114 protein-coding genes, 1 tRNA gene, 1 pseudogene and 1 riboswitch (2 of these 117 cut by a window edge) are annotated in these 111,909 nt (G+C 63.3%); of the genes and pseudogenes, 58 read left to right on the forward strand and 58 right to left on the reverse strand.

Annotation, left to right across the window (positions count from 1 at the left end; all coding sequences use genetic code 11):
- Positions 1 to 225: the 5' portion of a GspE/PulE family protein gene (locus AAA969_RS12305; RefSeq protein WP_338246350.1), read on the reverse strand. 1,569 nt of this gene lie to the left of the window's left edge; 225 of the gene's 1,794 nt are visible here — the first part of the coding sequence; the start codon lies at positions 223 to 225; its stop codon lies beyond the left edge, outside the window.
- Positions 226 to 448: 223 nt separating this feature from the next.
- Between AAA969_RS12305 and AAA969_RS12310 the strand changes: the two genes are divergently transcribed.
- Complete coding sequence (locus AAA969_RS12310; RefSeq protein WP_338246351.1) at positions 449 to 1,114, forward strand: transposase; 666 nt, start codon at positions 449 to 451, stop codon at positions 1,112 to 1,114.
- A 271-nt stretch (positions 1,115 to 1,385) separates the two neighbouring features.
- Here AAA969_RS12310 and AAA969_RS12315 read toward each other — a convergent pair whose 3' ends face one another.
- The 3 genes from AAA969_RS12315 to gspG form a co-directional block, all read right to left on the reverse strand.
- Positions 1,386 to 2,849 (reverse strand): hypothetical protein, encoded by a 1,464-nt coding sequence (locus tag AAA969_RS12315; protein WP_338246352.1) that lies wholly within the window; start codon positions 2,847 to 2,849, stop codon positions 1,386 to 1,388.
- Between the two features lie 446 nt (positions 2,850 to 3,295).
- On the reverse strand, positions 3,296 to 3,778 hold the full coding sequence (locus AAA969_RS12320; protein ID WP_338246353.1) for a type II secretion system protein: 483 nt from the start codon (positions 3,776 to 3,778) through the stop codon (positions 3,296 to 3,298).
- A 9-nt stretch (positions 3,779 to 3,787) separates the two neighbouring features.
- On the reverse strand, positions 3,788 to 4,267 hold the full coding sequence (gspG, locus tag AAA969_RS12325; RefSeq protein WP_338246354.1) for a type II secretion system major pseudopilin GspG: 480 nt from the start codon (positions 4,265 to 4,267) through the stop codon (positions 3,788 to 3,790).
- 376 nt (positions 4,268 to 4,643) lie between these two features.
- On the opposite strand from gspG, the gene AAA969_RS12330 reads away from it, so the two are divergent.
- The 8 genes from AAA969_RS12330 to AAA969_RS12365 all read left to right on the forward strand — a co-directional run bounded on the left by AAA969_RS12330 (position 4,644) and on the right by AAA969_RS12365 (position 11,678).
- Positions 4,644 to 5,321 carry a type II secretion system protein gene (locus AAA969_RS12330; protein WP_338246355.1) on the forward strand — a complete coding sequence of 226 codons (678 nt, stop codon included), beginning with the start codon at positions 4,644 to 4,646 and terminating at the stop codon, positions 5,319 to 5,321.
- On the forward strand, positions 5,318 to 6,370 hold the full coding sequence (locus AAA969_RS12335; protein ID WP_338246356.1) for a hypothetical protein: 1,053 nt from the start codon (positions 5,318 to 5,320) through the stop codon (positions 6,368 to 6,370). The genes AAA969_RS12330 and AAA969_RS12335 overlap by 4 nt, the downstream gene beginning before the upstream one ends.
- A complete protein-coding gene (locus AAA969_RS12340; protein ID WP_338246357.1) occupies positions 6,324 to 7,433 on the forward strand; it encodes a hypothetical protein in 1,110 nt (369 codons plus the stop codon). Before AAA969_RS12335 ends, AAA969_RS12340 begins: the two co-directional genes overlap by 47 nt.
- On the forward strand, positions 7,430 to 7,996 hold the full coding sequence (locus AAA969_RS12345) for a hypothetical protein (RefSeq protein ID WP_338246358.1): 567 nt from the start codon (positions 7,430 to 7,432) through the stop codon (positions 7,994 to 7,996). Before AAA969_RS12340 ends, AAA969_RS12345 begins: the two co-directional genes overlap by 4 nt.
- Positions 7,993 to 8,502 (forward strand): hypothetical protein, encoded by a 510-nt coding sequence (locus tag AAA969_RS12350; protein ID WP_338246359.1) that lies wholly within the window; start codon positions 7,993 to 7,995, stop codon positions 8,500 to 8,502. Before AAA969_RS12345 ends, AAA969_RS12350 begins: the two co-directional genes overlap by 4 nt.
- 188 nt (positions 8,503 to 8,690) lie before the next feature.
- A complete protein-coding gene (locus AAA969_RS12355) occupies positions 8,691 to 10,628 on the forward strand; it encodes a secretin N-terminal domain-containing protein (RefSeq protein ID WP_338246360.1) in 1,938 nt (645 codons plus the stop codon).
- A 32-nt stretch (positions 10,629 to 10,660) separates the two neighbouring features.
- On the forward strand, positions 10,661 to 11,245 hold the full coding sequence (locus AAA969_RS12360; RefSeq protein ID WP_338246361.1) for a prepilin peptidase: 585 nt from the start codon (positions 10,661 to 10,663) through the stop codon (positions 11,243 to 11,245).
- A gap of 7 nt (positions 11,246 to 11,252) precedes the next feature.
- Positions 11,253 to 11,678, forward strand: coding sequence for a hypothetical protein (locus AAA969_RS12365; RefSeq protein ID WP_338246362.1), 426 nt, complete (start codon positions 11,253 to 11,255; stop codon positions 11,676 to 11,678).
- A gap of 3 nt (positions 11,679 to 11,681) precedes the next feature.
- On the opposite strand, the gene AAA969_RS12370 is transcribed toward AAA969_RS12365, so the two are convergent.
- From AAA969_RS12370 to glmM, 7 genes are all read right to left on the reverse strand, one after another.
- Positions 11,682 to 12,440 (reverse strand): FkbM family methyltransferase, encoded by a 759-nt coding sequence (locus AAA969_RS12370; RefSeq protein ID WP_338246363.1) that lies wholly within the window; start codon positions 12,438 to 12,440, stop codon positions 11,682 to 11,684.
- Positions 12,441 to 12,511: 71 nt separating this feature from the next.
- The gene (locus AAA969_RS12375) at positions 12,512 to 13,303 is read right to left on the reverse strand and encodes an ABC transporter ATP-binding protein (protein ID WP_297732626.1); all 792 of its coding nucleotides are present in this window, start codon (positions 13,301 to 13,303) and stop codon (positions 12,512 to 12,514) included.
- 9 nt (positions 13,304 to 13,312) lie between these two features.
- Positions 13,313 to 14,140: an ABC transporter permease gene (locus AAA969_RS12380; RefSeq protein ID WP_338246364.1), complete on the reverse strand. Its 828-nt coding sequence runs from the start codon at positions 14,138 to 14,140 to the stop codon at positions 13,313 to 13,315.
- 151 nt (positions 14,141 to 14,291) lie between these two features.
- Positions 14,292 to 16,115, reverse strand: coding sequence for a glutamine--fructose-6-phosphate transaminase (isomerizing) (gene glmS / locus AAA969_RS12385; protein WP_338246365.1), 1,824 nt, complete (start codon positions 16,113 to 16,115; stop codon positions 14,292 to 14,294).
- A 149-nt stretch (positions 16,116 to 16,264) separates the two neighbouring features.
- On the reverse strand, positions 16,265 to 17,785 hold the full coding sequence (locus tag AAA969_RS12390; protein WP_338246366.1) for a phosphomannomutase/phosphoglucomutase: 1,521 nt from the start codon (positions 17,783 to 17,785) through the stop codon (positions 16,265 to 16,267).
- 129 nt (positions 17,786 to 17,914) lie between these two features.
- Positions 17,915 to 19,225 (reverse strand): UDP-glucose dehydrogenase family protein, encoded by a 1,311-nt coding sequence (locus AAA969_RS12395; RefSeq protein WP_338246367.1) that lies wholly within the window; start codon positions 19,223 to 19,225, stop codon positions 17,915 to 17,917.
- Between the two features lie 193 nt (positions 19,226 to 19,418).
- Complete coding sequence (gene glmM, locus AAA969_RS12400) at positions 19,419 to 20,768, reverse strand: phosphoglucosamine mutase (RefSeq protein ID WP_338246368.1); 1,350 nt, start codon at positions 20,766 to 20,768, stop codon at positions 19,419 to 19,421.
- A 129-nt stretch (positions 20,769 to 20,897) separates the two neighbouring features.
- Between glmM and galU the strand changes: the two genes are divergently transcribed.
- Positions 20,898 to 21,770, forward strand: coding sequence for a UTP--glucose-1-phosphate uridylyltransferase GalU (gene galU, locus AAA969_RS12405; protein ID WP_338246369.1), 873 nt, complete (start codon positions 20,898 to 20,900; stop codon positions 21,768 to 21,770).
- A 4-nt stretch (positions 21,771 to 21,774) separates the two neighbouring features.
- On the opposite strand, the gene AAA969_RS12410 is transcribed toward galU, so the two are convergent.
- A complete protein-coding gene (locus AAA969_RS12410) occupies positions 21,775 to 22,413 on the reverse strand; it encodes an NAD-dependent epimerase/dehydratase family protein (RefSeq protein WP_338246370.1) in 639 nt (212 codons plus the stop codon).
- A protein-coding gene (locus AAA969_RS12415) for an IS3 family transposase (RefSeq protein WP_425325005.1) occupies positions 22,388 to 23,538 on the reverse strand; the annotation gives its coding sequence in 2 pieces (ribosomal slippage) (positions 22,388 to 23,280 and positions 23,280 to 23,538; 1,152 coding nt in all). Before AAA969_RS12415 ends, AAA969_RS12410 begins: the two co-directional genes overlap by 26 nt.
- 270 nt (positions 23,539 to 23,808) lie before the next feature.
- Here AAA969_RS12415 and rfbA point away from each other — a divergent pair.
- Genes rfbA through rfbD form a run of 4 tightly spaced genes read left to right on the forward strand, consistent with a single transcriptional unit; the run spans position 23,809 to position 27,305 of the window.
- Positions 23,809 to 24,684: a glucose-1-phosphate thymidylyltransferase RfbA gene (gene rfbA / locus AAA969_RS12420; RefSeq protein WP_338246372.1), complete on the forward strand. Its 876-nt coding sequence runs from the start codon at positions 23,809 to 23,811 to the stop codon at positions 24,682 to 24,684.
- 52 nt (positions 24,685 to 24,736) lie between these two features.
- On the forward strand, positions 24,737 to 25,339 hold the full coding sequence (gene rfbC, locus AAA969_RS12425) for a dTDP-4-dehydrorhamnose 3,5-epimerase (protein WP_338246373.1): 603 nt from the start codon (positions 24,737 to 24,739) through the stop codon (positions 25,337 to 25,339).
- On the forward strand, positions 25,336 to 26,397 hold the full coding sequence (gene rfbB, locus AAA969_RS12430) for a dTDP-glucose 4,6-dehydratase (protein WP_338246374.1): 1,062 nt from the start codon (positions 25,336 to 25,338) through the stop codon (positions 26,395 to 26,397). Before rfbC ends, rfbB begins: the two co-directional genes overlap by 4 nt.
- Positions 26,394 to 27,305, forward strand: coding sequence for a dTDP-4-dehydrorhamnose reductase (gene rfbD, locus AAA969_RS12435; RefSeq protein ID WP_338246375.1), 912 nt, complete (start codon positions 26,394 to 26,396; stop codon positions 27,303 to 27,305). Before rfbB ends, rfbD begins: the two co-directional genes overlap by 4 nt.
- Here rfbD and AAA969_RS12440 read toward each other — a convergent pair.
- The 6 genes from AAA969_RS12440 to AAA969_RS12465 form a co-directional block, all read right to left on the reverse strand.
- Positions 27,283 to 28,251, reverse strand: a complete 969-nt coding sequence (locus AAA969_RS12440) for an NAD-dependent epimerase/dehydratase family protein (RefSeq protein WP_338246376.1) — start codon at positions 28,249 to 28,251, stop codon at positions 27,283 to 27,285. The two genes, rfbD and AAA969_RS12440, sit on opposite strands and share 23 nt — an antisense overlap.
- 220 nt (positions 28,252 to 28,471) lie before the next feature.
- On the reverse strand, positions 28,472 to 33,970 hold the full coding sequence (locus tag AAA969_RS12445; protein WP_338246377.1) for a cadherin domain-containing protein: 5,499 nt from the start codon (positions 33,968 to 33,970) through the stop codon (positions 28,472 to 28,474).
- Between the two features lie 260 nt (positions 33,971 to 34,230).
- Complete coding sequence (locus AAA969_RS12450) at positions 34,231 to 35,580, reverse strand: TolC family protein (RefSeq protein WP_338246378.1); 1,350 nt, start codon at positions 35,578 to 35,580, stop codon at positions 34,231 to 34,233.
- 5 nt (positions 35,581 to 35,585) lie between these two features.
- Positions 35,586 to 36,899, reverse strand: coding sequence for an HlyD family type I secretion periplasmic adaptor subunit (locus tag AAA969_RS12455; RefSeq protein WP_338246379.1), 1,314 nt, complete (start codon positions 36,897 to 36,899; stop codon positions 35,586 to 35,588).
- Positions 36,899 to 38,593, reverse strand: coding sequence for a type I secretion system permease/ATPase (locus tag AAA969_RS12460; protein WP_338246380.1), 1,695 nt, complete (start codon positions 38,591 to 38,593; stop codon positions 36,899 to 36,901). Before AAA969_RS12460 ends, AAA969_RS12455 begins: the two co-directional genes overlap by 1 nt.
- A gap of 140 nt (positions 38,594 to 38,733) precedes the next feature.
- The gene (locus tag AAA969_RS12465) at positions 38,734 to 39,702 is read right to left on the reverse strand and encodes a KpsF/GutQ family sugar-phosphate isomerase (protein WP_338246381.1); all 969 of its coding nucleotides are present in this window, start codon (positions 39,700 to 39,702) and stop codon (positions 38,734 to 38,736) included.
- A 371-nt stretch (positions 39,703 to 40,073) separates the two neighbouring features.
- Here AAA969_RS12465 and gpmA point away from each other — a divergent pair, with 371 nt between their 5' ends.
- The 3 genes from gpmA to AAA969_RS12480 all read left to right on the forward strand — a co-directional run bounded on the left by gpmA (position 40,074) and on the right by AAA969_RS12480 (position 42,798).
- Complete coding sequence (gene gpmA / locus AAA969_RS12470; protein WP_338246382.1) at positions 40,074 to 40,805, forward strand: 2,3-diphosphoglycerate-dependent phosphoglycerate mutase; 732 nt, start codon at positions 40,074 to 40,076, stop codon at positions 40,803 to 40,805.
- Complete coding sequence (gene ribD / locus AAA969_RS12475) at positions 40,802 to 41,425, forward strand: bifunctional diaminohydroxyphosphoribosylaminopyrimidine deaminase/5-amino-6-(5-phosphoribosylamino)uracil reductase RibD (RefSeq protein WP_338246383.1); 624 nt, start codon at positions 40,802 to 40,804, stop codon at positions 41,423 to 41,425. The genes gpmA and ribD overlap by 4 nt, the downstream gene beginning before the upstream one ends.
- Before the next feature lie 71 nt (positions 41,426 to 41,496).
- Entirely contained in the window at positions 41,497 to 42,798 is a 1,302-nt protein-coding gene (locus tag AAA969_RS12480) for a pentapeptide repeat-containing protein (RefSeq protein ID WP_338246384.1), read from the forward strand.
- 108 nt (positions 42,799 to 42,906) lie between these two features.
- On the opposite strand, the gene AAA969_RS12485 is transcribed toward AAA969_RS12480, so the two are convergent.
- Entirely contained in the window at positions 42,907 to 43,383 is a 477-nt protein-coding gene (locus tag AAA969_RS12485) for an Hsp20 family protein (RefSeq protein WP_338246385.1), read from the reverse strand.
- A gap of 217 nt (positions 43,384 to 43,600) precedes the next feature.
- Here AAA969_RS12485 and AAA969_RS12490 point away from each other — a divergent pair, with 217 nt between their 5' ends.
- Together AAA969_RS12490 and AAA969_RS12495 are read left to right on the forward strand one after the other, a co-directional pair.
- On the forward strand, positions 43,601 to 44,530 hold the full coding sequence (locus AAA969_RS12490; protein ID WP_338246386.1) for a class I SAM-dependent methyltransferase: 930 nt from the start codon (positions 43,601 to 43,603) through the stop codon (positions 44,528 to 44,530).
- A complete protein-coding gene (locus AAA969_RS12495; RefSeq protein WP_338246387.1) occupies positions 44,530 to 45,195 on the forward strand; it encodes a hypothetical protein in 666 nt (221 codons plus the stop codon). Before AAA969_RS12490 ends, AAA969_RS12495 begins: the two co-directional genes overlap by 1 nt.
- Here the strand turns inward: AAA969_RS12495 and hisN are convergent.
- From hisN to AAA969_RS12510, 3 genes are all read right to left on the reverse strand, one after another.
- A complete protein-coding gene (hisN, locus tag AAA969_RS12500) occupies positions 45,192 to 45,989 on the reverse strand; it encodes a histidinol-phosphatase (RefSeq protein ID WP_338246388.1) in 798 nt (265 codons plus the stop codon). The genes AAA969_RS12495 and hisN overlap by 4 nt on opposite strands.
- A gap of 60 nt (positions 45,990 to 46,049) precedes the next feature.
- Entirely contained in the window at positions 46,050 to 46,436 is a 387-nt protein-coding gene (locus AAA969_RS12505; RefSeq protein WP_338246389.1) for a helix-turn-helix domain-containing protein, read from the reverse strand.
- Positions 46,437 to 46,563: 127 nt separating this feature from the next.
- Positions 46,564 to 47,472 carry an N-formylglutamate amidohydrolase gene (locus tag AAA969_RS12510; RefSeq protein ID WP_338246390.1) on the reverse strand — a complete coding sequence of 303 codons (909 nt, stop codon included), beginning with the start codon at positions 47,470 to 47,472 and terminating at the stop codon, positions 46,564 to 46,566.
- A 116-nt stretch (positions 47,473 to 47,588) separates the two neighbouring features.
- Here AAA969_RS12510 and cpdR point away from each other — a divergent pair, with 116 nt between their 5' ends.
- Positions 47,589 to 47,954, forward strand: a complete 366-nt coding sequence (cpdR, locus tag AAA969_RS12515) for a cell cycle two-component system response regulator CpdR (RefSeq protein ID WP_338246391.1) — start codon at positions 47,589 to 47,591, stop codon at positions 47,952 to 47,954.
- A gap of 152 nt (positions 47,955 to 48,106) precedes the next feature.
- Here the strand turns inward: cpdR and AAA969_RS12520 are convergent, their stop codons facing one another.
- Positions 48,107 to 51,148: a TonB-dependent receptor plug domain-containing protein gene (locus AAA969_RS12520; RefSeq protein ID WP_338246392.1), complete on the reverse strand. Its 3,042-nt coding sequence runs from the start codon at positions 51,146 to 51,148 to the stop codon at positions 48,107 to 48,109.
- A gap of 322 nt (positions 51,149 to 51,470) precedes the next feature.
- Between AAA969_RS12520 and AAA969_RS12525 the strand changes: the two genes are divergently transcribed.
- The 3 genes from AAA969_RS12525 to AAA969_RS12535 all read left to right on the forward strand — a co-directional run bounded on the left by AAA969_RS12525 (position 51,471) and on the right by AAA969_RS12535 (position 53,640).
- A tRNA-Val gene (locus AAA969_RS12525) sits at positions 51,471 to 51,545 on the forward strand.
- Positions 51,546 to 51,562: 17 nt separating this feature from the next.
- A complete protein-coding gene (locus AAA969_RS12530; protein ID WP_338246393.1) occupies positions 51,563 to 52,474 on the forward strand; it encodes a Stf0 family sulfotransferase in 912 nt (303 codons plus the stop codon).
- Positions 52,475 to 52,557: 83 nt separating this feature from the next.
- Positions 52,558 to 53,640 carry an Mrp/NBP35 family ATP-binding protein gene (locus tag AAA969_RS12535; protein WP_338246394.1) on the forward strand — a complete coding sequence of 361 codons (1,083 nt, stop codon included), beginning with the start codon at positions 52,558 to 52,560 and terminating at the stop codon, positions 53,638 to 53,640.
- On the opposite strand, the gene AAA969_RS12540 is transcribed toward AAA969_RS12535, so the two are convergent.
- The 5 genes from AAA969_RS12540 to AAA969_RS12560 form a co-directional block, all read right to left on the reverse strand.
- Complete coding sequence (locus AAA969_RS12540) at positions 53,633 to 54,394, reverse strand: ABC transporter ATP-binding protein (protein ID WP_338246395.1); 762 nt, start codon at positions 54,392 to 54,394, stop codon at positions 53,633 to 53,635. The two genes, AAA969_RS12535 and AAA969_RS12540, sit on opposite strands and share 8 nt — an antisense overlap.
- Complete coding sequence (locus AAA969_RS12545; protein ID WP_338246396.1) at positions 54,391 to 55,371, reverse strand: iron ABC transporter permease; 981 nt, start codon at positions 55,369 to 55,371, stop codon at positions 54,391 to 54,393. The genes AAA969_RS12540 and AAA969_RS12545 overlap by 4 nt, the downstream gene beginning before the upstream one ends.
- Positions 55,368 to 56,234, reverse strand: coding sequence for an ABC transporter substrate-binding protein (locus AAA969_RS12550; RefSeq protein WP_338246397.1), 867 nt, complete (start codon positions 56,232 to 56,234; stop codon positions 55,368 to 55,370). The genes AAA969_RS12545 and AAA969_RS12550 overlap by 4 nt, the downstream gene beginning before the upstream one ends.
- Complete coding sequence (locus tag AAA969_RS12555; protein WP_338246398.1) at positions 56,170 to 58,068, reverse strand: TonB-dependent receptor plug domain-containing protein; 1,899 nt, start codon at positions 58,066 to 58,068, stop codon at positions 56,170 to 56,172. The genes AAA969_RS12550 and AAA969_RS12555 overlap by 65 nt, the downstream gene beginning before the upstream one ends.
- Positions 58,069 to 58,180: 112 nt before the next feature.
- A riboswitch (cobalamin riboswitch) is annotated at positions 58,181 to 58,373 on the reverse strand.
- Between the two features lie 33 nt (positions 58,374 to 58,406).
- Positions 58,407 to 59,291, reverse strand: coding sequence for a WecB/TagA/CpsF family glycosyltransferase (locus AAA969_RS12560; protein WP_338246399.1), 885 nt, complete (start codon positions 59,289 to 59,291; stop codon positions 58,407 to 58,409).
- A gap of 153 nt (positions 59,292 to 59,444) precedes the next feature.
- Between AAA969_RS12560 and AAA969_RS12565 the strand changes: the two genes are divergently transcribed.
- Complete coding sequence (locus AAA969_RS12565; RefSeq protein ID WP_338246400.1) at positions 59,445 to 59,681, forward strand: hypothetical protein; 237 nt, start codon at positions 59,445 to 59,447, stop codon at positions 59,679 to 59,681.
- Here AAA969_RS12565 and mnmD read toward each other — a convergent pair.
- The 3 genes from mnmD to motA form a co-directional block, all read right to left on the reverse strand.
- Positions 59,663 to 61,420, reverse strand: a complete 1,758-nt coding sequence (mnmD, locus tag AAA969_RS12570) for a tRNA (5-methylaminomethyl-2-thiouridine)(34)-methyltransferase MnmD (RefSeq protein WP_338246401.1) — start codon at positions 61,418 to 61,420, stop codon at positions 59,663 to 59,665. The genes AAA969_RS12565 and mnmD overlap by 19 nt on opposite strands.
- A complete protein-coding gene (locus tag AAA969_RS12575) occupies positions 61,417 to 61,983 on the reverse strand; it encodes an RBBP9/YdeN family alpha/beta hydrolase (RefSeq protein WP_338246402.1) in 567 nt (188 codons plus the stop codon). The genes mnmD and AAA969_RS12575 overlap by 4 nt, the downstream gene beginning before the upstream one ends.
- A gap of 121 nt (positions 61,984 to 62,104) precedes the next feature.
- Positions 62,105 to 62,977 (reverse strand): flagellar motor stator protein MotA, encoded by an 873-nt coding sequence (gene motA / locus AAA969_RS12580; RefSeq protein WP_338246403.1) that lies wholly within the window; start codon positions 62,975 to 62,977, stop codon positions 62,105 to 62,107.
- Positions 62,978 to 63,164: 187 nt separating this feature from the next.
- On the opposite strand from motA, the gene AAA969_RS12585 reads away from it, so the two are divergent.
- Entirely contained in the window at positions 63,165 to 64,439 is a 1,275-nt protein-coding gene (locus tag AAA969_RS12585; protein WP_338246404.1) for an MFS transporter, read from the forward strand.
- Here AAA969_RS12585 and AAA969_RS12590 read toward each other — a convergent pair whose 3' ends face one another.
- From AAA969_RS12590 to yghX, 5 genes are all read right to left on the reverse strand, one after another.
- Positions 64,440 to 65,657 carry a lytic murein transglycosylase gene (locus AAA969_RS12590; RefSeq protein ID WP_338246405.1) on the reverse strand — a complete coding sequence of 406 codons (1,218 nt, stop codon included), beginning with the start codon at positions 65,655 to 65,657 and terminating at the stop codon, positions 64,440 to 64,442.
- The gene (locus tag AAA969_RS12595; RefSeq protein ID WP_338246406.1) at positions 65,654 to 66,454 is read right to left on the reverse strand and encodes a DUF1194 domain-containing protein; all 801 of its coding nucleotides are present in this window, start codon (positions 66,452 to 66,454) and stop codon (positions 65,654 to 65,656) included. Before AAA969_RS12595 ends, AAA969_RS12590 begins: the two co-directional genes overlap by 4 nt.
- Positions 66,451 to 67,227, reverse strand: coding sequence for a DUF1194 domain-containing protein (locus tag AAA969_RS12600; RefSeq protein ID WP_338246407.1), 777 nt, complete (start codon positions 67,225 to 67,227; stop codon positions 66,451 to 66,453). The genes AAA969_RS12595 and AAA969_RS12600 overlap by 4 nt, the downstream gene beginning before the upstream one ends.
- Positions 67,228 to 67,327: 100 nt before the next feature.
- The gene (locus tag AAA969_RS12605; RefSeq protein ID WP_338246408.1) at positions 67,328 to 68,500 is read right to left on the reverse strand and encodes an iron-containing alcohol dehydrogenase; all 1,173 of its coding nucleotides are present in this window, start codon (positions 68,498 to 68,500) and stop codon (positions 67,328 to 67,330) included.
- Between the two features lie 21 nt (positions 68,501 to 68,521).
- On the reverse strand, positions 68,522 to 69,406 hold the full coding sequence (gene yghX / locus AAA969_RS12610) for a YghX family hydrolase (RefSeq protein WP_425325056.1): 885 nt from the start codon (positions 69,404 to 69,406) through the stop codon (positions 68,522 to 68,524).
- Positions 69,407 to 69,585: 179 nt separating this feature from the next.
- Here yghX and ykgO point away from each other — a divergent pair, with 179 nt between their 5' ends.
- The 5 genes from ykgO (at position 69,586) to AAA969_RS12635 (ending at position 73,275) form a co-directional block, all read left to right on the forward strand.
- Complete coding sequence (ykgO, locus tag AAA969_RS12615) at positions 69,586 to 69,711, forward strand: type B 50S ribosomal protein L36 (RefSeq protein WP_011644457.1); 126 nt, start codon at positions 69,586 to 69,588, stop codon at positions 69,709 to 69,711.
- Between the two features lie 104 nt (positions 69,712 to 69,815).
- Positions 69,816 to 70,430 (forward strand): HAD family hydrolase, encoded by a 615-nt coding sequence (locus AAA969_RS12620; RefSeq protein WP_338246409.1) that lies wholly within the window; start codon positions 69,816 to 69,818, stop codon positions 70,428 to 70,430.
- Positions 70,431 to 70,639: 209 nt separating this feature from the next.
- Positions 70,640 to 71,821 (forward strand): acyl-CoA dehydrogenase family protein, encoded by a 1,182-nt coding sequence (locus AAA969_RS12625; protein ID WP_338246410.1) that lies wholly within the window; start codon positions 70,640 to 70,642, stop codon positions 71,819 to 71,821.
- Between the two features lie 2 nt (positions 71,822 to 71,823).
- Complete coding sequence (locus AAA969_RS12630) at positions 71,824 to 72,909, forward strand: acyl-CoA dehydrogenase family protein (protein WP_338246411.1); 1,086 nt, start codon at positions 71,824 to 71,826, stop codon at positions 72,907 to 72,909.
- A gap of 135 nt (positions 72,910 to 73,044) precedes the next feature.
- Complete coding sequence (locus AAA969_RS12635) at positions 73,045 to 73,275, forward strand: MASE1 domain-containing protein (protein ID WP_338246412.1); 231 nt, start codon at positions 73,045 to 73,047, stop codon at positions 73,273 to 73,275.
- A gap of 12 nt (positions 73,276 to 73,287) precedes the next feature.
- Here AAA969_RS12635 and AAA969_RS12640 read toward each other — a convergent pair.
- Positions 73,288 to 74,237 (reverse strand): IS630 family transposase gene (locus AAA969_RS12640; protein ID WP_338243350.1). Its coding sequence is split into 2 segments (ribosomal slippage): positions 73,288 to 73,895 and positions 73,895 to 74,237, totalling 951 coding nucleotides; the frame shifts between segments, so codons are not numbered across the junction.
- A 102-nt stretch (positions 74,238 to 74,339) separates the two neighbouring features.
- On the opposite strand from AAA969_RS12640, the gene AAA969_RS12645 reads away from it, so the two are divergent.
- From AAA969_RS12645 to AAA969_RS12675, 7 genes are all read left to right on the forward strand, one after another.
- A complete protein-coding gene (locus AAA969_RS12645) occupies positions 74,340 to 76,760 on the forward strand; it encodes an ATP-binding protein (protein ID WP_338247251.1) in 2,421 nt (806 codons plus the stop codon).
- Complete coding sequence (locus AAA969_RS12650) at positions 76,757 to 77,209, forward strand: response regulator (protein ID WP_338246413.1); 453 nt, start codon at positions 76,757 to 76,759, stop codon at positions 77,207 to 77,209. Before AAA969_RS12645 ends, AAA969_RS12650 begins: the two co-directional genes overlap by 4 nt.
- A 73-nt stretch (positions 77,210 to 77,282) precedes the next feature.
- On the forward strand, positions 77,283 to 77,861 hold the full coding sequence (locus AAA969_RS12655; RefSeq protein ID WP_338246414.1) for a tetratricopeptide repeat protein: 579 nt from the start codon (positions 77,283 to 77,285) through the stop codon (positions 77,859 to 77,861).
- 4 nt (positions 77,862 to 77,865) lie between these two features.
- Positions 77,866 to 78,879 (forward strand): alpha/beta fold hydrolase, encoded by a 1,014-nt coding sequence (locus AAA969_RS12660; protein WP_338246415.1) that lies wholly within the window; start codon positions 77,866 to 77,868, stop codon positions 78,877 to 78,879.
- 55 nt (positions 78,880 to 78,934) lie between these two features.
- Positions 78,935 to 79,219, forward strand: coding sequence for a DUF2312 domain-containing protein (locus AAA969_RS12665; protein WP_338246416.1), 285 nt, complete (start codon positions 78,935 to 78,937; stop codon positions 79,217 to 79,219).
- A 27-nt stretch (positions 79,220 to 79,246) separates the two neighbouring features.
- Positions 79,247 to 79,723, forward strand: a complete 477-nt coding sequence (locus tag AAA969_RS12670; RefSeq protein WP_338246417.1) for a hypothetical protein — start codon at positions 79,247 to 79,249, stop codon at positions 79,721 to 79,723.
- 88 nt (positions 79,724 to 79,811) lie between these two features.
- Complete coding sequence (locus AAA969_RS12675) at positions 79,812 to 80,243, forward strand: hypothetical protein (RefSeq protein ID WP_338246418.1); 432 nt, start codon at positions 79,812 to 79,814, stop codon at positions 80,241 to 80,243.
- A 151-nt stretch (positions 80,244 to 80,394) separates the two neighbouring features.
- Here AAA969_RS12675 and AAA969_RS12680 read toward each other — a convergent pair whose 3' ends face one another.
- Positions 80,395 to 81,858, reverse strand: a complete 1,464-nt coding sequence (locus AAA969_RS12680; RefSeq protein WP_338246419.1) for a sigma-54 dependent transcriptional regulator — start codon at positions 81,856 to 81,858, stop codon at positions 80,395 to 80,397.
- A gap of 194 nt (positions 81,859 to 82,052) precedes the next feature.
- Here AAA969_RS12680 and AAA969_RS12685 point away from each other — a divergent pair, with 194 nt between their 5' ends.
- Positions 82,053 to 82,886: a CPBP family intramembrane glutamic endopeptidase gene (locus AAA969_RS12685; protein WP_338246420.1), complete on the forward strand. Its 834-nt coding sequence runs from the start codon at positions 82,053 to 82,055 to the stop codon at positions 82,884 to 82,886.
- 31 nt (positions 82,887 to 82,917) lie between these two features.
- Positions 82,918 to 83,865, forward strand: coding sequence for an alpha/beta fold hydrolase (locus AAA969_RS12690; protein ID WP_338246421.1), 948 nt, complete (start codon positions 82,918 to 82,920; stop codon positions 83,863 to 83,865).
- A 30-nt stretch (positions 83,866 to 83,895) separates the two neighbouring features.
- On the opposite strand, the gene AAA969_RS12695 is transcribed toward AAA969_RS12690, so the two are convergent.
- Genes AAA969_RS12695 through AAA969_RS12710 form a run of 4 tightly spaced genes read right to left on the reverse strand, consistent with a single transcriptional unit; the run spans position 83,896 to position 86,491 of the window.
- Entirely contained in the window at positions 83,896 to 84,153 is a 258-nt protein-coding gene (locus AAA969_RS12695) for a hypothetical protein (protein WP_338246422.1), read from the reverse strand.
- 49 nt (positions 84,154 to 84,202) lie between these two features.
- Positions 84,203 to 84,805, reverse strand: coding sequence for a response regulator transcription factor (locus AAA969_RS12700; protein ID WP_338246423.1), 603 nt, complete (start codon positions 84,803 to 84,805; stop codon positions 84,203 to 84,205).
- Positions 84,790 to 85,905, reverse strand: a complete 1,116-nt coding sequence (locus tag AAA969_RS12705) for a sensor histidine kinase (protein ID WP_338246424.1) — start codon at positions 85,903 to 85,905, stop codon at positions 84,790 to 84,792. Before AAA969_RS12705 ends, AAA969_RS12700 begins: the two co-directional genes overlap by 16 nt.
- 10 nt (positions 85,906 to 85,915) lie before the next feature.
- Positions 85,916 to 86,491: a DUF7010 family protein gene (locus AAA969_RS12710; protein ID WP_338246425.1), complete on the reverse strand. Its 576-nt coding sequence runs from the start codon at positions 86,489 to 86,491 to the stop codon at positions 85,916 to 85,918.
- 176 nt (positions 86,492 to 86,667) lie between these two features.
- On the opposite strand from AAA969_RS12710, the gene AAA969_RS12715 reads away from it, so the two are divergent.
- From AAA969_RS12715 to AAA969_RS12735, 5 genes are all read left to right on the forward strand, one after another.
- Positions 86,668 to 86,973: an aa3-type cytochrome c oxidase subunit IV gene (locus AAA969_RS12715; protein WP_338246426.1), complete on the forward strand. Its 306-nt coding sequence runs from the start codon at positions 86,668 to 86,670 to the stop codon at positions 86,971 to 86,973.
- Positions 86,974 to 87,101: 128 nt separating this feature from the next.
- Entirely contained in the window at positions 87,102 to 88,232 is a 1,131-nt protein-coding gene (locus AAA969_RS12720) for a Re/Si-specific NAD(P)(+) transhydrogenase subunit alpha (protein ID WP_338246427.1), read from the forward strand.
- A 2-nt stretch (positions 88,233 to 88,234) separates the two neighbouring features.
- Positions 88,235 to 88,573 carry a proton-translocating transhydrogenase family protein gene (locus AAA969_RS12725; RefSeq protein ID WP_338246428.1) on the forward strand — a complete coding sequence of 113 codons (339 nt, stop codon included), beginning with the start codon at positions 88,235 to 88,237 and terminating at the stop codon, positions 88,571 to 88,573.
- A gap of 2 nt (positions 88,574 to 88,575) precedes the next feature.
- The gene (locus AAA969_RS12730; RefSeq protein ID WP_338246429.1) at positions 88,576 to 89,979 is read left to right on the forward strand and encodes an NAD(P)(+) transhydrogenase (Re/Si-specific) subunit beta; all 1,404 of its coding nucleotides are present in this window, start codon (positions 88,576 to 88,578) and stop codon (positions 89,977 to 89,979) included.
- Between the two features lie 45 nt (positions 89,980 to 90,024).
- Entirely contained in the window at positions 90,025 to 90,330 is a 306-nt protein-coding gene (locus tag AAA969_RS12735; protein WP_338246430.1) for a hypothetical protein, read from the forward strand.
- Positions 90,331 to 90,354: 24 nt separating this feature from the next.
- Here AAA969_RS12735 and AAA969_RS12740 read toward each other — a convergent pair whose 3' ends face one another.
- Positions 90,355 to 91,080, reverse strand: coding sequence for a class I SAM-dependent methyltransferase (locus AAA969_RS12740; protein ID WP_338246431.1), 726 nt, complete (start codon positions 91,078 to 91,080; stop codon positions 90,355 to 90,357).
- Between AAA969_RS12740 and AAA969_RS12745 the strand changes: the two genes are divergently transcribed.
- A complete protein-coding gene (locus AAA969_RS12745; RefSeq protein WP_338246432.1) occupies positions 91,079 to 91,633 on the forward strand; it encodes a DUF4269 domain-containing protein in 555 nt (184 codons plus the stop codon). The two genes, AAA969_RS12740 and AAA969_RS12745, sit on opposite strands and share 2 nt — an antisense overlap.
- On the opposite strand, the gene AAA969_RS12750 is transcribed toward AAA969_RS12745, so the two are convergent.
- Positions 91,630 to 92,373 (reverse strand): 2OG-Fe(II) oxygenase, encoded by a 744-nt coding sequence (locus tag AAA969_RS12750; protein ID WP_338246433.1) that lies wholly within the window; start codon positions 92,371 to 92,373, stop codon positions 91,630 to 91,632. The two genes, AAA969_RS12745 and AAA969_RS12750, sit on opposite strands and share 4 nt — an antisense overlap.
- A gap of 73 nt (positions 92,374 to 92,446) precedes the next feature.
- Positions 92,447 to 92,770 carry a TraR/DksA family transcriptional regulator gene (locus AAA969_RS12755; RefSeq protein WP_338246434.1) on the reverse strand — a complete coding sequence of 108 codons (324 nt, stop codon included), beginning with the start codon at positions 92,768 to 92,770 and terminating at the stop codon, positions 92,447 to 92,449.
- A 110-nt stretch (positions 92,771 to 92,880) separates the two neighbouring features.
- On the opposite strand from AAA969_RS12755, the gene AAA969_RS12760 reads away from it, so the two are divergent.
- The 3 genes from AAA969_RS12760 (at position 92,881) to AAA969_RS12770 (ending at position 95,811) form a co-directional block, all read left to right on the forward strand.
- The gene (locus tag AAA969_RS12760; RefSeq protein ID WP_338246435.1) at positions 92,881 to 93,378 is read left to right on the forward strand and encodes a DinB family protein; all 498 of its coding nucleotides are present in this window, start codon (positions 92,881 to 92,883) and stop codon (positions 93,376 to 93,378) included.
- A 94-nt stretch (positions 93,379 to 93,472) separates the two neighbouring features.
- Positions 93,473 to 94,411: an ABC transporter ATP-binding protein gene (locus tag AAA969_RS12765; protein ID WP_338246436.1), complete on the forward strand. Its 939-nt coding sequence runs from the start codon at positions 93,473 to 93,475 to the stop codon at positions 94,409 to 94,411.
- On the forward strand, positions 94,411 to 95,811 hold the full coding sequence (locus AAA969_RS12770; protein WP_338246437.1) for an ABC transporter permease: 1,401 nt from the start codon (positions 94,411 to 94,413) through the stop codon (positions 95,809 to 95,811). The genes AAA969_RS12765 and AAA969_RS12770 overlap by 1 nt, the downstream gene beginning before the upstream one ends.
- Before the next feature lie 125 nt (positions 95,812 to 95,936).
- On the opposite strand, the gene rpsU is transcribed toward AAA969_RS12770, so the two are convergent.
- Positions 95,937 to 96,215, reverse strand: coding sequence for a 30S ribosomal protein S21 (gene rpsU / locus AAA969_RS12775; protein WP_425325006.1), 279 nt, complete (start codon positions 96,213 to 96,215; stop codon positions 95,937 to 95,939).
- Positions 96,216 to 96,261: 46 nt separating this feature from the next.
- On the opposite strand from rpsU, the gene AAA969_RS12780 reads away from it, so the two are divergent.
- On the forward strand, positions 96,262 to 97,005 hold the full coding sequence (locus AAA969_RS12780) for a COQ9 family protein (RefSeq protein ID WP_338246438.1): 744 nt from the start codon (positions 96,262 to 96,264) through the stop codon (positions 97,003 to 97,005).
- 1 nt (position 97,006) lies between these two features.
- Here the strand turns inward: AAA969_RS12780 and AAA969_RS12785 are convergent, their stop codons facing one another.
- From AAA969_RS12785 to purE, 3 genes are read right to left on the reverse strand one after another with little or no spacing between them, the layout of a single operon-like run.
- Entirely contained in the window at positions 97,007 to 97,774 is a 768-nt protein-coding gene (locus AAA969_RS12785; protein WP_338246439.1) for a metallophosphoesterase, read from the reverse strand.
- 40 nt (positions 97,775 to 97,814) lie between these two features.
- On the reverse strand, positions 97,815 to 98,894 hold the full coding sequence (locus AAA969_RS12790) for a 5-(carboxyamino)imidazole ribonucleotide synthase (protein ID WP_338246440.1): 1,080 nt from the start codon (positions 98,892 to 98,894) through the stop codon (positions 97,815 to 97,817).
- Positions 98,895 to 98,899: 5 nt separating this feature from the next.
- Entirely contained in the window at positions 98,900 to 99,358 is a 459-nt protein-coding gene (gene purE, locus AAA969_RS12795) for a 5-(carboxyamino)imidazole ribonucleotide mutase (RefSeq protein WP_338247256.1), read from the reverse strand.
- A 232-nt stretch (positions 99,359 to 99,590) separates the two neighbouring features.
- Between purE and AAA969_RS12800 the strand changes: the two genes are divergently transcribed.
- Positions 99,591 to 100,328 carry a GGDEF domain-containing protein gene (locus AAA969_RS12800; RefSeq protein ID WP_338246441.1) on the forward strand — a complete coding sequence of 246 codons (738 nt, stop codon included), beginning with the start codon at positions 99,591 to 99,593 and terminating at the stop codon, positions 100,326 to 100,328.
- A 19-nt stretch (positions 100,329 to 100,347) separates the two neighbouring features.
- Here the strand turns inward: AAA969_RS12800 and AAA969_RS12805 are convergent, their stop codons facing one another.
- Both AAA969_RS12805 and AAA969_RS12810 read right to left on the reverse strand, forming a co-directional pair.
- Positions 100,348 to 100,560, reverse strand: a complete 213-nt coding sequence (locus AAA969_RS12805) for a YdcH family protein (RefSeq protein ID WP_338246442.1) — start codon at positions 100,558 to 100,560, stop codon at positions 100,348 to 100,350.
- Between the two features lie 164 nt (positions 100,561 to 100,724).
- Complete coding sequence (locus tag AAA969_RS12810; protein ID WP_338246443.1) at positions 100,725 to 101,312, reverse strand: UbiX family flavin prenyltransferase; 588 nt, start codon at positions 101,310 to 101,312, stop codon at positions 100,725 to 100,727.
- Positions 101,313 to 101,400: 88 nt separating this feature from the next.
- On the opposite strand from AAA969_RS12810, the gene AAA969_RS12815 reads away from it, so the two are divergent.
- From AAA969_RS12815 to AAA969_RS12825, 3 genes are all read left to right on the forward strand, one after another.
- Complete coding sequence (locus tag AAA969_RS12815) at positions 101,401 to 101,589, forward strand: YdcH family protein (protein WP_338246444.1); 189 nt, start codon at positions 101,401 to 101,403, stop codon at positions 101,587 to 101,589.
- 92 nt (positions 101,590 to 101,681) lie between these two features.
- Complete coding sequence (locus AAA969_RS12820; RefSeq protein ID WP_338246445.1) at positions 101,682 to 102,548, forward strand: tetratricopeptide repeat protein; 867 nt, start codon at positions 101,682 to 101,684, stop codon at positions 102,546 to 102,548.
- 97 nt (positions 102,549 to 102,645) lie between these two features.
- Positions 102,646 to 103,449: an SDR family NAD(P)-dependent oxidoreductase gene (locus AAA969_RS12825; protein WP_338246446.1), complete on the forward strand. Its 804-nt coding sequence runs from the start codon at positions 102,646 to 102,648 to the stop codon at positions 103,447 to 103,449.
- A gap of 75 nt (positions 103,450 to 103,524) precedes the next feature.
- Here AAA969_RS12825 and AAA969_RS12830 read toward each other — a convergent pair whose 3' ends face one another.
- Positions 103,525 to 104,193, reverse strand: coding sequence for a DUF1013 domain-containing protein (locus tag AAA969_RS12830; protein ID WP_338246447.1), 669 nt, complete (start codon positions 104,191 to 104,193; stop codon positions 103,525 to 103,527).
- Between the two features lie 167 nt (positions 104,194 to 104,360).
- Positions 104,361 to 105,347, reverse strand: coding sequence for an NAD(P)H-quinone oxidoreductase (locus AAA969_RS12835; protein WP_338246448.1), 987 nt, complete (start codon positions 105,345 to 105,347; stop codon positions 104,361 to 104,363).
- 62 nt (positions 105,348 to 105,409) lie between these two features.
- On the opposite strand from AAA969_RS12835, the gene AAA969_RS12840 reads away from it, so the two are divergent.
- The 3 genes and pseudogenes from AAA969_RS12840 to AAA969_RS12850 all read left to right on the forward strand — a co-directional run bounded on the left by AAA969_RS12840 (position 105,410) and on the right by AAA969_RS12850 (position 107,301).
- On the forward strand, positions 105,410 to 105,607 hold the full coding sequence (locus tag AAA969_RS12840) for a DUF1192 domain-containing protein (RefSeq protein ID WP_338246449.1): 198 nt from the start codon (positions 105,410 to 105,412) through the stop codon (positions 105,605 to 105,607).
- Between the two features lie 79 nt (positions 105,608 to 105,686).
- Complete coding sequence (locus tag AAA969_RS12845) at positions 105,687 to 106,214, forward strand: DUF1465 family protein (RefSeq protein WP_338246450.1); 528 nt, start codon at positions 105,687 to 105,689, stop codon at positions 106,212 to 106,214.
- Between the two features lie 161 nt (positions 106,215 to 106,375).
- Positions 106,376 to 107,301, forward strand: a pseudogene (locus tag AAA969_RS12850) (winged helix-turn-helix domain-containing protein).
- Between the two features lie 88 nt (positions 107,302 to 107,389).
- Here AAA969_RS12850 and rpmE read toward each other — a convergent pair.
- Positions 107,390 to 107,608, reverse strand: a complete 219-nt coding sequence (gene rpmE, locus AAA969_RS12855; RefSeq protein ID WP_338246451.1) for a 50S ribosomal protein L31 — start codon at positions 107,606 to 107,608, stop codon at positions 107,390 to 107,392.
- 302 nt (positions 107,609 to 107,910) lie between these two features.
- On the opposite strand from rpmE, the gene AAA969_RS12860 reads away from it, so the two are divergent.
- A complete protein-coding gene (locus tag AAA969_RS12860) occupies positions 107,911 to 108,813 on the forward strand; it encodes an alpha/beta hydrolase (RefSeq protein WP_338246452.1) in 903 nt (300 codons plus the stop codon).
- A 93-nt stretch (positions 108,814 to 108,906) separates the two neighbouring features.
- On the opposite strand, the gene AAA969_RS12865 is transcribed toward AAA969_RS12860, so the two are convergent.
- Genes AAA969_RS12865 through AAA969_RS12875 form a run of 3 tightly spaced genes read right to left on the reverse strand, consistent with a single transcriptional unit; the run spans position 108,907 to position 111,455 of the window.
- Positions 108,907 to 109,035 carry a hypothetical protein gene (locus AAA969_RS12865; RefSeq protein ID WP_338246453.1) on the reverse strand — a complete coding sequence of 43 codons (129 nt, stop codon included), beginning with the start codon at positions 109,033 to 109,035 and terminating at the stop codon, positions 108,907 to 108,909.
- Complete coding sequence (cydB, locus tag AAA969_RS12870; RefSeq protein ID WP_338246454.1) at positions 109,035 to 110,036, reverse strand: cytochrome d ubiquinol oxidase subunit II; 1,002 nt, start codon at positions 110,034 to 110,036, stop codon at positions 109,035 to 109,037. The genes AAA969_RS12865 and cydB overlap by 1 nt, the downstream gene beginning before the upstream one ends.
- Before the next feature lie 12 nt (positions 110,037 to 110,048).
- The gene (locus AAA969_RS12875) at positions 110,049 to 111,455 is read right to left on the reverse strand and encodes a cytochrome ubiquinol oxidase subunit I (protein ID WP_338246455.1); all 1,407 of its coding nucleotides are present in this window, start codon (positions 111,453 to 111,455) and stop codon (positions 110,049 to 110,051) included.
- Between the two features lie 177 nt (positions 111,456 to 111,632).
- Here AAA969_RS12875 and AAA969_RS12880 point away from each other — a divergent pair, with 177 nt between their 5' ends.
- Positions 111,633 to 111,909, forward strand: partial view of an Rrf2 family transcriptional regulator gene (locus AAA969_RS12880; protein WP_338247258.1) — the 5' portion only. Its footprint extends 167 nt past the window's final position; 277 of the gene's 444 nt are visible here — the first part of the coding sequence; the start codon lies at positions 111,633 to 111,635; its stop codon lies off the right edge, out of view.

Raw genomic sequence — 111,909 nt, forward strand, 5'->3', positions numbered from 1 at the left:
GTAGACGGCCTCGTCGCGCGGCAGGGCGGCCGGCGCAAGCAGGGGCAGGCCGAGCTGGACAGACAGGACCGCGAGCAGGCGCTCCTCAGCCACCGCACCGAGACGCAGGAGGGCCTGGCCGAACAGGACCGGCGTCTCGCGCTGATAGGCCAGCGCCTGCTCGATATCGGACGGTGCGATGGCGCCCGCCTCAACAAGCAATTCCCCGATCCGGCGTCGATCCATGATCCCAACCCTGCATGGCGGCCGGAAAACGCCCGGCCGGGCTCCTGCCCGAAGTTAGACCGCGCCGCCGCCCGCGTGGCAAGCCCCGCCACTGACGCGCGGCCCGCAGGTAAACGAGATAATCGGTGACGATAGATGGTGACACGCACCATTTATCTTCCTCCCTTTTTTTCAAATACACGCTGATGTTGCACGGAACGATCTTTACCACTAACTTCAGGGCATGACTCGCCGCGCCCGTATCGTCCTGCCCGGTTTTCCGCATCATGTGACCCAGCGGGGAAACCGGCGTCAGCGGACCTTCTTTGGGGATGCGGACTATGCGCTGTACCGCGATCTGATGGCCTCGGCCTGCGCGGTGCACGGGGTGCGTTGCTGGGCCTGGTGCCTGATGCCCAATTATGTGCATCTCGTGCTGGAGCCGTCGCGGCCGGAGGCGCTCGCCAGGGCCGTCGGCCGCGCGCACTGGCGCTATACCCGGCACATCAATGCGCGCCAGGGCTGGACCGGGTTTTTATGGCAGGGCCGTTTTGCCTCCTGCGCGATGGACGAGGCGCATGCCCTGGCGGCGGTGCGCTATGTGGAGAACAATCCGGTCGCCGCGCGCCTGTGCGCACGGGCGCAGGATTGGGCGTGGTCGAGCGCGCGCTTTCATGTCGATCAGGGACGGCCCGACGGACTGACGCAGGCGGCGCCCTGGCTTGCGCGCATCCCCGACTGGCCGCGCTATCTCGCCGAGGGAACAAGCCCGCGCGAGGAGATCCTGCTGGGCGATTTCACGCAGACCGGCTATCCGCTCGGCGAAAAGTCCTGGATCGCGAATCTGGAGACCAAGTCCGCCACCCGCCTCCGTCCCGGAACGCCGGGACGTCCGCGCCGCGAGGGATAAATCGTGACGGGGAACGGTGATATGACGATAAACAGTGACACGTACCCTAGATAAACAGTGACACGTAGCCGTTTCGCGGAAATTTGTGCGTGTCACCATTTAGAGGGTGCGTGTCACCTGACGGGACGGGAAACGGCGAAACGTACCCGTTTCGCGGAAATGCGTGCGTGTCACCATTTAGAAAGAAATGCGTGCGTGTCACCATTTAGAAGAAGACAAAAAAGAAGGGCGGCCGAAGCCGCCCTTCCCATTTCGTAGAGCAGAGCCCGACTTAGTTGTCGAAGCCGGTGCCCGTCACGATACCGTTCTTAAGCAACAGGCGAGCGATTTCGCCAACACCCGCAGCAGCAGAGTCGTTGGTCACAACGTCGAAGCTGATATCGCCGTTCACGGCTTCCGTCGTGATGCCGAGAGCATTTGCAACGGCCGTCGAGTTAAAGCTGGCCGTCCAAGTGCTAGCTGCAACACCATCCGCAGCGATGGTCACGTCTGCGGCGTCCAGGCAAGCAGTGGCCGCGCCCGGAAGAGCATCGCTCGAGTTGGACACGGTAACGCGGATGCACTCGTCAGAGTCCTGCGCCAGATCTGTACGCAGACCCGTGATGCGGAAGTTCGACTGAGTACCACCCGACGAGCGCAGGTTGGTCCACGGGAACGAGTTCGCAGCGCCGTTCGGGCCAAGCGGAACGCGAACCCCTACGTTGTCGTCCAGTTCCAGTTCACCGACATTCGCAGCAGCAACGTCAGCCACGTCGTAGCTCGCCGCATCGGTGAACGCGACTTCAACTGTCGGCGTCTGAACCGTAATCGTGGTGAGCGGATCGCCATCGTCGGCGATGTCGATCAGGTCTGAACCAGCGACCATCGCGTCGACGTTTGCGGTCGAGAGCGCGCAGGTGAACTCGTTATCAGCCGGAGCGACGCCTTGGGCGCAGGCCACGTCACCGCCGCCAGCTTTGTACGTTACCGAGCCAATGCCATCGGCGCCAGACGGGAACGTCACCGTGATCACACCACCGGTCGACGCGGTTGCAAAACCAGCGACCGGAGTAGCAAGATCCTCACGCACACCCACCGGCAGAGCAGCCAAGCTGATCGAACCGATCTCACCCGTTCCCAGCAGGTCGTCGCCGATCGCGTCGAACAAGCCCGAACTAGCAGCACCAGCCGCGATGGTGAAGTTGTAGGCCTGCGTGAAGCTCAGCAGACTTTCGATTTCCGCCGCACCAGTATAGCCACCCGCATCAGCGATCGGCGTGAAAGTCACGGTGACGGAAACGTCCTGACCAAGCGTCGTCACGGACAGCGGCAGGGTGAGGAAGCCGTCATCGGCGCTACCGAGTACACCCAGAGCGGCATCGCAAAGGTTGATCTGGTTTTGGTTGACAAAACGCACCGAAGTGCCACCCGCACCACCGCCGAGAGAAGGCGCCCCAAAACTGCAATCCGTGTCGGTCGCAGCGTTCCACGCATTTGCCGGAACGATGCCCGAGAACGTTGCGTTGGTCAGCGCCACATCGACCTGGACCTGACCGCCGGCACCCATGGCAGCAAAAACGCCATCGAGAGTCATATCAAGAACCACGTCGCCCGAGAGGGCACCCGTACGTTCGCTCATGACGGTCTGGCCGATAAAATCGCCAGCGACGGCATCAACGGACACAGTCTGAGCGCTTGCAGCCCCGGCAATAAGAGCCACTGCGGCAGCGCCGCTAAGAAGTTGAACCAGTTTCATAGGGAAATCCCCTCTTTCCTACACAATTTAGTCATGGCCATGACAGCAGCCACGACGGTTATCAAACGATCCAGGTCTAGGCTTAGTAGACAGGGCGCTTGCCGTAGCGTCACACCCAGACCTCCCCTATGGACCTTTCGCGCCCGAGAACCCCCGTGACGCTCGGGGAGAAGAAAGCCCATCACCACCGGGGTGTCAACTGTAAATCGGGCGAGAAAAAGGCATTCAATGGCGGGTGCTGCGCATTCAACACAGTCTTGTTATATATTCGACAAACAACTGGTTTTGCACGCGGTTCATAGGCCGTTGGGGGGCCGAACCCGCGGTTAACCGGCCTTAATCAACTGTCCATATGTGGCCCAAAAGCCATGATCGCGCGCAGCGGCGACCCGTGAAGTGTCCAAGCCGAGGTGTGCAGCCTGTGATCGCCATCACACTTGCCCGTTTCAAACCCGGAAATTCGCGCGGCAGGCCGGAGCCTGCAGGATGCGCTCCCAGATGCGGTCACGGGGCGAGGCGATGCGGATGCGGGCTGCAGCGCAGGCACCGGAGGGATGGACGCGCCAGGGTTCGAGCCATTCTGCGGTCCAGCCGTCCGGCATGTCCGCGCCCGCGGCCGTGATCAGACCGGCTGGATAATCGGCGGCTTGGCCGGCGAGGCGCGCGGTCGTGCGCTCTTCGAGGATCCAGGCATTGAGAGCGGCGAAGGCCTGGCGCACCTGGTGTCGCTCATACATGGCGGACATGGAGGGGATGGACATGGCGACGGCGAGGGCCAGGATCGCCATGGCTATGAGGACTTCAAGAAGACTGTAACCGGATTGCCCTGCGCAAGGCCGGCGCCGCTGGCGCGAAGGATTGCAGCCGACCTTGCGCGGGCCTTGATGACGTGGACACGGATAAGCGGGGATCGCGCGATCAGGTCTCACCCGCCTGCCCTAGCCGACATCGCCGCCGGACGGGGTGGCACGGCGCGGGTCGATATCGGCATTGAGCCCCTCACCGCCCGTCGCGGCGTCGGCTCCGAGACTGATGACGCGGCCGCGGCGGGAGAGGTCCTCCGTGGCCTCGTATTGATAGGGCGTGCCCCAGGGGTCCTGCGGCAGGCCGCCATCCATATAGGGACCGTTCCAGCTGGCGCCGACATCGGCGCTGGGCGCAACCAGCAGCAGCAGGCCCTCGTCCTGGCTGGGATAGCGGCCGAGGTCGAGCCGCATGGTATCGAGCGCGGTCTCGACCATGCGGATCTGGGTGAGGGCCGCGGCCTGTTTGGAACTGTCGAGCTGGCCGAACAGGCGCGGCGCCACCAGGGCGGCCAGGGTGGCGATGATGGCCACGGCGATCAGGACTTCCATCAGGGAATAGCCGGCCTGCATATGCAGGCGCTGTTTCGCTGGCCCGTTCGCTGGCCCGTTCACTGGCCCGCTCTCTGGCCCGCTCTCTGGCCCGGAAAAGAGGTTCGATATCCGGTTTGAGACCCGTTTTGCAATCCGCATTGATACCCGCATGGCCAATCCTGTCACACTGTCACACATCAATTTTGTCACACATCAATTTTGTCACACATCAATTTTGTCACACATCAATTTTGTCACACATCAATTTTGATACCCGATCCGGCTTTTCCAAACCTGATCCGGAGCTTGCAAGATCAGGTCATACGTCCCGATCACCGATCAGGTCCAGACCCGATCCCTAACATGGACAAGCGAGCCCGGTAAAACCCGCCATGCTTGCTGGACCGACCAAATCGGCGTGGTTATACCATGCAGCCTGGCTTCATCCTAGGACGTAATGACCCGCGGATTCACCCTTCTGGAAACCCTGATCGCTCTGGTGATCGCCTCGATCACGTCGCTGGTTCTGTTGCAGTCGATCATGGCCGTGGCGCGCGGCACGGCGGGGATTGACATCGCGCTCGCCGGGGCGCTGGAGACCGAGTTCTCGCGGGAAGCGGTCAGCGACGCCCTGGCAGCCTCCGTCGCTGATTATCTGGACTCACCGGGTGCCTATACAGGCAGCACGACGCGCATTTCCGGCACGACACGGCGCCCGGTACTGACGCCGCATGGCTTGCCGACGCGGTTCGTCCTGACCCTGCAGCCGGAGGCGGGTGGCACCGCGCTGGTTTATCAGGAAGTCGGGCAACCGGCCGGTGACGGCAATGAACGCACCGGGCCACGCGAAGACAGCACGCTCACAAACGGGATCGTGGCGATGCGATTCGACGCGCAAGACCTCGAATTTCGCTTCGCCTATCAGTCCCTCTCGCGGCTCTATGATCGCGAACCGGCCGAAGCCCTCGACGCTTGGCCACCGGAGGCCGGTTTTGATCCCTGGTATGATTATTATCGCCCCCCACCGACACTTGTCATGATCGTCGATGCCGAAGATCAGGTCTTGTGGGCGATCACATCGACAGGCTGGAATGCACCGCCGATACGGGGCCGCGACCTGGAGGAGATCTTGTGAGCGAGGTCCGCAGGCGGATATCGCGCCGGGCGCGTCGCGGCTATGTCTTCCCGCTGGCGCTGTGGACGATTGCCGTTATCGCGCTCCTGCTCGGTGCCGCCTATACGGTGATGAGTGCCGCCAATTCGGTCTTCGCCCGGATCAGCGCGCGCGAGGAATCCCTGGCCGATTTCGAGGCCGCGGAGACAGATATCCTGCGCCTTCTGCTGACCGAACCCATGGGGCTGTCCTCCGTGCGCGTTGGCGGGACGCGCGATCCGGATCCGATCAGTGGCGGCTTCGGGATTGGCGGCGAGCCCCTCTCGGCGACCGGCACGCCCTATCTTCATGCCGGTGCCCATGGTCCGGTCGTGGTGCGTCTGGTCGGTACGAACGGGCTGGTCAATCTTGGCGATGATCCCGGCCCGGCGTCGCAGGCGCTATTGCTGGCGCTCGGCCTGGAGCGGGCTGATGCACAAAGACTGGCGGCACGCCTGGTCGACTTTATCGACGAGGATGACCGGCGCTTGCTGGGCGGCGCCGAGGCCGCCGATTATCCGGCTGGCCGGACGCCCCGCAATGCCCCGCTGTCCGCCGCCTCGGACGCGTGCGGCGCGCTGGGCTGGCGTGAAGAGGTGGATTGGTGCGCCGATCCGCGCCTGATGGATCTGTTTGCCTTCGCCGGCGGCCAGTCGGCCATGGGCGCGCGCCTGGTGCCGGAATACCTGTTGCGCCAGCTGGTCGGCGGTGATGTGCGCCAGCTCGACCGCGCCATGGAGGCGCTGGAGGATCGCGACCGGCTGGTGCGGTATGAGGATTTCGGAATTGACGGGCTGGAAGGTCTCGATCCCTTCAATGACAATTCCGCCCTGCCCGGGCCCAGCTTTCTGATCATCACCCATCGTCCCGACGCCGAATACATACAGTTGACGCGGATCGACCTGACGCTCGCAAACCTGTACAAACCCTATGAGATTGCGTTTTCGTATGTTGTGGGCGGATCGATTGTCGAGGGGGCGTTCCATGTCGAAGAGGCCGACGCGCTTGATGAACTTCCTCAAGCCGGTTGACCGCCGCGTGTCCGCCGCCGGCCTGGCGCCGCGCCCGGCTGGTGCGCTGGCGCGCGCGATTCTGGCCGGCGAACGCCATGTCGTCAGCCGCGCCCTGCTTCATTTTGAACGCATTGAAAGACCGGCCGGACGGGTCGATGACCGGGTGCGCCGCGCCGTCGAACTGGCGGCCCGCAATCGGGCGCCCTTCGCCGATCCCGGCCTCTTCATCGTCTGGGGTCGTCGCCATGCCGCGGCCTGGTCCTGGGACCGCGCCCTGCTGACCCGCCTGGGTGTGCCGGAGACCGCCTGGATCGTGCCGGAGCCCGCCATCACCGCGCAAGGTGACGGACAGGTCGATGGCCAGGCTGACAGTCACTGGGGTGACGGGTTCCGCCTGCGCGAATTGCAGGACGGATATGAAGGCCAGCTGAAACGCGAAGGCGAATTATTCGCCAGCCGCTTCTGGTCGCGCCAGCCGAGCCAGGCCGAGATTGATATCTTCGTGCGCAGTTGCGCCGCGCCGGCCTCCGATGCTGACAGTGCGCCGATCTCCGCCGCCGACAGGATGCAGGACCAGGCCCGCAGCTGGGCCACTCGCCTGACACCGTTGCACGCCGCCCTCGCCGCGCTGCTCCTGGTCGGCGCCCCCCTGCTGCACGCCGCCGGCACACAGGCCCGGCTGTCCTATGATCTGCATACGGCCCGGTCCGCCCTGGGCAGCGTCGTCGCCGAGAGCTCGGCCCAGTTCGATGCGCTGCAGGCCTACCAGGCCAGCACGGCCCGGCTGGACGAATACCGGTCCGCGCTCGATCTCGTTCACCCGCTCATCCCGGTGACCGATCTCGCCGAAGCCGCCCAGGCCGTCGACGGCCGACTGGAAAGCTTTGCCATCACGCCGGGCCGGGTCGACGCGGTCGTCGCCGCCGGATCCGATGTCGACCCGGCCGAGATTGTCCGCCGTCTGGAAAGCGCGCCCTCGCTCGCCAATGTCGGGATCCAGCGGGCCCGCACGCAAGGCCAATGGGAGGTTCAGGCCGACCTTGTCGCGCCGTCCGAGACCCAGGCGGAGACCCCGGCATGAGCCTTTTGTCGACAACCTTGCAACGCGCGTCCGACAGCCTGACCGTCCGGGCCAGGCTCGGCCTGATCGTGCTTGTGGCCCTGGCGGGCATTGTGGCCGCGATGGATCTGAGTGCCCGCAACACGCGCCTGGTCCAGCAATTGGCCACGGTCCGCACCGAACTTGCCGGGCGGGAAGCCGCCCTGGAACAGCGCGACTGGAACACCGTCCTGGAAGCAGCGCGAGCCGAGGTGGACGCCGCGGAATCGCGCTTTTGGCGCGGCGCGACGACCGGCCTGGCCAGCGCCCAGATCCTGGGTGCGGTGGAGAATGCCGCGCGGGTCTCCCGGCTTGCCACGCCCCGGGTGTCCGTACTGCGCAGCGAACCCCTGTCCGGCGGGGCGGTCCTGTTCGAGGTTGAGATGACCGCCCGCAGCAATGGCGGCGGCTTCGCCACATTCCTGGAAGCTGTCACCCAGGCCGAAGGCGATCTGCGACCGGCGGAGGTGGTGTGGGGTGGTCGCAACCGGCCGGTCACCATCCGCCTGATCGCACCCGCTATCATCGAAGGAGGGGCGTCATGATGTCCCTCATGCAGCTGAGATTTGGCGCCGCGGGGCTGGCCTGCGCGCTGGCTGCTGCCGCCGGCCTCCTGCTGCCACCGTCCCCGACAGCCGCGCGCCTGACCGGTCAGTCCCGCGCCCTCAACCCGCTTGACGGTCCGGACGGCGCCGATGTCGAGACACTGGTTCAGCGCCTGGGTCAGACCAATTTGTTTCCTGCCGCCCAAACCCTCGCCGCGCTCAATGGGGACGCGATTGACCCCGATGCCCCGGACCCTGCGGCCTCGGACGGTCTGGCCGCGGCCATTGCCGCGCGCCTGCCCGACATCCGCGCCCTCGTGCGGCGCGAATCCGAGTGGCGGATCCATGCGTCAGGTGAGGCGAACCTGGTCGACATCTTCGTGCCCGGCGAGGAACTATTTGACGGCTGGATGATTGCCGAGATAAGCCCGAGAACGCTCTTGCTGGAGCGGCACGGGGAAATCCGGACAATCGATGTATTTGTACCTAACAATGTAGGGCAGTGATGACTCATTTCAGGACAATCACCCTCAGCTCGATGGGTTTTCTCCTCCTTTCAGGGTGTTCGACTGCCGCATTCTCCCCGGACTCCCACCTGAATCCGGTCTTTGGGGATCGCCGCGCCGAACTTGAAAGGCAAGTCGCCGCAAGCGCAGCGGATACAGAAGCCAGCGCCGGGGCCGACACGCCTGACATGTCTGAACTGGTCACCACACGGCGGATCGTGCCGGGTAGTTCCAGCGGCATCGCCGGTGCCGGCGCGCTCAGCGCAACATTGTCTCCCGCCGGTCCCGCGATCAATGCCACCCTGCCTGCGCAACCGCTTCCAGCCTTTATCGACACGGCGCTGGGCGAAATCCTCGGCGTGCCCTACGCGCTCGGTCCCGGTGTTGCCGACCGCGACGACATCGTCGCCTTGCGCAGCGTCCGGGATATGGAGCCAGACACCTTCCTTGGCCTGTTCGGCGCCGCACTCGCCGAGTACGGCCTTGCCATCGAGGTCCAGGACGGGATGGCGCTTGTCGTCGAACGCAGCGACCTGCGCAGCAATATGCCGCAAATCATCCGCGCCCGCGCCCGCGCCGGCGTGTCAGCGCCATTGCGCCCCGTGATCCAGTTTGTGGAGTTCGATTATTCGGACGCCGCGGAAATGGACGCCATCCTGCGTCAGGCCTTTCCCGATCAACAGGAATTGTCGATCCAGGTCCGACGAGACATCAATTCCATGTCCCTCACGGGCTTGTCGGACCGCGTGGATGCCGCCATGCAGCTGATCGGCCAACTCGACCAGGCGCGCTTTGCCGGCGCCGCCGCCGTGACGCTCTCACCGCGCAATTGGGACGCTTCCGAGCTGGCACAAGCGCTCGTCGATATCCTCTCCCTGGAGGGCTATCAGGTCGGGCTCGGCACGCGCCAGGTTCGGCCCCTGTCCATGCTTGCCCTGGACCAGACCAACCAGATCCTGGTCTTCGCCCATAATGACGACACGCTGGCGCATCTGATCGCGACGGCGCGTCGGTTGGAAGACGCGGCCGAGCGTGAAGACGGGGCCCGTTCCTACGTCTACCAGGTGCAAAACACTGACGCCGAAGAGCTCGCCGGCGTTCTGCGCACCGTACTGGGCGAGGCTTCACGCCAGACAAGCGGCCCCGAGACGGAGGCGGGCGGGGACCGGAATGCGTCCGGCGGATCGCTCAACTCCCGCCTGGCAGTCGACACTTTCGGCAACCGGCTCATTTTCACCGGTTCGCGGAATGAGTACGACGATCTCACCCGTCTGCTGCAACAACTGGACACACCTGTCGCGGAAGTCCTTGTCGAGGTAACCATCGCCGAAGTGGTGTTCAGTGACAGCACGCGTTTCGGCCTGGAATTCTTTCTAAATACACTGGGCGGGGATGTGCAGATCGGTACCCAGGACGCGCTTGGCCTGTCGAGCGGCGGGCTCTCCGCTGTTGTCCGGTCCGGGCAAGTCGACATCGAAGCGGCGGCCAATGCGAGCAATTCTGCGGTCAACATCCTGTCCACGCCTCGTGTCGTCGCGCGCTCGGGCGAGTCCGCAGAAGTGCAAGTGGGTACCGATGTACCCATCATCACGTCCCAACGAGCGGCCAACACCCAGGATTCCGGCTCCACCGATATCCTGCAGTCGATCCAGTACCGATCAACCGGCGTGCTCCTGACTGTCGAACCGCGGGTGTTCAGCAGTAACCGGATCGACCTCGCCATCACGCAGGAAGTCAGTTCGGCCGATGAGAACCCCAATCAGGCCATCGGCAGTCCCATCATTTCCAATCGCAGGATGACCTCGTCGATTACCCTGCAGGATGGCCAAACGGCTGTGCTGGGTGGATTGATCAGCGAAACGGTCAATCGCGGCTCCACTGGCGTGCCACTGCTCCAGGACATCCCCCTGCTCGGCAATCTCTTCAAAACCGAAACCTTCAGCAATGACCAACGTGTGCTGCTGGTTCTCGTGACACCCTTTATCCTGAACGACCGAACAGATCGGCAAAGGATCGTCGATGCCTTCCGCGGCGAAATCAATGACGCTTTCGTATCCAGGATCGGTGCGGGCCAAACATTCTTGCAGCATGAACGTCCGATGCAGGTGAGCACGCCCGACGAGTGATGTCGGATGCGGCAAGCCTCGCTTACTGTCTCATGGCCGGATTGAGCGCCGGCCTGGCGACTTTGGCATTTGGACCCGCCGCCTTGATCTGGCGTCGCCGCCGGCGGCGATTCGCGCTTAGAGCGCCGCTGCTGGCTGCGATATTGCTGGCTGGTAGCTATGCTGGCCTCTCAGGCAGCCTTTCAGACAGCCTTCTCTTCGCGCTGGCCTGCGGCGCCGGCGCGGCGGCGGCATCACTCGACCTTACCGTCCGGCGTGTGCATGATGTGAACTCCCTCATCATCGCCGCAACCGGATTGGCGGCAGCCTCGCTCGATGGAAGCTGGTTGAGTGCCATCCCTGCAGCGATTGGTTCAGCCGCGATCCTTGGTTTGGCCGGTGCATTGACATCAGCCGCCAAGGCCGGAGCAACGCTCGGCCTTGGGGATATACTCTTTGCGGCCGCCTGTGGCCTCTGGATCGAACCCGGCCACCTGCCTTCCGCCCTTCTGGCCGCGGTCGCCGCAACGCTCGTGCTGGCACGCCCATGGCGATCATCGTCCCCGACGCGGATCGCGTTTGTACCAGGTCTGGGGCTAGGCTACGGTGCGGCAGCTTTGTTTGCAGGACTGGCTTGAGCTCGCCGTGACGTCGAAAACCAAAAATCTGCGACGCGGGTTCAGCGTGATCGAAGCCTTGGCGGCGGTCGCATTGCTGGCACTCGCCCTCGCACCACTCTACTCAATGCTTCAGCAGATCACATCGGCCACGCTGCGTATTGAGCGGTTTGTGGAGGCTCGGGAGGTCAATGGCACCGTCTCAAGCCTGGTTCAGTCAGGAATGGGCGTGCCCGAAGAAATCCAAGGATGGTACGTAACGGTAACAATGAATGAGCCCGGCAGCGAAGAAGCGGTCGATGGCTATCTTGGTGGTCAGTACTTCACGCTTCTGACGGAAAATTACACCGTCACGCTTAGAAAAAATGAATATACATTCGAGCGGCGGCACTCGCGGATTGCATTGAATCCGATATACGATTCAGAAGAAGAAGCCATATTCAGCAACATGTGACTATTATTTGAATATCTTGTACTTATCTTTATCGAAGTCGTTATCTGTAATTGTGTCGAACAACTCTGAGTGCGATTTATTATTAAGAAATATTACATCAACCTGCCACAATGCTTCGTCAAAATAGCACGGCTCGACAATATCAAATATACTGAAACCCTCCGCGGTTAAACGCGCAACCACCTCAGCCAGATTGGCTTGGGTCACCTCAACAACGATAACCGCGCAACTCGACAGGAAACTACGCGCCCCGTCGAGCACGCTGACCTCGTTGCCGTCGGTATCGATTTTCAGCAGACAATTCCGTACCGGCCCGAATTTGGCAGCCACTGAATCGAGTGCGACGACTTCGATGGCACGCGCCTCGCGCCCACCCTCAGCCAGATCGACATGGGCACTGGAATTCAACGAGCCCGCTTCTCCCAGGATGCGCATCGTCGCGACACTATCCCCGCTCCCAACGGCCTTCTGGAAAAGGGTGAAGTCCAGCCCGGCATAGACGCGCTCGATAGCATCCCTGCACTCGTCGACTGGTTCAAAGAGGTAATGATGCACACGCGGGAAATGATCGATCAGCTCCGAGGTCCCGTGGAGGACTCCAACGTCAACGACAGCATCGACCCGCACGCCCCTGCGCTTCAGCACCCTGAATGCCTCAAGCTTCTTGGGCGATCGGGTCTGTGTGGAAAGCCCCAGCCGCCGACCGAGCTGACGGACGAAATCGACCAGTTTCTCTCGGGCATTGGGAATATTGGCAGTCACTTGCGACAAGCTCCGGCGGGATTCAATTCTGCGATAAAGACAATACCGCCACAGCCCTGATTGTCCTGCACTTATTCCTGTGCAGCCGTCTGGCTCTTGCCGCTCGCTTCATAGGCGGCCAGAACATCATCTATCGGCGCGTCCATTCTGACACGCCCGTCATGCAGCCAAAGGCCGCGCGTGCAATTCGCCTGCAACAGGCTCGCACTATGGGACGCGAGGACCAAAATTCCAGCACGACCGACAAAGGTGGACATACGTTCACTGGCCGCTTTGCGAAACTTGGCATCGCCCGCCGACAGCCACTCGTCCAGAATGAGGACGTCCGGTTCAAATGCGGTCGCAATCGCAAAATTCAACCGCATCCGCATACCGGCCGAGTATGTGTCCACCGGCAGATCGATAAACTCGCCCAGACCTGCAAAGGCAGCAATCTCTGCCCGTCGCGCTTCGACCTCTGACCGTTTTCGCCCTGATGCCAATCCCCGCAAGGTGATGTTCTGATTGCCCGTCGCCTCGCTGCGCATGCCCAGATTAATGTTCACGAGACTCGTTGTTCGCCCCTCGACCGTGACGAAACCTTCTTCCGGCGGATAAATGCCCGCAAGCACTTGCAGGAGTGTCGTCTTGCCGGACCCATTGGCACCGACAAGGCCTATCCGTTCGCCCTGCTCGACTTCAAAGGACACGCCATCCAGAGCGCGGACACCCTTTATGTAGCCGCGCTTGTCCCGCACCAGTCGCTGGGTTCCACCAAAATCCTCCCCGGCATCCAGCGGAGCAGTCTGGGTATCAAGCGAACTGCGCGCGCGATTGAACAGCGGGTAGGTGACCGCGAGGTCTTGGACGAGAATGTGAGACATCAGCGGAACTTACAACCAATAGGGCAAACGGCGGCGGAAAACGGCGGCACACAGTGCTGCCGCCAGCCAGATCGCAAACGTGACGCCAATCACAACAGCCCAGCTGGTCATTCTTGGCATCTCCCCCAAAAGCGGTGCGCGAAAGATCTCAACATAGTGTGTGAGCGGGTTCAGGTCAGCCGCAAACGCCCGGGCACCATCAAGACCTTCGCGCACCCAGAGGATCGGCGTGACAAAGATCAACAGGCGCGTAATGGACGTCACCAGATGGCCTACATCCTCATAACGCGCAGAGATAAGTCCTAACAGGTACTGAACCGCGACAGCATTCACGACATAGAGCACAAGAGTCGGAACAACGAGCAGCGTCAGCAGACCAGGCACCCAGCCGGACCAGATCATGAGCGGAATGACCACCACCATCTGTAGCGCAAAAATCAAGAGTGACCTGAACAGGCTCCGGTAGACGTGTACGGAATATGGCAGGGACAAAGCCTTGATCCACACATGGGACGAGGTGAAGACCTGACAGCCGTCAATGAAGTTTCCAGAGATGAAAATGAAGGCCGCATAACCGAGCGCCACATAAACAATGAAGCTTTCAAGTTCCCGACCCGACAGGGCCGAGAAGAAGAATGATACCCCACCGACGAACATCAGGAATGACAGGATAATCCAGGAAACGCCGAGCATGCTGCGGCGATAGCGCTGCTGAATCTCATCCCAAGCGAAAGTCCGCCATAATTCGACCATTGCCAGGCCGGCCCACAGATCCTTCACGAAGCCGAGGACACCACTGGCAGCGTGAAGGTCATACCGTCTCGACTGAATGTTCATGGGTTTTCGCTGCAGAGGTGTGGCTGTGGGGAGATCATCGCTGGCCTAAATGACACGCTCCGGGATGTCCATCGTGTTCGAAGGGACACCGAGTCAATTACACACCGAACCTCCTCCTGTTCGCAGGCGCGCCGGCACATCGCCTTGCCACTCACTCGACCGTTACCGATTTGGCGAGGTTTCTCGGTTGGTCCACGTCTGTGCCTTTGAGCGCTGCGATGTGATAAGCGAGCAGCTGGAGCGGGATGGCAGTAAGGATCGGCCGAACAAATTCCGGACTGTCCGGCATGACGACAAGTTCTGCTGCGGCACCGTTCGCCTCCTCTGCACCGCGCGCATCAGTGATCAGGATCACCTCACCCCCGCGAGCAGCCACCTCCTGGATATTGGAAAGGATTTTGGGGAATAGCGCATCATGCGGCGCGGTGACAACAACTGTCATGCCTTCCTCCACCAGCGCAATCGGCCCGTGCTTGAGCTCCCCTGCGGCATAGCCCTCCGCGTGTATGTAGCTGATTTCCTTTAGCTTCAACGCGCCTTCGAGAGCCAGGGGGTGATTCACGCCGCGGCCTAAATACAGGACTTCTCGCGCCGAGGTCAGACGGTGGGCGATCTGCTCGATCTTCGGCTCTATCGCCAGTACCGCATTGATCTGACGCGGCACCTCGAGCAAGGTCCGCACGAAAGCCTGCTCTGATGCCTCGTCAATGACGCCACGCGCCCGCCCCGCTCCGATCGACATGCAGGCCAGAGCCGCCAGCTGCGCCGTAAAGGCTTTTGTAGACGCAACACCGATTTCCGGACCCGCATCCGTCAAGGCGACAACATCCGCCTCGCGGACCATCGACGATTCCGCGACATTGACCACTGCCAGAGTCGGTGCGCCAACACTCTTGCAATACCGCAAGGCCGCGAGCGTGTCGGCGGTTTCACCGGATTGCGAAACGAAGAGCGCAGCATCATTCTTCGAAATAACGGGCTCTCGGTATCGAAACTCTGAAGCGACGTCGATCTCGACCGCGAGGCGAGCATGGCGCTCGAACCAGAACTTCGCGATCGCGGACGCATAGAAAGCGGTTCCGCACGCGGTCGCGACCAGCCGACCCGTCCGGGCCCAATCCAGCAAGTCTCCCGTCCGGACCCGACCGGTACCGATGTCCAGATGACGCGATATCGTGCGCGCAACCGCATCCGGCTGCTCATGGATCTCCTTTTCCATGAAGTGACGATACGCACCCTTGTCCGCAAAGCCTGCGACGGTATGGGAAATTTGCACCGGACGAACGATTTCGTTGCCTTGAGCCGTGAAGACTCTGGCGCCTTGAGCGGTCACAATCGCCCGATCACCCTCTTCCAGATAAATCACTCGATTGGTCCATCCGGCCAGCGCCTGGGAATCCGAACCGATAAACCCCTCACCATCGCCGAGACCGACGACCAATGGACTGCCGGCCCGCGCCACCCAGATGGCTCCCGGTTCGTCTGCATAGATCGCCGCGACGGAAAAGGCGCCACGCAGTTGGTTGACCGTTTCTTTGAACGCTCCGCCCATCGTCAACCCGGCATTGAGGCGTGAGGTGATGAGATGTGCAATCACTTCCGAATCTGTTTGGCTCTCAAACGTGAACCCCTCGGCTATAAGAGATTCGCGGAGCGACATGTAATTCTCAATGATACCGTTATGGATTATCGCCACACGGCCGGATGCGTGCGGATGGGCATTCGCCTCGGTTGGCGCGCCATGGGTAGCCCAACGGGTGTGGGCAATACCTACTGGGCCTTCGAGCGGTGCGCCCGATATACAGGCTTCCAGCGCCGCGATCTTGCCGGGCGTCCGTCGCCGCTCCAGCGCGCCTAGCTCAGAAACAACAGCCACACCAGCTGAGTCATAGCCTCGATACTCCAGTCGCCGAAGACCATCGACAAGTCGCTTCACAACCTGACCGGATCCGACGATTCCAACGATCCCGCACATTCCTGGCTCCTGATAGGCAGCAGGCCGCACCCTGCCGCATGTCGATCGATTTTAGCTGAATCGGCAGCACGGACCGCGAACTTGTCGAGTGCGCACACAGACAACAATTGCTGTAGCAGGTTACAGACCCAACGAGCCTCGCGCGACACCTAAATCTGTTGGTCGAAAGCGCCGACTTCCGGGTGTTTCGCCAGCTCTGCCTGAATCTCTGAAAAGATGGCTTTTACATCGCCCGCACAAGATGGGCTTTCCACAACCACGACAAGGTTCGGCGTGTTTGAGGATGCCCGCACCAAGCCCCAGGCGCCCCCGTCCAGCGTAAAGCGAACGCCATTCACCGTATTGATGTCCACAACGCGCCGTCCGGAGAGCATATCCCCGGCCTCAACCTTGGCCTTGAACGCCGCGACCACGTTCTCCACCACCTCGTACTTCACTTCATCCGCGCAGGCCGGCGACATGGTCGGCGAGCCGTAGCTGAGCGGGAGGGCGCGGCGCAGATCCGCCATCGACTTGTCCGGATTGCGATCCAGCATCTGCAGGACGGCGCGGGCCGCGACCAGGCCGTCATCATAGCCCCGGCCGATCGGCGGCTGCAGGAAGAAGTGGCCGGATTTTTCGAAGCCGGCCAGGGCGCCCAATTCCTTGGACCGGCTTTTGATGTAGGAGTGCCCGGTCTTGTAATAGTCGGTCTTGCAGCCATGCTCGGTCAGGATCGGGTCGATCGTGAACAGGCCGGTTGATTTCACATCCACCACGAAGGTAGAGCCGGGGTGCAGTGGCGCGAGATCGCGGGCCAGCATCAGGCCTATCTTGTCGGCGAAGATCTCTTCGCCCTCATTGTCGATCACACCACAGCGGTCGCCGTCGCCATCGAAACCAAGCCCGACATCGGCGCCATGCTCGAGCACCGCATCGCGCATGGCGTGCAGCATCTTCATGTCTTCCGGGTTGGGATTGTAGCGCGGGAAGCTGTGGTCGAGCTCGCAATCCATCTCGATCACCTCGACACCCATCGCCCGCAGCGCTTGCGGGGCGAAGGCCCCGGCTGTGCCATTGCCGCAGGCGGCGACAACCTTGAGAGGCCGCTTGATGGTGACGCCGTCCGCGACATCGGCGAGATAGCGCTCGGCCACGCCAACCTGGCGGACATAGCCACCGCCGCTGCGGGTCCGGGCGTCGCCGCCCAGCACGATGGCCTTGAGCCGGCTCATTTCATCGGGGCCGAAGGTGAGCGGACGATCGGCCCCCATCTTCACGCCGGTCCAGCCATTCGAGTTATGGCTGGCCGTCACCATGGCGACACAGGGGATATCGAGATCAAATTGCGCGAAATAGGCCACCGGCGACAGGGCGAGACCGATATCGTGGACTTCAACGCCGGCCGCCATGAGGCCGACTTCAAGGGCCTGTTTGACGCTGAGCGAGTAACTGCGGAAGTCGTGACCGACGACGATTTTCGGATCGACCCCCAGCTCGTGGATCAGGGTGCCCAGACCCATGCCGAGCATCTGGACTCCGTAAAGGTTCAGATCAGGCGCCTGATCCGAACCGGGATGCCCGAACCACCAGCGCGCATCATACTCGCGAAAGCCCGTCGGCTTGATCAGCGCTTCGTTTTCAAAGGCCCGGGAATTGGCCTGCAGGCTGGCATGGGGCTTGGTTGTCATGGGAACACCGTTTCTCGTGCAACAGCTTCTTGTGTATCAGGTTTTGTGCAACAGGTTCGTGTGTGACAGGTTCGCGGGTAACAGGCCGGGTGATACGCACGCCCCCGCGCCGGACCCGCCCGCTCGTCGTCAGCCATCGGGTCGTCCGACACTGGTATAGGCAAAGCCGGCATTGGTGGCTTCTTCCAGCGTGTAGATATTGCGCAGATCGACGAGAACCGGCGCTTTCATGGTCGACTTCAGCCGCTTCATGTCAAGCGCCCGGAACTCGTTCCACTCGGTGATGATCACCAGAACATCGGCCCCTTCCGCACAAAAGTACGGGCCGGAAACGAATTCGACATTCGGGAGGAGTTTCTCGGCTTCGACGGCGCCGGCGGGATCAAAGGCCCGCACGATGGCGCCGGCCTTTTGCAGGGCCGGGATGATCTCGAGGCTCGGGGCATCGCGCATATCGTCGGTATTCGGCTTGAAGGTCACACCCAGCACAGCCACCGTCTTGCCCTTCACATCACCGCCACACGCCGCAATCACCTTGCTGGCCATGGCCCGCTTGCGGGCATCATTGACCTCGACCACCGTCTCGATCAGGCGCAAGGGCGCATCGTATTCCTGGGCCGTGCGGGTCAGGGCGAGCGTATCCTTGGGGAAACAGGAGCCACCATAGCCCGGTCCGGCATGCAGGAATTTGCCGCCGATCCGGTTGTCGAGGCCGACACCCTTGGCGACTTCCTGGACATTGGCGCCGACCTTTTCGCACAAATCCGCGATCTCGTTGATGAAGGTGATCTTCATCGCGAGGAAGGCGTTGGCCGCATACTTGATCAGTTCGGAGGTCCGACGTGACGTGAACACGATGGGCGTTTCGTTGAGGAAAAGCGGACGGTAAAGCTCGTTCATCGCCGTCCGGGCGCGATCATCATCGGTCCCGACGACGACGCGGTCCGGCCGCTTGAAGTCGTCGATAGCGGCGCCTTCGCGAAGGAATTCCGGGTTGGAGACAACGGCGAAGTCCGCGTCCGGACGGGTCTCGCGAATGATGCGCTCGACTTCGTCACCGGTTCCGACCGGGACGGTCGACTTGGTCACGACCACCGTGTAGCCGTCCATGACCTCAGCGATTTCCTTGGCGGCTGCATAGACGTAGCTGAGATCGGCAAAACCGTCGCCGCGTCGCGATGGTGTTCCGACCGCGATGAAGACCGCATCGGCGCCCTTGACCGCGTCTTCAAGGTCCTGGGTAAAGGACAGGCGACCCTCGCGGACATTGCGCATCACCAGCATGTCGAGACCGGGTTCATAAATCGGTATGCCGCCGGAATTCAGGGTCTCGACCTTGTCGGCGTCCTTGTCGACACAGACAACCTCGTGCCCGAAATCAGCGAAACAAGCCCCTGACACCAGCCCGACATAGCCGATTCCGATCATCGCGACACGCATGGCAAAATACTCCCGAATTCACTCGCATCGGTATCGCCGACGGTGCCGCTTGGTGCAAGGAGAGATTGCCGCGCCTCCGCGTCTTGTCGGGTTTTTCGCCGTCCTGCGCGCGCCCCGTTCTCGTTTTAACCGGTGGATCGATCGCAGGCTGCCCGCTCTACGCACCTGCAGAACCGCCGCCATGCCCTCGACATCAGGACGCAGCGGCCGTTTCGATCGCGCTGCGCACATCATTGACAACAGACCGGATCAGGCGTTGCTCCCCTTCCGCCATGACCCGAATAACGGGTTCGGTTCCGGATGCCCGCACCAGCAATCGCCCCGAGCTCCCGAGGCGGGTTTCCGCTTCGGCTATTGCGCTTCGAACCTGGTCCGTGTCCAGCGGTGCCTTGCCCTTGGCGACGCGAACATTCTCCAGCAATTGAGGGGCCGGCTTGAAGACATTGAGCAACTCGCTGGCCCGCTTGCCGCTCTCGCCCAAAACGCGCAGCACTTGAAGCGCGGCGATCAAGCCATCGCCTGTCGGCGCAAAGTCCGGCATCACAATATGACCGGACGCCTCTCCGCCGAGATTGATTCCGGTCTCGCGCATGCGCTCGGACACGTATCGATCACCAACCTGCGTTCGCTCCAGCGCAATACCCCGCCCGGCCAGATGGCGTTCCAATCCCAGATTCGACATGACGGTCGCCACAATGGCGGGGTGGCGCAGCTCGCCAGCATCCTGCCAATGGCCCGCCAGCAAGCCCAGAATCTGGTCGCCATCAATGACCCGGCCCCGCTCATCGCACAAAACGACACGGTCGCCATCGCCGTCCAGGGCAATGCCGAGATCGGCGCGGAACTTCACGACTTCCTTTGACAGGCGCGCGGGGGCTGTTGACCCGCACTCTTCATTGACGTTGAAACCATTGGGTTCGACCCCGATCGGGATGACATCAGCACCCAGCTCCCACAGCACCGTCGGCGCGACCTTGTAGCCGGCGCCATTCGCGCAATCGACGACCAAGCGGAGATTGGACAGGCGCTGGGATCGCGGGAAGGACGACTTCACGATTTCAACATAGCGAGCCTGGGCATCATCGACCCGCTTGGCACGCCCCAGATCGGCCGGGGCCGCGAGTTCTTCTGACAGAGACCCGTCCATCAAGGCCTCGATCTCGAGCTCGGTCCTGTCGTCCAGCTTGCGGCCGTTCGGACCGAACAACTTGATACCATTGTCATGATAGGGGTTGTGGGACGCCGTGATCATGACGCCGAGATCCGCGCGCAGGGACCGCGTCATCAGTGCGACGGCGGGCGTTGGCAGCGGGCCAAACTGGAAGACATCCATGCCGACAGAGGTGAACCCCGCCACAAGCGCGCTCTCGATCATATAGCCGGACAAGCGCGTATCCTTGCCGATCACGACCGAGTGGCGCCCCGAGTGTCGGACGAAATATTTGCCCGCCGCCATGCCGAGGCGCAGCGCGGTTTCCGCCGTCATCGGAAAGCTGTTGGTCAGCCCCCGCACACCATCGGTACCGAAATATTTCTTGCCCATGCCGTCACCCGATCCGTCAATCTGATCCGGTATATAGGAAGGATCTGCTAAATCGAAGTGAACGGGCAAGCTGGACGATGCGGAAGTGATCGGCTACCCGTCTTGACCGATCAGCAGAGGGGCAATCACATGAAACGCGTTCGCAAAGCTGTACTGCCGGTCGCCGGATTCGGAACGCGGGTCCTTCCCGCAACCAAAACCATCCCCAAGGAAATGCTGCCGATTTTCGATCGCCCGGCAATCCAGTATGTGGTCGATGAAGCCCTTGCCGCGGGGATCGAACACTTCGTGTTCGTGACCGGCAGGAACAAAGGCGCCATCGAAGATTATTTCGATACCGCCTATGAGCTTGAAGCAAGCCTGGAGGCCAAGGGCAAGACCGAGATCCTCGCTGAAATCGCTGACACCAAGCCCGTGCCCGGCTCGATGAGTTTCGTCCGCCAGCAGGCACCGCTCGGCCTCGGCCACGCCATCTGGTGCGCCCGCGACATTATTGGCGACGAGCCATTCGCCATTCTTTTGCCGGATGTCCTGATCCAGGCCGAGCCGAGCTGTCTCGCGCAGATGATCGAGGTTTTCAACGAGACCGGCGGCAATGTGATCGCGGTCGAACAAGTCCCCGCCGACGAGGTCAACAAGTACGGAATTATTGATCCCGAATCGCGCGAGGGAAATCGCATCCGTATGCGCGGCATGGTCGAAAAGCCGACGATAGACGCCGCACCGTCAAATCTGTCGATTACTGGCCGCTACATCCTGCAGGGGGACGTTTTCGAATACCTTGCTGATCAGGCCGCAGGCGCCGGTGGCGAGATTCAGCTGACCGATGCGATGGCTCGACTGATGGCGGACCAAGATTTCCATGCGGTGGAGTACGAAGGTACATCCTATGACTGCGGAAGCAAGCTCGGGTATCTTCGTGCCTCGGTCGCTTATGCCCTTTCTCATGATGAGCTTGGGGACGGTGCCAGCGAAATTGTCCGGTCCCTGCTGCCATCGTAACGCATCAGATCTCGGATCCAGCGAGCCCCCAAGCGACCCGGTGAAACTCCCAGGCGTGGCGAACAATGTCCTCAATGCCCGCGAATTGCGGTTCAAAATTCAAAAGCTCATGCGCCAGAGTGACATCCGCATAGAGCTCTGCCGGATCGCCGGCGCGGCGCGGATACTCGTCGTAGGGCACCTTCATGCCGGTAACTTTCGCGACTGCCTCGAGTACTTCGCGCACGGTTACGCCCTGCCCAGTTCCAATATTACAGGCAAATCCACCGCTATGCGTCATTAGCCTGTCAAGCGCTGCCAGGTGCGCTGCGGCAAGGTCCATGACGTGGATATAGTCCCGCAAGCAGCTCCCGTCGCGTGTATCGTAATCGGTTCCGAACAATTTCATTGGACCGCCGATTCCCGCCGCCGCCTTTAAGGCGTTTGGAATAAGGTGGGTCTCCGGATCGTGTTCTTCACCGATTTCGCCATCTGGGCTAGCGCCAGCAGCGTTGAAATAACGAAGCGCCGCATATCGCAACCCCTCGGCCCTCGAAACATCAGCGAGCATTCGCTCGACCGCAAGCTTCGTTCGACCATACACATTGATTGTGACCTCCGACCTTCCGGTCCCTCGTTTATTTCGAGAGTCTGAGCCTTTCATATTCCATGGTTTGAGGTGTGGCGAGCGTGCCGGGAGCGGAGCCCCCGGATAGCTCGAGCGACCGGCACGCTGCGGGCGTCAGCCCGCCCAGTGATGAGTGAGGCCGGTGGTGGTTGTAGTCATGCCGCCATCGCGCCAGCGCCTTGCGGGCGTGGGCGAGGCTGTCGAAGACCTCCTCATTGAGGCATTCGTCCCTCAGCTTGCCGTTGAACGACTCCACGAAGCCGTTCTGCTGGGGCTTGCCCGGCGCGATATAGTGCCAGGCGATGCCGGTCTGGTTTTGCCATTCCAGGATCGCCCGGCTGGTCAGTTCCGTGCCGTTGTCAGACACGATGGTTTCCGGCTTGCCATAGAGCCGGATGCAACGATCCAGCTCGCGCACCACGCGTGCACCTGACAGCGATGTATCTGCCACCAGGGCCAGGCATTCGCGCGTATGGTCATCGATCACATTGAGCATGCGGAAGCGACGGGCTGCACCGAACACGTCCGCCACGAAGTCCAGGCTCCAGCGCTTGGTAGGCCCGGCGGGAACCGGCATCGGCTCTCGCGTCCCCGTGGCCCGCTTGCGCCCACGGCGGCGCTTCACCGCCAAGCCTTCTTCCTTGTAGAGCCGCCGCAGCTTCTTGTGGTTCATGGTGAGGCCTTCACGTTCCAGCATCAGCCCGATCCGCCGATAGCCGAAGCGCCGACGCACCGCCGCGATCTCACGCATGCGCGCACGCACCTGCGGATTATCCGGTGTCGCTTCTCGTCGCACCGTCTTCGGATCGACGCTGACCAGACGGCAGGCCCGGCGCTGGGATATCTCGTAGCTCTCGATCACCTGCAGCGCAGCGTCCCGCTTCATCCAGGGCGTCGTCAAGGCTTTCCCAGCAGGTCTTTCAGGATCGAGTTGTCCAGCATACTGTCCGCCAGCAGCTTCTTGAGCCGCGTGTTCTCGGTCTCGAGCACCTTCAGCCGACGGGCGTCGGACACGTCCATCCCGCCGAACTTGGCCTTCCACTTGTAAAACGTCGCCGAGCTGACACCGTGACGCCGGCACACCTCCACCGTCGCCATGCCGCGCTCCTGTTCCGCCAGGATCGCAATGATCTGTTCTTCCGAAAATTTGCTCTTGCGCATCGTCTGTCTCCCATACGACAGACTCTCAATTCAAATGCGGGACCAAACAGGGCTCAGGTCACTCCCAATTGACGAGGTGCATAGCGTTTCCGTATGAATAAGCAACGGTCCGGTCGACTTTTCCGGAGTGGGAATGGAAAAAATTCATACGCGTGTCGAGCATGATTTCGACAGACCTGCGTCAGAATCCCGCTTTCCGCAGCCACGCTGCTTCTCAATGAAGCGATAGCGCAATACGGTCCCGCTAGAGTTCAAGCGGAGGAAACTGGCGTGAAAGGTATTGTGCTTGCGGGAGGTAGCGGGACGCGCTTGGGACCGCTGACTGTCTCCACTTCGAAACAGCTACTTCCAGTCTACGACAAGCCCATGATCTACTACCCGCTTTCCGCTTTGATGCTAGCAGGAATCCGGCAAGTGGAGATCATCACCACGCCGCGGGATGAGGCGGATTTCCGGAAGCTGCTCGGCGATGGATCACAGCTTGGAATGAAGCTGAGCTACGTCGTCCAGACTGCACCACGCGGCATCGCCGACGCTTTCATCCTGTGCCGAGATTTCATTGGCGACTCCCCGGTAACCTTGATCCTGGGCGATAACTTGTTCTACGGACATGGCCTGTCCGAGCTTCTTCACCAATCCGTCTCCGGCTCGATTGCTGGCGCGACGATCTTCTCGTATCACGTTAACAATCCCCGGAGATATGGCGTTGTTTCCGTTGACAAATCCGGACGAGCAACCGCGCTGGTCGAGAAACCACAAATGCCCAAGTCGAACCTCGCTGTGACCGGCTTGTATGTCTATGACAACACTGTTGTTGACCGTGTCCGGGTACTTTCGCCTTCCGCGCGCAACGAACTTGAAATCACGGACCTCAACAAGCTCTACCTTCAGGATGGATCCCTGCGGGTGGTTCCGCTTGGGCGCGGCGTCGCCTGGCTTGACACCGGTACGGCTCAGTCCCTGCTCGAGGCCTCGGAATTCGTACGCTCGCTGCAGCGTCGACAAGGTCTGCAGATAGCCTGCATTGAGGAAATCGCCTACCGCCAAGGCTGGATCGGTAGCGCCGACCTCGATCGCGCTGCCAAGAGTTTTGAATCATGTGACTACGGTAAGTATCTTGATCGCCTTCCGAGAGTCTCGGAGTGATTGAGCGACAACTCCTGCCGCAATCCCGAAAGAGCGTGAGAGATCGAGCACCATGCCCAATACCGGCTTCGACATCACCGAACTCGGCCTCGCCGATGCGAAGCTCGTCCGCGGGCCAAAATTCGATGATGACCGCGGATACTTCGCAGTCACAGCAAATGACGAGGCTTTCGAGGCGCTTGGGATCGGACGCCGCTTCACTCAGGACAATCAGTCCTTCTCGCACACCGCCGGGACAGTGCGGGGTCTTCACTACCAGTTGCCGCCCTTTGCCCAGGCAAAGCTTGTGCGGGTTTTGACTGGCAGCATTCGCGACGTAATAGTCGACGCTCGTATCGGCTCGCCCACCTTCGGCGAACATGTCTCCGTGACATTGTCCGCGGAGAGCGGCCAACAAGTCTACGTTCCACGAGGTTTTCTGCACGGTTTTATGACTCTGGAACCCGACACCATGGTGCTCTACAAGGTCGATAATGCCTTTGCGCAAGGCCATGATAGAAGCGTGCAGTGGAACGATCCCGATCTGGCGATCCAGTGGCCTGAGGTAGGAGGCAGCCCCACACTGTCAGAGAAAGACCGGCACGCGGCACGCTGGGCCGACCTCGGCGAGCCGTTCACATACGGTGAGACTGAATTGGATTGCGCTCAACGATGAAACTTCTGATCACCGGAGGCTGCGGCTTCATCGGCTCTGCCGTAGTACGCTTGGCTTTGGCGCGCGGGCACGAGGTGTTCAATCTGGATGCCCTTACCTACGCCGCCAATCCGGCCAATCTGTCCGGCGTTGCCGATCTGCCGGCCTACACCTTTGCAAAAGTCGACCTGCGTGACGCGGCGGCAACCGCCGATGCGGTGCGGCAGGCACGGCCGGATGCCGTCCTGCACCTTGCGGCAGAAACCCATGTCGACCGCTCGATCGACGGGCCCTTGGCGTTCATTGAAACCAATGTTGCCGGCACCGCAAACTTGCTGCAGGCCGCCCGTGCGTACCGGGACAGCCTGCCCGTTCAGAAACAGGGTGACTTTCGCTTTGTGCACGTGTCGACCGATGAGGTCTATGGCGCGCTGGGCGCTGAAGGTCTCTTCACCGAGACATCGGCCTACCGGCCCAACTCGCCCTATGCCGCGTCAAAGGCCTCCTCGGACATGCTCGTGCGGGCATGGGGCAAGACCTATGATCTGCCCGTCCTGATCACCAATTGCTCCAACAATTACGGTCCCCGCCAATTCCCCGAAAAGCTGATCCCGATGGTGATCCTGTCCGCCTTGCGCGGGGTAAGCATCCCGGTTTACGGCGCCGGCGAAAACGTAAGGGACTGGTTGTTCGTGGAGGATCATGCCGAGGCGCTGCTCGCAGTACTGGAAGAAGGGCGGCCCGGCGAGGTCTACAATATCGGCGGCGACGCCGAGTGCCGGAACATCGACCTCGTCGCGCGCCTGTGTGCCTTGCTGGATACGGCACGCCCGGCAACCCGGCCGTACGCGGAGCAGATCGCCTTCGTGACCGACCGGCCGGGACATGATTTCCGCTATGCGATCGATGCCGGAAAGATCCAGACCGAACTTGGCTGGAGACCGTCAACCGCCCTTGATGTTGGCCTCGCCAGGACTGTGCGATGGTATCTCGACAATGAAGCGTGGTGGCGCCCGATCCTGGACGGCCGATACGGGCAGGAACGTCTCGGGACACGGCTTTCGATCCCGCCGGTATGACGGTGCGCCGCCTCCTCGTCTTCGGTCGATCGGGACAACTCGCCACGGCCCTGGGCCGACTTGCGGATCCGGCGATCTGGGACATTGCCCTGGTCGACCGCACGATGGTCGATTTCTCGGAGCCCCGACAGGCCTTGTCCGCCCTTCGGCAGCAGCCGGATTTCGATGTCGCTATCAATGCTGTGGCTTGCAATGATGTCGACGGCGCCGAGACCGACGCGCGGGACGCTCAGACAGTCAATTGCGAGACCCCCGGCTTGCTCGCCGAGCACTGCGCCGCGACAGGCCGCCCCTTCCTGCATGTCTCGACCGACTTCGTTTTCCGCGGCCGACCGGGCGGCGGTTACGTGGAGACCGATACACCACACCCCCTGAACGCCTACGGGCGCAGCAAACTCGCGGGCGAGCGCCGGGTCCTCGACGCCGGAACGCGGCACGCGGTATTCCGGACGGCCTGGGTTTATAGTGCTGACCGCCGAAACTTTGTCACAGCGATGCTGGACCTTGTCGGCAGACAGGAGCGCGTTCGGGTTGTCGCGGACCAGATCGGTAATCCGACCTTCGCCGACGATCTCGCCCTGGCACTGCTGAAAGCCGCCGGCGTTCTGGACCGAAGCGAGGCGAAGGGCGGATTGTTTCACCTCGCCGGCACCGGACAGACCAGCCGCAGTGCGTTGGCCGAGCGGGTTTTTGAGCTTGCGGCTCCGCTACTTGGGAACGGCCCGGCGGTTGAACCGATTACGTCAGATGACTGGCCGACGCCGGCAGTCCGTCCCACCGATGCGAGCCTGCGATCTGACAGCTTTGCCACGACCTTTTCGCATCAGATGCCGCACTGGGAGACCTCCCTGCCGACTGCGGTCCATGCCTGGTGCCGCAACGCGCTCAGCGCGCGCGCCAAACCTTGAACCACTCGGCAAAGGCCTTCAGGCCGGCCTCGATCCCGACCGACGGCTTGTAGCCGTAATCGGCCTCGAGCCGACTGGTATCCGCACAGGTCCGCGACACGTCACCGGGCTGCATGGGCAGCATGATTTTCTCGGCTTCGACACCGAGCTCACGCTCGAGGGCCTGGATCATGTCCATAAGGCGGACAGGCGATGACCCGCCAATATTGTAGACCGCGTGCCGGCCGCGGGCCGGGCTGTCCGCGAGGATTCGCGACAACGCTTCAATGATGTCATCAATGAAAGTGAAATCGCGCTCCATGTCGCCATTGTTGAAGACCTTGATGGGGCGTCCCTCCATCATGGCTTCGGCGAACAGCCAATAGGCCATGTCGGGTCGACCCCAGGGTCCGTACACGGTGAAAAAGCGCAGCCCTGTCGCCGGAATATCGTAAAGATTGCAATAGGCTGCCGACATCAACTCGTCCGACCGTTTGGTCGCCGCGTAAAGCGAGTTCGGCGATGAGGCGGGGTCGCTTTCGCGGAATGGCACCGCCGAGCGCTCGCCATAGACCGAGCTGGACGAGGCGTAGACGAGATGATCGAGCGCATCGCCGAGGTGGCGGGCAGCCTCCAGAATCGACAGATGTCCCAGAAGGTTGGAACGCGCGTAGGCGAAGGGGGCCTCCAGCGAGTAGCGCACACCGGCCTGGGCACCCAGATGCAGGATACGCCCGGGTCGCACATCCCGAACCAGACCCAGGACGGCGCTGTCGTCTGCCAGGTCCATTTTCTCGAACCGGAAACCGGGAAAACGGGCAAGCTCGTCGAGACGCGCCTGCTTCAGGGCCGGATCGTAATAGGCGTTGAGATTGTCGATGCCGACGACATCTTCTCCCGCCTCAAGCTGCGCCTTGGCGGCATGATAGCCGATGAAGCCAGCCGCTCCCGTCACCAGTGTTGTCAAGCCGCGGCCTCCTCGGCCTTGCATGCGTGTCGCCGACTATTTCGGAGTCCTGCGGACAACAGCGCCAGCCTCGTCAAATCATGTCTCTGGAAATCAGGTTTAGCCCGAAGACCGGGCCGCGTGACAGCCCCGGTCACACAGTCAGGGCCAGCGGACTCGATTTCCGCTGGCCCTGACCGGGTATGTTGGGGGAGTCGGCGCACCGGCTCCCCGTCTGCAATCAGGCCCACCCGTCAGACGCATCATCCGACAAGGTCAGCATCTGGGCTTCCCGCGCATCGAACAGCTCCGAGAAATGGTCGTCCGGGAAAGCATCAAACCCGGTCGCACCGATCGCTTCCGCCTGCGCAACAGCAAGGCCCGCGGCCGATGGCAGAGTCAGCCCCTCGAACACAGGATGCCCCTTGTCCGACTGAGCCTGGTAGGCCGCATCCGGCTCAATCTCATGATTGGCGAGTGCCTCCCAATACACGCCTCGCGGAACACCAACCAGAAGGGCGTCCGGGCCGACATTACCGCGGGAATTGCCGTCATCATGAGACAGGGTTTCCAACAGGGCGAGATCGTCATCGCTCAGATGCGGATAGATATGCGGCTCATGCCCACCATCCTTTTCATCGGCACCGAGGTCCGACATCACCGGATGATCCCAGTCGTCGCTGACAAAATGCGAGTCCGACGGCGCCAGCGCCGGCAGGTTGTCCGGGTCCAGCCCCTCGCTGCCGGAGAAGTCCGGGTCCCCGAAATACTCCGGGTTGCTGGTGCCACCGTCATAGAGAATGCTCTCGACACTGATCAGCTCAACGACACCATCGGGCGTTCCGGCGCGATTGTCGGTCACGACCGTATTGCCCGAACCGTTTGTAGTGATGGTGTAGTCGGTCGACGCGCCCGAGAAGACAGCCGTGTCATTGCCGCTACCGCCATTGAACACATCGGATCCGCCGGAGGCGTAGAAGCGGTCGGCACCGCCACCACCGGTGAGCGTATTGTTCGCATCATTGCCGACAAACACGTCATTGCCGTTGCCACCAATGGCATTCTCGATGACCGTGCCGCGGGCAATACCGATATTGCCGTCACGCCCCATCAGGCTGGAATAGGCCTGCTCGCGCAGATCGAAGATCTGGTTGGCGCCGGAACCGGAATAGTCGAGCGTATCGATCCCGCCGGTATCAAAGATGGTGAAGCTGACCGGATTGCTGAAGGCAGTGGCATCGAAGATCGTGTTGCCGGCATTCGAATTGTAGCCGTAGGTCGTATCGCCACCGCGAGTGGTGGTCGAGCCACCATACATATCGAGCACCGCAATGATATCCGCGACCTGCGGCCCGATCACATATCCGAAATCGGCAGTGATGAAGGTGTTCTCATTCTGTGAGAAATACGACATCACCGAAGCTTGCCAGGAGTCATTGAGGTAGATGGCATCCACGGCATAGTCGGCAGACCCGTCATAGGGTCCGCCATGACCAAGGCCGAGGGCATGGCCGATCTCGTGGATGTAGGTCTGGAAGGAATAGCCATCCAGATTAGTCCCGTAGGTATCCAGCCACGCCGTGCCGACATTGACACTGGCGGAGGTGATAAAGCCACCTGAGACAGTATCCGGGCCGGCAAATGCCCCCTCTTCGTCATCGTCAAACGTAATGTTTCCACCGGCCACGACTTCGTTGAACTGGATGCCGGTGATGTCTTCCCACAATTGCAGGGCAGCACGGGCCAGGATCTGACCGGGTCCGGTCAGGGCGGTGATGTTGACCGTGATGATGTCGCCTGCCGCGCGATCCCATTGCAGGCCACCGAAACCGTTGGCGTCCAGATAGTCGCCGATTTCCTGATAGTTCCACGCCGTCAGCGGGTCGGTATGACGAACCTGCAGCGTGTACTGACCCGTGAGGTTGGCACCACTACTCGGCTCGTAAGCGCCGACCGACACGTAGTAGGTGCCGGACGTCGTCGCCGTGAAACCGAGGCGGGAGTCGGTGTTGACGCCCAGCGTGATATCATCGTTTTCCGCCAGCAGGTCCCCTGACCCGTCGTAGAGACGCAGATAGGTATCAGTCAGCTCGGTCCCGGCACCGCCTGATCCGAACGCATCGAACTGGTAGCGCTGTCCCGCCTCGAGCGTGATTGCGACCCAGTCGCGGTCACCAGCGACCTCCAGCTGTCCCGTATAATCGCCGCCGGAGACCATGGCGATCTGCGTAGAAGCAGACTCGGGAACATCAGCCCCCTCAGCGCTGACATTGCCAACGGTGATTGCCACGTTCTGGCTGTTGGAATTGGTGCCATCAGAAGCGACGACCGTAATGTCATAGACATTATCGCCGCCAGCATCGCTCGGAGCTTCGAAGTCCGGCGCCGTGAGGAAGCTGACTTCACCACTTGCCGCATCAATGGAAAACAGGGCGGCGTCCGTCCCGGAGATCGAATAGGTGATGGTGTCACCCTGAGGATCCGTTGCCCGCGCGACATAAGCCGAGCTCTGATTTTCCGAGACCGTCTGACTGGCCCCCGAGTTGAACACAGGAGCATCGGCCTCGTTCACATTGGTCACGGTAATCGCAACGTTCTGCGTGTCGGTCAGCGCGCCGTCTGACGCCACCACCGTAACGTCATAGACATTGTCGCCGCCACTATCGGCCGGATTTTCGAAATCGGGCGCTGTCAGGAAGCTGACCGCACCTGTCGCGCTGTCGATCTGGAACAGCGCCGCGTCCGTACCGGTCAGGCTGTATGTGATCGTATCGCCTTCGGCGTCCGTCGCGGTCGCCGTGTAGACCGTGCCGGTGACATTCTCTGCCGTGGTCGCGGTTGCGCCGGATGTGATGACCGGAGCAACGTCGTTCTGGTTGAGGACCGAGATCGCCACGCCTTGTGTATCGGTAACCGTGCCATCCGATGCGATGACGTTGATCTGATACACATTGTCGCCATTCGCGTCGGTCGGCGCCTCGAAGTCGGGCGAGACTAGGAAGCTTACCGCCCCGGTGACCGAGTCGACGCTGAACAGCGCAGCATCCGCTCCGGAGATCGAGTAGCTGATCGTGTCGGCATCGCCGTCCGTCGCGGCGATCGTATAGACCACGCCGGCGCCATTCTCGTTAAAATTCGCGGTGGCGGCGGACGTGATGACGGGCGCCGCGTTCACGTTGTTGACGGTCACGGTCAGGTTCTGCCCCGTCGAGACCGTACCGTCTGATACCTGCAGCACCAGCTCATAAACATTGTCGGTGTCGGCATCCGCCGGATTTTCGAAGTCCGGCGGCGTGATGAAGCTAAGCGCGCCGGTCGTGGCATCGATCTGGAAGAGCGCCTGATCGGCCCCGCCGGAGATCGAATAGGTCAGCGTGTCGCCATCAGCATCCGTGGCGGTCGCGGTGTAGAAGCTGCCCGCCGTGTCCTCGTCGACCGCATCGGTCGTGGCCGAGGTAAAGACCGGCGAGAACTCGTTCAGGTTGGTGACTGAAACCGCCACGGCCTGCGTCCCGGTATTGGTACCGTCCGACGCATTGATGATGATGTCATAGACATTGTCGCCATTGCTGTCGGCCGGAGCCTCGAAGTCAGGCGGCGCAAGGAAGCTGACCGCGCCGGTCGTGGCATCAATCGAGAACAGGGCGGCATCCGTACCGGTGAGCGAATAGGCAATTGCACCGGATTCCGGGTCTGTCGCGGTCGCCGTGTAAACGACACCCGCCGCATTCTCTGCGACCGAGGCCGTGGCGGCCGAGGTCACAGCCGGTGTTTCGTCGACATCATTCACCGTCACAAGAACGGTCTGTGTGGCAGTCGTGTCGCCATCATTGGCGCGCACGACAACGCTGTAGACATTATCGCCATTTCCATCGGCCGGGGCCTCAAAATCAGGCGGCGTGACAAATGTGAGCGCACCGGTGGCGCTATCGATGACGAACAGGGCGCTATCGCCGCCAGAGCCAAGAGAATAGGTGACGGGGTTATTGTCCGGGTCTACCGCGACTGCGGTATAAACCGTGCCCGTCGCGTTCTCGTCAAAGCTGGCTGTCGTGCCCGACGAGAACACTGCCGGACCCTCGTCGACCGCATCGACCGTGATGGCGACGGCCTGGACGGTCGAATTGGTACCATCCGAGGCTGAGACGGTGATCTCATAGACATTATCGCCGTCGGCGTCGGCCGGATTCTCGTAATCCGGGGCAGCAAGGAAGCTGACCGCTCCGGTTGCCGCATCGATAACAAAGAGCGCTGCATCGGCACCGCTGAGGCTAAAGCTCAAGGTATCCCCTTCGGGATCCGTAGCTGTCGCGGTATAGACGGTTCCAGCCGTATTCTCGTCGACCGCAACAGCGGCGGCCGATGTGATCGTCGGCGATTCATTAACATCATTCACCGTCACAAGAACGGTCTGCGTCGTGGTCGTATTGCCATCATTGGCGCGCACGACAACGCTGTAGACATTATCGCCATTGCCATCGGCCGGGGCCTCGAAATCAGGCGGCGCAATGAAGGTGAGAGCACCGGTCGCACTGTCGATTGCAAACAGGGCGCCGTCGCCACCAGAACCGAGCGAGTAGGTGATGGTGCTGTTGTCGACGTCTGCGGCAACCGCGGTATAGACCGTGCCCGTCGCGTTCTCGTCAAAGCTGGCCGTGGTGCCGGAGGAGAAGACAGCGGCGCCCTCATCAACCGGATCGACCGTGATGGTGACCGCCTGGCTGATGTCATTGGTGCCGTCGGACGACGCCACGGTGATTTCATAGGCATTATCGCCATCGGCGTCGGCCGGATTTTCAAAATCCGGCGCGGCGACAAAGCTGACCTCTCCGGTCGCAGCATCGATCGCGAACAGGGCCGCATCGGCGCCGCCAAGGCTGTAGGTCAGCGTCCCGCCTTCCGGATCGGTCGCGGTCGCGGTGTAAACCGTGCCGGTGGTGTTCTCGTCGACCGAGACAGCCGCCGCTGAAGTAAAGGTCGGCGCCTCATCGACATCGCCAACGCTGATCGTGACGGTCTGGTCAGTCGTATTCGTGCCGTCAGAAGCCCGAATGGTGATCTCATAGCTGTTGTCGGCACCCGCATCGGTCGGGTTTTCGAAATCCGGCGGCGCGTTGAACGTCACCGCACCGGTCGAGGAGTTGATCGAGAAGAGCGCTGAATCAGCGCCGCCAACGATCGAGAAAGAGATCGAGTTACCGTCGGCATCCGTTGCCGTGGCGGTGTAAACCGTGCCGGTCGTGTTTTCGTCGACACTGGCCGTCGTGGCAGAGCTGAAAACCGGTGGGTTGGTATTCGGGGGCGGTGCGGGCGGGGGGGTCGATCCGCCGCCACCACCGCCGCCGGCCGCGGCACCGATCAGCCCGGCACCACCGAGCAGGCCGAGGACGGCAGCGCCGCCTCCGCCGCCTGCCGCGGCTGCCGCGCCGGCAAGGGCATTGGCCTCAATGGCCGCATCGGCGAGGTAGACAACACCATCGACGACCGAGACATCCTCGGCCGCGATCAGGACCGTCCGACCATCCGCCATGATGAGCTGGACCGAGCCATCAGCGCCCATTTCGACGCGTGACACACCTTCAAGATCGGAAATCGGTGAGAATCCGCTCGGTGGCGTTGCCGCGCCCGGCTGGGCCTGAGCCCCACCGGCCAGCAGCACGGCGCCGCCGGTTGCCAGAGCCGTGGACAGTAGCAGATTGCGTGTAGTGGATGGCCGATTGGCCTTGTTGGCAGCTGGCATGATGGATATCTCCCGACGTTTCACAATTTCCACCCATTCGTCGGGCCCGCCGGGATCGAAGCATCGATCCATGCCGGGAATACCGCCCGATTTATAGATAGTACGTACTTCCTCACGAGCCGGATTGAAAACAACCCCGCCCAACCCCGCATGGAAACCAACTGGTTTCCAGCGTGCCGCCCGCGCCAACGCGGCCCACACGCAATGTACTTCTCTCCCCGAGCCGCACGGCTCTACCGTTCATGACGGCCGCACGCACGTCAAGGCACATCCGTCATCGATCCCCGGTCTTCGCGAGGTACCGGCGTTCGCGCCGTCAATGCCATGAGTTCGAGCTGCTGGCGCAAGAGCGAGTATCGGGCGCCGATGACATCCAACTCGGCGCGTTCATAGGCCAGCCGAGCGTCAATCAGGTCCGGCAAGGTCCCCAGACCGAAATCGAACTCGCCGGAGATGGCATCAAAATACTCATACTGGGAACGCGCGACCGCTTCCCGGCGCACCAGCTGGGCGCGTAGCGAGATGGAGCGGCGAAAGGCAATCTCGGCCTGCTCGCGCAAATCCCGCTGCAGCGACCGCAAGCCGCTTTCTTCCTGGGCCATGCGCGCCACCGCCCGGTCACTGCGGGCCTGCAAGGCTTCGCCGGTATAAAGCGGGACCGAAACATCGACACCAAGGCGATCACGCGCGCCCCAGGTCTCGCTGAAATCATCGTAGACATAGGAGGCAATGCCGACCGCCTCGATGACCGGCAGGCGACTGCGCCGGGCACGCTCGCGCTGCGCATCGAGCACCCGCACCGCTTCGGCCTGGGCCGCGATCCCGGGATTCTTCGACAGGGTGTGATCAACCGCGTCATCCACGGTAACGATACCTTCAAGCGCCCGGTCCAGATCCTCGGCCGCGGCATCGGCGCCGCACAGGGCACCGGGTGCATAGCCGGTATATTCCCGAATACGGGTTTGCGCCCGATCGCGCATGAAGCTGAGCTCCAGGGCATCGGCTTCGGCCTCGGCGAGCTGGGCTTCAATCTGCGCACGGTCAGCCCGCGTCGCGCCGCCGGTCGCCAGGAGCGACTGCACAGCGGAGCGTTGGCGCTCGAAATAGTCGCGCCGGTTGGCGATCACATCAATCATCGCGGCGGCTTCCAGATGTGTCAGATAGGCATCTGCGAGACGACCGGCGGCCTCGATCTGCTGATAGCGGAGTTCATAGGCGCGCTGATCAATGGCGCTGCTGGCCGCTTCCATTGCGTAGTGTGAATCGCCGAAATCATAGAGGCGCTGAGACAGGCGAAGCCCGACCTGGTTCTCGATCTGACTGCCCGTCAAACCACTGTCGCCGGCAGCTGAGCGCCCGAAGGTAGACAGCTGCGGCAGGCGCAGGGACTCGGCCTCCCGGTAATCAGCAGCGGCCTCGTCCTGCCGCGCCAGAGCGCCCGCGACTTCTGGCGCGCGCTCGGCAGCAATCCGCAAGGCGGCCTCGAAAGACAGACAGGCGCCGACCGGCTCCTCATCCTGCGACAGGGCAGCCGATCCGAGCGCAGTGATCGCGCACAGAGCCGCTGCAATCGTGGAACAGGGCCGGACAGAGACGCGAGACACTTTCATGAACCTCACCCGGTCCGCGCGCCGCGAAATAGCGACTCGCTGATCGGTTCGAAGAGATAGTCGAGCGTCGTCCGGCTCGACCCCGAGAAGATGAAGACTTCCACCGGCATTCCGGGGATCACATCCAGATCACCAAGGCGCGCGGCTTCCTCTGCCGGAATGCGGATGCGCACCTCATAATAGGAAACACCGGTATTCTGATCGGTCTTGAGGTCGGCACTGACACTGATCACCTCGCCATCGAGGCGCGGCGTCATCCAGCTTTTGTAAGCGGTCAATCGCGTCCGAACGGCCTGGCCCTCATAGACCGAGGCGCGGTTGGCGGGCTGGATACGCACCGAAACGGTCATTTCACCGGCGGCGGGAACGATTTCGAGAATCGCCTCCCCAGGGCGCACGACGCCGCCGCGGGTCGCGAAGCGGGAATTGAGGACTTCACCGGCCACCGGCGCAACAACGACGGACCGGTTGAGGACATCCTGGGCCGCCGAGAGACGTTCACCGGCCTGCTCGAGCTGACTGCGGACCTCAAGCTGGTCTGCGGATATCTGGCGCAGGAAGGCAGCTTCGGTCTGGGCGATCTGACCGTCGAGGTCCTGCTCAAGCGTCGCCGCCTGCTGGGCATCCGTACGCAGCCGCGAAATATCGGCCTCCAGGGCCGCAACATCGCGCTCCATGCCGCGGACTTCATCGAGCCGGGCCATCTGTCGCTCATAGCGGTCCCGCAGCAGCGAACGCTGATCCTCTGCTGCGGCCAGCACACGCTGGGTGACCCGGATCTGCTGCGCCTGGAGCTCACGCGACGACCGTGCCCCGTCCCGGCGCGCGGTCAGAACCGCTATATCAGCCTCAAAAGACTGTTTTTGCTGTCGAAAAAGGTCGCCCTGTCGGGTCACGACAGCAACACGCTGCGCCGCGCTGAGGCCCAGCTCGTCGAGCGGCGAGAAGTCCGGCTCGTCCAGACCGTCGCGCAGCGCCGCCAGGCGTTGCTGCGAGCCGGTCAGGGTCGCGATTTCCTGGAGCAGCTCATCACGGACCGCCAGCGATGCGGTCTCCTGCAGCGTCAGTAGCGCCTCGCCAACCTCGACCCGATCGCCATCGCGGACAAGAAGCTCCTCGATGATACCGCCCTCGAGATGCTGGACGACCTGCCGGTCGTTCTCGACCACGACCTGCCCGGCTCCCGGAACCCCTTCGGCCAGTGGCGCCAGACCGGCCCAGGCCAGAAAGCCGCCCAGCCCGATCAGGCAGACCAGCGCCGAGCGTCGCACGAAGGGGTCACCGAGAATTCCAGCCTTGGACGACGCCTGCGACTCCATCAGGCCGCACCCCCGCGACCCGAGACGGTCGCCCCGGCGCCCGGCCCCGTGGCGAGCTTGAGAAACTGCTCCGCCGGGGCGGCCATGACATCCCCATTGCGGACCAGAAGGACAGTCTTGGCGCGCTCGATCACACGACGATCATGGGTTGCGGCAAGAATAATAGCGCCGCGCTCGGCAGCCTGACGCAAGGCATTGACGAGCCCCGGGGCCGCAGCCGCGTCAAGATTGGCGGTCGGCTCATCAAGGAGCAGCAGGACCGGGTCTCCGAAGAGCGCGCGTGCCAGGCCGATCATCTGGCGCTGACCGGCCGATAAATGGGTCCCGCCAGGGCCGACACGCGTATCGTACCCATCCGGCAGGGCGAGAATGGCCTCATGGGCGCCGGCCGAGCGAGCCGCGGCGATGATGGCATCAGGCTCGGCATTCCCGAGCCGGGCGATATTCTCGCCCACCGTCGCCGGCAAAAGCTCAACATCCTGCGGCACATAGCCGATATGGCGGCCACGATCAGGACCAGGCCAGTCGTGCAGATTGCGCCCACCCAGACTCATGGAACCGGACCCGGGCTGCCAAGCCCCGGCCAGTGTTTGAAGAAGCGTGGTCTTTCCAGCCCCGTTGCCGCCCGTCACGGCGATGAGCTGGCCACCGGATGCGCTCCAGCTGAACGGACGGATTTGCGGCGCCTCGGCGCCCGGCACGGCAACGGACAGGCGATCCAGGACAAGGTCCGGCGCGGGACGGGGCAGCGGGGTAAAGCGGGGCTCGGCTTCGGTGCCGTCCAGCCGCTCGGCCAGACCCTTCCAGGCCGACCAGGTCTGGATCGTGTTGCGCCATCCGCCGACGATCTGGTCAATCGGCCCGAGCGTGCGCGCCAGGATGATCGAGGAGGCGACGATCGCTCCGGGGGAAATTTCCTGGCTCAGGGCAAGGGCTGCACCGCCGCCCAACACGGCGATCTGCAGGACCTGACGGGTGGAGCGCGATATGGCGGAGAACTTGCCGTCATCCTTGGCCGCATCCATCGAGACGTCCTGCCCCGCATCCTGGGTAGCGCGCCAGCGCCGGTAGGCTGCAGGCACCAGACCCATGGCCGCCATGGCTGAGCGCTGGCGCTCCAGCCCGGCGGCGAAATCGCTCGCGCTGCGCAGGGCACCCTGCGAGAACTGCCCGGCCTGACGCGTCGTCAGCTCGGCGGTAACGGCCACGCCGAACACAATCGCGGCCCCGACCAGTCCGATTACGCCGAGGACAGGGTGGATCAGGAACAGGACAACGAGAAAGAGCGGGGCGAAGGGCAAATCCGCGAAAGCCATCAGGCTGCCCGATTGCAAGACCGACTGCACTCGCTGGATTGCCCCGAGATCACGCGACAGCTGCGGTGATCCGGAGTCTGTTTCGAAGCGGGCAAAAACCAGCGGCACGAGCAGCTTGTCGAGTTCGCGGCCCGCGAGCGCGCTAACCCTGCGTCGACCGGCCTCGGCGGCACCATAGACACCCAGCAGGAAAACTGCCAGCACCGACAACCAGATAAGCGTGTCGATGGATCCCGACGAGAGGACGCGGTCGTAGACCTGCAGCATGTATAACGGAGAAACTAGCAACAACAGGTTGGAGGCGAGCGAAAACCCCGCCAACGCCGCGATGTGCGGGCGAAGACGCTGCCTGACCTGCAAGCCTAGGGGTTCCTGCATACTCACTCCAACCAGGCTGCGATGCTCGCATCACATCCACAAGATGATCACGGCATCTGCCCAACCTATAGACAGGAAGGATAGCGCCCGCCTTGCCCTTTCACCAGTGCCGACAGGGAAATCTGTGTAGAAACCGGATACTATTTCAGTCCGACCCGCAGCAAATCATGCAGGTGCAAGATCCCGGCCGGTCGGTTTTCGGCATCGACGATGAAGAACTGGATGATCTTGGGCTGACCGGCCGTCATGATCCGCAGGGCGTCGGCCGCCAGCATGCCGGCACTGCCGGTCCGCGGACTGCGCGTCATCACATCTGCGGCCCGCTTGTCGACCAGTCCGGCCCCCATATGCCGCCGCAGGTCGCCATCAGTAATGATTCCGACGAGCCGCCCCGCTCCGTCGACGATGCCGGCACAGCCGAAGCTCTTGGTCGTCATCTCGATGAGCACATCGCTCATCGGCGCATCGACCCCGATCAGGGGCATGGCATCACCCGCATGCATGATGTCACCGACGCTGGCAAGCGCGGCGCCAAGCGCCCCGCCGGGGTGAAAGGTCTTGAAGTCAGCGGCGGTGAAGCCGCGCGCTTCCAGAAGGGCTACGGCAAGGGCATCGCCGAGGGCCATCATCAGGGTGGTCGACGTGGTCGGCGCGCGGGTTTCGCCGCAGGCTTCCGGGGCTGGCGGGATGGCGAGCAGGAAGTCACCGGCCCGGCCGAGCGTACTGTCCGGCTCCGCGGTCATCGCGATAAGGGGCACGCCGAACCGGCGGCAATAGGCGATCAGGTCGCCAAGCTCGCGGGTTTCGCCCGACTTGGACAAGGCCAGCACGGCATCACTACCGGCAATCATGCCGAGATCGCCGTGGCTCGCCTCGGTCGGGTGGACGTAATAGGCGGGCGTCCCGGTTGAGGCGAGGGTCGCCGCGATCTTCCGGGCAACATGTCCGGACTTGCCGATACCGGCGCAGATCAGTCGTCCCTCGAGCGAACGCAGGCGCTCGACCGTGGCAGCAAAATCTGCAGAAATCGACTGTTCAAGGGCGTCCATGCCCTCACGCTCTATCGCGATCACGCGACGGGCGGAGTTGACGGGATCGATATCGGGCATGCCGGCTCCTCGCAGTCAGTCAGGACAGGAATGCCCTTCACAGGGATGACCCCATAGCAGAACCGCGCACATCCGGGGAAGGGATGTGCGCGGCTGGCACGGCGTGAGTCGACAAGGCCCTTTGGGGACAAAAAAACCTCGGATCCAGCCGCCGTTCATCGGGACGCTTGCGTCAGCGCCTGAGCCTGGGCTCGAATGGTCGAGCCGGACCCGCCCCGAAAAATAGGGTTTTCTTATACCACAAAGCCGTCGCTTCGCGAGAGTCATTTGATGGGCCGCTTCGTCAGACCCGTTCTCCGGCCGACTGCCTTGCCCTGCAGGCCTTCACAAGCTATCGCTGCGCGCGACGGGACATTTTGGGAGTCGACACCATGCCGCAACTCGCCCTCATCCGGCACGGCCAGAGCGAATGGAACCAGCAGAACCGCTTTACAGGCTGGGTCGATGTCGACCTGACTGACGAAGGTGTTGCCCAGGCCAAGCGCGCCGGCGAGCTGCTGACCGAGACCGGTTTCAAGCCTGACCACGCCTTTGTCTCTGTCCTGAAACGGGCGATCAAGACATTGAGTTTCACCCTCGAGGGCCTCGACCGCCTGTGGATACCTGTCGAGAAGTCCTGGCGACTGAACGAGCGGCACTACGGGGCCCTTGCCGGGCTCGACAAGGATGAAACCCGCGCCAAGCATGGCGACGACCAGGTCAAGATCTGGCGACGGTCCTTCGACACCCCGCCGCCGCCTCTGGACAAGACCCATCCCTACCACCCGCTCAATGACAGCCGCTATGCGGGCATTCCGCCTGAGCAGCTGCCGGCTTCGGAGTCGCTGAAATCCACACTCGATCGCGTCGAGCCCTATTGGACGACCACCATTCTGCCGCGCCTGAAAGCCGGCGAGACCCTGGTCGTCGCGGCCCACGGCAACAGCCTGCGCGCGCTCGTCAAGCTGCTGTTCAAGGTCTCCGACGCGGATATCATGGAGATCGAGGTCCCGACCGGTAACCCACTCCTGATCGATCTGGCCGATGACGGGGTGACCCTCAAGGCGGCGCGGTATCTCGACCCCGCCCGGGCCAAGGCGCTGCCGCCCATCCCCGAGGCATGAGCGCCACCGACGACGCCCGTTACATGGACCTGGCGCTCGCAATCGCCCGCGCCCAGCAGGGGCGAACGGCGCCCAACCCGGCGGTCGGCTGCGTGCTCGTCAAGGACGGACGCATCCTGTCCACCGGTTCAACCCAGGACGGCGGGCGGCCGCACGCCGAACGCGTCGCACTTGATGCGGCAGGAAGCGCTGCCAGGGGGGCCACGGCCTATGTCACCCTGGAACCCTGTGCCCATCATGGCCAGACCCCGCCCTGCGCAGACGGCCTGATCGTGGCCGGGGTCGAGCGGGTTGTCGTCGCGTGCCGGGACCGATTTCCCCAGGTTGCCGGGCGCGGCATCGCGATGCTGGAAGAGAGTGGTATCCCGGTTGAGATCGGCATGCGCGAAGACGACGCCCTGATGCTCTATCACGGCTTCTTCATGCGCGTTGAGTACGGTCGGCCGCTCGTTCGTGCCGATGGACGCCGCCGGGGCTTTGATGCCGAATTGACAGCGACAACGCTGGAAACCGCGAAGGCAGAAATCCTCGCCCACGGCGCCGCCGGCAGGAACCGGGTCCGGATCGCTCCCGGCCATCCCCTCGCCGGTCAGGACTGGACGACTGTGTTTGTCGACTAGGCGGCAAACAGCCTGTTAACCGTCTTTCCGTAGGCTATACCGCTGGATAACAGACTGACAGGACCGCGCCGATGACCGGCCGCAAGATTGAATTCAAGACACTGACCCAGGATGACGTGGACGCCATTTGCGAGCGTCATGAGCGCTTGTGGTCAGGTCGATCCGGCGGCGCGCGCGCCAATTTATCCTACACGATCCTGGAAAACCTGGTCCTCGCCAATCGTGATCTCTCCGATGCCGACTTCAGCGGAGCCGTCCTGCGGGGAACAATTCTCTCCGGCGCGACCCTGAACAGCGCGGTTTTCTTTGCGGCCGACCTGCGACGCGCCAACCTCGAAGGCGCCTCCTTGCGACGAGCAGACCTGCGTGGCGCCATCATGCGGGGCGCCAACCTGACCGGGGCTGATCTCACCGAAGCCGACCTGCGAGAGGGCGCGATTGCCCAAATGGACAAGGAGAAGGGGCTCGCCGTCCTGACCCACAAGACCCAGGAAAACGATGCCGGAAAGGCCAATTTCACCGGCGCCAACCTGTCGCGCTCGAAAATGGCGGGCATCACGGCCCAAAAGGCGGACTTCACGGATGCCATGCTTCTGGGAACCCGCATGATCCGCGCCAATCTCCGGGGCTCATCCTTTCAGGGCGCCAATCTCGAAGGCGCCGACCTGTCCGGCGCCGACCTCACCGATACTGATTTCAGTCAGGCCGTGCTGATCGGCACCAAGACCGTTATGGCCAAGACCCAAGGCATGAATACCGATGGCGCCCTGACCAGCGCGCCCGTCGGCATCGACGCCAAGGCGCTCGACCATCCGGTCGCCGACCAGATCGCGGAGCATGTGCGCTGGTGCGACACCAATGGCGCCGAAGGCAAACCCTCGCTGTTCGACGGGACAGATCTGCGCGGGCTCACATCCTTGGCCGGCAAGACCCTTACGGCTTTCCATGCCCGCGGAGCGACCCTGTACGGTCTCGATCTGGAGGGAGCCCAGCTTCAGGGCGCACGACTGGAGAAGGCTGATCTGAGAATGGTCAGTCTCCGCGGGGCCGATCTGCGCGGGGCTGACCTGACCGGAGCCAACCTCTCCAATGCCGATCTGCGTGACTGCCAGCTCGGGCCGCTCCTGCTCGATGGCAACCGGCTGTTACCAGCCTCGCTGGCCGGTGTCCGCGCCCGCTATACAGACCTGCGCGGTGCCGACATGCGTCAGACCAAGGCGACCGGCGCCGACTTCTCCTATGCCACCCTGAATGGCGCGAATGTGCGCAAGGCCAGCTTCAACGGCTCCTGCTTCACCGGAGCCCGCGTGGACGAGGAGTTCCGCGAGCAAGCCGAGTCACTCGACGGCGCCGTTGACCTGGACGCTGCCTGACGTCCCTGGCCTTGAATGAAGATGAATACCGACCAAGAAAAAGGCGGCGAGCTTTCGCTCACCGCCTTCAGGGGCAATCGGAGGGGAATCAGTCTTTGTCAGTCCGGATCAGGCAGCCTTCGTCTTGCTGCCTTCGATCAAAGTGGCGCGGGTTTTGCCGACGCCTGACTTGATTTCGATCCGCTTCGGCTTGGCAGCCTCGGGGATTTCCCGAACCAGCCGGATTTGAAGCAGGCCGTTCTTCAGGCTGGCATCAGCCACTTTCACGTGGTCGGCGAGGTGGAAGCGACGCTCGAAGGAGCGCTCGGCAATCCCGCGATGCAGGAAGCGGCGGTCGTCCGCATCGGCTTTCTCGCCAATTTTCCCTGAAACGGTCAGGACCGCCTCCTGGACCTCGACAACCAGGTCCTCATCACCGAAGCCGGCCACGGCTAGTTCGATCAGGTACTCATTGTCTTCGACGTGCTGGATATTATAGGGCGGATAACCCTGCGACTCGATCTTGGTGGCAGAGTCCATCATGTCCGCGAGCCGGTCAAAGCCGACAATCGAGCGGTAGAGCGGGGTAAAATCAACTGTACGCATATCAGTCCATCCTCCTTCAGAGCGATAAACAGGCCCGGCTTCCCGGGCGTTGGAGACAAGCCAGATCCGATGGATCCTGGCCGGGTTGACGGGCCCCGTCTGGCGACCCGCGCATGCTATTTGGGTAGCCGGTTTGGGCGCTGCAACCCCCGAATTGATGATTTGCGCACCGGCTCGGGCTTGGGTACCAATTGCCGGTCCCACCAAGGAGTTCAATATGCGTCACCTCTCACTTCTCGCCGTTCTCGCTGGCACCGCGGCGCTGTCTGCCTGCGGCGGCGAGCCCACCGACCCGGCCGACGCTCCTGCGACGGAGATGACGACCGTTACCGATGGCGAGGTCATGACCGAAACGGCGGAGGCCCCGGCCGGACCTGACCTGTCTGTTCTGGCCGAAGTGATCGACGCAGACTGGCGCGACGCCAGCCGTGATCGCGATACATGGCGCAACCCGCAGGCAACAATCGAGTTCTTCCAGCTCGACCCGAGTAGCACGATCGTCGAGATCTGGCCGGGCGGTGGCTGGTATACCGACATCCTCGCGCCCTGGATCCATGCCAATGGCGGTCAGTACGTCGCGGCCCATTTCAGCACCGAATCCGAAAGTGAATACCGTCGTCAGTCGCGTGCCGCCTTCGAAGCGCGCATGGCCGACAACGAGATGTCTGGCGACGTCATCACCGTCGGGTTTGACGGTACCACGCCCCTCGACCTGGACGCAGGCTCGGTTGATGCCGTTCTGACATTCCGCAATGTGCATAACTGGATGTCGGGCGGCTTTACCGAGCTGGCCCTCGCCGACTTCCACAGAATCCTGCGTCCCGGTGGCCTCCTCGGGGTTGTGGAGCACCGGCTGCCATCGACCCGCGAACAGGACCCCGGCGCATCAACCGGCTATGTCCAGCAAGCCTATGTCATCGCCCTGGCCGAAGAGGCCGGTTTCGAGTTCGTCGGCGCGTCCGAGGTCAACGCCAATCCCGCCGACACCGCCGATCATCCGTTCGGTGTCTGGACGCTCCCGCCGGTCCGCCGAAATCCACCGGCTGACAGCGAAATGGCGGCCGATTTTGACCGTGAAGCCTATGACGCCATCGGCGAGAGCGATCGCATGACGCTGCTCTTCCGCAAGCCTGCTGCCAGCGAGTAATGCGGAGAGCTCTGCTGATAGCGGGCCTTCTGGCTGGTCTCGTCTCTTCGGCAGCGCTTGCGCAGCCCGTTGAGCGCGAGGCCGGCCCGCTGCCCCGTTTCTTCCCGCATCGCGAGACCTATCTCGGGCTCGACCCCGATCAGCGCACGCATTTCCAGCTCGCCTACCGGGTCTCCTCCGAGGCCGATATCGCGCCCGGTGAGATCGAGATGTGGTTCACGCAAGGGGAGGACAGGGTCTCCTTCGAGATCGACGCGACAGGACAGATCAACCACCTGCCCGACCTCCGGACCCTGGAGGCCGCGCCGCCGGTCTGGATCAATCAGCCCAGCGGCGGCATGTCGCTGTCGATGCAATTCGAGGCGCGCCTTCCCGGCGGTCCCGCCTATGCGGCCGAGGATCTTGAACTGGCGCTTAGCCAGGCCAACAACGCGATCCGTCAGGCGGCTGGTGTTGCGGCCTTGTTTGCGCCGAATTTCAAGACACTCATTTTTGTGTATGACGGGCCAGCCCCGACAGCGGATGCTATCCACGAAGACGGTTCGCGCACGCCCCTGACCGCCCAGGAGAACCGGGTGCTGGTTCGACCGCGGGACCGCAACATGCGCGATGTTGTCCGCATCGAATTGGGTGGGATGCCGGTTCGGGTCTTGCTGGACAGCTAGGCTGCAGCGGACGCCAGGTGTTCAAGCGCCTGCTCCAGCAGGTCCGCGCTCGCGGCAGCGACCACCTGACCTCCACCCGAGGGATCACCGCCCGACCAGTTCGTGACGACGCCGCCGGCGCCGGTTACAACCGGTATGAAGGCCTGGACGTCATAGATCTGCAGCCCGCTTTCGATCACGAGATCGATGCCTCCGGCGGCCAGCATCGCGTAGGCATAGGCGTCGAACCCGTATCGACAAAGCCGGACCCGCTCGCGTACGGCGGTGAAGGCGGACTGTTCCGCCCCGGCGAACAGATAAGGGTCGGTCGTCGCGAGAATGGCCTGGTCAAGCCGCTGGCAGCTCGAAACCTGTAGCGCCCGTTGTTCGCCTTCTCCATCAAAACGCGCCCCGCCGGGCCAACCGGTGAAACGCTCGCCGATATGAGGCTGATCAATCAGACCGAGCCGGGGCCGACCACCAACTTCAAGCGCGACAAGCACGGTCCAGCTTGGCAGGCCCGCAATGAAGGCCCGCGTGCCGTCGATCGGATCGAGTACCCAGCGACGCTCCCCGGATGTCGATTTGGTACCGAACTCCTCGCCGAGGATGCCATCATCCGGCGCGAGTCGCGCCAGAACCTCGCGCATGGCCGTCTCGGACGCGCGATCGGCAATCGTGACAGGGTCAAAGCCGGTCGACAGCTTGTTGTCGACACTCAATGGCGTTCGGAAATACGGCGCGATCGCTGCACGCGCGGCGTCGGCCATGGCATGAGCAATCGTCAGGTCGGTCTGGAAATCGATATCGGACATGCAAAGGCGCCTAGCACGGGCTGCGAGCCGGTGCCAGACGCCATCGCGTTCCTGTCTGATTCACGCCGCGTCGTTGGCCGCTTCTTCGGGCTCGAGGGACTTGGCCAGTTCGAGGAGCCGTTTGCGCGGGCGCTCGCCGAGCCTGTAATAGGCCCGAATGAGATCAACGGTCTCTTTCTGTGACAGCACATCGGCCGCCAGCGTTTCATCACCATTGACTTCGTCGCGCTTGGACAGGCCCTCGTAAAAATACTGTACGGGAACATCAAGCGACTCAGCCAACTCGAACAAGCGGCTGGCGCTGACGCGGTTGGCACCGCATTCATATTTCTGGATTTGCTGAAAGCGGATACCGACCGACTCGGCCAGTTGCTGCTGGGTCAGACCCAGAAGGCGGCGCCGGCGGCGCAACCGTTTACCCACGTGAAGGTCGATATCATTCGTCATAACTACTCGCCGCCTAATCTTCGCGTCTCAAAATGCGCCGCTATGGGACGCACGCCTCACAGGGGAGCAAAGCGCGTGCCGGGCGAAGGCAAGCTCCAGCCTTCCCCTGAAATGGGCATGAATATGGCTATTGCTGCGAGGCCCAGTCGATCTGGGTTAAGGCACTGATAAAGTGCCGCATTTTTGTCATGAAGTTGACGTGGTCCGGGGACAGCGTTACCCGGGTTTCATTCATGTAGAGACCGCGACTGATCTCGATCTGGATCACATTTACCCCATCATGGGGCCGACCGTAGTGTTCGGTCGTGAAGCCGCCGGCATAGGGATTGTTCCGGACTGTGACGAGTCCGAGTTTCTGAAAGATCGCCTCAACCTTGTCGGTGACCGCCTGACTGCAGGAGGTGCCGTAGCGGTCCCCGAGCACAATATCGGCGCCGCGCCCGCTGAGCGCCGGCATGGAATGCATGTCGGCCATGACCACCATGCCGAAGCGCGACTTGAGATCAGAAATCTCAGCCTGCAATGCGGTGTGATAGGGATGGTAGAAACGCTCAAGGCGCGCCCGGGCCTCTTCGTAGCGCAGCTTTCGCTGATAGATGGAGCGCCCTTCCGCGCCTGTGCGCGGGATGACGCCCAGCCCGGAGGCTGCGCGGCGCGAGGGCTGCAGCGCCGCTGCCGGAACACGATCGGAAAACATGCCCGGATCAAGCTCACCCGGGCCCCGATTGACGTCAACAAAGACGCGTGGGAACTGGGCACAGAAGAGGGTCGCACCATGGTCAGGCGCGCAAGCGACCAACTGGTCGACATAGGCATCTTCCGATCGCCGGAGAATTGCGATGGGGAGCCTTGTCGACAGGCACAATTCGGGATCATAGTGACGGCCAGAGTGCGGTGATGCGAGCAAGACCGGGCACGCCAGATGCGGCTCGGGACGCCCGACCACAACGACTTCATCGACGCGCCCAGGCTCATTGACACGCTCTGGTCGGCCGGACGCGCCCGGTGAGATCGAGGTGTGAATCGGCGTGTCCATGGGCGAACAGTGGTCAGCTGCTTGTCGCGGGTCAAGCTTGCGCCGCGTTCAGGCCGTTTTTACCAGATGGCTGTAAAGTGCCGTCACTTAGAGATTTCGCAAGGGTGGGAACCAAGATGGCTAAGATTCTTCTCGCGGAAGACGACGACTCGATGCGCGACTTCCTGGCCAAGGCGCTCAAGCGTGCCGGTCACGACGTCCTGGTGTGCTCGGACGGTGAGGAAGGCCTCGACGCAATTGGCGAGCAACCAGCCCAGTTCGATCTGCTGCTGACTGATATCGTGATGCCCGGAGTCGATGGAATCGAGCTCGCGCGCCGCGCAGCAGAGATCGACCCGGCTCTGAAGATCATGTTCATAACCGGCTTTGCTGCGGTCGCCTTGAACCCGGGTTCGGGGGCTCCGACAAATGCCAAGGTTCTGTCCAAGCCTTTTCACCTGCGTGAGCTGGTGGATGAGGTGGCCCGCGTCATCGCCGCCTGATCTGACACGAACCATCGCAGAACGAGAAGCGCTGCCCGCACGGGCGGCGCTTTTTTTAGGTTCCGGTTCCGCCAAGGGCGGCCCGTCATGCGGACAAAGAAAAAGGGCCGCCCAAACGGGCGGCCCCAATCCTGTCGTCAAGGGTCTGGGTCTTACCAGGCCTTGCGGACGTTCATGTACAGGCGACGACCGATGAGGTCATAGCCCGAACCGAGAACCTGGCTACCATTACCGAGGGTCGCACCAGAGGCGTTCTGGTCAACCACGGCCGGACCTTCGTCGGTCACGTTGTTCAGAGCAACGGTGATGCCCCACGTGTCCGATTCCCAGTTGACCGAGAGGTCGTGGTAGTAGGTCGCATCCCAGCTGTCGACGGCATCGCCACCGAGCTCGGAAGCGGCCTGCAGACGCTCGCCATAGTTGACACCAACCACGTTGGAGATCGAAGCCTGCTCGCCGATATAACGGACGCGCCAGTTAACATTCCAGTCGCCGCGGGTGAAGCGGTTGTTGACCGAACCGCGCCATTCCGGGTTGCCCCAATCGCCGACAGCGTTGGTGACATCAGAGGTCGACGTGGTCTGGCCGAGGATCTCTTCCGACTTCGTGAACGTGGCATTCATGTCGTAGTTGAAGCCACCGAAGAGGTCGATATCCATGTTGAAACGGCCGTTGAAGTCCCAGCCGGTTGCTTCCTGCGTCGACACGTTGAACGGCGTGTTGTCCACGATCAGCAGCGCGCCGGTAGCCGGGTTACGCGTACGACGTGCACAGAACGGATCGTTCGGGAAGTTGGTCGAGTTGTAGCACTGGGCCAGCGAGAAGGCCGTACCCGGGATCGCGATGGAGTCGTCGACCTGGATGCCCCAGTAGCTGACGCGGATCGAGGCGTCAAAGGCATCGGTGAACGGCTGGTCAAAGACGAAGCCGAGCGAGTAAGCGTCCGAGGTTTCCGGATCAAGACCCGGGTTACCAGCACGGAAGGCCTCGATCGAGGACACACCGTTCAGGCCCAGAGCGGTCGGGTCAACGCCTTCAGAGACACAGTTGGCCAGGACGATCGGATCACGGCCGTCATTGGTCGGGTCGTAGGTGCCGCTGTTGTTCGCTGCGGTCGGAACCACGCACGGATCGGCGAAGCCTGAGGAGAAGCCGGTCTGGCCGCCCAGGAAGAGCTCACGCAGGTTCGGTGCGCGGAAGGACGTACCCATGGTGCCGTTGAAGGTCAGCGAGTCGTTGACGACCCACGAACCACGAACCGAGTAGGTCGAGTTCTGACCGTAGTACTCGTGGTCCGTCAAACGACCGGCAACGTCGACAGTGATGTCTTCAGCGAAGGCAGCACCGGAAACGAGCGGGATCGACAGCTCACCGTAATATTCGGTCAGTTCGGCTTTACCCACAGAGCGACGGTCGGCGAAGTAGCCAGCCGCACGGCCCTGGGAGGCCACAGTATCCGTGCCGGAGTCGAGCGAGTCACGACGCCATTCAATACCGATCACCGCGTTCACTTCACCAGCCGGGAGTTCGAAAACCGGACCCGTGGTGAAGCCGCCCATGATCATCTGATCAACAGTCGTCGTCGCCGTACGGTCAATACGCAGGAAGTCATATTCTGCTTGCGTATTGAAGAACGGAGCAGACGCACCATCGGTCGGGTACAGGCTGCTGGCGAACATGTTGATCGGCACGCAGTTGCCCGGGTTCAGGAAGCCGAACAGGGTGACGTCGGTGTTATCGTAACCACAGACGATCTCGCCGCCTTCAACGCGGGTCGTAGCAAGAGCCTGCGTCAGGCGGGCCTCGTCAACCTGCGGGCGACGCGAGTAACCGATCGACCGGGTGTAGCCGGCGAACATTTCGTACGACCAGGACGGAGCAAAGCTCCAGTCGCCCTGCAGACCCGTCATGAAGCGGGTGTACTGGGTTTCCACGTCGATGTTGGACCGCTCGATCGGAGACGCGACGATCGGAACGACATCGAAGCCGAACGGGTTGAACGGGTTGCTGGCACGCACGGTCGGGAAGAGCTGACCGTGGTAACCGGAGCGGTAGGTCGTCTGCGAGTTGGTGTGAAGCAGCTCGGTGAAGACCGTCACGTTTTCCTGACCCAGGATACGATCGATCGTGTAATCGCCCGTGAACAGGAAGGAGTAACGCTGGCTGTCCGGGATGATGTCGGTCGCCTGGTCCAGATACGCAGACCGGTTGATTTCCGCGTTGGTGTCGCCGGTCGACCAGCCCATGAAGCCGATGTTCGTGTCGCCCGGCGTGGAGTACACGTCACGATTGAACAGGCCCGGATTGGCGAAGTACGACGCCAGGCTCGGAGAGCCGTCAACATAGTAGTTGAAGGTACGGATGCGGTTGATGATCGAGCCTTCGCACTCGGACAGCAGCGAGCCGTCAGCCGCGATTTCGATGTCACGCGAGCAGTACAGGTTGTCGGTCGGATCGAAGTTGGCGTCGCGATCTTGAACCTGAAGGCGCTGCTGGTGGAAGTATTCCATCGAGAACAGGAAACGGCCGTTCTCGGACGAATCACCAATCGTCATGTTCCAGCGATGCGAACCACCACCGGACTCTTCCGGCGTGGACGTCACGGCACCAACGCGGAAACCGTCGAACTGGTCGTTCAGGATGACGTTGACCACACCGGCAACGGCGTCAGAACCGTAGACCGAGGATGCACCATCCAGAAGGATGTCGACGCGAGCGATGGCGTCGGTCGGAATGATGTCGAGGTTCGGCAGCGACGGAGCGCCTTCAACGCCCGACGGAGCGACACGACGGCCGTTGATCAGCAGCAGCGTCTGGTCTGCACCCAGACCACGCAGCGTGACCGTGTTCGAGCCCGGGCCGGCGTCGGTGACGAAAGCACCGGCGATGGCGTTGTCGAGCTGAACGCCCTGGGCCACAGACGACGTCTGCAGGATTTGCGCGGCGTCGATCAGACCGGCGTCGCGGATTTCCTGGCTGTCGATGACCTGAAGCGGTGCCGGCGAGCTGAACGCGTCGCGGCGGATACGAGAACCGGTGATGACAATGGTGTCATCGCTGGATTCTTCAGCTTGCTCGTCTTCGTCCTCGTCCTGGTCTTGTGCGTAAGCCGGCGACATGGTCAGACCGACCGCAGCAAAGCCTGCGAGGATGGTGGAGCGCAGAAGACGCTCACGATCCCAAATATTGCTCACGATAGTACCCCTTTGTTTCGTGTCACCCGGATCCGCTTTGGCGCAGAACTCGGGATGGTCGGGTTACACCCTACCTGTCGGGACTATGTCGAAGGGCCGGGACACATGAAAGCGGGAGTCGCGGTATCGCCGCATTTCCGTCGCAATTGTTGCAAAAAAGTCATAGGCCGTTCAGGCTCAGGACAGGCGGCGGACAGGCGAGCGCGGCAGCTTGTGGCCGACGGCCGCCGGATCCATCTGCAAGCCGTGTGTTATCGGGTGCGCGAGATGTCTTGCACTCCGCCGACGCTGAGGTTAGAACCCCGGCTCTCTTGAGACGGATGGGCGATTAGCTCAGCGGGAGAGCACTTCGTTGACATCGAAGGGGTCACTGGTTCAATCCCAGTATCGCCCACCATCAAGTCTCAGGTTGTCATGACACAGACCAACTCCCCGCCATCAGCCGGCATAAGCAGCGCGGCCCATGCTCCGCAAATTCCGGCGACCGCTGGCCTGCCCTACCAGACCATGGCGGAGATGTTTTCCCATCTGGCTCAAGAAGGGGTCGATCAGACCGGCGACCCGCTTGCACTCGACGGCGTTGAGCTGACGAAACGCTATGCGATCTGCCTCGTGCCGCGCTCGGGAAGCACGTTTCTGGCTCACCTGCTCAAGGAAACCGAGGCTTTCGGCTTTCCCAATGAGTGGCTGGCTGTTGCACTTGCCGAAAAACAGGCGCGCGAGACCGGCGCTGCGAACTGGGACAGCCTCTTTCACCGGGTGATGGCCCGCCACGCCTCGCAGAACGGGGTCAGCGGGATCGAGTTGGCGCTGGCTCATCTGACCTGGGGGCGGCAGGCAACCGGGCGTCGGGACATTCTCGATCCGAGTTGGACATATTTTTACATGCGCCGTCGAAACATCGTGCGACAGGGCATATCGATGCATGTCGCCCACCAGTCCGGCGTCCTGCACTCCTTCCAGCTCAATGACGAGGCGCAAAAGGTCCGCGACGCTGTCATCTACGACACCGCCGCGATCCGAAACTGGATCAAATTCCTGCAGGATGAGGAACTCAAGTGGGAACGCGAATTCGGACGGCTCGGAATCGAACCGGTGCGCCTGTACTACGAGGACGTGACCACCCGGCCCGAGCGCGCGGTGCGACTTTTCTCGAATGTCCTCGGCCTGCCGGAAACGCCGGCCATCAAGACAAGCCCCATCAAACGTGTCGGCAATTCGCGCAGTGATGCCTGGGAAGACCAGTATCGCGCCGAGGACGCCGACTTCCTCACGGCGCTCGCCCATCACCGCCCCTTTGTCCACACACCGGTCTCGATGACCTGAACCCGAGGAGGCCGGACTGCGTGTCCGCCCTACCGCTGGCGGGTCGGCCTCGCTATCTCTGAACGGCGACAAGGGAGAGAGTGATGGAAGATCGGCTGCGCGACGCCCTCAAGACGATTACAGAGCAACAGTCCGGGCGCGATCTTATCGATGCCGGGCGTATAGAGGCGGCCGGCATCGCTGGCGATACGGCGACCATTATCGTGAAACCGCCGGTCGCCGGCTCACCCGACCTGGATCGCCTGCAGCCGCAGATCGAGGCCGCCGTCGGAAAGCTGGGCGGCATCGAGCGCGTCCGCGTTGTCATGACCGCGCACCGCGATGAGCAATCCCGGAAGCCGGCACCGAAACAGGCCAAGACCGGCGCTCCCAAGTCTGCCAAACCTGCCAAACGCATTATCGCTGTCGCCTCAGGCAAAGGGGGTGTCGGCAAGTCGACTGTGGCCGCCAATCTCGCGGTTGCGCTGGCTCGCGAAGGCCTCAAGGTCGGCTTGCTTGACGCCGATATCTACGGACCGTCCGTGCCACGCCTGTTTGGTCTCAATGACGTGCCGGGCCTGCGAAAGACCGATGCCGGCGTGCAGCCGATCGAGGCCCATGGCGTCAAGCTCATCTCGATGGGTTTCGTGGTCAAGCCCGGTGCCGCCGTGGTCTGGCGTGGCCCCATGGTCCAGGGCGCGATTCGGCAATTCATGATGGATACCAACTGGGGGCAGCCCGACGTCCTTATTCTCGACATGCCGCCCGGAACCGGCGACGCCCAGCTTGCCATCGCGCAGGACCTGCCGGTCGATGGCGCGGTGATCGTCTCGACCCCGCAGGATCTGGCGCTGGACGACGCCCGCAAGGCGATGAGCCTGTTCGAGCAGACCCATGTCCCCCTCCTCGGCATGGTCGAGAATATGAGCGTCTTCCTTTGTCCGCATTGCGGCGAGAGCAGTCATATCTTCGGGGAAGGCGGCGTGCGCGCCGAGGCCGAACGGATGGGTCTCGCCTATCTTGGTGAGATCCCGCTCCACCCGGACCTGCGCGTGCGCTCGGATGCCGGCGAGCCGGCCGCCCTCGACGACGGGCCGGTCGGAAAGGCGTTCCGAAAGGCCGCGCTGGCGGCGCTGGAGGCGGCAGAGATGGTCAGCAAGCCCGCGCCGGAAATCGTGCTCAGCTAGGCAGGCGAAGCCCGCCGACCGTCAAACCATCGGGCGCCACCACACCGAAGGTTCGTTCAAGAATCGCCGGCACCAGCGCCCGGTCTGGCGGCCCGTCCGCGACCACCTGACCGTTATCCAGAACGACCACCCGGTCAGCATGACGCGCGGCCAGGTCGAGCGCATGCAGTGAAACAATGACCAGGGCGCCGGCGCGCGCCTCCGCCGCGAGGATCTCCATAACCGCGAGCTGGTGGCGCACGTCGAGCGCCGCCATCGGTTCGTCCAGCAGAATGATCCGGGCTCCGACCGCCAGCGTCCTGGCCAGCAGGACCCGCGCCTTCTCGCCGGACGACAGCGTGTCAAAGCCACGTTCCGCGAGGTGAGCAGTTCCGGTTCGGGCCAATGCGGCCTCAATGGCGCTTTGATCGTCTGGTGTGAGTGTGCGCAGGGGTTTGAGGTGCGGGATACGCCCGAGTGCGACCAGACGGCGAACGCTGATCGGCCAGGCGGCGCGGCCCTCCGGCGGCAGATAGGCAAGGGTTCGGGCCCGCTCGCGCTCATCCATATCCGAGAGCGGATGGCCATCGAGGCGAACATGACCGGCATTGGGTTCAACCAGACCGGCCAGCAAGCGCAACAGGCTGGACTTGCCGGCCCCGTTGGGGCCGGCCAAGGCGACCAGTCCGGTGCCGGAGATCGTCAGCGAAAGCTGATCGAAGAGCGGCGCGGTCCCGGGCTGAAACCGCAGCTGATCCAGTGTCAGAATGCTCATGGCGCGCGCCTTTGCGTCTGTCGCACGAGCCAGAGGAAGAAAGGCGCGCCGATCAGGGCTGTCAGGACACCGAGATAAAGCGGGATACCGGGCCCCGACAGCAGCCGGGTCGCCAGATCCGCGATCACGATGAGAAGAGCCCCGCCCAGAGCTGACGGGACCAGGAGCGCACCCGGGCGGTACTGGACGGAGGGTCGCAGGACGTGCGGAACCACCAGCCCGACAAAGCCGATCGCTCCGGCCACGGCAACACCGCCGCCAACGGCGAGGGCCGTACCGAGGACAACAGCCAGCCGCAATCGTCCCAGCTCGATCCCCAGTGATCGCGCTGTCTCCTCGCCGAGCCCCAGCGCATCGAGACTCCGCGCCAACGGTGCGAGGACCACAAGTCCGGCGAGAACAACAGGGGCGGCGAAACCGACCTCGGTCCAGCTGGCATCATTGAGCGACCCCATCAGCCAGTAGGCAATCTCGGCCAAGGCCCACGGGTTCGGGGCCAAGTTCATCAGGAGGGCGGTCAGCGCGCCGGCCGTCGCATTGACCGCAACACCAGCCAGAATGAGCGTGCTGGCACTCGCCCCGCGCCCGGCAATGGCGAAGAGCGCCGCCACACCAGCCGCCGCCCCCACCACCCCGGCGATCGGCAAGGCCAGGGCAAAGCTGGCCGACAGACCGAAGTAAAGACAGAGCACAGCGCCCATCCCGGCACTCGCCGACACCCCGATCACCCCGGGATCGGCCAGCGGATTGCGAAAATACCCCTGCAGCGCAGCGCCCGCCATGCCCAGCCCGGCCCCGATCAGGGCGCCGAGCAAAACCCGCGGAAGCCGCAGTTCGCGCAGGACGAGACCACCCAGTGCATGGTCACCGCCGAACAAATCCAGAGTCGTCGCGCCTCCGCTGCCGAGAAATACGGCGCCGATCATCGATACACATAACGCGACCAACAAGGCGAGGTGGAGGCGAAGCTGGCTCATTGCGTCTCTTCCCACGCGTCGATCGCGTCCGCGATCCGTTCCGCGGCCTCCATCAAACCCGGTCCCGCGCAGGACCACAGGCCAGCGGGCACATCGATACGCGCCGGATGATCGAGCAATCGACGATAGGCCGCATGGCGACGGGCCCGGTTGAATGTGCTCGCATAGCCATCGACAAGAAAGCTGGTCAGGACGATATCCGCCTCCAGGGTCAGCGCGAATTCCGGGTCAGACCGGGTCCAGCCGGTCGCGCCCTGTTCGGCCACAACATTGATCGCGCCCGCCGCAGTGATCGCCGCATCGACGAATGTCCCTGCCCCGGCCGAACCGCCCGACGCACTCAGATAGACAATGCGCGGCTGACGGGCACGCATTGCCCGGCGCGCGTCCAACGCAGCAAGGCGCCGGTCGATATCGGCCACGGCATTCTCCGCGCGGTCGGGATAGCCGGCCGCCTCGCCGAGTGCTCGAAGATTGGCCCGGACGCCGTCGAAGTCGTCCGTCCAGATCAGCTCCAGATGGGGTAGTCCGGCACGATCGAGAAGCCGCGCCGTTCGCCCGCCCTCGCCGGCCGCAAAGACGGTCAGGTCCGGCGACAGAACCAGGAGGCGTCCCGCGTCCGGCCAGGCCTTGGGTAGCGCGCGCGACCATGGCGGGGCGGCAGACACCGGCTGGTCCGCCTGCCATGACAACGCACCGACTTCCTGCCCGGGGATCACCGCGAGCACGTAGGCATCGGCGCACAGCGAGGCCGAGGCAACACCGGCATGCGGTGTCGCCTCCTGGGCCAGGGCCGGGCTAGCTATGGCTGAGACGCAGGCCGATATACAGGCCGCGACCCGGCGTGTGATAGCCGAAGACATCCTGATACTCCTCGTCGAGCAGGTTTTCCCCGCGGGCATGGATTTCCAGCCCGGGACGGACATGCCAGCGCAGCTGACCGCCAACCAGGGTGTAGGCATCCAGAACAACCGGCTGGAAGCTGCCAAAATCGGTGTCGGTCTGGTCACCGGTATGATCAAGCGTCGCCGAGGCCGAGATCGGGCCATCAAGGGGCGACCATGACACAGTCAGCGATGCCAGTCGTTCCGGACGACGGATTTCTGCAAGCCCGTTTTCCTCACTCTCCAGCAGGCTGAGCGATCCGAACAGCGACCACGCGGCGTCAATCTCCCATCCCCCGGAAACTTCCAGGCCCTGGCGCTCGGACCGTGTTCCTGCATTGAGCGCCGTGGCGGGAAAGACCCCGAAATCGGTGAAGATCTCATTCTCGAGCTGCGAGCTGAACCAGACGATCGAGAGATTGGCATCGCCATCGAGCAAAGCCTGGTCCCAGGCGACCTCCCAGCCTTGCGAGCGCTCCGGTGTCAGGTTGGGATTGCCGACAAAGACGCTGGGGAAGAAGCCGTACAACTCATAGACGCCCGGATTCTTGACCGCTTCGCCGAAATTGGCCCGAAGCCGGCCATCAAGGGGATCGATGGCCCATCCGGCCCCTACGCGCCAGGTCGTGGAATCCTCAAACAGGTTATGGATGTCACGCCGGGCAGACGCGGTGATATCGAGAGCGCCGCGCGAAACACCATAGTCGAACGCCAGCGCATCAGCCGTCAGCTCACGACTCTGGTTCGAGCCGACGCCGGGTCCCGAGAATGATTTCAGCCGGTCTTGGTCATGCTCGACCAAACCCGTCAGTCGGTGTCGGTAGGGGCCGGTCTCCCAATGTCCGGTCAGTTGGTAATGCGCCTGCAGGCGCTGACCGATGGCCCGTGATGTTTGGATGCTCCCCGACAGGGACCGGGAGGTGTCATCGGTGAGTTGAACCGCGGCCTCGTGACTGAGGCGAACACTCCGCCAATGGTGTTCCCCCAAGGCTGCCAAACGGGCAAGGACCGTCCTGCCATCAGTCCTCAGATCGACATTGTCGAGGCGGCCATCGAAATCCGTGTCACTGTCATAATCGCTTTCGCTGACAATGCGGCGTACCGAGCCCTCCAGACGCCAGGCCTCGCCAAGAGGAAGCCCGCCCGACAAGGCAATAACGGAGTTGGCATAGCCATCACGCTCGCCACCCAGTCCCGCGACGTCAATCCCGTCGCTTTCATAGTCGGAGAGCGAACCACTCAACCAGCGATCATCCCAACTACCACCGGCCTGCAGGCTGAGACGCGTCGTCCCGAAGCTGCCACCCTCCGCGCGGGCGCCGGCGGTAAAAGCCGACAGGGGCCGCGACGAGTTGAGGCGGATCACACCACCGATCGCATCCGCCCCCCACAGTGCCGACTGTTCGCCTCGCGCAACCTCGATCGAGGCGAGATCATCGAAGACATAGTGTGAGAAATCAGCCTCGCCGGTGAAAGGGTTTGAGGCTTCGACCCCATCGATCAGGACGAGCACGTGATTGGCTTCAGAGCCTCGGGCCCGGATCTGGGTCAGAGACCCCGGCGCACCGGAGCGCGAGACGGCTAGGCCGGGGACCGCGCGCAAGGCGTCAGCGGCAAAGCTGGCGCCGCGCGCGTCCAGCATGTCGGCATCGAGCAGGCTGATGCTCGACGTCGCCTGTTCGGCGGGCAGCGCGATCCGCGCTGCGGTAACATAGATCACGTCTTCCTGATCGGGGGTTTGGGCATGAAGCTGGATTGGAACTGTTAGCCAGGTGGCCGCCAGACAGAGCTGGTGCCGGGTTCTGATACGCATATGCCACGTCTCCATAGCAGTCTGGCCGATGCCCGGAGCGGCCATCGGCGGTTGCAGAGGAGTCGTCAGAAACGGATATCACCGCGCCAGTCTCGTGAGCTCCCGCACGAGCGGACAGACGACAGTGACGGCAGGTCTTCCGGCTTGCGGGTCAATGCGAATGGAGCGCCTTCCCAGGGTCGCCCCCAGTGGCATCATGCTCCACCGCTCGCCGCCTACGGCTGCGGGAACAGCGCTGGACTTGGCCGAGGCCGAACCAGCTTCCCTATTAATCCCGTGAGGGAACCATCACGACGCGGACGCTATGTCGCGACCGTTCAAAAGGCAATGCAGACGGGTCAGTCGCGCGCGGCCAGCTGGCGTTCGAGATCACGCAGGCGGATATGGAGATTGCGCTCCCTGACCCGCTCGGGCGAACCCAGGGTCTTTTCGAGCTTGCGCATCGAGTGGCGTGTCTTGCGCCAGCGGCGCCACAACAACAGGATCTTGGGACCTTCGACGAGGTAGCGGCGCCACATGCGCGCCGGCTCCTGGGCGAGGCGATGCAGCCATTCGAGGCGCGCGCGCTGCATCCAGACCGGTGCCCGCTGCGCCGCTCCGGCGAGAAAGTCGAGCGAGGCGCCGACGCACAGGCCAACGCCGGTACAGTCACCGCGGTCAAGGCAGGCCTCGGCGATCATTTCCTGCTGCGGTGAGCCGACACAGAAAAAGGTGAAGCGCGACGGATTATCGGCGACAAATTTCGCGCAGGCCTCCACGGCCTCGCGATTGCCGCGAAGACCCATTGGCGGTTCATGCCAGCGAATATCGGTCAGACCATAGCGTGTTCGCACCGCATCAATCACCTCGGCATTGCCGCCGATCACCGTAACCGTCTCGTCGGGCGCGATGACCGTTTCAAACAGGCGCTCGGTCAGATCCGAGCCGGGTGTTACTTCGATGGTCTCGCCGGAAATCCGGCCGATTATCTCGAGGACACGACTGTCACAAACCGTCAGCCAGGCCTGGGCGTACAGCGTCGCCAGAACAGTGTCGGTCTCCAGACGAACCAGATGATCGACATTCGGCGTAACGACAAAGGCGAACGGACGCGTCGCGTCGCGCTCGGTAATCCGGCGCAAGGCAACATCCATGCTGATCTTGTCGAAGGCCGAGTTCAAGAACCACACGTGTCGCGAACCGGAACGCCGGTCGACAAAGCCTTCACCCGTAACCATGACCATGTTGCACCACTCTTGTCTCGATACGCGTCAGATCGCGCGCTTGCCCGCGTCCCGTGCAAAACCCGCGCCGAGATTTTGGCTGCCGGCGCATCCAATCCGAACAGTGGCGGCATCCAAGGTTTCGAAGCAGCGGTTGAAGCGAGGACAGGCGACATGGCGAAGTCAGTGATCATTGCGGGTCTGCTAGCCGTCGGGATCGGCTTACCGGTCGGTTTGCCTTATGCGGCTGGCGGCGCGATCACGGTCTCAATGGGCCCGGCGGTGATCGAGATATCACGGTCGGGCGGCGTGGATTTCGACCTTGATGTCACCTGCATCAATGCGTCCTGCCCGCTGGCCACGCTGCGCATCGCGTCGGCCGACCAGCGGTCCTATCCCGTCGCATTGTGACCGGATTTGCGCGCCCGCCGCTCGGCAAAGCGTGACGGAGCCAGAGCGGCACGGGCGTCACGCGACAAGGCCGCTCGCCCCCCCGTCAGTTGACTGGCAAGGTCCTCCGCGAGCAAGGGGGCGTGGGCGAAACCCCGCGATCCGAGGCCCGACAGGATCGACACGCGGTCAGACAGGGGACCCACAACGGGCAGCCGGTCTGGTGTCGATGCCCGGACCCCGCTCCAGCGCCCGAGAACACCCCCGAGCCCGATATCGGGCAGACGCTCGGCGACGGCCGCGCGGAAACCGGCTTCGGCGAGATCATCAGGCCCCGGCGTTTCGCCCCGGATATGGGTCGCGCCAACCAGTACACCGCTCCCGGCCCGGCAGGCGTAGTGGCCCCAACTGACCGGTATGGCCGGTGGCTCACCGGCGAAGACGGCGAGTTGCCCGGCGCTTGGCTCCAGATCGGGGTGGAAATGCCCCGCGCCCGATCCTGCCGCGATGACAAGATGCGCGGCCTCGGCCCGGCAGACCCCTTCGGCATCCAACAGGCGCACCCGGTCCGGCTCGATCGCACAGCGCTCGATGCGAGCCTTCACACACGCCACATCGCCAGCGAGGTCCGCGACCAGCGCCCGTGGATCAAACCGCCCCGCATTGGCGAGGATCAGGCGCTCTCCGGTCCAGACAAGATGATCCGGCATCCAGTCCGCCAGGACAGAAAAGCGCTCGGCTTCGCGGGCGTCCTTGGGCAAGCGGTGCACCGTCTCGGGGGCGAAACCGGATCGTCCGGCATAAAGCCGGGCAGCAAAGTCGAACGCCGCCAGGGTGGCCCGCACATGCGGTCGATCGGCCTTTTCCAGCCGGGGTGTCAGCAGGCCGGCGGGCGCGCCGGAGGCTCCGCCGGACAGGCCCGCGGCATCGATCAGGATCGTGTCGACACCCCGCGCCCGCAAGGCGTGGACAAGACTCGCACCGGCAATGCCGCCGCCCAGAACCGCGACGGGTCCGTCCAGCCGCAAGGCCGACCGGACCTCCGGCTGCACCGGCCAGACCGCCTCGAGCCGTTCGCGCTTGCGGCCGAAACCGGGACGCTTGGCGACCTCGAAGCCAGCCTCGGCCAGACCGCGCCGGACAAAGCCGGCCACGGTGAAGGTCCCGACGCGCGCGCCGGGTGATGACAGGGCGCCGATCCGGTTGAACACGGCCTGCGACCACATGGCGGCATTGCGATCGGGCGCGAAGCCATCAAGGAACCAGGCATCGAACGGGCCGTCCATCTGCTCAAGAGCGGCCTCGACATCATCCTGATAGATGGTGATGGCGAACCGGTCCTCTGGAAAAACAAGGCGCTGCGGCCCGCGCAGGCGGCTCGGCCATTGTGCCAGAAGCCGGTTGGCCAGATCGGAAAGCGCCGGCCAGGCGGCGAAGGCCCGGGCCGCGGCAGCACGGTCCAGCGGATGTTTCTCGATCGAGACCAGGTCCAGCCAACCATCAGGGGGGCCAGCCTCACGCCAGAGCTGCCAGAGCCCCAGCGCATTGAGGCCGGTGCCGAAGCCCAGCTCGGCAACCGCAAAGTTGCGCCTGCCCGCCCAGGCTTCGGGCAGGCCACAGCCCTGCAGGAAGACAGCCTTGGTCTCTTCAAGACCATCTTCGGCGGAGAAGTAGACATCGCCATAATCGCTGGCGCGCGGCCCTCCGGGCTGCGACCAGTCGAGCGCGGCGGGCTCGCAATAAAGCCCGTCCACCGTCACGGCGCGGACGGATCGAGGGACTGGGTAAACTTGGCAAAGGCCATCAGGCCTTCCGGCCAGGGCCCGTGACCACTCTCCGGTTCGAAATGCCCCGCCTCGCCGGCATTGCCGAACCGGACATCCCAGGCGCTTGCCCAAGTCTCGGCCTTGGCAATGTCGCAGGTCGGGTCATTGGAACTGGCGAGCATCAAACCAGGGAAACCCAGCGGTTCAAGCGGGACCGGCGCAAAGCCGTGATCGCCATATGTGTCGGCGAGGGCGGGTCGCTCCCAATCAGAGGTCCCGACGAGGAAGGCGCCTGCGACCTTGCCGACCAGGGCCGGCGCGGCATGGGCAACGGTCAGCACGCCGACGGAGTGTGCGACGAGAATGACCGGTTTTTCGGCCAGATTGACCGCCTCTATCAGGCGCTGCGTCCAGGCCTCGCGCTGCGGGTGCTCCCAATCATCCTGCTCGACCCGGCGCGCGGTGGACATCTTGTCCTGCCAGCGGCTCTGCCAGTGGAAGGCCGAGGCATTGCCAAGCCCCGGAATGATCAGAATTTCGCTGTCCTTGATTTTCATGTCGCCCTTCTAGACCCAAATCGCGTGGCTGCCAGCCCCGACATGGTGAGCGATCACACAAAAACAAAGGCGCGGGATCTTTCGACCCCGCGCCCGCAACCCGGATGGTGTCTTTTCTGGATCAGGCCGCTTCGGCGGGAATAGCGTCCAGCGCCGTTTCCAGCTCCGCAAAGCTGGGCTGCATCTTGGAGGGCACACCGCCGCGACCAATCTCGACCGAGATCTGGGCAGCATTGCCATGCAGGTGCGCGACCAGCACGTCCTGGATGATCTTGTAGAAGGAATGTTCCTCGTCATAGACGGCCTGCATGTAGGCCGCAAAGGGGCCGATGAAGCCATAGGCGATGAACACGCCGAGGAAGGTCCCGACCAGCGCGCCGCCGATATACTGGCCCAGCACGGCTGGCGGGCTTTCGATCGCGCCCATCGTCTTGATCACGCCCAGCACGGCGGCGACAATGCCCAGGGCGGGAAGGCCATCGGCCATTGTCTGCATGGCGTGGGCCGGATCAGCCGCCTCGTGGTGGTGCTTCTCGAGCTGCTTTTCCATGGCGTCTTCGACCTGGTGCGGATCTTCCAGGTTCATCGTCATCATGCGCAGCGTGTCGCAAATGAAGTCGATCGCAAAATGGTCCTTCATGATGCGGGGATAACGCGTGAAGATCGAGCTTTCCTTGGGATTCTCGATATGGCTCTCGAGCGCGATCACGCCCTTTGTCTTCATCGTTTTTGTTAGCAGAAACAACAAGGACAAGAGGTCTGTGTAATCCTGCCCCTTCCATTTGGGGCCGGTGAAGACCTTCGAGATGTCACCCAGCGTCTTGATGACCGTTTTGGGCTTGTTGCCGATCAGGAAAGCCCCGACTGCGGCACCGCCGATCATCATCATCTCGAAAGGCAAGGCCTTGAGGATCACATCGAAATGCCCGCCGGCGAGCGAGAAACCGCCGAACACCATCACGAAAACGACGACAATGCCGATAATCTGAAACATCTAACCGTCCACCACATCTGCCGGGCGGTTTTTCCACCCGATTTGAGCGCACTATGGCGCGGTAAGCTTAATGTCCGGTTGAACCGGCGTTAGATGGCTGTTTACCGGTGGCGCTCGGCAAAATCGGATAGCGGCCAGTCCCTTTTGATGTTGGACGGTCTGCCAGACGCGGGCTAGGTGTGAGTCCATGACACCACCCTATGATGCTTCCAACCCGTCCAGCCAGACCGAGCGCCGCGGTGCGTTCCGCCTGCTTTTCCTGTGCCTGATGGCGACCGGGATCGGCAACAACATGCTGTTTGCCATCCTGCCGCCGCTGGCGCGCGGCCTGGCCGTACCGGAATACTGGGTCGGCGCGATCTACACCGTGTCCGCTGTTCTTTTCATGACCATGACCCCGATCTGGGGCGCCCTTTCGGACCGCCGCGGACGCAAGCCCTTCATCGTCTTCGGCCTCTCGGCCTTTGCCTGCTCGACCCTGATTTTCGCGGCCGCGGCCTGGGCTGGCGAGAGCGGCTGGGTGCCGCCCCTGGCAGCCATCTTCGCCATGGCACTGGCACGCTCGCTTTTCGGCTCACTCGGCTCGGCGACCAATCCCGCTGCCCAGGCCTATGTCGCCGACCGCACCTCGCCGGCCGAACGGACCGAGGCCCTGGCCGGACTGACCGCCGCCTTCGGCATGGGCGCCGTGATCGGACCAACCCTGGCGGCAACGCTGGTCGAACTCGTCGGGGTGCCGATCTTCATGGTGATCATCTCGGCCACGGTCGCGCTCGGCGCGGTCGCCGTCTGGTACAAGCTGCCGGAGCAATCACCGCCCAAGCAGCAGAACCGGCCCATCAATCCGTTCAAGCAGTTTGCCTTTGCCGCAGATCCACGCATCGCGCCCTTTGTCGGCTATGGCGGGGTGACCTGGATCGTCCAGTCGCTGAGCCTGTCGACCCTCGCCTTCTTCATCATGGATTCCCTCGGCCTCGACGAGCGTGACGGGTTGCAGATGTCCGCCATCGCGCTGGCCGCGGGCGCCGGAGCCCTGATTGTCGCCCAGCTGGTCGTCATCCCGGCGCTCAAGGCGAGCGCCCGCGTGCTGATGTCGCTCGGCGCCCTGATCACGGTCGCCGGCTTCGGTCTGATGATCATCGCCCCGAATTATGCCGGCATCGTCACCGCCTACATCCTGATCAGCTTCGCATTCGGACTGTCACGCTCGGGCTTTGTCGGCGGCGCATCCATCGCGGTTGAACCCGAGGAACAGGGACGTGTGGCCGGTCTGACCACAGCCACGGCCGGCCTCGGCTTCATCATCGGGCCGGTTGGCGGTCTCTTCATGTACAACCAGCTGGGCCACGTCGTGCCTTATTACGTCGCCGCGGTCCTGAGCCTCATCGCCCTGGTCATCGCCTGGTATCATCCGGGCATCCGGCGCGCTGTCGAGGTTGTCGAGGTCGAGCCGGACGTCTGATCACTCAGCCCGGACCGCCTGCGCCGCCAGCACGGCCTCATACATCGCGCGTCCCAGATAGCCGTCGGCCGAATGACCATAGGCACGCTGGAAGTCGCGCAGGGCCGAGCGTGTGTTCGGACCGGCCATCCCGTCCGGCGTACCGCTGTCAAAGCCAAGCGCGTTGAGCGCCGCCTGGACCTCACGGGTCTGGCTGCGATTGATCGGCGGGTTATCTTCGGGCCAGGGACCGACCAGGGCCGGCTCACCGGCGATCCGGTCGGCCAGATGGGCCACGCCGATCGCGTAGGATGTCGAGTTGTTGTAGCGCTTGATGACCCGGAAATTGGGGAAGGTCAGAAAGCCCGGCCCCTGCCCGCCGGCCGGCAGTTCGAGCCGTGCCGCGCGCATCAGGTGATCAGCCTGCCAATCTCCGGCCGAGGGCGTCAGGCCGCGCATGGCCCATTCGCTGACGAGCCGCGACTGCCCAGGATCCCAGCTGGAAAAATCAAAATCGGCCGGGACCCGGACTTCCAGAATGGTCGGGCCTCCCTCGCGCCAGCCTTCGCGCGCCAGAAGATTGGCTGCCGAGGCCAGGGCATCACCAGGATCGGTCCAGATATTGCGGCGACCATCGCCGTCCCAGTCATGCGCGCGATCAAGATAGGTGGTCGGGATGAATTGCATCTGCCCCATCGCGCCAGCCCAGGAGCCGGTCAGCTGTTCGCGGGTCGCGTATCCCGACTCCAGCATTTCAGCGACAGCGATGAGCTGGGCCTCGGCCCAGCTGCGGCGACGGCCTTCCCAGGCCAGCGTGGCGAGCGCCTGAACGATGTCATTATTGCCCGGAATGGCGCCGTAGGAGCTTTCCAGCCCCCAGATGGCGATCAGGATTTCGGCACGCACGCCGAAATGAGCCGCGATCGCATCGACCTGGTTACGATTGTCCGCAAAGGCGCTGCGGCCATTGCTGATCCGAAGATCCGACGCGGCGATGTCGAGATAGGACCAGAGCGGCCTGACAAATTCCGGCTGACTGCGATCACTCTCGATGATCCGCATCTCCGGCTGCAGCCCGTCGAGCATGGCCGAGGCGGTCGTCTCCTCGACACCGGTTGCGATCAGGCGTCCGCGGAAATCTCCGAGCCAGTCGGCGAAACTCTCACCCTCGGGCTGGGCGAGCGCCGGGGTCGAGATCAGGGTAAAACTGGCAGCGAGTACAAGCAGTCGACGGATCATCCATTCCTCACATGCGGGGCCGGCTCGCGGAAAAGAAGGGGGTCGAGCCCGGCGATTTCGATAATAAGCTTGCGCCGAAGCGCGTCCACGAAATCATCATGCTCATTACTGGGCGAAATGAAGGCGCCCGGGCCGGCAATCACCTGATTTTCAAAATAGGCGCCGACATCGATGGAAACCGAGGGCCGGAACGGATGCTGGCGACCGCCCGTTATGGGCAGGCCATTGACCGTGATCGACCCGGCTTCAGCCCGTTGACGCGCGGCGCTCAGGCTGGGCCCGGCATTTTGCGGCCCGTCACCGGAAATATCGATGACACGACGGACGCCCTCATAGGCGTTCTCGTCCATCAGCGTCATCGCACTGTCCATCGCGGCACCGATCGCCGTCCGGCGACCCGAGATGAAGGGTGCGGTTGCGAGCGTCGCCGCGAAGACCTGCGCGTCTTCTTCCGTCTCGATCACCGTCCAGGGCGCGACAACACGCTGGAAATCGGCATCCGCCCATTCAAGATAGACAACCGCGATACGCCCATAGCCACCGCTTTGGATCGCCGAGATGATATCGGGGTCGGCGAGCGCCGCGACATGACCCTCGCGCTGCCGGCGAGCTTCAGCCTCGTCGATCGAGGACGAGACATCGACCGCCAGGACCAGTTCGAGATCGACATATTCCCGACCATCCGCCGTATATTCATGCGGACGCGGTTCGGCGATCCAGGGCGCCGGTTCACGATGCCCTCCGCCCAGCATCAGGCCGACAGCCATGGCCCCGACAAGCGGCAGGCCCCTGTTCACGGCGCGCGGCTCACTCGGTTGCCATATTCCGCGTCCACCTCACCGGGTGACGGCAGGGCCCCAGCGATCTCGATGATCAGCTTGCGCAGGATCGCCTCGCGGAATTCGGCCTCGGTGCGGGCCGGAAGCACGAAGGCGCCGGGCCCGGTGATCACATTGTCGCGGAAATAGTCATCCAGATTGACTTCGACCGGACGGACCCAGCGACCACTGGCGGCCGAGATCACAGGCAGGCCGTTGACCACCACCTGCGCAGCATCCGCCATGGCCCGCGCCTGCTCGAGCGGCAGGCCCTGGTTCTGCGGGCCATCGCCGGAGATGTCGATGATCAGGCGCGGCGCGGTGTAATCATTGGTCTCGATCCGGTTGACCGCATCCGCCAACGCCGCCCCGATCGCGGTATAATGGCCACGCTCCAGTGGCGCCGACGCAACGCGAGACGCAAAGCCGAGCGCGTCCTCTTCCGACGCGATCACGGTCCAGTCGGCAGCGGCGCGCTGGAACCCGCTATCGGCCCACTCGACGTAGGTTACGGCGATCCGGCCCAGCGGCCCGCCCTGGATCGACCGGATCACGTCTTCGGATGCAAGCGCGGCGACATAGCCCTCGCGCTGGCGCCGGGCCTCTTCCTCGTCGACGGAATAGGAAATATCGACGGCGAGCACGAGCTCGACATCGACGTCAATCGTGCCGGGCTGGGCCGCTGACGCAGCGGACGCAGCCACGAAAAAGGCCGCCAGAACGGCGGCACCCGTATTACCCAAGCCTGTCATGGCGCGCACACTATGGAGCGTGCCCGGCGCGGGCAACTTTCGAAGCTGTAAGGCGGCCATTCGGCAGTCGGGTGTTACCGCCAAACCTCATTTCCACGCCTCAGCCCCAGACCGCGTCATACAGGGCCACGATCTCGTCGGCGGTCGGAATGCGGGGATTATTTCCCGGCGAGCCGGAAGCGAGCGCCTGCTCGGCCATCAGCGGGCGCAATTGCTGCCAGCGCTCGGGCCGGATACCAAAGCCGGCGGGTGTCGGCACACCCAGTTCTGCATTGAGCGCCCGTAACTCATCCAGAAGAGCATCGTTGGCATGGGCGTCGCTGACGCCCTCTCCCGCCAAGCCCATGGCGCGGGCACAGTCGGCATAGCGGCGCGGGGCCGCCGGGATCGACCAAGTGGTCACGGCCGGCAGCAACATCGCGTTCGAAAGACCGTGGGGCACATGGAAGAAGGCGCCAATTGGCCGACTCATCCCGTGCACCAGGGCGACCGAGGCGTTGGAAAAGGCGATCCCACCGAAGCAGGCCCCGATCAGAAGCGCCTCTCGCGCCGCCCGGTCCTCGCTGTCATGGAAGGCCCGGCGCAGGTTGGGCGCGATCAGACGCATCGCGGCCAACGCCTGTTGGTCGGAAAAAGGCGAGGCCTTGCGGCTGACATAGGCCTCGATGGCATGGGTCAGTGCGTCGATACCGGTATCCGCCGTGACGCGCTTGGGCAGTGACAGGGTCAGGTCCGGATCGAGAATTGCGGCGACCGGCATGAAGGCGAGCCCCATGCACAGCATCTTCTCGTCATTCTCCGGATCGGTAATCACGGTGACCCGGGTCGCTTCAGACCCCGTCCCGGCGGTGGTCGGAATGGCGATCACGGGTAGGCCCGGCTCATCGACGATGCGGGGCACCTTGTAGTCGCGCATCCGGCCGCCATGCGGTCCGAGCACGGCCAGCGCCTTGGCAGTATCGATCGCACTGCCGCCGCCGAGGGCGACCAGACCGTCATAGTCTCCACCCTCCGCCCCGGCGCGCAGCACAGCCTCCGCCGCGATCACCGATGTTTCGGTCGGTTCCGGCTCGGTGTCGCCGAATGCGCCATACGCAACACCGGCAGCCGCCAGCGCCTCGAACAGCCGATCCGCATAGCCCAGCGTGATCATGGTCGGATCGGTGACGATCAAGGGTCGCGTGATACCGCAGCGCGTCAGCACATCGGCAATCTCACCCAGGGCGCCCGAGCCGGTGCGGATCAGGCGAGGCAGTACGATAGTCGCGGTCATGCGCGCTCCGATCTTCGGCGATCAACCGATATGGCGGTCGAACCAGTCCAGCGTCCGCGACCAGGCGAAGGTCGCAGCGGCCTCATCGTAGCGGGGCGTGGTGTCATTGTGAAAGCCGTGACTGGCACCCGGATAGACATGCGCCTCATAGGTCTTGCCCGCAGCCTGCAGCGCGGCCTCGTAGGCGGGCCACCCGGCATTCACGCGATCATCATTGCCGGCATACTGCAGAAGCAGCGGGGCCTCGATGGCCGGGACATCCTCGCTTGCCGCCTGTCGGCCATAGAACGGGACCGAGCACGCCATCTCCGGATAGGCCACCGCGAGTGCATTGCACACGCCGCCGCCATAGCAGAAGCCGACCGCCCCGACCCGTCCGGTCGAGAGCGGGTGATCGACCAAGTGCTCAAAGCCGGCAAAGAAGTCGGCCAGCAGACGCTGCGGATCGAGCGCGCGCTGCATCACCCGACCGTCATCATCATTGCCGGGATAACCGCCGAGCGAGGTCAGCCCATCAGGGCCAAGCGCGAGATAGCCGGCCTTGGCACAGCGCCGCACGACGTCCTCGATATAAGGGTTGAGCCCGCGGTTCTCATGCACGACCAGGACCGCACCGAACGGTCCCGGACCGGTCGGCCGCGCCATCAGGCCACGGACCTCGCCATGCCCGTCGGGCGAGGCATAGCTGACGCGTTCCGTGATGATGTCCGGGTCGTCCGGTGCGACCTGCTGGGCGAGCGCATAGTCGGGCTGCAAGGCTTCGAGCAGGGCGGCGGCACTGACGCCCGCCAAAGTGAACTGGCCAGCCCGGCGCAGAAAATCGCGCTTGCTCATCTTGCCGTGCACATAGCCATCGAACAGATCGAGAATGCGCGGATCAAAATCGGCTGCTGTCTTGCGTGTTATGTCTTCCCCTCCCCGGGCTTTGATGGGAGAGTAGACCGCAATGGCGCTGCGGCAATCATCCTGCGTCGGCGGGGCTGCACGATCTGCGGCTCAAGCACATCAGATACGTTGACAGGCCGCTTCGCCTCCAGTATCTCCCGCGCTCCGTTGAATTACGCTTGTAACGCGAAGGCCACACGATGAAAGTCCGCAGCTCGATCAAGTCGCTGAAAAACCGTCACCGCGATTGCCAGGTCGTGAAGCGCCGTGGCCGTGTCTACGTGATCAACAAGACCGATCCGCGCTTCAAAGCGCGCGCCGGTTAGTCGACGCGTCGGCGCTGTCTTTTACAGGCGCGCTTGCTTCCCAGCTTTTACGCCGCTTGCCCCGTGCATCGAAAGGTGCGCGGGTTTTGCGTTGAGGAGATGGCATGACGACGAAAGCCGTTCTGTGGGATCTCGGCAATGTCCTCCTGGACTGGTCACCCGCCTATCTCTACGAGAAACTGTTCGCCACCGAGGCCGAGTGCCGGAACTTTCTCGACACGGTCTGTACGATGGAGTGGCATGCTGCGCATGATCGCGGCGTCTCCATGGCGGACAACCGCCTGCCTCTGATCGAGGCCTATCCGCACCTCGAAGACGCCATCCGCGCCTGGGAAAGCGGGTTCGAGCAGATGCTCAATGGCGCCATCGACGGCACGCCCGAGATCATGGACGCCCTCGCCGCAGCCGCCGTCCCGCAATACGCGCTGACCAATCTGCCTGCCGAATGGGTCGAACCGGTCAATCGGCTCTACCCGCAAATGCGCCACATGAAGGACGTGATCGTCTCGGCGCATGAGGGCGTGATCAAGCCGGATCCGAAGATTTACGCGATCGCCGACGCCCGCCTGCCCTACCGTCCGGAAGACGTCGTCTTTTTCGATGACCGGCAGGCCAATGTCGACGCAGCGCGCGCCCATGGCTTTGACGCCGAGCTGTTTAACGGGCGTGAGGCCCTTGTCGCAGCGCTCGAAGCGCGTGGCTTGCCAGCCTCCGCCTGACCCCGCAAACCGGCGCTCCGGCTTTCCCCTTACGTCACCCGCGCCTGCGCCGCAGCGCCGCACCAAATGCTGCACCTGCGCACTATTCACATCGGCGGGTTTTGATTTACATACATACCCAGTCATCGAAAGCGGATCGGACCCGGCACAAGACCGGGCCTCGCTTTTGTCCTGAATACGGTCGATACAAAGGCGCGAGGAGAGACATCATGGATCTGAATTTCACCCCCGAGGAAGAAGCCTTCCGCCAGGAAGTCCGCGACTTCCTGAAGAGCAACCTGTCCGAAGAGCTGGCCACCAAGGTTCGCAATGGCCGCGATCTGAACCGCGACGACATGGAAAACTGGCACGCCACCCTGAACGCACAGGGTTGGCTGGCGCCAGGTTGGCCGGTCGAGCACGGCGGCACGGACTGGGACTCGGTCCGCATGCATATCTTCGAGGAAGAGTGTGCCCGCGCCAACGCCCCCCGCACGGTCCCCTTCGGCCTCAACATGCTCGGCCCGGTGCTGATCAAGTTCGGCACCGAGGAGCAGAAAGCCACGATCCTGCCGCGCATCCTGTCCGGTGAAGACTGGTGGTGTCAGGGCTATTCCGAGCCGGGTGCCGGCTCCGATCTGGCCAGCCTCAAGACGCGCGCCATCCGCGATGGGGACGACTACATCATCAACGGTCAGAAGACCTGGACCACGCTGGGCCAGTTCGCCAACAAGATCTTCTGCCTGGTCCGCACCTCGACCGAGGGCAAGCCGCAACAGGGCATCTCCTTCATCCTCGTTGATCTCGACACGCCGGGCATCGAAATGCGCCCGATCAAGCTGATCGAGGGCGGCTTCGAGGTGAACGAAGTCTTCTTCACCGATGTCCGCGTTCCGGCCGCCAACATGGTCGGCGAAGAGAATATGGGCTGGACGATCGCCAAATACCTGCTCGGCCACGAGCGCACCAATATCGCCGGTGTCGGGGCCTCCAGCGAAGCCCTCAGCCAGCTCAAGTCGCTGGCCCGCAAGGTCAAGCGCAAGGGCCAGCCGCTGGCCACAGACCCCCTGTTTGCCGCCAAGGTTGCCGAGGTCGAGATCGATCTGGAAGCCATGCGCATGACCAATCTGCGCATGCTGTCGGGCGTCGCCGACGCGCAGGGTTCAGTGTCGTCCATGCTGAAGATCAAGGGCACGGTGATCCGTCAGGCCATCAACGACCTGTCGCGCCGCGCACTTGGTGCCACCGCAGCTCCCTTCCCGTCCGAGGACGTGATCGGCAATTACGCGATTGCTCCGGCGGAGGCGGCGTCCAACGCGGCCAACTACTTCAATAATCGCAAGCTCTCGATCTTTGGCGGATCGAACGAGATCCAGCGCAATATCATCGCCAAAGAAACCTTCGGAGCCTGATCATGGATTTCACGCCGACTGAAGATCGCCGCATGATCGGGGATAGCCTGCGTCGCTATCTCTCGGACCAGTACCCGGTCGATCACCGCAACAAGGTCGCCTATGACGGTGACTTCCATGACCCTGCCAAATGGGCCGAGCTGGCCGAACTGGGCATTCTCGGCGCGCTCGTGAGCGAGGATGATGGCGGCTTTGGCGGTGCCGGTTTCGACATCACCACCGTGTTCGAGGAGCTGGGCCGGGCGATCTGTCCTGAACCCATGCTCGGCAATCTAATGGCGCTGCGTCTCTACGCCGCCCATGGCGAGGCCGAGCGTATCGAGGCAATCATCGCCGGGTCGGAGAAGGCGGCCTTCGGCTTTGACGAGAGCGACACCTATGGCGATCTGGACTCGATCACGACCACGGTCGACGGCGAGACCCTGACCGGCCGCAAGACGGTGGTTTATGGCGGCAATAGCGCCGACCATATCCTCATCGCGGCCAAATCAGCCTCGGGCGCCCTGGGCCTCTATGAAGTCGCCGCGAGCGACGCCGAGGTCCTGCCCTATGCCATGATCGATGGCGCCGGCGCAGCCGAGATCATTCTCGACAAGACCAAGGCGCGTTGCCTTGCCGAAGACGCCCGGGCCGCCATCGAGGCCGCCCTCGACGCCGGACGGGTTGCACTCTGCGCCGAAGCTGTCGGTGCCATGGATGTCCTCAAGGTGATGACCAAGGACTACCTCATGCAGCGCCAGCAATTCGGTCGCCCGATCGCGCTCTTCCAGGCGCTTCAGCATCGCCTTGTCGATTTCTCGATCGAGATTGAACAGGCCCGCTCGATCACGATCTATGCAGCCTCCAAACTCGACGCGGACCCCAAGGCCCGAGCCCTCGCTGTCGCGCAGGCGAAAAACCTGATTGGTCGCGCTGGCAAGCTCGTCGCCGAGGAAGCCGTGCAGATGCATGGCGGAATCGGTATGACCTGGGAGTATTCCGGCTCTCACTATGCCAAGCGCCTGATCATGATTGACCACCAGCTGGGCGATACCGAGGACCAGCTGCGCACCGCCATGGCCCTGTCGGATATCGCGACGGCAGCCTGATGTGACTGATCCGGGCCGGCGCATGCGCCGGCCCGCTTTCGGCCTCCCGCGCAAATAATTGTCGTCACGACAAAATTGCGCTTCTATCGAACCCGAAATGTCGCACGGGTACCGGGGCGGGAGGCGATTGCGCCAATGCGTGATCTCAAATCGAGCGCAATCATTGTTATTGCCTACCTGATTGCGGGCGTCGCCTCCCTGTCCATGGCCATCCCGCCGGGCTTCCTGGCTCCGGTCTGGCTGCCCGCCGCAGTCGGGCTCGCCGCTGTCCTGACCATCGGATACCGGGCGCTGCCCGCGATTTTCTTCAGCATGATGGTCCTAACGCTGCCCTTCGGGCTGTTCGTGCTGGACGCCGGCCCCTAGAGCGTTTTCATTTTAATCGGGGTCATATCCGCAGGCTTTGAAGTAGTTGACGCACTCAGCCGGTGTGATGGCGTCGATGGCGTTGGCGACGGCCTGGTGGAGATCATCGACGGTGCGGGCTGCAGCCTTGCGAAGCAGGGCCTTGAGCTTTGAGAACGCCTTTTCGATGGGATTGAAGTCCGGGCTGTAGGGCGGCAGGTAGAGCAGGCTGGCGCCGGCGGCCTCGATGGCGTCGCGCACGCCGGCGACCTTGTGGGCAGGCAGATTGTCCATGATCACGATGTCGCCGGGCTCAAGTTCGCGTACCAGCATGCCTTCAACCCAGGTCAGGAAGGTCTCGCCGTTCATGGCGCCGTCGACCAACGCAGGCGCGGCGACACCGTTCAGACGCAGCCCGGCGGTGAAGGTGATCGTCTTCCAGTGCCCGTGCGGGATCGGGGCGCGGCAGCGCTCGCCCTTGGGGGAGCGCCCGTACAGACGCGCCATCTTGGTCGACACGCCGCTCTCGTCGATGAAGACGAGGCGTTCCGGATCGAGATCCGGCTGGCGTTCGAACCATTCTACGCGACGCTCGTAGACGTCCGGCCGATCCTGTTCGGCCGCGTGGCCCGTCTTTTTTTAAATGTCTGCCCGCGTTTATCGAGGAAATACCAGAGCGTGCTTTGTTGAACGCGCAGACCGTGATCCGCCTCGAGACGCTGCGCCATCTCCGCCAGCGTGATGTCCGCCCGTTCGTCGATCAGGCCGAGAATGAAGGCTTCGTGCGCATCCAGGCAGGAGCGGCCCGGATTGCCCTTCTTGCGCGGCGACACGCCTCCGGTTCGTCGGAAAAGCCGAACCCAGCTACCAACCGTCGACTTGCCGACCCACATGCGCTGCCCCGCCTCGCTCGTCGACAAACCCTCGTCGACGACAAGACGAACCACCCGCCAGCGCAAATCCTCGCTCATCGCTCGTGTCATCCATGACCTCCCGGCTCAATGATGACACACTAAGAATCACACTTCGCGGCCCAAGTGAATCCCTTCGCGACTCTAAGATCGATGGAAATGCCCTAGCGCACGATCGCCGGCAGCACCGGCGTCGCGGCAGCCGCAGTCATTCAGGCCCTGGTTGCCAAACGCCTCGTTCCCACGGACTCCAACGGGGGCCTGTCGCTCGAGAAGGGCGCACAGCTCGCCCGCCTGATCGGCTATGGCGCGATACTGGCCGGTCTGTGCGGGGCCGCGTTCGGCTCGGCTTGGGTAACGCTGACGGGAGCGGCGCCCAACAATCTGGATCTGCTCACCACCTTCGCCCGAAACTGGGTTGGCAATGCGGTCGGGGCCGCCGCGCTGACACCGGTTATCCTGCTTTTGATGGACAAGACGCGGGTCAGCCTGCCCCGCAAGCGCAGTATTGCGCTGGTCTTCACAATCCTCACCCTGATCGGTGTCACGACCTTCGTTCTGACCCGGATGAACGCACTGGATGAACGCCGTAAAACCTTCAATTCCCAGGTCGTGGAGGATCACATCGCCCTGCAGGAGCGGATCAATGGCGCCCGACGGAGACTGGAATCCCTGCAAGGTTTCTTTGCCGCATCGGAAAACGTGACCGAGGAGGAGTTCGCCACATTCGTCGACATTGCCTTTGGCCAGTTCGAGGGTGCCAGCTCGGTCCATTGGCTGGTCAACGGCACAAGCGGCCGCCGACCCAGCCACGCCATTATTGCACCGCTGGAGGGTCTTCAGTTCGATACCGGTCGCACCGTCCCGATCGGGTCGGATCAGCGCATCGTGACCGACTACGCCTTTGATGGCTTGAATCAGCTGATTGATCAGAGCCTGAGCACCGGCCTGCTCGCCAGTTCCGGTCTCAATGGCGAAGGCAGCTCCGCCTGGATTGCCTTTGCCATACCCGCATTTTCCGACCGGCAACTACCGGCCAGCCTCGCAGAACGGCGGGCTCGGCTGACCGGGGTCGCCGTCGGCACCTTCCGGATTGATGCCCTTCTCTCCGATGCCTTTTCCCACGAGCGAGAGGTCTACACCCACCGGGTCCAGGGCATCGATCAGCAGGGGCGTGTATTCTGGACGGTCGGGTCGGTCCCGGATCTGTCTCGCCTGTCGACACAGCTCGATCTGTTGATCGGCGGACAAGTGTGGCGCATCGATTACGTCGCGACTGACCGCTTCCTCTACGCCCAGCAGGACTGGGTGTCCTGGGCCGTCATCGTGATAGGGCTGTGCTTCGTCACCGTCCTGAACGCCCTCGCCCTGCTGGCCACGGCCCGCACTGACCTGGTCCAGCGCCTGGTCGATGAGAAGACAGCCGAGACGCTGACCCTGTCCAACAACCTGTCGCTGGTTCTCGAACACGCGGCCGACGCCATCCTCAGCTTCGACGGCGAGGGCCGTGGCGTCCTGATCAATCCGGCTGCGGCGAAGCTGCTCGGCTATCGCGCCGAGGAACTGACCGGCAAGGTCATTCACGACATCATTCACCCGGTCGACAGATACGGACACCCTCACACTCGTGCCGACTGCGCCATGATGCTGGGCGAAAGCGCCGAGGCCCAGCACAGCGGAACAGAGCGCTTCCGGCGCAAGGATGGCAGCGACTTCTTTGCCGAATATTCGACAGAGGCGATCCGGGACGGCGACGGCAAGCGGATCGGCTCCGTGACCGTGCTGCGCGACATCACGGACCGCATCGCCGCCGAGGCGGATCGGGAGCGTTTTATCGAGCGCCTGACCCGCGCCAACGAGGAGCTGGAACGGTTCGCATTTGTTGCCAGTCACGACCTGCAGGAACCCCTGCGGCTGATCTCGAACTTCACCGGCCTGCTCGCCAGCCGACACGGCGACACACTTGAGGAGAGTGGCCGGACCTACATCCGTCACACGCTGGATGCGACCGCCCGCATGCAAGGTCTGATCACCGACCTTCTGACCTATGGCCGGCTGAATTCAGACACCGACATGATGAACAGCGATGTCGATCTCGGCACCCTTATTCCCGAGACACTGGATACGCTCGGACCGTCGGTCCAGGCGGTCCGCGACAGGATCAGGATTGGCGACATGCCGGTCGTGCGGGCCAATCCGGCCCGTATGCGGCAACTGTTGCAGAACCTGATCGGCAATGCGGTGAAGTTCCAACCGGTGGACCAGGACGCAGAGGTCGCCATCAGGGCCCATGATCTCGGCGACAGGTGGGAAATCGAGGTCGCTGACAACGGCATCGGGATCAAGCCGGAATACCGCGAACAGATCTTCATGCCCTTCAAGCGACTACATTCACCGGACAGCTATCCCGGAAGCGGTATGGGGTTGGCCATCTGCCGAAAAATTGTTGAATCCCACGGCGGCGTGCTAACAGTTTCATCCAATGGTGATAGCGGAAGCATTTTCCGGTTCACCCTGCCAAAATCCGATCTGCCAGAATCTCGAATTGATCCGCAAGACGAAGCCATCATCAGCCCAGACAAAGCAGACCCATGAAGATGCCGCGCTCCGCCAAAATTCTGCTCGTCGAGGACAATTCCGGTGACGAGTTTCTTGTCAGGGATGCATTCGAACGGGGTCGCGTCCGCCGCGAGCTGGAAGTCGTCCGGGACGGAGAAGCCGCACTCGACCGCCTGCGCGGGCTTGGCGAGTATGCCGACACCCCTGTTCCGGACCTGATCCTACCCGATCTGAACCTGCCGAAGATTGACGGGCGCGATGTGCTGCAGACCCTGAAGTCGGATGACCGGCTGGCCAATATCCCGGTCCTCGTGCTGACAACCTCTTCATCGCAGGCTGATGTCACGCGGTGTTATTCCCTGCACGCCAATGCCTATCTGACCAAGCCGTTCGACGCCCTCGGCTATGAAGAGATCGTCGATGCTGTCGAGCGTTTCTGGTTCTCGACCGCCATTCTGCCGCCTGAGGGTTCGACGCGGCACTGAGCCGGTCTTAATTCTCATCCATCATATGGTCTGACCATCTGGACGCGGCGGCGCTTGGGTTTATGTTTCGGGTATGACACCGATCCTGATTTCCGGCCTTCTGCTCGTCACGTTTGCCCAAGACACCGGGCCGGCAGAGGTGCAGATCGCGCCTCAAACCGAATTCCAGAGCCCGGAAGTCCGCCTGGCCGAACGACTGGACGCCCTGGCTGAAGCCGGTCCGCGAGAGGCCCGCCCCCTGATCGATGAAATCCACGCCCTGTGGTCCCATTCCGGCAGCGACACGATCTCCCTCTTGATGGATCGCGGACGGGCTGCAGAGGACGCCGACAACGCCGATATCGCCGCGCGCATGTATAATCATGTCACCCAGCTCGACCCGAATTTTGCCGAGGGCTGGCTCGCAGCAGGACGCATGGCGGCCGCGGCGGAGGATTGGGGTTATGCGCTGGAAACCCTCAACACCGCGCTCACTATCGAACCGCGCCGCTACGACGCTTACCTGACCATTGCCCGCCTGCTGGAGCGGGCCAACGAGCTCGACGCGGCGCTGGAGGCGTATGAGGACGCTCTGGCGATCTACCCGGCTCATCCCGGTGCGATCGAGGCACGGGACCGGCTACTGGCCCTGAGAGCCGGACGGGCCCTCTAGGCCGATGCTGTCCGACGCCACCCTTCAGATCAGTCTCGCGGTGATCGTCTGCATCTTCATCGCCGTGATGGTGTTCTACGGGTGGCGGGCGCGGCGTGCTATTGCCCGGATCGAGGCCCGGTTTCCGCCACGGGCCGAGTTCACGACCGTTGACGGCGTCCGGCTGCATGTCCGCCGGACCGGACCTGCGACTGGCAAGAGCGGCGAACCGGCCATCCTTGTCCTGCACGGTGCAGCCTCCAATCTTGAGGAACCCTATCTGGCCCTCGCCGAGACCTTCGCCAGCGAGCCGGTCATCTGGCTTGACCGGCCTGGCCTCGGCTGGAGCGAACGCCCGGAAGGTGCGTGGACACCCCGGAATGAAGCCGCGCTGATCGCCCGCTTGATCGAGACGCTGGACTGCGGGCCGGTCACCGTTGTCGGGCATTCCTGGGGCGGCGCAATCGCCATGAGACTGGCCATGGACCATCCCGACCGGGTCGACAGCATCGTGCTGATCGCCCCGGCGCTGTCGGCGTGGATCGGCGATGCGGCCTGGTTCAATGCCGCCAGCTTCTGGCCGGTTCTCGGACCGTTGATCACCCACTTCATTGTCCCCTTGATCGGCGAGCGGCAGGCGATGAGCGGCGCACACAGCGCTTTCCACCCGGAACCGGTTCCGGATGATTATCTCAACAGGACCGCCCTGCCGCTGCTCCTGCGCCCTGCCACCTGGCGGGCCAATGCGCGTGACATGATGCAGGTGAATTTCCACCTGGAAGCGCAGGAAGATGGCTACGAGGACATCACCCAGCCGACGGAGATCATCGCGGCGAAGGGCGACACGGTCCTGTGGTCGCATCGTCATGGCGGAATGGTCGCCAAACGCTTGCAGCGTGGGGCCCTGCGCTGGGTCAATGGAGCAGGCCACAACCTGCACCACCACCACCCCCGGATCGTGCTGGACGCCATCATGAATGTCCGCAGCCTGTCGGCAGACAGCGCTGGAAAACCGGCCATGACTGGCCCAGCCGCTTGAGGCCTTTCCGGGCTGGAACTAGTCTCCCGCTCCGTCCACCAGAAAGGCTTCCCCCATGGCATTCACCGACACCGCGCCCGAAACCCATAAAGACGAATCCGACGCCATCGGCGCTGCGGCCCGCGAACAACTGAAAGCGTTTGTCGCGCGGATTGAACGCCTTGAGGAAGACAAGGCCAATGTCATGGCCGACATGAAGGAGGTCTATGCCGAGGCCAAATCGTCCGGCTATGACACCAAGATCCTCCGCAAGGTCATCGCCCTGCGCAAGATCGACCGCCATGAGCGCCAGGAAACCGAGGCGCTGCTGGAATTGTATCTCGGCGCTGTCGAGGGCTAAACTGGCGGCCTTCACCCGGAGGCCCGCGTGGTTCGCAAGATCGACGAGAAGAAGACACGGCGTGCCTTGCGTCGGCTCGAGAGAGCCCGCAAGGCCGCAGCCGCGTCTGACGCCGACAAGCCGGACCTCTCCGATTGGGAGGGCGAATTCCTCGGCTCCCTTGAAGAACGCCTCGAAAAATTCGGCTCGGCCTTCAATGATCCCGACAAGGGCAATACCGAGGATGCGCTCTCCTCGCGCCAGGCCCTGAAGCTGCGGGAGATCGAGAACAAGGCCAAGGGCAAGGCTCGCAAACCCATGTCCCGAGGTCATGGCTTCAAGCGCAAGTCCGGCAGTCCGGTTCCGCGTGGCCGCGACATCTATGACGATCTAGATGGGCCAGCGGATCCCGCGCCGCGCCCGGCGGATCCGGTCCGTGATCACCAACCACCCGACGCGCCCGAGGCCCGGCGCGCGAGTTTCCGTGTCATTCCCGGCGGCGGCGGCAGCGACGTCGGCGATTAGCCTTTCGTTCAGGATTAATCCGGCTTGCGCGCGCGCAAGCCGCTGCGCCCGCCTATTCTGGTCACCGGTAACGATCAGGATGGATGCCATGTTTCAGGACGTCGATATCTTTGACCATCACGAGCAGGCCCTTGTCGCCGCGCTCGATCGCGCCATGGCCGAAGGCCTCGCCAGCGACACCGGCCGCGACGCCTTCTCGGATGCCATGGCGGCCCTCGACCAGCTGGTCGAGGAGAAGGAAACCCATATCTATTCGCCGCTCGCCGCAGATCCGCTGACCCGCGACTACATCTCCCGTCTCGATGGCCAAATCCACGGCCTGTCCAGCCGGATCGACATCCTGCGGACGCATATCGACCTTGGGCTGATGGATGAGGATCGCAATCGTCCCGATCTGGACGCCTCGCTGGCCCGGCTCGTCAAACAGCTGCGGTCACGCTTCAGACGCGAAGCGGCGTTGATCCCGGTCTATGCCGGCTGGCTGGATCGCAATGCCAACGCGGCCGCAGCGGCCGCCTGACCCGATCGGCGCGGGTCAGGCTCAACCGGCCCGCGCCTCACCCCCCGGATCGCCATGAAAAACGGGCCGGCGCGCATGGCAGCGCCGGCCCGTCTCGTCCCCCACCCCGCGGGGCAGGCCTCCTCCCGTGGCGGGGAGGCATTTTTCGTGCTCAGCCGGCGGCGCGAACGCCGTCGACATCCAGCTCGTATTCCCGAACCTTGCGGTACAGGGTCGACCGACCAACACCGAGGCGCCGGGCCACTTCACTCATGCGCCCGGCATAGGTCTCGATCGCGAACTCGATCAGATCGCGCTCGATATCCTCGAGTGAGCGCAGGTGCCCGCCCTCATCCATGATCTCAACCGGTCCCAGCTCGCTGGCCACCGATGTGTCACCGGCGGCAATCGAGCTCGCCATCGCGGTCAGCGCGCCGGTATCCGGCATCTCGCCGATCTGCGGCGTCAAACCGGAAATCTGCGGGAAATCGGCCGGCGTCAAATGGTCATCGTCCGACAGGACAACCGCGCGGAACACCGCATTCTCGAGCTGGCGGACATTGCCCGGCCAGTCATAGGTCGTCAGTAGCGCATGGGTTTCCGGCACCGCGTCGATGATCGACTTGTCTTCCTGGGCGTTGAACCGGCCAATGAAATGGCGGACCAGAGCCGGGATGTCGTCCTTGCGAGACCGCAGCGACGGCACTTCGATCGGGAAGACGTTCAGGCGATAGAACAGGTCCTCGCGGAAGGCGCCGCAGGCAACCTGCTCGGCCAGATCGCGATTGGTGGCGGAAATGATCCGGACATTGACCTTGACCGGGCGCTTGCCACCCACCGGGTCAACCTCGCCCTCCTGCAGGGCCCGCAGCAGCTTGACCTGCATGTCGAGCGGCAGCTCGCCGATCTCGTCGAGGAAGAGCGTCCCGCCATCGGCTTCCTGGAACTTGCCCATATGCTTGCCGACAGCGCCGGTGAAGGCGCCTTTCTCGTGACCGAACAGGGTCGACTCGACCAGGTTTTCCGGGATCGCACCGCAGTTCACGGCGACGAAGGGGCCACCGGCGCGCTTGGACGCCGCCATGATCGACCCGGCGACCAGCTCCTTGCCAACGCCGCTCTCTCCGGTAATCAGGATGGGAATGTCGGACTGCGCCGCGCGCTCACCCAGACGCACCACCTGGCGCATCGTCGGCGCTCCGGCGATCATGTCGGCAAAGCCCAGCGTGCCTTCCGCCTTGCGGCTGAGACGCTTCACTTCACCGGACAGGTTCTGGACCCGAAGGGCATTGCGGATCGAAACCGTGATCCGTTCCGGGCTGGCCGGCTTCACGAAGAAGTCCACCGCCCCGGCCCGCATGGCCGCCACAACGGTCTCGATACCGCCGCTCGCCGTCAGCACGATGACGGGAAGGTCGGGCTGTTTGCGTTTGACCGCCTCCAGCGTCTCCATTCCGTCCATGCCCGGCATGATCAGATCGAGGAGCATCACGTCAACGCCCGGAGACGCGACGCGATCCAGGGCGGCCTCGCCGCTTTCCGCGGTCTCTGCCCGATAGCCCTGCTTCTCGATCACCGCCTGAAGAAGGCGGCGTTGTGTCGGATCGTCATCGACGATCAGAACTGATTTCACCATCACCCACGCCTTTTCGGTCGCCTTGTTATTTCGCCGGACCTTCTGGCCTCACCACCCTTGCGGGCGGGGCGTCTATGCGAACCGTTATGGGACACTTGTCTAAATTTGACGTTTAAGAGGCGGCAACGACCGGTTAAGCATAACAATCAAGACCGTCTTAACGGACCGGCCCACCAGGACGACCACGACACGACATGGCTGTATCGCAAGGATCCCCGACCCGCTGGCCGTTTGCGCGCCATGACGTTTTCGCCAGCCTGTCGGAAGAATACCGCATGCGGGTTATCCGTTCCCTGCCGGGCATGATCGTCTGGCCGGCGCTGATGTTTGCCCTGATCATTGCCGCCCAGCTGGCGACATTGATCAGCTGGAGTGTGGCGGGCGGGCCGGGCACGGGCGTCAGCGAGGGCAGCGCAATCTTCCTGGGCAATATCATCGGCTATTCCGGCCTTGCCCTGGTGATGTGGGCCTGGATGAAACGCTACCAGGCCCACCGCCCGGTCTTCGCCATCTTCCCGCTCCGCCTGTCGGATTTCGGCGCTGCCGCGCTGGTCATGGTCTTCATGATCCTGATCGCCAGTCCCCTGACCCTCAGCTTTCACGAGTTCGCCATGAGCGATCCGCAACTGACGTTGTCGGGCGGGGCGACACGCGATGACCTGTCCAATGTCGACGATTTCGCCGGCGCGGGGGCCAATTTCTGGCTGGTGATCGGCCTGACGCTGATTGCCGCCCCGATCGTCGAAGAAATCCTGTTTCGCGGCTGGATGCTGCCGATGATGATGGCGCGCGGCGTGCCCGCGCTGTTTGCCATCATCATTTCGGCGCTGGCCTTCGGCCTGGTCCACATCACCCAGGGACTGCTGGTGATGACCTCGACCTTCTTCCTCGCCCTCGCCCTCGGCGCGGCGCGGGTCTGGACCGGACGGCTTGCAGCGCCGATCCTGGGTCATATGGCCAATAATGCATGGGCCGTATTCGCTGTGCCCTATCTGATCTCGCTGGCTCCGGCGACCGGCGGCAATTGACGCCGCGCGCGCCCGGGGCTAGCGCTAGACAATGAGCACAAAAGCCGCAACCTCCCCCCGCCCGCCTGCGCCGCTTGTCGCCTTCAACGGAAGCCGTCCGCCTGCACCGGACTGGTTTGCCAAGGCGCTGGCCGTCCCGACCGACGCCGGCGATGTCGTGGTGGACGGAGCCAGGGTCTGCTGGAAGGCTTGGGGTCAGCGCGGCGCGCCGGGCCTGATCCTTGTCCATGGCGGGGTCGCCCACAAGGATTGGTGGGACAGTATCGCGCCCTTCCTCGCCGATACGCGCCGCGTGGTGGCGCTTGATCTCTCGGGCATGGGCGACAGCGATCATCGCGACCGCTACCGGATGGAGACCTATGCGCTGGAGGTTCTCGCCGCCGGCCAGGCAGGCGGTGCCTTCGAGGCCGGCAAGCCGTTCCTGGTCGGTCACTCGTTTGGCGGTTTTGTCTCCCTCGCGACCGCGATGGAGCATGGCGAGCAACTCAACGGCATCGCCGTGCTGGACAGCCCGATCCGCCCCAGTGACGAGCAGCGCCGGTCGTCACCGCCCTCGCGCGGCGGCACGGTTTACAACAGTTTCGATGCCGCCCTGATGCGGTTCCGCCTTCTGCCCGAACAGGATTGCGACAATGCCTTCCTGCTCGATCACATCGCCCGCCAATCTCTCAAAGAGGTCGAGCGCCCGGATGGCTCTGCCGGATGGACGTGGAAATTTGATCCCAAGCTCTGGGCCAAGCTCGACTATGACCGACCGCCACCGGCCGACATTGTCGGCGCGCTGAAGACCCGGATCGCCCTGTTCCGGGGCGCCGAGTCGCGACTGGTGACTGACGAGGTCTGGGACTTCATGCGCGAAACCTTCGGACCGGACACGACCATGGTCTCGATTCCGCAGGCCGAACACCATCTGATCCTCGATCAACCGATCGCGGTTGCGGCTGCGCTGGAAGTCCTGACAGGTCCGGGCTGGGGCTAGCCGCAGCTCCGGGCCGGAAGCCTCGGCGCGCTAGTGTTCCGGGTGCCGACGGATTTCCTGTTCCACATCCTCGGGCAGGGCTTCAGGGCGCGAGGTCGCGGCCTTGCGGATACCGGAAATGATGGCCATCACGACCACCAGGGCGAGCCAGACGCCAGCGATTTTCAGCCCGATCGGCCAGAGATAGCCAAACTCGATGGCACCGAAATTCAGATATTCCCGTCCCGCCACGACCGCGAAAGCCAACAGGGCAAGAAGGCCCGACCAAAGGGCGAAGGGAAGACGCATGCGAGGCTCCGAAGTTCTGCAGCACAGCCAGTTTAGGGCAGCGGTTTGCCTACAACCACCCCTTTTGTCGGGCCAGCCTTGCAGCCTCGATCCGGTTGGTGGTGCCCAGCTTGCCAATGGCACTGTGCAGATAATTGCGCACCGTTCCGCGGGCCAGCCCCGAGGCCTCTGCGATGGCATGACTGTCCAGTCCGGCCTCGGCGAGGCGTAGCAGGCGGCGTTCGGCATCGCTCAACGGATCCGCTTCATCCCAGGCCCGGGCAGCCAGTTCAGGGGCCACAACACGCTCCCCGGCCGCTACCCGGCGGATCGCACCGGCAAGGTCTGCAGACGGACCATCCTTCAGGATAAAGCCCGAGACACCCGCCTCCATGGCCCGGCGCAGATAGCCGGGACGGTCGAATGTGGTCACGATCAGGATGCGGGGCCGCACCGTCTCGCGCTGGAGAAGATCAGCCAGCTCAAGCCCGGTCATGTCCGGCATCTCGATATCGGTGAGCAGGACGTCGGGCTGATGCCGGCGGACCAGCGTATGGGCCTCCCGGCCATTGGCCGCCATGCCAACGATCTCGATATCGGTCTCCAGACCCAGCAAGGTCGCCAAGGCATCCCGCAGCAGCGTCTGGTCCTCGGCAATCACGACCTTGAGCATGCGTCGTCCTCCAGCCGGATCCGCGCCTCGATACGGGTGCCCGCCGCGGCGGAATTCGGGCCGACCGACAAGGTCCCGGACACCGGTTCCAGGCGCGCCCTCAAACCAGACAGGCCACCGCCCGCCGGATCGGCACCGCCCTTGCCGTCATCGCAAACGGTCAGCCGGGCTTCTGCCGCATCGACGGCAAAATCGAGGTCCGCCCGGCTCGCCTCGGCATGGCGCAGGATATTCGTCACCGCCTCGCGCGTCACCATGGCGAGCGCCGTCGATGCGGCGGTGGTCAGGTCCACCGCTGCCGTTTCGCCGCGGACCGTCACCGTGAGCCCCGCATCGCGCAGCCTTTGTCCGGCGTCAGCGAGGGCCTCGGCCAGGTTTCGGCCACGCAGACCGATCACCGCCTCGCGAACTTCCGCAAGGGCATCGCGGGAGATCGTCTGGATCGCCTGCAACTCGGCACGGGCCCGCTCCCGGTCCTGGTCGATCAGCCGCTCGGCAATCTCGGCCTTCAGCGTGACGACGGAGAGGGTGTGGCCCAGCAGGTCATGGAGATCGCGGGCAATCCGCTGGCGCTCGGCTTCTGCGGCCTCATGAGCCGCCCGGGCCCGGGTGGCCTCCGCCTGCTCGACCTGCCTTTCATTGCGGGCCGCGAAGGCGGACCCGGCGGCCGCAACGGCGCCCAGGCCCAGAAGGACCACAGCCATCAGCGGGGTTGGTGCAAGGACCCAGACGCTGCTCACGCCGGTGATCGCGAGAACAGCAAGGGCTGACCAGAGCATCGGTCCGAACCGCAACCGCCCCAGCATGGCCGCGGCGAAAACGAAGTAGACGGCGCCGCCGATCGTCGAGGGCAGGAAGGCCAGTCCAAGCAGCGTGCTGGCCAGGGCTGCCGGATAGATGGTCCAGTCCATCCGGCGCATCACAAAGACATAGACTCCGATGAAAGCGGCCATGGCGACCAGGGATATCGCCGCCTCGACCGGGCTGGGCGGGGCGTAGAGCCAGCCGAAGAAGAACATGCCCAGATAGAGGAGATGTATCCACGGCCGGTTCGGCGATATCAGGTCGCGCACGGAGATCACGGGATCAGCCTTTCTCATGCCTGCGCCGCTATTCGGCCGGAACCGCCATCATCTGGCGATAACGGTTTGATTCCCATGAAAGCCCGGCTGCCGCCAGCAGGTAAAGACCGCTGACCACGAGCGGGATGGCCACAAAGCTGAGTTCCGGCAGGCCGAAGAAGATCACCGTGACGGCCGCCGTCCGAACCACGGCATGCGCCATGCACACCCGGCTGGCATAAGCCCAGCCGATGATTGGCCAATGCAGGGTCATGCCGATGGCGAGGGTCAGCGCGGCTGCCTGGGGCACGGTCCAGATGACAATCATGTGGACGGGCCAGAGCAGATTGATGGCAATGATCGCCGCCATGGTGACGCCGGAGAGCGGCGACTTGGCCTTCATGAAGGGCGACCGGAACGCGCCCTGCAGCAGAAGGCCGATCGGGAAGATCACGCCGGAGAAGGCAGCAGCATAGAAGGCCCAGCTGGCCGGATCGAGAATGGCCCCGGCGACAGCCAGCCCGGCCCAGTAGATCGCGCCGGCCACCGGCAGAGAAACACCACCACCCGATGCGGCACTGTAGCGACGGCGTTCATTGAGGAAGTCCTGATTGATATCGGTCATGTGATGGCTCCATTTGTCTGCAGGCAAACTGCACCGCCGACTTCGGGCGCGGCAGAAGCAGGCGTCACCGATCGGACATGACAGCTGTCACTTGCGGCAAATGGCGCTGGTATCTTGGCGGCGCATTCAACGCGTGCTATCCGCTCCAAAACCAATTTGACGGAGGCTCTGCACCGATGGCGTCTGATTATGTTCGTGGCGAAATGGATATCGCCGACCAGAAATCCACGTTTGACGGCTTTATCGCGGTTTCCGTCTGGGGCGGCCTGCTGACCGTCATCAGCGTGCTTTACCTCACGCTTGCCTTTGCGGTCGGCGTTGACTGGCTGGCATCGCTGATTGCGACAGCCATCGTCGGCGCTGTGCTGGGTTTGGCGCTCGGCATGAAGACGTCCTGGTATGTCACGGTCGGCGGCCTGTTCGTGTTCGGCCTCGTCTGCGGCGGCATTGTTCAATTGTTCGGTATGGCGATCGGCGGCTGATTTTTTCACCCCGCCTTCGCACTGCACAATTTTTCTGAGCTTCGGTCTAGAAATCACTGGGAGGGGCCTTCCCCTCACGGGAGAATTCGCGCATCCTCGCGGCACTTAGCCAAAAGCGGCAGGATGAAATGCGAATTGCCATTTTGAAAGAAAGACATGCGGGCGAAACCCGCGTGGCAGCCACACCGGAAACCGTCAAGAAATTCGTGGCCGCCGGCCACGAGGTCGCCATCGAAAAGGGCGCGGGCCTGACCGCCGCCGTCACGGATGACGCCTTCGCCGACGCAGGTGCGAAGATCAGCACGGCCGCCGCGACCCTGAAGGGCGCTGACGCCCTGTTCGCGGTCCGCAGCCCGGACGAGGCCACACTGGCCAAGCTGAAGGGCGTGCTGCTGGTCGCCCATCTCAGCCCGCACGGAAATACCAAGATGGCGGAAAGCCTGGCCAAGGCGGGCATTGATGCCCTCGCCATGGAATTCGTGCCGCGCATCACCCGCGCCCAGGCCATGGACGCCCTCTCCTCACAAGCCAATCTCGCCGGCTATCGCGCCGTGATCGAGGCCGCTGAACTGTATGGCCGCGCCTTCCCGATGATGATGACGGCGGCGGGCACCGTGGCCCCGGCCAAGACCTTCATCATGGGCGTCGGTGTCGCCGGCCTTCAAGCCATCGCCACCGCCCGTCGCCTCGGCGGGATCGTGACCGCAACCGATGTCCGTCCGGCCGTGAAGGAACAGGTCGCCTCGCTGGGCGCGAAATTCATCGCCGTCGAGGACGAGGAATTCAAGCAGGCCGAGACAGCTGGCGGTTATGCCAAGGAAATGTCCAAGGAATACCAGGCCAAACAGGCCGAGCTTGTGGCCAGTCACATCGCCAAGCAGGACATTGTCGTCACCACCGCTCTCATCCCGGGCCGCCCGGCCCCGACCCTGGTCACCAAGGCCATGGTCGAGAGCATGAAACCGGGCTCGGTCATCATCGACCTGGCCGCGCCCAATGGCGGCAATTGCGAACTCACCAAAGTCGACGAGATCGTCGATCACAAGGGCGTCAAGATCGCCGGCTGGAGTAATCTCGCCGGACGCCTCGCCGCCGATGCCTCCGCTCTTTACGCCAAAAACCTCGCCAACCTCCTGCCGCTCCTCGTCAATGAGGAAGGCGGACTCGCCCCGCACTGGGATGATGACGTCATCCAGGGCATGGCGCTGACCAAGGGCGGCGACGTCATTCATCCGACCCTGACGAAAAAGGAGTCCTGATCATGGAAGCCGTTGATCCCGTCATCTTCCGCCTCGCGATTTTCGTGCTGGCGGTCTTCGTTGGATATTATGTCGTCTGGTCGGTGACACCGGCCCTGCACACACCGCTGATGGCCGTCACCAATGCCATCTCCTCGGTCATCATCGTCGGCGCGCTTCTGGCTGCCACGGCGACCGCGACCGGGGCTGGTGAGGTCGCAGCCACAGCGGCCCAGACCGGTGGCGCCGGCTTCTCGCGCGGGCTGGGCTTCGTCGCCATCATCCTTGCGAGTGTGAACATCTTTGGCGGCTTCCTGGTGACCCGGCGCATGCTGGCGATGTACAAGAAGAAGGAGCGCTAGACATGTCAGCCAATCTCGCTGCCCTGCTCTATCTGGGCTCCGGCATTCTCTTCATCTTCGCCCTGCGCGGCCTGTCCAATCCGGAGACGGCCCGCCAGGGCAATATCTTCGGCATGGTCGGCATGGCGATCGCCATCATCACCACGCTGCTCGCGGTCAATCTGGACGGGGCCTCGATTGCCCTGATCATCGGCGGCATCGCCATCGGTGGCGGCATCGGTGCCGTGATCGCACGGCGCGTGCCGATGACCGCGATGCCTCAGCTCGTCGCCGCTTTCCACTCGCTGGTCGGTCTGGCCGCCGTGCTGGTGGCGGCTGCCGCGCTGTTTGCGCCGGAAGCCTTCCACATTGCCGATGCGATGGGTGATCTCAAACCCCTGTCCCTGTTCGAGCTGTCGGTCGGCTCGGCCATCGGCGCGATCACCTTCTCCGGTTCGGTGATCGCCTTTGCCAAGCTCAACGGCAACATGTCCGGCGCGCCGATCATCCTGCCCGCCCGCCACCTGATCAACATCGCCATTGGCGCCTTCATCGTCGTGATGGTGGCCTTCCTGATGGCATCGGGCGGCGACGCCAAGACGGCCTTCTGGCTCATCACTCTGGCCGCCTTTGTGCTCGGCGCGACCCTGATCATCCCGATCGGTGGCGCCGACATGCCGGTCGTCGTGTCGATGCTGAACTCCTATTCCGGCTGGGCCGCCGCGGCGCTCGGCTTCACACTGGAGAATACCGCACTGCTGGTCACCGGAGCCCTGGTCGGCTCATCCGGCGCGATCCTGTCCTACATCATGTGCAAGGCCATGAACCGGTCCTTCATCTCGGTGATCCTGGGCGGGTTTGGCGAGACCGGTGACAGTGCTGCTGCCGCTGGACCGCAAGGGACTGCCAAGCAGGGTTCCGCCGAGGACGCGGCCTTCGTGATGAAGAATGCCGGCAAGGTCATCATCGTGCCCGGCTACGGCATGGCGGTCGCGCAGGCCCAGCACGCGCTCAAGGAAATGGGCGACATGCTGAAGGCGGAAGGCGTGGAAGTGGCCTATGCCATCCACCCGGTCGCCGGACGCATGCCCGGCCACATGAACGTGCTGCTGGCTGAAGCCAATGTGCCCTATGACGAAGTCTTCGAGCTGGAGGACATCAACTCCGATTTCTCCAATGCCGATGTCGCCTTTGTGATCGGTGCCAACGACGTCACCAACCCGGCCGCCGAGGATGACCCCGGCTCACCGATATATGGCATGCCTGTGCTGCAGGTGTGGAAGGCGCGCACCGTCTTCTTCATCAAGCGCTCGCTGGGCTCGGGCTATGCCGGCGTCGAAAACCCGCTCTTCTTCCGCGACAACACGATGATGCTTCTGGGCGACGCCAAGAAGATGACCGAAAGCATCGTCAAGGCGCTCGACTAGGACCTGTCAGCTGCGGTTCAGCTTTGCTCCGGCAGGCTGAACCGCATGCTCGCAGAACTCGCTCTCGCCCTCGCTCTTGCACACGCCGCCAGCGACGCGGTGGCCGAGGACTGCACGTGGAACGGCATCGCGCTCTACGGTGATGTCGAGGTGGTCGAGAGCTTTCCCGATATCCGGGTCCAGGTCGTGACCAGCTTCCCCGACCTCAAGGTAAAAACCGTCACCTCCTTCCCCGACCGCTGCGGGGAATGGAAGTTCGTGACCAGCTTTCCCGATTTCACGATCCAGTTCGTGACCAGCTTTCCCGACATCAAGATCGAGTATGTGACCAGCTTTCCCGGACGTCCCTGACAGAACCCCCGCGCGGGCAAACCGTCAGCGTACGCCGGCCAGCCCGCGATAGACGAAGCCGGAGAATTTCGGGGTCTTGGGCGTGTAATCGGCTTCGAGACGGTCGATCCGGAAACCCCCATCCGCGATCAGCTTGTCCATCGGACGGGTCAGGTGACAGCCCCCGCCAATCGCCTTCCAGACCGGCTCCACCCGTCTCTGCCAGCGCGCGATCCCCGCATCCGCCGCCAACCCGTGCTCGACGAAGACCAGCTTGCCACCCGGCTTCAGAACCCGCCGCATTTCAGCCAGTGCGGCCTCATAGTCGGGGATGGTGCACAGGGTGAAGGTGAGCAGAACCGTGTCGATCGAGGCGTCCTCAACCGGCAGGGCCTCGCCCGGCGCGTCGATCAGCTCGACCGGGATGGACTGACCATCGATCGCGCGCCGCGCCTTGATCCGCATGCCCTCGGAGGGTTCAACGCCAACAATCTCGCTGACCCGCTCGCCGTCATAATAGGGCAGGTTGGTGCCCGACCCCATGCCGACCTCGAGCACCCGGCCTTCGGCCTCGGGCACCATGATCCGGCGATGCTTGAGGATCGGCTTCGACCCGCAGGCGCAAGCGATCAGATTGGGCAGGATGCGTTCGTTGTAGAATCCCATATCGCCCCCCTTTTCTTCCATTGATGCCGCAGGCTGGTCGTAGCCGGCCGACTTGTCCATCCAGATGATTGACAGCCAGGCCACATCGCGCGAGATCGCCACCATGACCGACCGTTTCCTGCCCTGCTCCGAAGCGCGCCGGATCCTGTCCAGAACCGGGCTGATGCGTCGCCTTGCCGCCTTCACGCCGCGCTGGGTGGGCTCCATCCCGCTCAATATCCACGGCTCCGGCGCCGACATCGATATTGTCTGCAGCGCCACCAATGGCCTCACCGCGTTTCGGATGGCACTGGAAGCCCTCGCTGCGGGCCTCCCGGGGTCCCGCGTCGATGACAATGAGCACGCCGGCGAAGCCTCGGTCATCGCCCGCCTCGTGGTCGAGGAAGTCCCGGTCGAGGTCTTCGGTCGCGAGCGACCGGTGGAAACCCATGAAAGCTATGTTCACTGGCTGGCCGAGCATCGCCTGCTCGGGCTCGCCGAGGACCGGCTCCGCGTCGATATCCGCGCAGCCAAGGCCGACGGCCTGAAGACTGAACCCGCTTTCGCGCACTGCCTGAAACTGGGCGGCGATCCCTGGGTCGAGCTGTTGAAGCTGGCCTCACCCGGCGATGACGCCCTGCGTGGCCTGATCCGCCGCGCGGGCTATACGACGCGCTAGCGCACCCCGGCTTCCGGACCCGGATCACGCCCCGTCCGCAACCAGCCCGTCACCGAGACCCGGTGTGCGGCGACGCCTGCCGCGACCGGGGTGACTTCATGCGGCTGCGGGACCTTGAACAGCGAGAGCGTATTGCCGCGCGGGACGAAACAGTCGGCGACCAGCCCGTCCCGGGTCTGGAACTCGAGCACACCGCCCCACTCACCCTGCCAGCCCTCGGACAGGGTCAGCACAAAGGCGGCCACGCGGTTCTTGCCGTCAACGCCATCATCATGCGTGGTCAGGAAATGGCCTTCGCGGTAACGCGTCAGCTGGGCGTCGGCAAAGCTGATCTCCGGCGCGTCCAGCAAATGCCGCATCGGATCGAGGAAGGCCGGGCTGTTGAGGGCTGCAAAGAGCTCGGCGAGCACGGGGGCCTCGGCGGCCAGCACACCGCCGTGGAACTTGTCGTAGAGCGGATAGGTCTCATAGAGATACTGGAAGCCCTTAGCCGCATCAGCCTGCACACGCAGATCAAACTCCGCGCGCTGGGCGGCGGGTAATTGCGCCATGGCGGCGGCATCAAGATCGAGATGGCGCCCACCGAGACGGGTCACCAGGGTCCAGCGCGGAACAGCCTCGATGGCTGCCAAGACGCGCGCGCTCGAAGCGGCGGACAGCGCGCCCGCAATCTGGCACCGCGTCAGGGCCCGCATCTGGTCGTGCGCTTCGCTTTGTGCCTGCGCTGACAGATCAAACATGCCTATCTCCCTCCAGCGCCAGTCTTCCAGAGACCGATGGCCGATTGAAGTGACAGGTCAGCAATTCACCGCCTCAGGCGCAGCCGGCACAGCGCGGCACGGCCGGGTCAATCTCCAGGCGAGCCGGCTCGATGGCCTCGCCGCACTCGACACACCAGCCGTAATCATCCTCGTCAATCCGCGCCAGGGCAGCATCGATCCGGCGTGTCTCCTGGACCCGCCGGGCATCGGAGGCCCGGGCCATGGCCTGGATCTGCATGGAATCCTGCCGCGACAGACGCCCCACCGATTGTTGGTCCAGTTCGACCGGCTTGCGGTCGTCTTTCGCGGCGCTGGAGAGGTCGAGTAATTCCTGGCGCAGGGCCAGAAGCTTGTTTCGGGCGTCTTCACTGCTCATGCGTGCTCACCCTTGCGTGCTTTTGCAACAGGGTCAGTATCGGCCCGAACAGGCCCGACGGCCAGTTGCATCAACACAGGCCCGACAGGCCCAGACGCGGAGATCGACGGATGCGCGACCACTTCCTTCAGCTGGCCGACTATAATGCATGGGCCAATTCCCGGATTTATGCCGCCACCCGCGCCATCGGACCCACCGCCCGGACGCGCGATATCGGCGCCTATTTCGGCTCCTTGCAGGGCACGCTGGCCCATATTCTCGTCGCCGACCATTTGTGGATGGCCCGCCTGCTCGACCAGCCCCCGCCCCATGCAACGCTGGACGCGACGCCAACCTCCGATTTCGACACCTTGTGGGCGGCCCGGCAGGAGCAGGATGCGGCGACACGGGCCTTCATTTCCGATCTGGGCGATCACGACATCGCTGCGGTTCTGGACTATCAGGACATGTCGGGCACCGCGCGGTCGTTGCCGCGCCGGGTCATCCTCACCCACATGTTCAACCACGCCACCCATCACCGGGGTCAGGCGCATCACCAACTGACACAGCTGGGCATGGCCGAGCCGCCAGCGCTGGACCTGCCCTACTTCGTGCTCGACCTGTTATGATCGCCCCGAAGCAGGGGACGGGTCGCTGTCCAATACCGGTGGCATCTGTCCACACGCCTGACTAGGCTTCGCTGCGACCATGATAGGGGGCATTATGTCCGAGACCATTCTCGAGCTTTCGAACGTTTCAAAGACCTATAGCGGCAAGCCGGCCGTGCGCGATGTGAGCTTCTCCGTCCAGCGCGGCCAGATTACCGGCTTTCTCGGTCCCAACGGCGCCGGCAAGACGACCAGCCTGCGCATGTCGCTCGGCATCCTGACGCCGGATAGCGGCACGGTGAGCCTGTTTGGCGGCCGGCCGCGGCCCGAGGCGCTCGACCGGGTCGGCTTCCTGCCGGAGGAGCGCGGCATTTATCGCAAGATGAAGGTGATCGATGTCATCGTCTTCTTCGCTCGCCTGAAAGGCGTCAGCGCCGCCGACGCCCGCAAGCGCGGGCTGGCCATGCTCGAGGAGTTCGGCCTGCCGGACGTGGCCGAGAGCAAGGTGAAGACGCTGTCCAAGGGCATGGCCCAGAAGGTCCAGATCATCTCCACCCTCGTGCACGAGCCGGAATTCATCATCCTCGACGAACCCTTTTCCGGTCTCGACCCGGTCAACCAGATGGCGCTGGAGCAGATCGTCCGCCGACAGGCCGAAGCCGGCCGCACCGTGCTCTTCTCGACCCATGTGATGGAGCATGCCGAACGCCTGTGCGACCAGATCGTGCTGGTCGCCAAGGGCCGCAAGGTCTTCGATGGCAGCGTCAAGGACGCCCTGGGCGAGGTTCCGCGCCGGGTCACGGTTGAAGTCACGTCCGACCATGACCTCTCCAGCTTGCTGGCAGGCAAGGGTGAGATCGCCCGCAGCGAGGAGGGCGGTCACACCGTCTGGACGATTGACCTCGGCAATGGCGTTGATGCCCAGGACGTGCTCAAGGCCTGCGTCGATGGCAATGTGAAACTGGCCCGCTTCGAGCCGGTTCGCGCGCATCTGCATGATGCCTTTGTCCATCTTGTCGGCGCCAGCGCCGCGACCGAAACGGAGGCCGTGTGATGCGTGCCATCTATCTCATCGCCCGCCGCGAATTCCTGTCCTATGTCGCCACCTGGGGCTTCTGGCTATCACTGGCCTCGGTGCCGCTCTTCATGGCGCTGGGCATCGGCATGCCGATCCTGATCGAGAACTCCCAGCCAACCCGCTACTACGTCCTCGTTGACGAGACCGGCGGCTCACTGGAGGCGGCCATCGAGGCGCAGGCCGAGGCCAGCCGGGCGGAAGACCTGGAACGGGCGCGCGAGGCGGCGCGAGACCTGTTTGGCGACATGCCGCAGATCGAAGCCGCGCTTGCCTCGCAGCCACAATTGTCCGATGAGCGCTATATTCGCATCGACGCCGGCACCACCAATCTGGACGAACTGCGGCCCTACCTGACCGGTGATACGACCTTCACCGCTGCCGATGGCGAGCATCGCCTTTTTGCGGCGATCTATCTGCGTCAAGGCGCGGATAGCGCGATCCAGATCGATTATTGGAGCGCCAATGTCTCGGACGGCGGCCTGCGCTCGCAGATCCGCAACGCCCTGCGCGCCTACATGCAGACGCAATTCCTCATTGATGCCGGCGTTGACCCGGGCCTGATCGAGACGGCAGACGACCTGACACCCTCTGTTCGCGAACTCAATCCGGAACGCACCGGTGACACGGCCGAAGTCACCGACGCTGAACGCATCCCTTTGGTTGTCAGCGCTATGACGGCCATTGGCCTGTGGGTGATCATCTTCTCCGTGGTCAACATGCTGCTGACGGCGATGATCGAGGAGAAGGGCAACAAGGTGCTGGAAATGATGCTGGCCTCGACCCGGCACCATGAAATTCTCACCGGCAAGCTGATCGGCGTCGCCGCCGTCTCTGCAACCCTGCTGGTGGTCTGGGGCGGGGTCGCCCTTCTTGGCACATTGGGCGTGCAACAGGTCGCGGCCTCGGCTGACATGCCAATCGCCGATATCCTCGCCGCCGTGCTGGATCCAGGCCTGCTTCTGCCGGCCCTGGGCTATTTCATCATCGGCTATCTGATGTATGGCGCCGTCTTCCTGGCCATCGGCTCGCTGTGCGAGACGCTGCAGGACGCCCAGACCCTGATGAGCCCGATGATGCTGATCATGATGGTCCCGCTGCTCCTCGTCATAGTGGCGCTCAAGTCGCCCGACAGCTCGATCGTCGCGATCGCCAGCTGGGTGCCTCTGTGGACGCCATTCATCATGCTGGCACGCTTGCCTCACGACATCGGCATCGTCGATATCGTCGGCACCACGGCGGCAATGATCGCCATGGCCGCCTTCGTGATCTGGGGCTCCGGCGTCCTGTTCCGCATGGGCGCCCTGAACCAGGCCAACCAGGACACGGTCAAGGGCTGGTTCGGGATGGGCGGCAAGAAAAAACCGGCGGCGTCCTGACGCTGCCGGTTACCGGCCGGGGCACATGTCCCGGCTGACCTGCTTGCTGGATTTCAGGCAAAAGGAAACCGCCGTGCCCGATCGGACACGGCGGTTTCACTTTATTCGCTTCAAGTCTGGCGACCCTAGCGGCGGGCTGTTCCACCACGCTTGGCGATAAGGCCTTCGCGTTGTGCCCGCTTGCGCGCCAGCTTGCGCGCGCGGCGAATGGCTTCAGCCTTTTGGCGAGCCTTCTTCTCCGAGGGCTTCTCGTAATGGTTACGACGCTTCATTTCGCGGAAAGTACCTTCCCGCTGCATCTTCTTTTTCAGCGCGCGGAGCGCTTGCTCCACGTTATTGTCGCGCACAACGATCTGTACGATGGCTCTCTCTCCATTAGGTTGGACGCGAGGGCCATTCCTCACGCCGCTAGTTCGCCAGAGGCGGGGCTACTAGCAGAGCTGCGACCACGTGTCCACACTGTCAGCACACACGGGTGAGGTGACGAAGTCACCGCACTGGTCTAGACAGATCGACATGATGGAAGCCGATACCCTGCCCCGCTCCGTGAAGGATAGCACACGCGACGCGCTTTTAGAGTCGATTCTACCGTTGGCCGCCTTTGATGGCTGGACCGAGGGAAGTTTCGCGGAAGCCTGCACCGATGCCGGCATCGACAAGGGCCAGGCCCTGCTGGCCTGCCCGCGTGGCGCGCTCGACCTGATCACCCACTGGTCACGGCAGCTGGATGGTGCCGTTGTGGCTGCTGTCCGGGCCGCAGACGTCAAGGCCATGAAGATCCGCGAGCGGGTTCGATTCGGGGTCATGGCGCGCCTTGAAGCCATCGGCCCGCATGAAGAGGCGGCCCGCAGGGCGCGCTCACGGCTGATGCTGCCCGATGCCGCCAAGGACGCGCCGCAACTGCTGTGGGCCACGGCAGACACGATCTGGCGGGCGATTGGCGACACCTCGACCGATGTCAATTTCTACTCCAAGCGCACCATCCTCGCCGGCGTCTATGGCTCCACCCTGTCGACCTGGCTCAACGAGGCCGATGCCGGGAAGGTCGACGCGCAGGCTTTCCTCGACCGTCGCATCCAGAATGTGATGGATTTCGAGAAGACCAAGGCCAACATCACCAAGCTCACCGCCGACCTGCCTGACCTGGCCGGTCTGCTTGGCAAGCTGCGCCACGGACCCGGCCCCCGGGTCTAGCTCAGCCCCAGCGCGGTGAGTGGAAGTAGGCTTCGCTGGCCGGCACCTGGACATAGTCACGCTCCGGCCAGCGCAAAGCGGTCAGGTGGCCGCCAAAGACGCAGCCCGTATCAATGCAGACGACATTGTTGCGCTCGCGGACCTCGGGTTCTGCGACATGGCCATGGACCACGGTCGGCTCGCCCCCGTAATTGCGGGCCCAGTCCATCCGGATCGGCAGACCGTGCTCGTCGCGATCACCAGACACCTCGCCATACATGGCAAAGGCCCGAACCCGCTTGCTGTCCTCGCCATGCATGTCAGCCGTCACGCCGGCATGGGCGACAATGAGACGACCCTGATCGAGCACCAGGTGATGGGGCAGCGTATCGAGAAAACCGGCCATCTCGCGATGGAAATGATCCGGCTCGGCCTGCATCTGCGCAATCGTCTCGGCAATACCGTGCGAGATCTTGACGTCACGCCCCATCAGCCAGCGGCGGAATTTGTCGTCATGATTACCGACCACGCAATAGCCGCGACCGGCCTCGACGGTGGACAGCACCGTGCGCAAGACGCCCGGCGTATCCGGCCCGCGGTCGACGAGGTCACCGAGAAAGACAAGGCGGCGGTCGTCAGGATGATGCCAGTCGTGATGGTCGCGCTGATCATAGCCGAGGCGTTCGAGCAGACGCTTGAGCTCGTCGAAACAGCCATGAATATCGCCGATCAGATCGAACGGGCCGCGATCATCGATGAAGGCACGCGGGTCGGGAGGTGTTCGGATCATGCCCATAACATAGGCAGTCCGGCCGGCATTGGAAGACGCATCAGAGCGGCGACAGACGGTTCACATGGCCCATCTTGCGGCCATCGCGGGTCTGGCGCTTGCCATAGAGGTGGAGCCGGGCCTGCGGGTCGGCCGACAGGGCTGGCCAGTCATCGGCATCATGGCCGATCAGATTGGTCATCACGCAGGCGGAGTGGGCCGACGGGTCGCCCAGCGGCCAGCCGGCCACCGCCCGCATATGCTGCTCGAACTGGTCACAGCCGCAGCCGTCCATGGTCCAGTGGCCGGTATTGTGAACGCGCGGCGCGATCTCGTTGACGATCAGGTCGCCATCGCCAAGGTCGAACAGCTCGACGGCAAACACACCGACATGATCAAGCCCGTCGCCGAGCGCCCGGGCAATCTCCAGGGCCCGTTCCTGGGTCGCGCGATCGACACCGGGGGCCGGCGCCGTGGTGGTCTTCAGGATGCCGTCACCATGCACATTTTCGGACAGGGGAAAGGCCAGGACCTCGCCACGGACCGACCGCGCCGCCACGACAGAGAGCTCGCGCGTGAAGGGCGCGGCGCCCTCGAGGATGGCGGGCTGCTCGCCGATCGCCTCCCACGCGCCGCGGGCGTCTTCCGCGTCACGGATCCAGGCCTGGCCCTTGCCGTCATAGCCGAAACGGCGGGTCTTCAGGACGGCCGGCAGGCCGATGTTTTCAATGGCCGCTTCCAGGCTGTCGATATCATCGACCTGGGCGAACGGAACTGTCTTCACGCCCTGCTGGTTGATGAAATGCTTTTCGATGAACCGGTCCTGGGTCAGCTCCAGTGACTTGGCACCGGGGCGCAAGGGCGCTGCGGCGGCCGCAATGGCAACGGTCTCGACCGGTACATTCTCGAACTCATAGGTGATCGCATCACAGCGACTGGCGAAATTCGCCACCGCACCGGCATCATCCCAGGGCGCGCAATAGCTGCGGGCGGCGACGCGGCTGGCCGGGCAATCCGGCTCGGGGTCATAGATATGGACGTCAAACCCGAGCGACGCTCCAGCATTGGCGAGCATGCGACCCAGCTGGCCGCCACCGAGAATGCCGATCACACTGCCGGGAAGAAGCGGCGCCTTGCTCATGTCGGTCAGTCCTCGACCGTCACCGGAACGCTATCGGTCTGGGCCTGACGCCAGGCGGCCAGTCGGGTGGCCACGCCGGCATCCATCAGGGACAGGATCGACGCCGCCAGCAGGCCCGCATTCTTGGCGCCGGCATCGCCAATCGCCAGCGTGCCAACCGGCACGCCGCCGGGCATCTGCACGATGGAGAGAAGACTGTCCTGGCCACTCAGCGTCTTGGATTTGACCGGCACACCGAGAACCGGAAGCGTCGTCATCGAGGCCACCATGCCTGGAAGGTGGGCCGCACCGCCCGCTCCGGCGATGACAATCTTGATGCCGCGATCGCGCGCGCCCTTGGAAAAATCAACCAGACGGTCCGGCGTCCGGTGGGCGGACACGACCTGCGTTTCATAGCCGATTCCCAGCTCGTCCAGCATGTGGGCGGCCTTCTTCATCGTCGGCCAGTCCGAGCGCGAGCCCATGATGATGGCGACGTCGACGGCCTGCGCCGAAGCGGGTGTGGAGACGGGAGTGGAGTGCGGCGAAACTTCGCTCATGACGCTTCCTGCGCGTGAAAAGGAAGCGCGCGACCATAGCTTCGCGCGCGTGCACGTCAAGAACATCCCGCAAAGCAAGGCAATTTGACCGCGTTTGACCGTTTCTTAACCACACTTGGCGAGCCTGAGCCTGAACAGAATCGAACTGGAACGTGCCATGCGCATCGGACCGACCGGCCCTACCGGGAATGTTTCCCGCACCAGCAAGACCGAAACTGCCCGTCGCGGCGGCCAGGCGAGCGCCAGCAGCGCACCGTCGGACAGCGCCTCGATCATGGGTGTCCCGGAAGCCGAGCTGACCCCGAATGTCCAGCGCGCCCTGTTGTCGCTGATGGGAGAGGTCGACCAGCTTCGCAAGGAAACCGAGCGCCTGCGCGGGCGTGTCCGCGAGCTGGAATCGCTGGCCGACCACGATGTCATGCTGCCCGTCCTTAACCGCCGCGCTTTCCTGCGCGAAGTCAGTCGCGCCCTCGCCTTGGCCGAGCGCCACAATGCGCCGTCAGCGCTGGTTTATTTCGACCTCAACGGCTTCAAGGCGATCAACGACCAATATGGTCATGCTGCCGGCGATGCCGCCCTGCACCACGTCGCCAACCTGCTCACCGCACATGTGCGCGAAACCGATGCTGTGGGACGACTGGGCGGTGACGAATTCGCGGTTGTTCTGACCCTGACAGGTGCCGACGGCGCCGAGAACAAGGCCCGTGAACTGGCCGAGCGGGTCTCGACGACGCCGTTCGACTATGCCGGACGCAAACTGACCGTCGGAACCGCATGGGGCTGCCAGCCCTTGCAGGCCGGTCACCGCGCCGAGGACATCATGGCGAACGCCGATGCCGCCATGTATGCCTGCAAGGAAGCCCAGAAAGCCGAGCGGACCCGCAAGCAGGCCTGACCGGGCCTGCCGCATTGGCTCAGGCGATGATGTCAGGCGTGAGCTGGTCTTCCAGGTGCGAGATCGTATCCTTGATCCGCAGCTTTTCTTTCTTCAGGCGCGCGTATTTGAGCTGATCGACCACCCCGTTGACCGTGAGGGCGTCGACTTCAAGATTGAGGGATTCATGCTGCTCCCGCAGGCGCTCGATCCGTTCGGTCAGGGCCTGCTGGTCCAGGTTTTCTCCATCCATTCCTCAGCCGTCTCTTTCTGGTCTGTTCCCGGACCGGTCATACCGGACGCGTGTTCGGTGTCGCAGCGACGACCGTCGTGCGGGCCGACCGGGCCATGCGCTTAGGCTAGCCGCATTCGGCGGTCAAATAAATTGCCGATCACGCTGCAGATGCGAACTGGGACCTAGCGCCGTCCACCCTCCAGGTCCTCGCCCCAGCGTCGGGTGCCGTCCCAGTCGAGCCCGAACAGGTCGAGCGCCCGACCCACGGACTGGTCAACCACATCGTCGATGGTTTTCGGCAGCGCGTAGAAGGCCGGCAGAGGGGGACAAATCACCGCACCCATTTCGGTCAGCGTTTGCATGGTTCGGAGGTGTCCGAGGTGGAAAGGCGTCTCGCGAACCATCAGGACGAGGCGGCGACGCTCCTTGAGAACGACATCGGCGGCGCGGGTCAAAAGGCTGGACGTCACCCCGGTGGCGATCTCCGACATGGTCTTCACCGAGCACGGGGCGATCAGCATGCCGCGGGTCGCAAACGAGCCCGAAGCGATCGGGGCGCCCACATCAGGCATCTTGTAGACATGGTCGGCCTTGGCGCGGAACTCCTTGATCGAAAACTCTGTTTCATAACCAAGCGTCATCTCGGCGGCCTTCGATGCAACCAGATGCGTTTCGATGCCAAGCACCTTGAGGGCTTCCATCGCGCGTATGCCGTAGATGATCCCCGAGGCGCCCGAGACACCCACAATCATCCGGTCCGGTTTCATCATAATATAACCTCGAAACGTTTCGTGAGTAGACATAAGGCGGGAACCTGTTTCAATCGAGCCTACCACTTCACAAGAGGGAGACGTCTCCATGCCCATCGAAGCCCGCATCCGTGAGCTCGACGCGAAACACATGCGTCTGGATACTCAACTCGACGAGGTCAAAAAGCACCCGTCGGCGGATTCCCTGGAACTGGCGCGCCTCAAGAAACAAAAGCTCCGAGTCAAGGAACAGATAGCCAGCTTGCGAACGCCGCCGCGCGAGACGCTGACCGGCTAGCTGATGACAATCGCGCAATGAACAAGGGGGCGGCTTTCGGGCCGCCCTTTTTGCGCGCTAGACTGCCCGAAACGACGTTTTTGGAGTTATCGATGCGATTGACCGCCCTTCTTGCTGCCAGCCTGCTGCTCATGCCGGCCCTGTCGTCGGCGAGCCATGCCCAGAGCCCGGCGGAAACCGCCGAATGTTCGGCCGGCCGCGCCGCCTTGGACCTCGGCAATAATGAGGAGGCGATCCGCCTGTTCCGCGCCTGCCTGGACGGCGCCGACCTCGACATGAACCAGGAGATCGGCGTCTACGCCGCGCTTGGCGCGGCCCTGCTCTCCGAACAGGATTTCCAGGCCGCCCTCGAGGCCTATAACTTTGCCTTCGCCATTGTCGAAACCAATGGCGCGCGCATGGTCGAGCCGACACTCTACCGCAATCGTGGCATCGCCCGCTCCGAGCTGGGCCAGTATGAGGGCGCGCTCAATGACCTCGAAACGGCCGCCGCCGCGGCTCCGAACGACACCCTGACCCAGATCACGCTCGGCGTTGTCTACCAGGCCCTGGATCGCGATGCCGATGCGGTTGTCGCGTTTGACACCGTGGTTCGCCTCGAACCGGACTGGATTGGCGCCTGGATCAACCGGGCCGGCGCTCTGCTGGATGTCGGCCTGACCGGACCGGCCGTCGACGATGCCCGCCGCGCCGTTGAACTCGACCCGGAATCGGGGACCACACTCAACATGCTGTGCTGGACCCTGATCCAGGACGGTCGTGCGGAAACCGCACTTCCCCTTTGCGAACAGGCGGTGGCAGCAGAGCCGGATATCGGCGCGATCGTTCACTCCCACGCAACGGCCCTGGAAGCGGTTGGTCGGATGAGAGAGGCACGCCCCCTGTTCCGGCGCGCCTGGCAGCTTTCGCCGGAAGACCCTGAAATCCTGCAGGACTACGAGCGCACCCACAATCCCTAGGGCCGGACGAGGTTGCGATGGATTGCCAGACAAGCCAGCCTGTGCAAGGTCAGCGGCCTTGAATGGCGCTCCAGCGCGCCGGCAATGAGGAAAAAACATGGGTGATCGCGTCGCTATCGTAACCGGAGGTGCCAACGGTATCGGCAAGGCGTGCGCGCGCCGCCTGTCGGAAGATGGCTGCCATGTTGTCATCGCCGATATTGACAGCAATGCCGGGCAGGCGCTGGCCGAGGAGCTTGGTTCCGACAAGGGCAAGGCCCTCTTTGTGTCCTGCAATGTCGCTGACCGCCTCGCCGTCAACAATCTCCTGTCCGAGACCCGCTCCACCTTCGAACGCCTTGACGTGCTGGTGAACAATGCCGGGATTGTCGCGGGTGGGGACATCCTAACCCTGTCCGAAAGCGATTTCGACAAGGTCATCGGGGTCAATTTGCGCGGCGCCTTCCTGGTCGCCCGCGAGGCCGCCCGGCAGATGGTCGACCAGATCGAGGAAGATGGTGAGCGGGCCGAGGATGTCCGTCGGCGCTACGCCATCATCAACATGTCCTCGGTCAATGGCGTCATGGCCTTGCCCGACCAGCTGGCCTATTGCGCAACCAAGGGCGCGATCAACCAGCTGACCAAGTCGATGGCGCTCTCGCTCGCCAAATACGGCATCCGCGTCAACGCGATCGGGCCGGGCAGCATCAACACGGATGTGCTCAAGGCCGTCGCCGACAATCCCGAGGCCATGGACAAGATCATGTCGCGGACGCCGCTGCAGCGGATCGGGGATCCCGACGAGATTGCTTCCGTCGCCTCCTTCCTGGCGTCGCGGGATGCCAGCTATATCACCGGCACGACGATCTATGCCGATGGGGGTCGCCTGGCGCTGAACTACACCGTCCCCAAGAGCAGCTAATCGCCGCCCGCCACGCAAAGAAAAAGGGCCTGGAACCAGTGGTTCCAGGCCCTTTTCGTAAGATAGTCGACTGCCCTATTCGGACTTGGGGCTGCCGAACAGGGTCTCGAGATCGATCTCGGCTTCCTGTTCCGGCTTCTCTTCCGCCTGGTGCAGGTCTTCCTTGGCCTTCAGCGTGTCTGTCAGCAGCTCGGGATTTTCCTCCTCGAGCTTGCGACGGCGGGCCGACGCCTTCTTGACCTGCTCGTCGAGGTCGATCTGGGTGCACAGGCCGAGCGAGACCGGATCGGTCGGCTTGATATTGGCCGAATTCCAGTGGCTGCGCTCGCGCACGGCCTGGATCGTCGTCTTGGTCGTTCCGATCAGCTTGGAGATCTGGGCATCGGCCAGCTCCGGGTGGTTGCGCACGAGCCAGGCAATGGCGTCCGGACGGTTCTGGCGGCGCGACAGCGGCGTGTAGCGCGGACCGCGGCGCTTGGCCGGCTGGTGCAGCTCGGAATATTTCGGCTTGATAACCGTCATGCGGTAGGTGGCTGTATCCTCCGCCTTCTGGATCTCTTCGCGCGTCAGCTGACCGTTGGAAATCGGATCGGCACCGCGCACACCCACTGCGACGTCGCCATCGGCAATGCCCTTCACTTCGAGCGGATGCAGGCCGCAGAAATCGGCGATCTGGTCGAAGGTCAGCGAGGTGTTGTCGACGAGCCAGACGGCCGTCGCTTTCGGCATCAGGATCTCGGTCATGGTCTCAGCTCCCAGAGGAAAAACTTCAAGGCAGAAAAACAAAAAAAGCCCGACGCGGCGGCCGGGCTTGGGCTTCCGACGCTGGCGGAAGGGTCTGCACCATCCAGCGGTTTGATGCCTTCATAACGCAGACTCTAGCCGCTGCAAAGACGGGGGCCCTGCACAAATCAGCAATCGAGAAGAATTTTTCCAGCGTGCGCGCCGGAATCGAGACGCGCGTGCGCGGCGCGCACATCCTCCAGCCGGAACCGGCTGTCGACCACCGGCGCGAGCTTGCCCGCCGCAATCCACGGCCAGACCGTTGCCTTCACCGCGGCAGCCAGTCGCGCCTTCTCGGCCAGGGGGCGGGCCCGAAGGGTGGAGCCGGTCAGGGTGATCCGCTTGAGCATGACCCGCATCAGGTCGAGCTCGACCCGGCTGCCGGTCAGGAAGGCGATCGAGACCAGGCGCGCGCCCATATTGGCGCAATTGATATTCTTCTGGACATAGGCGCCCCCCACCATGTCGAGGATCACGTCGGCGCCGCCGGCTTCGGTCACCACCGTCTCGAAATCCGCGTCGCGGTAATTGATCGCGATATCGGCGCCCAGGGTCTTGCAGAGCGCAACCTTGTCCGCGGTTCCGGCGGTCGCGATGACCCGGGCTCCAGCCGCCTTGGCCATCTGGATGGCGGTGGAGCCGATACCGCTTGTCCCGCCATGGACCAGGAATGTCTCACCGCGCGACAGCGCACCGATCTCGAACACATTTGTCCAGACGGTGAACACGGTCTCGGGCAGACCGGCTGCGTCCTCGACAGCCATACCATCCGGCACCGGCAGGACCGATCCGGCCGGCGCGATCGAATAGCGCGCATAGCCACCCCCGGCGACCAGGGCGCAGACCGCATCACCCGCTGCGAAACCCGACACGCCGTCGCCCACAGCCTCAACATGACCGGCTACCTCCAGGCCCAGACCCTCAGGAGCACCGGGCGGCGCCGGATAGAAGCCGAGACGTTCGATCTGGTCCGGACGATTGACGCCGCAAGCGACATTCCGGATCAGGATTTCGCCCGGCCCCGGTGTCGGCAGCGGCCGCGTCACCAGGTCCAGAACCTCAGGCCCGCCGGGTTCTCGGGCGATCACGATTTGATTGTCGCGGGTCTCGGTCATGGGACTTTGCCTTCCTTCGCGCTATGCTCTCGCCCACAAGAAACACCTGTGGAGGCCGAACCATGTTCCATGACGAGGACAGCATCGCAAGCCAACGCGCCAGACAAGGCATCATCCCTGGCGAGGACCTCAGCGCCCTGTCGCTGGATGACCTCGCCGAGCGCCGCGCCACGCTGGAAGCCGAGATCCGCCGCATTGAGGACATCACTGAGAAAAAGAAGACCGGGCTGAGCGAAGCCGACGCCGTGTTTAAGCTTTGATCAAACTCTTTGGGCACTCTGGCCCGAGCCTTGCTACGATTCGCTCATAGCCCGTGATCGACGCACGAATGGACGCGTAATGACCGATAGTCACACACCGACCCTCTTCCCCGCAGGCGGCGCACCCGCTGCCCGCGCCCAGGACTTCGCCGCTTCGGAGATGTTTCAGAAGCTGTTCCGCGAAGGCATGGACCTGGTCGAGGAGACCGCGAGCTATCTCGATGGTCCGGGTCGTGACGACTCCAAGTCGCTCGATCGGGCCGGCGCGCTGTCCTATGCAACCGAAAGCATGAAGCTGACGACACGCCTGATGCAGGCCGCGTCCTGGCTGCTGGCGCAGCGGGCTGTTGCCGAAGGCGAAATGTCGGCCGAGAGCGCGACCGACGGCAAGTATCGCCTGTCAGCCGATCGACCGAGCGAGAATCTGTGGCCGGAAAGCGAAACCCCGCCAGCCATTCTCGGCGACCTCGTTCGTCGCTCCCGCTCGCTCTATGCCCGCCTCAAGCGCATCGATGATAATCTCTATGTCGACGGCGTGCTCGACGCGGAAGCCAATCCGGTCGCCGACCAGATGGCCATGCTGCGCGGCGCTTTCGGGCAGCGCTAGGCCAGGCTGGCCGGTCAACGGTCCATCTTCTGGCTACGGGGACATTGAACCGCTGACAGGGATAGACCGCGCTCCGTTGTGCACCCGCAGTTTTGTTTGGTTCACACCGCCTGAACGGGCTACGATCTCTGCGATGCAGCGGGTTCCACACAGGGGCGGCCATGATTCCTGATTACCAGACCCTGATGCGGCCGGTGTTGAATGCGTGCGCGAACGGCGAAGTAAAAGTTTCGCAAGTCGTGACCGAAATGGCAGACGGCCTTGCTCTTACAGACGCTGAACGTACCGAGATGCTGCCTTCAGGCAAGCAAACCGTATTCGCGAACAGGGTGCACTGGGCCAAAACTTATCTAAAGCAAGCAGGCTTGGTCAGCTCCACCCGACGTGGCTATTTCGTGATCACGGACCGCGGCCGGGAGGTGCTGAAGGATACAAGCCTAAAAATCAACTCCTCATATCTCGCCCGCTTTAGCGAGTTCCAGGATTTCCAATCTCGAAGCAAAATCGGGGATGATACCGTTCAGACTGAACCGGATGGAATCGGGACTAGTGATGCCGACGCAACACCCGATGAACAGCTCCGTATTGCGTTCAAGCGGATCAATGATGCGCTAGCCGCCGAGTTGCTCGCCAAGATGCGAGAGACCACGCCGGCATACTTTGAGGACCTCATCGTCCAGCTGTTTGTTGCGATGGGGTATGGCGGCACAGCCGAAGATGCTGGTCGCTCATTGGGGCGCACGGGTGACGATGGCGTTGACGGGGTTATCGATCAGGACATTCTCGGAGTGGATCAAGTCTATATTCAAGCCAAGCGGTATGCTGAAGGCAACAATGTGGGCTCAGGGGCGATCCGGGACTTTTTGGGGCGTTGAGTTTGAAGAAAGCCCAAAAAGGTGTCTTCGTAACAACCTCAGACTTCTCGCGCGGAGCGCGCGACACGGCGGCGGGGCTTGGGTCGCGGATTGTGCTAATTAGCGGTCTGGAATTAGCCCGGTTAGCGCTTCGATACGGGATCGGGTGCCGGACCGAAAGCACTTTGGTATTGATGCGTATCGACGAAGAGTTTTTCGACCAGCCTGCCTAGCTGACACCATTCCAATAGAGTCCAACAAAAACGCGGCACCTTTCGGCACCGCGTTTTGCATTTTCTTGTCGCGAGAAAGCCGAAAGACTTACGCGAAGCCCTTGAACTTGTCCTTGAAGCGCGAAACGCGGCCGGCGCGGTCAAGCAGGTGCTGGTTTCCGCCGGTCCAGGCCGGGTGCGACGTCGGATCGATGTCGAGGTTGATGGTGTCGCCTTCCTTGCCCCAGGTGGATTTGGTCTGGAAGGTGGTCCCGTTGGTCATCACAACATTGATGATGTGATACTCGGGATGGGTATCCTTTTTCATCGGTCCGGCTTTCTGTTGTCGGCCGCGCAACGGGATTACGTTGCCCCGCACGCAGCACATGTAAACTCAGGAGCGCGGCTGATACCTGAAGAAGCCTTGCGAGGCAAGCGGGCTCTGGAGTCTCGGTGCGCGGCCGCCATTCAGGATGCCAAGCCGGCTCCACCCGGCTCCATCGGTATCGGCCCCAACCCACCCGCACGGCGCGCCTCTCGTCGACCGGCTGAAACGGTGCAGGCCCACTTGCACAGACGGGTGAAATCGAGCAGCGTGCCGAAGCCGCACCTGCACCCCGGAGTTGTCCCGTGCCGCAACTGATTGTCCTGTTCGTGCTTCTGGTCTTTGCCCCGGGCCTTGTCCTGGCACAGGCGAACGCCCCCGCATCCCCCGTCTCTGACGGTACCCCGATCACCTTTGGCACCAGCCATCGGATCGACTCGGCCATTCTGGGTGAGCCCCGGACGCTCACTGTCTGGCTCCCGCCCGGCCACGACACCGCCGAGACGCCCTACACCGTGCTCTACCTGATCGATGGCGGCGTCGAGCAGGACTACCCCCACATTGCCGGCCTGGCGCAGCTGGGTGTTGTCGGCTGGCAATTCCAGCCGCTGATCGTGGTCGGCATCGAGACCGGTGAGCGCATTCATGAGCTCACGCCGGCTCCGCAGGACCCGCGCTATCGTGACAGCTTCGACACCTCAGGCGGCGCTGCCGATTTCCGCGCCTATATCGCCGAGGAGGTCATCCCCTTCATCGAAAGCCACTACCGGGTGGGGGAGCGGCGCGCCATCATCGGGGAAAGCCTGGCCGGCCTGTTCATCGTCGACACCCTGCTGGAGCAACCTGACCTGTTTGACGACTACATCGCCGTCTCGCCCAGCCTGTGGTGGGATGACCAGGCGGCCAGCCAGGGTGCCGCGGAACATCTGGTAGCGGCCAACCGTGAGGACTGGCGCCTCTACCTCACCATGGCGGATGAAGGCGGCACCATGCAGTCCGGGCTGGATCGTCTGCTCACCGCGCTTCAGGACACGCCGGGCGCGCCGGACTGGCGCTATGTGGACCGCCGTGACAGCGAGACCCACGCCACGGTCTTCCACCCGGCCGCCCTCGACGCCCTGCGCTGGCTCTACAGCTACCCGCCCTATGATTACGGCCCAGCCCCCTGGTATCTGCGCGAGGATGCCAGCCCGGGTGATGACGACTAGCAGAGACGGGTCAGCACGACGATCATTGGACCCCGGTCCGGCGCTTTGCCGCCATGACCGGGCGGATGCGACCAGGCGGGGTCTGCCGGGCGGCTAGATCACCAGCTTGATCAGCAGGCTGAGGAGCAGCACGGCGCCCACGCCCAGAACCCAGAGGCCGACAAACCAGGCGATCTCCCGGGGACCGGTCTTGTCGATGTGTGTCTCGCGGTCTTCCAGCATCAGTGATACCCCGCCTCCGGATCGACCTTGCCGCGGAAGACCCAGTAGGAATAGGCCGTGTAGGCAAGGATGAGCGGCAACAGGACCAGCGCGCCAACCAGCATGAAGAGCAGGCTGGAATCAGGGGCCGCGGCCGCCTGGATGGTGATCGCGCGCGGCACGATATAGGGCGCGATGGAGATGCCCAGGCCGGCAAAGCACAGCGCAAACAAGCCGATCGTGGCGGGAAACGGGATCTGGTCATTCCGCTTGAGCAGGCCCCAACCCAGCAGCAATGCCAGCAGCGCCGTCAGGATCGGCACGGGCACCACAAACAGCAGACGCGGATAGCTGAACCAGTGATCGGCGATCTGCGGTGAGAGGAAGGGCGTCCACAGGCTGACCACACCGACAAAGGCAAGCATGGCAAGCGCGGCGCGGCGGGCGTGGCGATAGGCCGTATCGCGCAGCGCGCCCTCGGTTTTCATGACCAGCCAGGTCGAGCCAAGCAGCGCATAGCCACTGACGAGGGCGATGCCGCAGGTCAGCGTGAAGGGCGTCAGCCAGTCCCACCAGCCGCCGCCATAGGCGCGGCCATCGACCTCGATGCCCTGCACGAACGCGCCCAGAACGATCCCCTGGCAGAAGGTGGCGAGGACGGAGCCGAAGAAGAAGGAACGGTCCCAGATCTTCTCATGCGCCTTGTCACGCCAGCGGTATTCGAAGGCAACGCCGCGAAAGACCAGCGCCAGGATCATGATGATGAACGGTGCGTAGAGCGCCGGCATCACCACGGCATAGGCGAGCGGGAAAGCGGCAAACAGGCCGCCGCCGCCGAGCACCAGCCAGGTCTCATTGCCGTCCCAGACCGGCGCGACCGAATTCATCGCCACATCGCGATCGCGGTCACTGGCGAGAAAGGGAAAGACGATCCCGATGCCGAGGTCGAAGCCATCGAGAATGACGTAGATGAAGATGGCGAGGGCGAGCAGGCCGGCCCAGATGGTTGGCAGATCAAACATGGGTCCTGTCCTCTATTCGGCTTGGCGCGCTTCGGGACGCTGGGCGGCGAGCTGGGTCGTGCCGGCAGAGCGTGTCAGCGTCCCCGGAAGCGGTGGCAGGTCAGACGGCCGCTTGTTCATCATCTTCAGGATGTAATAGGTGCCCGCCCCGAACAGCACGAAATAGACGATGATGAAGGCGATCAGCGAGGCTGCAACGGCCGGAGCCTCGACCGGCGCGATGGAGTCGGCGGTCAGCAGGTGGCCGTACACCGTATAGGGCTGACGCCCGACCTCGGTAGTGATCCAGCCCGCCAGCACGGCGACAAAACCGGCCGGCCCCATCATCAGCGCGGCGCGATGGAAGAGTGGCGCGTCATAAAGCCTGCCGCGCCAGCGCAGGACCAGGCTAGTCAGGCCGACCAGCACCATCAGCAGACCAATCCCGACCATCACCCGGAAGCTCCAGAACACGATGCTCACCGGCGGCTGAAGCTCGTCCGGAACGGTATCGAGACCGGCCAACGGCGCGTTGAGATCATGGCGCAGGATCAGGGAAGAGAGTTTGGGAATGCCGATCGCGTAGTCCAGCTCCTGGTTCTCATCATCGGGAATGCCGAACAGGTAGAGCGGGGCCCCATCGGGGTGGCTCTCGTAATGGCCTTCCATCGCCATCACCTTCACCGGCTGGTGCTCGAGCGTGTTGATACCGTGAAAGTCACCGGCCACGACCTGCAACGGGGCAACGATCGCCGCCATCCACATGGCCATCGAGAACATCTTGCGCGCCTCGGCATTGGTCCGGTCGCGCAGCAGGTGAAGCGCACCCACCGCGCCGACCACGAAGGCCGTCGTCAGATAGGCCGCCAGCACCATGTGCAGGAGACGGTAGGGGAAGGACGGGTTGAAGATGATTTCGAGCCAGTTTTCCGGCACGAACTGGCCGACCTCATTGATCGAAAAGCCTGCCGGGGTCTGCATCCAGCTGTTCACCGACAGGATCCAGGTTGCCGACAGGAGTGTACCGAAGGCCACCATAACCGTCGCACCGAAGTGCAGGCTCTTCGAGACCCGGCCCATGCCGAACAGCATCACACCGAGAAAGCCGGCCTCGAGGAAGAAGGCGGTCAGGACCTCATAGGCCATCAGCGGCCCGACCACGGGTCCGGCCCGGTCCGAGAACACGCTCCAATTCGTGCCGAACTGGTAGGACATGACGATGCCCGACACCACGCCCATGCCGAAGGCGACCGCAAAGATCTTCCGCCAGTATTTGAACAGGTTGAGATAGACCGGATTGTCGGTCTTCAGCCACATCCCCTCGAGCACCATGAGATAGGAGGCGAGCCCGATCGAGAAGGCGGGAAAGATGATGTGGAAGCTGACCGTGAAAGCAAACTGGATTCGCGCCAGCACCACGGCGTCGAAGGCTTCAAACATGACAGGGATCCTACTCGATTGACCGTCGACACTTAAAGTGTCATCTGAAATGCGACTTAAAGCACGAGCGCGTCATGTCCAATGCGCCGATTGTCGCACGGGCGCTCCCCAAGACGGTCGCCCCCCCTTGGGCGCAGACAAAACCGCTGCAAGCGACACAGGGAGGCCGATATTCGCCTGACAGCCTACACGAATTACGCGCTGCGGACGCTGATGTTCTGCGCGCTTCATCCGGACCGAACGGTCCGTGTATCCGACATCGCTGCGGCCTACGGGATCTCGCGCGCGCACCTGATGAAGGGGGCGCGACAATTGGGCCAGCTGGGCTATCTCAAGACGGTCCGCGGGCGGTCCGGCGGCATCCGCCTCGGCATGGCCGCGGACGACATCGTGATCGGCCACGTTGTCCGCCACACCGAGGGCGACCTGGACCTGGTCGAGTGCTTCAACCCTG

This window comes from Maricaulis maris, assembly GCF_036322705.1.
GTDB lineage: Bacteria > Pseudomonadota > Alphaproteobacteria > Caulobacterales > Maricaulaceae > Maricaulis > Maricaulis maris_B.

Bases quoted from the DNA above. Each gene is read 5' to 3' on its own strand.
- AAA969_RS12310 (WP_338246351.1), top strand. From the start codon at position 449: ATGACTCGCCGCGCCCGTATCGTCCTGCCCGGTTTTCCGCATCATGTG.
- AAA969_RS12315 (WP_338246352.1), bottom strand. From the start codon at position 2,849: ATGAAACTGGTTCAACTTCTTAGCGGCGCTGCCGCAGTGGCTCTTATT.
- AAA969_RS12330 (WP_338246355.1), top strand. From the start codon at position 4,644: ATGACCCGCGGATTCACCCTTCTGGAAACCCTGATCGCTCTGGTGATC.
- AAA969_RS12340 (WP_338246357.1), top strand. From the start codon at position 6,324: ATGTCGAAGAGGCCGACGCGCTTGATGAACTTCCTCAAGCCGGTTGAC.
- AAA969_RS12345 (WP_338246358.1), top strand. From the start codon at position 7,430: ATGAGCCTTTTGTCGACAACCTTGCAACGCGCGTCCGACAGCCTGACC.
- AAA969_RS12350 (WP_338246359.1), top strand. From the start codon at position 7,993: ATGATGTCCCTCATGCAGCTGAGATTTGGCGCCGCGGGGCTGGCCTGC.
- AAA969_RS12355 (WP_338246360.1), top strand. From the start codon at position 8,691: ATGTCTGAACTGGTCACCACACGGCGGATCGTGCCGGGTAGTTCCAGC.
- AAA969_RS12360 (WP_338246361.1), top strand. From the start codon at position 10,661: ATGGCCGGATTGAGCGCCGGCCTGGCGACTTTGGCATTTGGACCCGCC.
- AAA969_RS12375 (WP_297732626.1), bottom strand. From the start codon at position 13,303: ATGTCTCACATTCTCGTCCAAGACCTCGCGGTCACCTACCCGCTGTTC.
- AAA969_RS12380 (WP_338246364.1), bottom strand. From the start codon at position 14,140: ATGAACATTCAGTCGAGACGGTATGACCTTCACGCTGCCAGTGGTGTC.
- glmS (WP_338246365.1), bottom strand. From the start codon at position 16,115: ATGTGCGGGATCGTTGGAATCGTCGGATCCGGTCAGGTTGTGAAGCGA.
- AAA969_RS12390 (WP_338246366.1), bottom strand. From the start codon at position 17,785: ATGACAACCAAGCCCCATGCCAGCCTGCAGGCCAATTCCCGGGCCTTT.
- AAA969_RS12395 (WP_338246367.1), bottom strand. From the start codon at position 19,225: ATGCGTGTCGCGATGATCGGAATCGGCTATGTCGGGCTGGTGTCAGGG.
- glmM (WP_338246368.1), bottom strand. From the start codon at position 20,768: ATGGGCAAGAAATATTTCGGTACCGATGGTGTGCGGGGGCTGACCAAC.
- galU (WP_338246369.1), top strand. From the start codon at position 20,898: ATGAAACGCGTTCGCAAAGCTGTACTGCCGGTCGCCGGATTCGGAACG.
- AAA969_RS12410 (WP_338246370.1), bottom strand. From the start codon at position 22,413: ATGAAAGGCTCAGACTCTCGAAATAAACGAGGGACCGGAAGGTCGGAG.
- rfbC (WP_338246373.1), top strand. From the start codon at position 24,737: ATGCCCAATACCGGCTTCGACATCACCGAACTCGGCCTCGCCGATGCG.
- rfbB (WP_338246374.1), top strand. From the start codon at position 25,336: ATGAAACTTCTGATCACCGGAGGCTGCGGCTTCATCGGCTCTGCCGTA.
- rfbD (WP_338246375.1), top strand. From the start codon at position 26,394: ATGACGGTGCGCCGCCTCCTCGTCTTCGGTCGATCGGGACAACTCGCC.
- AAA969_RS12445 (WP_338246377.1), bottom strand. From the start codon at position 33,970: ATGCCAGCTGCCAACAAGGCCAATCGGCCATCCACTACACGCAATCTG.
- AAA969_RS12450 (WP_338246378.1), bottom strand. From the start codon at position 35,580: ATGAAAGTGTCTCGCGTCTCTGTCCGGCCCTGTTCCACGATTGCAGCG.
- AAA969_RS12455 (WP_338246379.1), bottom strand. From the start codon at position 36,899: ATGGAGTCGCAGGCGTCGTCCAAGGCTGGAATTCTCGGTGACCCCTTC.
- AAA969_RS12460 (WP_338246380.1), bottom strand. From the start codon at position 38,593: ATGCAGGAACCCCTAGGCTTGCAGGTCAGGCAGCGTCTTCGCCCGCAC.
- AAA969_RS12465 (WP_338246381.1), bottom strand. From the start codon at position 39,702: ATGCCCGATATCGATCCCGTCAACTCCGCCCGTCGCGTGATCGCGATA.
- gpmA (WP_338246382.1), top strand. From the start codon at position 40,074: ATGCCGCAACTCGCCCTCATCCGGCACGGCCAGAGCGAATGGAACCAG.
- ribD (WP_338246383.1), top strand. From the start codon at position 40,802: ATGAGCGCCACCGACGACGCCCGTTACATGGACCTGGCGCTCGCAATC.
- AAA969_RS12480 (WP_338246384.1), top strand. From the start codon at position 41,497: ATGACCGGCCGCAAGATTGAATTCAAGACACTGACCCAGGATGACGTG.
- AAA969_RS12485 (WP_338246385.1), bottom strand. From the start codon at position 43,383: ATGCGTACAGTTGATTTTACCCCGCTCTACCGCTCGATTGTCGGCTTT.
- AAA969_RS12490 (WP_338246386.1), top strand. From the start codon at position 43,601: ATGCGTCACCTCTCACTTCTCGCCGTTCTCGCTGGCACCGCGGCGCTG.
- AAA969_RS12495 (WP_338246387.1), top strand. From the start codon at position 44,530: ATGCGGAGAGCTCTGCTGATAGCGGGCCTTCTGGCTGGTCTCGTCTCT.
- hisN (WP_338246388.1), bottom strand. From the start codon at position 45,989: ATGTCCGATATCGATTTCCAGACCGACCTGACGATTGCTCATGCCATG.
- AAA969_RS12505 (WP_338246389.1), bottom strand. From the start codon at position 46,436: ATGACGAATGATATCGACCTTCACGTGGGTAAACGGTTGCGCCGCCGG.
- AAA969_RS12510 (WP_338246390.1), bottom strand. From the start codon at position 47,472: ATGGACACGCCGATTCACACCTCGATCTCACCGGGCGCGTCCGGCCGA.
- cpdR (WP_338246391.1), top strand. From the start codon at position 47,589: ATGGCTAAGATTCTTCTCGCGGAAGACGACGACTCGATGCGCGACTTC.
- AAA969_RS12530 (WP_338246393.1), top strand. From the start codon at position 51,563: ATGACACAGACCAACTCCCCGCCATCAGCCGGCATAAGCAGCGCGGCC.
- AAA969_RS12535 (WP_338246394.1), top strand. From the start codon at position 52,558: ATGGAAGATCGGCTGCGCGACGCCCTCAAGACGATTACAGAGCAACAG.
- AAA969_RS12540 (WP_338246395.1), bottom strand. From the start codon at position 54,394: ATGAGCATTCTGACACTGGATCAGCTGCGGTTTCAGCCCGGGACCGCG.
- AAA969_RS12545 (WP_338246396.1), bottom strand. From the start codon at position 55,371: ATGAGCCAGCTTCGCCTCCACCTCGCCTTGTTGGTCGCGTTATGTGTA.
- AAA969_RS12550 (WP_338246397.1), bottom strand. From the start codon at position 56,234: ATGTCTTCGGCTATCACACGCCGGGTCGCGGCCTGTATATCGGCCTGC.
- AAA969_RS12555 (WP_338246398.1), bottom strand. From the start codon at position 58,068: ATGCGTATCAGAACCCGGCACCAGCTCTGTCTGGCGGCCACCTGGCTA.
- AAA969_RS12560 (WP_338246399.1), bottom strand. From the start codon at position 59,291: ATGGTCATGGTTACGGGTGAAGGCTTTGTCGACCGGCGTTCCGGTTCG.
- AAA969_RS12565 (WP_338246400.1), top strand. From the start codon at position 59,445: ATGGCGAAGTCAGTGATCATTGCGGGTCTGCTAGCCGTCGGGATCGGC.
- AAA969_RS12575 (WP_338246402.1), bottom strand. From the start codon at position 61,983: ATGAAAATCAAGGACAGCGAAATTCTGATCATTCCGGGGCTTGGCAAT.
- motA (WP_338246403.1), bottom strand. From the start codon at position 62,977: ATGTTTCAGATTATCGGCATTGTCGTCGTTTTCGTGATGGTGTTCGGC.
- AAA969_RS12585 (WP_338246404.1), top strand. From the start codon at position 63,165: ATGACACCACCCTATGATGCTTCCAACCCGTCCAGCCAGACCGAGCGC.
- AAA969_RS12590 (WP_338246405.1), bottom strand. From the start codon at position 65,657: ATGATCCGTCGACTGCTTGTACTCGCTGCCAGTTTTACCCTGATCTCG.
- AAA969_RS12600 (WP_338246407.1), bottom strand. From the start codon at position 67,227: ATGACAGGCTTGGGTAATACGGGTGCCGCCGTTCTGGCGGCCTTTTTC.
- AAA969_RS12605 (WP_338246408.1), bottom strand. From the start codon at position 68,500: ATGACCGCGACTATCGTACTGCCTCGCCTGATCCGCACCGGCTCGGGC.
- ykgO (WP_011644457.1), top strand. From the start codon at position 69,586: ATGAAAGTCCGCAGCTCGATCAAGTCGCTGAAAAACCGTCACCGCGAT.
- AAA969_RS12620 (WP_338246409.1), top strand. From the start codon at position 69,816: ATGACGACGAAAGCCGTTCTGTGGGATCTCGGCAATGTCCTCCTGGAC.
- AAA969_RS12625 (WP_338246410.1), top strand. From the start codon at position 70,640: ATGGATCTGAATTTCACCCCCGAGGAAGAAGCCTTCCGCCAGGAAGTC.
- AAA969_RS12630 (WP_338246411.1), top strand. From the start codon at position 71,824: ATGGATTTCACGCCGACTGAAGATCGCCGCATGATCGGGGATAGCCTG.
- AAA969_RS12635 (WP_338246412.1), top strand. From the start codon at position 73,045: ATGCGTGATCTCAAATCGAGCGCAATCATTGTTATTGCCTACCTGATT.
- AAA969_RS12650 (WP_338246413.1), top strand. From the start codon at position 76,757: ATGAAGATGCCGCGCTCCGCCAAAATTCTGCTCGTCGAGGACAATTCC.
- AAA969_RS12655 (WP_338246414.1), top strand. From the start codon at position 77,283: ATGACACCGATCCTGATTTCCGGCCTTCTGCTCGTCACGTTTGCCCAA.
- AAA969_RS12660 (WP_338246415.1), top strand. From the start codon at position 77,866: ATGCTGTCCGACGCCACCCTTCAGATCAGTCTCGCGGTGATCGTCTGC.
- AAA969_RS12665 (WP_338246416.1), top strand. From the start codon at position 78,935: ATGGCATTCACCGACACCGCGCCCGAAACCCATAAAGACGAATCCGAC.
- AAA969_RS12675 (WP_338246418.1), top strand. From the start codon at position 79,812: ATGTTTCAGGACGTCGATATCTTTGACCATCACGAGCAGGCCCTTGTC.
- AAA969_RS12680 (WP_338246419.1), bottom strand. From the start codon at position 81,858: ATGGTGAAATCAGTTCTGATCGTCGATGACGATCCGACACAACGCCGC.
- AAA969_RS12685 (WP_338246420.1), top strand. From the start codon at position 82,053: ATGGCTGTATCGCAAGGATCCCCGACCCGCTGGCCGTTTGCGCGCCAT.
- AAA969_RS12690 (WP_338246421.1), top strand. From the start codon at position 82,918: ATGAGCACAAAAGCCGCAACCTCCCCCCGCCCGCCTGCGCCGCTTGTC.
- AAA969_RS12695 (WP_338246422.1), bottom strand. From the start codon at position 84,153: ATGCGTCTTCCCTTCGCCCTTTGGTCGGGCCTTCTTGCCCTGTTGGCT.
- AAA969_RS12700 (WP_338246423.1), bottom strand. From the start codon at position 84,805: ATGCTCAAGGTCGTGATTGCCGAGGACCAGACGCTGCTGCGGGATGCC.
- AAA969_RS12705 (WP_338246424.1), bottom strand. From the start codon at position 85,905: ATGAGAAAGGCTGATCCCGTGATCTCCGTGCGCGACCTGATATCGCCG.
- AAA969_RS12710 (WP_338246425.1), bottom strand. From the start codon at position 86,491: ATGACCGATATCAATCAGGACTTCCTCAATGAACGCCGTCGCTACAGT.
- AAA969_RS12715 (WP_338246426.1), top strand. From the start codon at position 86,668: ATGGCGTCTGATTATGTTCGTGGCGAAATGGATATCGCCGACCAGAAA.
- AAA969_RS12720 (WP_338246427.1), top strand. From the start codon at position 87,102: ATGCGAATTGCCATTTTGAAAGAAAGACATGCGGGCGAAACCCGCGTG.
- AAA969_RS12725 (WP_338246428.1), top strand. From the start codon at position 88,235: ATGGAAGCCGTTGATCCCGTCATCTTCCGCCTCGCGATTTTCGTGCTG.
- AAA969_RS12730 (WP_338246429.1), top strand. From the start codon at position 88,576: ATGTCAGCCAATCTCGCTGCCCTGCTCTATCTGGGCTCCGGCATTCTC.
- AAA969_RS12735 (WP_338246430.1), top strand. From the start codon at position 90,025: ATGCTCGCAGAACTCGCTCTCGCCCTCGCTCTTGCACACGCCGCCAGC.
- AAA969_RS12745 (WP_338246432.1), top strand. From the start codon at position 91,079: ATGACCGACCGTTTCCTGCCCTGCTCCGAAGCGCGCCGGATCCTGTCC.
- AAA969_RS12740 (WP_338246431.1), bottom strand. From the start codon at position 91,080: ATGGTGGCGATCTCGCGCGATGTGGCCTGGCTGTCAATCATCTGGATG.
- AAA969_RS12750 (WP_338246433.1), bottom strand. From the start codon at position 92,373: ATGTTTGATCTGTCAGCGCAGGCACAAAGCGAAGCGCACGACCAGATG.
- AAA969_RS12755 (WP_338246434.1), bottom strand. From the start codon at position 92,770: ATGAGCAGTGAAGACGCCCGAAACAAGCTTCTGGCCCTGCGCCAGGAA.
- AAA969_RS12760 (WP_338246435.1), top strand. From the start codon at position 92,881: ATGCGCGACCACTTCCTTCAGCTGGCCGACTATAATGCATGGGCCAAT.
- AAA969_RS12765 (WP_338246436.1), top strand. From the start codon at position 93,473: ATGTCCGAGACCATTCTCGAGCTTTCGAACGTTTCAAAGACCTATAGC.
- AAA969_RS12770 (WP_338246437.1), top strand. From the start codon at position 94,411: ATGCGTGCCATCTATCTCATCGCCCGCCGCGAATTCCTGTCCTATGTC.
- AAA969_RS12785 (WP_338246439.1), bottom strand. From the start codon at position 97,774: ATGATCCGAACACCTCCCGACCCGCGTGCCTTCATCGATGATCGCGGC.
- AAA969_RS12790 (WP_338246440.1), bottom strand. From the start codon at position 98,894: ATGAGCAAGGCGCCGCTTCTTCCCGGCAGTGTGATCGGCATTCTCGGT.
- purE (WP_338247256.1), bottom strand. From the start codon at position 99,358: ATGGGCTCGCGCTCGGACTGGCCGACGATGAAGAAGGCCGCCCACATG.
- AAA969_RS12800 (WP_338246441.1), top strand. From the start codon at position 99,591: ATGCGCATCGGACCGACCGGCCCTACCGGGAATGTTTCCCGCACCAGC.
- AAA969_RS12805 (WP_338246442.1), bottom strand. From the start codon at position 100,560: ATGGATGGAGAAAACCTGGACCAGCAGGCCCTGACCGAACGGATCGAG.
- AAA969_RS12810 (WP_338246443.1), bottom strand. From the start codon at position 101,312: ATGATGAAACCGGACCGGATGATTGTGGGTGTCTCGGGCGCCTCGGGG.
- AAA969_RS12815 (WP_338246444.1), top strand. From the start codon at position 101,401: ATGCCCATCGAAGCCCGCATCCGTGAGCTCGACGCGAAACACATGCGT.
- AAA969_RS12820 (WP_338246445.1), top strand. From the start codon at position 101,682: ATGCGATTGACCGCCCTTCTTGCTGCCAGCCTGCTGCTCATGCCGGCC.
- AAA969_RS12825 (WP_338246446.1), top strand. From the start codon at position 102,646: ATGGGTGATCGCGTCGCTATCGTAACCGGAGGTGCCAACGGTATCGGC.
- AAA969_RS12830 (WP_338246447.1), bottom strand. From the start codon at position 104,193: ATGACCGAGATCCTGATGCCGAAAGCGACGGCCGTCTGGCTCGTCGAC.
- AAA969_RS12835 (WP_338246448.1), bottom strand. From the start codon at position 105,347: ATGACCGAGACCCGCGACAATCAAATCGTGATCGCCCGAGAACCCGGC.
- AAA969_RS12840 (WP_338246449.1), top strand. From the start codon at position 105,410: ATGTTCCATGACGAGGACAGCATCGCAAGCCAACGCGCCAGACAAGGC.
- AAA969_RS12845 (WP_338246450.1), top strand. From the start codon at position 105,687: ATGACCGATAGTCACACACCGACCCTCTTCCCCGCAGGCGGCGCACCC.
- rpmE (WP_338246451.1), bottom strand. From the start codon at position 107,608: ATGAAAAAGGATACCCATCCCGAGTATCACATCATCAATGTTGTGATG.
- AAA969_RS12865 (WP_338246453.1), bottom strand. From the start codon at position 109,035: ATGCTGGAAGACCGCGAGACACACATCGACAAGACCGGTCCCCGGGAG.
- cydB (WP_338246454.1), bottom strand. From the start codon at position 110,036: ATGTTTGATCTGCCAACCATCTGGGCCGGCCTGCTCGCCCTCGCCATC.
- AAA969_RS12875 (WP_338246455.1), bottom strand. From the start codon at position 111,455: ATGTTTGAAGCCTTCGACGCCGTGGTGCTGGCGCGAATCCAGTTTGCT.